This window comes from Sporosarcina sp. P16b (assembly GCF_002743065.1).
Taxonomy (GTDB): domain Bacteria; phylum Bacillota; class Bacilli; order Bacillales_A; family Planococcaceae; genus Sporosarcina.
Map to the genome: position 1 here is coordinate 346,029 of NZ_PDYO01000001.1, position 115,343 is coordinate 461,371.

Annotated in this window: 119 protein-coding genes, 1 other RNA gene and 1 other annotated feature (2 of these 121 cut by a window edge); of the genes, 104 read left to right on the plus strand and 16 right to left on the minus strand. The window is 42.1% G+C overall.

The window, feature by feature from the left end:
• From CSV77_RS01720 to CSV77_RS01870, 31 genes are all read left to right on the plus strand, one after another.
• Nucleotides 1-360 carry the 3' portion of a flagellar brake protein gene (locus CSV77_RS01720; protein WP_158231999.1) on the plus strand. Its footprint begins 282 nt before the window's first position, so 360 of the gene's 642 nt are visible here — the last part of the coding sequence; its start codon lies off the left edge, out of view; it ends in the stop codon at nucleotides 358-360.
• A gap of 76 nt (nucleotides 361-436) precedes the next feature.
• Nucleotides 437-1,114 carry a (d)CMP kinase gene (gene cmk, locus CSV77_RS01725; protein ID WP_099672053.1) on the plus strand — a complete coding sequence of 226 codons (678 nt, stop codon included), beginning with the start codon at nucleotides 437-439 and terminating at the stop codon, nucleotides 1,112-1,114.
• Nucleotides 1,111-1,695, plus strand: coding sequence for a lysophospholipid acyltransferase family protein (locus tag CSV77_RS01730; RefSeq protein WP_099672054.1), 585 nt, complete (start codon nucleotides 1,111-1,113; stop codon nucleotides 1,693-1,695). Before cmk ends, CSV77_RS01730 begins: the two co-directional genes overlap by 4 nt.
• 79 nt (nucleotides 1,696-1,774) lie before the next feature.
• Entirely contained in the window at nucleotides 1,775-2,923 is a 1,149-nt protein-coding gene (gene rpsA / locus CSV77_RS01735) for a 30S ribosomal protein S1 (protein ID WP_099636013.1), read from the plus strand.
• Nucleotides 2,924-3,053: 130 nt separating this feature from the next.
• The gene (gene der / locus CSV77_RS01740) at nucleotides 3,054-4,364 is read left to right on the plus strand and encodes a ribosome biogenesis GTPase Der (RefSeq protein WP_099672055.1); all 1,311 of its coding nucleotides are present in this window, start codon (nucleotides 3,054-3,056) and stop codon (nucleotides 4,362-4,364) included.
• 26 nt (nucleotides 4,365-4,390) lie between these two features.
• The gene (locus CSV77_RS01745) at nucleotides 4,391-5,410 is read left to right on the plus strand and encodes an NAD(P)H-dependent glycerol-3-phosphate dehydrogenase (RefSeq protein WP_099672056.1); all 1,020 of its coding nucleotides are present in this window, start codon (nucleotides 4,391-4,393) and stop codon (nucleotides 5,408-5,410) included.
• 11 nt (nucleotides 5,411-5,421) lie between these two features.
• Nucleotides 5,422-5,634, plus strand: coding sequence for a DUF2768 domain-containing protein (locus CSV77_RS01750; protein WP_369802715.1), 213 nt, complete (start codon nucleotides 5,422-5,424; stop codon nucleotides 5,632-5,634).
• Nucleotides 5,635-5,637: 3 nt separating this feature from the next.
• Nucleotides 5,638-6,348 carry an LptM family lipoprotein gene (locus CSV77_RS01755; RefSeq protein ID WP_099631557.1) on the plus strand — a complete coding sequence of 237 codons (711 nt, stop codon included), beginning with the start codon at nucleotides 5,638-5,640 and terminating at the stop codon, nucleotides 6,346-6,348.
• Nucleotides 6,349-6,687: 339 nt separating this feature from the next.
• Nucleotides 6,688-8,166 (plus strand): stage IV sporulation protein A, encoded by a 1,479-nt coding sequence (gene spoIVA / locus CSV77_RS01760; RefSeq protein WP_085133386.1) that lies wholly within the window; start codon nucleotides 6,688-6,690, stop codon nucleotides 8,164-8,166.
• 216 nt (nucleotides 8,167-8,382) lie between these two features.
• Nucleotides 8,383-8,655, plus strand: a complete 273-nt coding sequence (locus tag CSV77_RS01765) for an HU family DNA-binding protein (protein WP_037561579.1) — start codon at nucleotides 8,383-8,385, stop codon at nucleotides 8,653-8,655.
• Between the two features lie 179 nt (nucleotides 8,656-8,834).
• Complete coding sequence (gene folE, locus CSV77_RS01770; RefSeq protein WP_099631558.1) at nucleotides 8,835-9,404, plus strand: GTP cyclohydrolase I FolE; 570 nt, start codon at nucleotides 8,835-8,837, stop codon at nucleotides 9,402-9,404.
• A 65-nt stretch (nucleotides 9,405-9,469) separates the two neighbouring features.
• Nucleotides 9,470-9,691 (plus strand): trp RNA-binding attenuation protein MtrB, encoded by a 222-nt coding sequence (gene mtrB, locus CSV77_RS01775; RefSeq protein ID WP_029053045.1) that lies wholly within the window; start codon nucleotides 9,470-9,472, stop codon nucleotides 9,689-9,691.
• Nucleotides 9,688-10,434, plus strand: a complete 747-nt coding sequence (locus CSV77_RS01780) for a heptaprenyl diphosphate synthase component 1 (protein ID WP_099672057.1) — start codon at nucleotides 9,688-9,690, stop codon at nucleotides 10,432-10,434. The genes mtrB and CSV77_RS01780 overlap by 4 nt, the downstream gene beginning before the upstream one ends.
• A gap of 36 nt (nucleotides 10,435-10,470) precedes the next feature.
• Nucleotides 10,471-11,166, plus strand: a complete 696-nt coding sequence (locus CSV77_RS01785) for a demethylmenaquinone methyltransferase (RefSeq protein WP_099672058.1) — start codon at nucleotides 10,471-10,473, stop codon at nucleotides 11,164-11,166.
• A 26-nt stretch (nucleotides 11,167-11,192) separates the two neighbouring features.
• Nucleotides 11,193-12,167 carry a polyprenyl synthetase family protein gene (locus tag CSV77_RS01790; protein WP_099631658.1) on the plus strand — a complete coding sequence of 325 codons (975 nt, stop codon included), beginning with the start codon at nucleotides 11,193-11,195 and terminating at the stop codon, nucleotides 12,165-12,167.
• Between the two features lie 90 nt (nucleotides 12,168-12,257).
• Nucleotides 12,258-12,704 carry a nucleoside-diphosphate kinase gene (gene ndk, locus CSV77_RS01795; RefSeq protein WP_099631561.1) on the plus strand — a complete coding sequence of 149 codons (447 nt, stop codon included), beginning with the start codon at nucleotides 12,258-12,260 and terminating at the stop codon, nucleotides 12,702-12,704.
• A 115-nt stretch (nucleotides 12,705-12,819) separates the two neighbouring features.
• Complete coding sequence (locus CSV77_RS01800; RefSeq protein WP_099672059.1) at nucleotides 12,820-13,593, plus strand: CheR family methyltransferase; 774 nt, start codon at nucleotides 12,820-12,822, stop codon at nucleotides 13,591-13,593.
• A gap of 23 nt (nucleotides 13,594-13,616) precedes the next feature.
• A complete protein-coding gene (gene aroC / locus CSV77_RS01805; RefSeq protein ID WP_099672060.1) occupies nucleotides 13,617-14,798 on the plus strand; it encodes a chorismate synthase in 1,182 nt (393 codons plus the stop codon).
• A gap of 1 nt (nucleotide 14,799) precedes the next feature.
• Nucleotides 14,800-15,906, plus strand: coding sequence for a 3-dehydroquinate synthase (gene aroB / locus CSV77_RS01810; RefSeq protein WP_099631564.1), 1,107 nt, complete (start codon nucleotides 14,800-14,802; stop codon nucleotides 15,904-15,906).
• A complete protein-coding gene (gene aroH, locus CSV77_RS01815) occupies nucleotides 15,903-16,268 on the plus strand; it encodes a chorismate mutase (RefSeq protein ID WP_099631565.1) in 366 nt (121 codons plus the stop codon). The genes aroB and aroH overlap by 4 nt, the downstream gene beginning before the upstream one ends.
• Before the next feature lie 24 nt (nucleotides 16,269-16,292).
• On the plus strand, nucleotides 16,293-17,384 hold the full coding sequence (hisC, locus tag CSV77_RS01820) for a histidinol-phosphate transaminase (RefSeq protein ID WP_099672061.1): 1,092 nt from the start codon (nucleotides 16,293-16,295) through the stop codon (nucleotides 17,382-17,384).
• Between the two features lie 12 nt (nucleotides 17,385-17,396).
• Entirely contained in the window at nucleotides 17,397-18,509 is a 1,113-nt protein-coding gene (locus tag CSV77_RS01825) for a prephenate dehydrogenase (RefSeq protein ID WP_099631567.1), read from the plus strand.
• Between the two features lie 15 nt (nucleotides 18,510-18,524).
• Entirely contained in the window at nucleotides 18,525-19,820 is a 1,296-nt protein-coding gene (gene aroA / locus CSV77_RS01830; protein WP_099672062.1) for a 3-phosphoshikimate 1-carboxyvinyltransferase, read from the plus strand.
• A 27-nt stretch (nucleotides 19,821-19,847) separates the two neighbouring features.
• Nucleotides 19,848-21,110 (plus strand): tetratricopeptide repeat protein, encoded by a 1,263-nt coding sequence (locus tag CSV77_RS01835; RefSeq protein ID WP_099672063.1) that lies wholly within the window; start codon nucleotides 19,848-19,850, stop codon nucleotides 21,108-21,110.
• A gap of 1 nt (nucleotide 21,111) precedes the next feature.
• Entirely contained in the window at nucleotides 21,112-21,672 is a 561-nt protein-coding gene (locus tag CSV77_RS01840) for a ReoY family proteolytic degradation factor (protein ID WP_099631570.1), read from the plus strand.
• 85 nt (nucleotides 21,673-21,757) lie between these two features.
• Nucleotides 21,758-22,207, plus strand: a complete 450-nt coding sequence (locus CSV77_RS01845) for a DUF2487 family protein (RefSeq protein WP_158231606.1) — start codon at nucleotides 21,758-21,760, stop codon at nucleotides 22,205-22,207.
• A 318-nt stretch (nucleotides 22,208-22,525) separates the two neighbouring features.
• On the plus strand, nucleotides 22,526-23,029 hold the full coding sequence (locus tag CSV77_RS01850; RefSeq protein ID WP_099631572.1) for a QcrA and Rieske domain-containing protein: 504 nt from the start codon (nucleotides 22,526-22,528) through the stop codon (nucleotides 23,027-23,029).
• A gap of 22 nt (nucleotides 23,030-23,051) precedes the next feature.
• Nucleotides 23,052-23,726, plus strand: a complete 675-nt coding sequence (gene qcrB / locus CSV77_RS01855) for a menaquinol-cytochrome c reductase cytochrome b subunit (RefSeq protein WP_081244540.1) — start codon at nucleotides 23,052-23,054, stop codon at nucleotides 23,724-23,726.
• A gap of 51 nt (nucleotides 23,727-23,777) precedes the next feature.
• Nucleotides 23,778-24,545: a menaquinol-cytochrome c reductase cytochrome b/c subunit gene (locus CSV77_RS01860; protein ID WP_099672064.1), complete on the plus strand. Its 768-nt coding sequence runs from the start codon at nucleotides 23,778-23,780 to the stop codon at nucleotides 24,543-24,545.
• A gap of 97 nt (nucleotides 24,546-24,642) precedes the next feature.
• Complete coding sequence (lhaT, locus tag CSV77_RS01865; protein ID WP_099672238.1) at nucleotides 24,643-25,248, plus strand: lipoprotein heptaprenylglyceryl N-acetyltransferase LhaT; 606 nt, start codon at nucleotides 24,643-24,645, stop codon at nucleotides 25,246-25,248.
• A gap of 66 nt (nucleotides 25,249-25,314) precedes the next feature.
• Nucleotides 25,315-25,983, plus strand: coding sequence for a zinc metallopeptidase (locus tag CSV77_RS01870; protein WP_199171302.1), 669 nt, complete (start codon nucleotides 25,315-25,317; stop codon nucleotides 25,981-25,983).
• A gap of 39 nt (nucleotides 25,984-26,022) precedes the next feature.
• Here the strand turns inward: CSV77_RS01870 and CSV77_RS01875 are convergent, their stop codons facing one another.
• Nucleotides 26,023-26,895, minus strand: a complete 873-nt coding sequence (locus CSV77_RS01875) for a YitT family protein (protein ID WP_099631575.1) — start codon at nucleotides 26,893-26,895, stop codon at nucleotides 26,023-26,025.
• Nucleotides 26,896-27,076: 181 nt separating this feature from the next.
• Between CSV77_RS01875 and CSV77_RS01880 the strand changes: the two genes are divergently transcribed.
• From CSV77_RS01880 to CSV77_RS01945, 14 genes are all read left to right on the plus strand, one after another.
• Nucleotides 27,077-27,415, plus strand: coding sequence for a nucleotide pyrophosphohydrolase (locus CSV77_RS01880; protein ID WP_099672066.1), 339 nt, complete (start codon nucleotides 27,077-27,079; stop codon nucleotides 27,413-27,415).
• The gene (gene dapB / locus CSV77_RS01885; RefSeq protein WP_099631577.1) at nucleotides 27,405-28,205 is read left to right on the plus strand and encodes a 4-hydroxy-tetrahydrodipicolinate reductase; all 801 of its coding nucleotides are present in this window, start codon (nucleotides 27,405-27,407) and stop codon (nucleotides 28,203-28,205) included. Before CSV77_RS01880 ends, dapB begins: the two co-directional genes overlap by 11 nt.
• Nucleotides 28,206-28,230: 25 nt before the next feature.
• Nucleotides 28,231-29,370 (plus strand): N-acetyl-alpha-D-glucosaminyl L-malate synthase BshA, encoded by a 1,140-nt coding sequence (bshA, locus tag CSV77_RS01890; RefSeq protein ID WP_099672067.1) that lies wholly within the window; start codon nucleotides 28,231-28,233, stop codon nucleotides 29,368-29,370.
• Nucleotides 29,367-30,536: a CCA tRNA nucleotidyltransferase gene (locus tag CSV77_RS01895; RefSeq protein ID WP_099672068.1), complete on the plus strand. Its 1,170-nt coding sequence runs from the start codon at nucleotides 29,367-29,369 to the stop codon at nucleotides 30,534-30,536. Before bshA ends, CSV77_RS01895 begins: the two co-directional genes overlap by 4 nt.
• Nucleotides 30,514-31,497 carry a biotin--[acetyl-CoA-carboxylase] ligase gene (locus CSV77_RS01900; RefSeq protein WP_099672069.1) on the plus strand — a complete coding sequence of 328 codons (984 nt, stop codon included), beginning with the start codon at nucleotides 30,514-30,516 and terminating at the stop codon, nucleotides 31,495-31,497. The genes CSV77_RS01895 and CSV77_RS01900 overlap by 23 nt, the downstream gene beginning before the upstream one ends.
• A 246-nt stretch (nucleotides 31,498-31,743) precedes the next feature.
• Entirely contained in the window at nucleotides 31,744-32,583 is an 840-nt protein-coding gene (gene panB, locus CSV77_RS01905) for a 3-methyl-2-oxobutanoate hydroxymethyltransferase (RefSeq protein ID WP_099672070.1), read from the plus strand.
• On the plus strand, nucleotides 32,580-33,461 hold the full coding sequence (gene panC / locus CSV77_RS01910; protein ID WP_369802716.1) for a pantoate--beta-alanine ligase: 882 nt from the start codon (nucleotides 32,580-32,582) through the stop codon (nucleotides 33,459-33,461). Before panB ends, panC begins: the two co-directional genes overlap by 4 nt.
• Nucleotides 33,454-33,837, plus strand: a complete 384-nt coding sequence (panD, locus tag CSV77_RS01915) for an aspartate 1-decarboxylase (RefSeq protein ID WP_083035608.1) — start codon at nucleotides 33,454-33,456, stop codon at nucleotides 33,835-33,837. Before panC ends, panD begins: the two co-directional genes overlap by 8 nt.
• Before the next feature lie 617 nt (nucleotides 33,838-34,454).
• Nucleotides 34,455-37,226: an ATP-dependent DNA helicase DinG gene (gene dinG, locus CSV77_RS01920; RefSeq protein ID WP_099672071.1), complete on the plus strand. Its 2,772-nt coding sequence runs from the start codon at nucleotides 34,455-34,457 to the stop codon at nucleotides 37,224-37,226.
• Nucleotides 37,227-37,298: 72 nt separating this feature from the next.
• Nucleotides 37,299-37,778 (plus strand): cell wall elongation regulator TseB-like domain-containing protein, encoded by a 480-nt coding sequence (locus CSV77_RS01925; RefSeq protein ID WP_099672072.1) that lies wholly within the window; start codon nucleotides 37,299-37,301, stop codon nucleotides 37,776-37,778.
• 37 nt (nucleotides 37,779-37,815) lie between these two features.
• Nucleotides 37,816-39,009: a pyridoxal phosphate-dependent aminotransferase gene (locus CSV77_RS01930; RefSeq protein WP_099672073.1), complete on the plus strand. Its 1,194-nt coding sequence runs from the start codon at nucleotides 37,816-37,818 to the stop codon at nucleotides 39,007-39,009.
• A 44-nt stretch (nucleotides 39,010-39,053) separates the two neighbouring features.
• Complete coding sequence (locus CSV77_RS01935; RefSeq protein WP_099672074.1) at nucleotides 39,054-39,761, plus strand: DnaD domain-containing protein; 708 nt, start codon at nucleotides 39,054-39,056, stop codon at nucleotides 39,759-39,761.
• 9 nt (nucleotides 39,762-39,770) lie between these two features.
• Nucleotides 39,771-40,418 (plus strand): endonuclease III, encoded by a 648-nt coding sequence (nth, locus tag CSV77_RS01940; RefSeq protein WP_099672075.1) that lies wholly within the window; start codon nucleotides 39,771-39,773, stop codon nucleotides 40,416-40,418.
• A complete protein-coding gene (locus tag CSV77_RS01945; protein WP_099672076.1) occupies nucleotides 40,415-40,750 on the plus strand; it encodes a YpoC family protein in 336 nt (111 codons plus the stop codon). The genes nth and CSV77_RS01945 overlap by 4 nt, the downstream gene beginning before the upstream one ends.
• 45 nt (nucleotides 40,751-40,795) lie before the next feature.
• Here the strand turns inward: CSV77_RS01945 and CSV77_RS01950 are convergent, their stop codons facing one another.
• A complete protein-coding gene (locus CSV77_RS01950; protein WP_099672077.1) occupies nucleotides 40,796-43,525 on the minus strand; it encodes a transglycosylase domain-containing protein in 2,730 nt (909 codons plus the stop codon).
• Nucleotides 43,526-43,549: 24 nt separating this feature from the next.
• Nucleotides 43,550-44,161 carry a Holliday junction resolvase RecU gene (gene recU / locus CSV77_RS01955; RefSeq protein WP_099631589.1) on the minus strand — a complete coding sequence of 204 codons (612 nt, stop codon included), beginning with the start codon at nucleotides 44,159-44,161 and terminating at the stop codon, nucleotides 43,550-43,552.
• Nucleotides 44,162-44,359: 198 nt separating this feature from the next.
• Here recU and CSV77_RS01960 point away from each other — a divergent pair, with 198 nt between their 5' ends.
• The 5 genes from CSV77_RS01960 (at nucleotide 44,360) to CSV77_RS01980 (ending at nucleotide 50,451) form a co-directional block, all read left to right on the plus strand.
• Complete coding sequence (locus tag CSV77_RS01960) at nucleotides 44,360-44,737, plus strand: YppE family protein (RefSeq protein WP_099672078.1); 378 nt, start codon at nucleotides 44,360-44,362, stop codon at nucleotides 44,735-44,737.
• The gene (locus CSV77_RS01965; protein WP_099672079.1) at nucleotides 44,730-46,994 is read left to right on the plus strand and encodes a DEAD/DEAH box helicase; all 2,265 of its coding nucleotides are present in this window, start codon (nucleotides 44,730-44,732) and stop codon (nucleotides 46,992-46,994) included. The genes CSV77_RS01960 and CSV77_RS01965 overlap by 8 nt, the downstream gene beginning before the upstream one ends.
• A gap of 175 nt (nucleotides 46,995-47,169) precedes the next feature.
• Nucleotides 47,170-49,365 carry a 5'-nucleotidase C-terminal domain-containing protein gene (locus CSV77_RS01970; RefSeq protein WP_099672080.1) on the plus strand — a complete coding sequence of 732 codons (2,196 nt, stop codon included), beginning with the start codon at nucleotides 47,170-47,172 and terminating at the stop codon, nucleotides 49,363-49,365.
• A gap of 144 nt (nucleotides 49,366-49,509) precedes the next feature.
• Nucleotides 49,510-49,863, plus strand: a complete 354-nt coding sequence (locus CSV77_RS01975; protein ID WP_099672081.1) for a hypothetical protein — start codon at nucleotides 49,510-49,512, stop codon at nucleotides 49,861-49,863.
• Between the two features lie 219 nt (nucleotides 49,864-50,082).
• On the plus strand, nucleotides 50,083-50,451 hold the full coding sequence (locus tag CSV77_RS01980; protein ID WP_099672082.1) for a DUF488 domain-containing protein: 369 nt from the start codon (nucleotides 50,083-50,085) through the stop codon (nucleotides 50,449-50,451).
• A gap of 114 nt (nucleotides 50,452-50,565) precedes the next feature.
• Here CSV77_RS01980 and CSV77_RS01985 read toward each other — a convergent pair whose 3' ends face one another.
• Nucleotides 50,566-51,012 carry a DUF4385 domain-containing protein gene (locus CSV77_RS01985; RefSeq protein WP_099672083.1) on the minus strand — a complete coding sequence of 149 codons (447 nt, stop codon included), beginning with the start codon at nucleotides 51,010-51,012 and terminating at the stop codon, nucleotides 50,566-50,568.
• A gap of 128 nt (nucleotides 51,013-51,140) precedes the next feature.
• Here CSV77_RS01985 and CSV77_RS01990 point away from each other — a divergent pair, with 128 nt between their 5' ends.
• From CSV77_RS01990 to gpsB, 3 genes are all read left to right on the plus strand, one after another.
• The gene (locus tag CSV77_RS01990; protein WP_099672084.1) at nucleotides 51,141-51,362 is read left to right on the plus strand and encodes a transcriptional regulator; all 222 of its coding nucleotides are present in this window, start codon (nucleotides 51,141-51,143) and stop codon (nucleotides 51,360-51,362) included.
• Between the two features lie 283 nt (nucleotides 51,363-51,645).
• Complete coding sequence (locus CSV77_RS01995) at nucleotides 51,646-52,920, plus strand: ribonuclease H-like domain-containing protein (RefSeq protein ID WP_099672085.1); 1,275 nt, start codon at nucleotides 51,646-51,648, stop codon at nucleotides 52,918-52,920.
• A 77-nt stretch (nucleotides 52,921-52,997) separates the two neighbouring features.
• Nucleotides 52,998-53,297, plus strand: coding sequence for a cell division regulator GpsB (gene gpsB, locus CSV77_RS02000; RefSeq protein WP_099672086.1), 300 nt, complete (start codon nucleotides 52,998-53,000; stop codon nucleotides 53,295-53,297).
• 57 nt (nucleotides 53,298-53,354) lie between these two features.
• Here gpsB and CSV77_RS02005 read toward each other — a convergent pair whose 3' ends face one another.
• On the minus strand, nucleotides 53,355-54,029 hold the full coding sequence (locus CSV77_RS02005) for a DNA-3-methyladenine glycosylase family protein (RefSeq protein WP_233212152.1): 675 nt from the start codon (nucleotides 54,027-54,029) through the stop codon (nucleotides 53,355-53,357).
• 38 nt (nucleotides 54,030-54,067) lie between these two features.
• Entirely contained in the window at nucleotides 54,068-56,332 is a 2,265-nt protein-coding gene (locus CSV77_RS02010; protein ID WP_099672240.1) for an ATP-binding cassette domain-containing protein, read from the minus strand.
• A gap of 390 nt (nucleotides 56,333-56,722) precedes the next feature.
• Here CSV77_RS02010 and rnpB point away from each other — a divergent pair.
• From rnpB to CSV77_RS02025, 3 genes are all read left to right on the plus strand, one after another.
• Nucleotides 56,723-57,098: RNase P RNA component class B (rnpB, locus tag CSV77_RS02015), an RNA gene on the plus strand.
• Between the two features lie 141 nt (nucleotides 57,099-57,239).
• The gene (locus CSV77_RS02020; protein WP_099672088.1) at nucleotides 57,240-58,367 is read left to right on the plus strand and encodes a THUMP domain-containing class I SAM-dependent RNA methyltransferase; all 1,128 of its coding nucleotides are present in this window, start codon (nucleotides 57,240-57,242) and stop codon (nucleotides 58,365-58,367) included.
• Between the two features lie 62 nt (nucleotides 58,368-58,429).
• Nucleotides 58,430-60,331: an ATP-dependent DNA helicase gene (locus tag CSV77_RS02025; RefSeq protein ID WP_099631600.1), complete on the plus strand. Its 1,902-nt coding sequence runs from the start codon at nucleotides 58,430-58,432 to the stop codon at nucleotides 60,329-60,331.
• 59 nt (nucleotides 60,332-60,390) lie between these two features.
• On the opposite strand, the gene CSV77_RS02030 is transcribed toward CSV77_RS02025, so the two are convergent.
• Nucleotides 60,391-60,849, minus strand: a complete 459-nt coding sequence (locus tag CSV77_RS02030; protein ID WP_099672089.1) for a chemotaxis protein CheX — start codon at nucleotides 60,847-60,849, stop codon at nucleotides 60,391-60,393.
• Nucleotides 60,850-61,083: 234 nt separating this feature from the next.
• On the opposite strand from CSV77_RS02030, the gene CSV77_RS02035 reads away from it, so the two are divergent.
• The 5 genes from CSV77_RS02035 (at nucleotide 61,084) to CSV77_RS02055 (ending at nucleotide 68,746) form a co-directional block, all read left to right on the plus strand.
• Nucleotides 61,084-64,677: a dynamin family protein gene (locus CSV77_RS02035; RefSeq protein ID WP_099672090.1), complete on the plus strand. Its 3,594-nt coding sequence runs from the start codon at nucleotides 61,084-61,086 to the stop codon at nucleotides 64,675-64,677.
• Nucleotides 64,674-65,498, plus strand: a complete 825-nt coding sequence (locus CSV77_RS02040; RefSeq protein ID WP_099672091.1) for a sulfurtransferase — start codon at nucleotides 64,674-64,676, stop codon at nucleotides 65,496-65,498. Before CSV77_RS02035 ends, CSV77_RS02040 begins: the two co-directional genes overlap by 4 nt.
• A gap of 6 nt (nucleotides 65,499-65,504) precedes the next feature.
• Entirely contained in the window at nucleotides 65,505-66,104 is a 600-nt protein-coding gene (locus CSV77_RS02045) for a metallophosphoesterase family protein (RefSeq protein ID WP_099672092.1), read from the plus strand.
• 393 nt (nucleotides 66,105-66,497) lie between these two features.
• Nucleotides 66,498-67,286 (plus strand): glutathione-dependent disulfide-bond oxidoreductase, encoded by a 789-nt coding sequence (yghU, locus tag CSV77_RS02050; protein ID WP_099672093.1) that lies wholly within the window; start codon nucleotides 66,498-66,500, stop codon nucleotides 67,284-67,286.
• A gap of 122 nt (nucleotides 67,287-67,408) precedes the next feature.
• Nucleotides 67,409-68,746, plus strand: coding sequence for an MATE family efflux transporter (locus tag CSV77_RS02055; protein ID WP_099672094.1), 1,338 nt, complete (start codon nucleotides 67,409-67,411; stop codon nucleotides 68,744-68,746).
• A 641-nt stretch (nucleotides 68,747-69,387) separates the two neighbouring features.
• Here the strand turns inward: CSV77_RS02055 and CSV77_RS02060 are convergent.
• Entirely contained in the window at nucleotides 69,388-69,789 is a 402-nt protein-coding gene (locus CSV77_RS02060; protein WP_099672095.1) for a reverse transcriptase-like protein, read from the minus strand.
• Between the two features lie 109 nt (nucleotides 69,790-69,898).
• On the opposite strand from CSV77_RS02060, the gene CSV77_RS02065 reads away from it, so the two are divergent.
• A complete protein-coding gene (locus CSV77_RS02065; RefSeq protein ID WP_085133446.1) occupies nucleotides 69,899-70,096 on the plus strand; it encodes a zinc-finger domain-containing protein in 198 nt (65 codons plus the stop codon).
• Between the two features lie 76 nt (nucleotides 70,097-70,172).
• Here the strand turns inward: CSV77_RS02065 and CSV77_RS02070 are convergent, their stop codons facing one another.
• Nucleotides 70,173-70,385, minus strand: coding sequence for a cold-shock protein (locus CSV77_RS02070; RefSeq protein ID WP_099672096.1), 213 nt, complete (start codon nucleotides 70,383-70,385; stop codon nucleotides 70,173-70,175).
• 245 nt (nucleotides 70,386-70,630) lie between these two features.
• Between CSV77_RS02070 and CSV77_RS02075 the strand changes: the two genes are divergently transcribed.
• Together CSV77_RS02075 and CSV77_RS02080 are read left to right on the plus strand one after the other, a co-directional pair.
• Nucleotides 70,631-71,008, plus strand: coding sequence for a CidA/LrgA family holin-like protein (locus tag CSV77_RS02075; RefSeq protein WP_099672097.1), 378 nt, complete (start codon nucleotides 70,631-70,633; stop codon nucleotides 71,006-71,008).
• Entirely contained in the window at nucleotides 71,005-71,697 is a 693-nt protein-coding gene (locus CSV77_RS02080) for an LrgB family protein (RefSeq protein WP_099672098.1), read from the plus strand. Before CSV77_RS02075 ends, CSV77_RS02080 begins: the two co-directional genes overlap by 4 nt.
• Before the next feature lie 13 nt (nucleotides 71,698-71,710).
• Here CSV77_RS02080 and CSV77_RS02085 read toward each other — a convergent pair whose 3' ends face one another.
• Entirely contained in the window at nucleotides 71,711-72,250 is a 540-nt protein-coding gene (locus CSV77_RS02085) for a transcription repressor NadR (protein WP_099631610.1), read from the minus strand.
• A gap of 16 nt (nucleotides 72,251-72,266) precedes the next feature.
• Complete coding sequence (locus CSV77_RS02090) at nucleotides 72,267-73,418, minus strand: IscS subfamily cysteine desulfurase (RefSeq protein WP_099672099.1); 1,152 nt, start codon at nucleotides 73,416-73,418, stop codon at nucleotides 72,267-72,269.
• Between the two features lie 108 nt (nucleotides 73,419-73,526).
• On the opposite strand from CSV77_RS02090, the gene nadC reads away from it, so the two are divergent.
• From nadC to CSV77_RS02120, 6 genes are all read left to right on the plus strand, one after another.
• Nucleotides 73,527-74,390, plus strand: a complete 864-nt coding sequence (nadC, locus tag CSV77_RS02095; RefSeq protein WP_099672100.1) for a carboxylating nicotinate-nucleotide diphosphorylase — start codon at nucleotides 73,527-73,529, stop codon at nucleotides 74,388-74,390.
• Complete coding sequence (nadA, locus tag CSV77_RS02100) at nucleotides 74,381-75,490, plus strand: quinolinate synthase NadA (RefSeq protein ID WP_099672101.1); 1,110 nt, start codon at nucleotides 74,381-74,383, stop codon at nucleotides 75,488-75,490. Before nadC ends, nadA begins: the two co-directional genes overlap by 10 nt.
• Nucleotides 75,491-75,822: 332 nt before the next feature.
• The gene (gene proB, locus CSV77_RS02105) at nucleotides 75,823-76,914 is read left to right on the plus strand and encodes a glutamate 5-kinase (RefSeq protein WP_099672102.1); all 1,092 of its coding nucleotides are present in this window, start codon (nucleotides 75,823-75,825) and stop codon (nucleotides 76,912-76,914) included.
• A 19-nt stretch (nucleotides 76,915-76,933) separates the two neighbouring features.
• A complete protein-coding gene (locus CSV77_RS02110) occupies nucleotides 76,934-78,178 on the plus strand; it encodes a glutamate-5-semialdehyde dehydrogenase (protein ID WP_099672103.1) in 1,245 nt (414 codons plus the stop codon).
• 19 nt (nucleotides 78,179-78,197) lie between these two features.
• Nucleotides 78,198-79,277 carry a branched-chain amino acid aminotransferase gene (locus tag CSV77_RS02115; RefSeq protein ID WP_099672104.1) on the plus strand — a complete coding sequence of 360 codons (1,080 nt, stop codon included), beginning with the start codon at nucleotides 78,198-78,200 and terminating at the stop codon, nucleotides 79,275-79,277.
• Nucleotides 79,278-79,367: 90 nt separating this feature from the next.
• Nucleotides 79,368-80,168, plus strand: a complete 801-nt coding sequence (locus CSV77_RS02120; RefSeq protein ID WP_099672105.1) for a DUF6612 family protein — start codon at nucleotides 79,368-79,370, stop codon at nucleotides 80,166-80,168.
• Between the two features lie 64 nt (nucleotides 80,169-80,232).
• Here CSV77_RS02120 and CSV77_RS02125 read toward each other — a convergent pair whose 3' ends face one another.
• A complete protein-coding gene (locus CSV77_RS02125) occupies nucleotides 80,233-81,528 on the minus strand; it encodes a replication-associated recombination protein A (RefSeq protein WP_099672106.1) in 1,296 nt (431 codons plus the stop codon).
• A gap of 126 nt (nucleotides 81,529-81,654) precedes the next feature.
• Between CSV77_RS02125 and cymR the strand changes: the two genes are divergently transcribed.
• From cymR to mtnN, 15 genes are all read left to right on the plus strand, one after another.
• Nucleotides 81,655-82,074 carry a cysteine metabolism transcriptional regulator CymR gene (gene cymR, locus CSV77_RS02130; protein ID WP_099636064.1) on the plus strand — a complete coding sequence of 140 codons (420 nt, stop codon included), beginning with the start codon at nucleotides 81,655-81,657 and terminating at the stop codon, nucleotides 82,072-82,074.
• A gap of 12 nt (nucleotides 82,075-82,086) precedes the next feature.
• Nucleotides 82,087-83,235, plus strand: a complete 1,149-nt coding sequence (locus CSV77_RS02135) for a cysteine desulfurase family protein (RefSeq protein ID WP_099672107.1) — start codon at nucleotides 82,087-82,089, stop codon at nucleotides 83,233-83,235.
• 21 nt (nucleotides 83,236-83,256) lie between these two features.
• Nucleotides 83,257-84,375, plus strand: a complete 1,119-nt coding sequence (mnmA, locus tag CSV77_RS02140; RefSeq protein ID WP_099631621.1) for a tRNA 2-thiouridine(34) synthase MnmA — start codon at nucleotides 83,257-83,259, stop codon at nucleotides 84,373-84,375.
• A 12-nt stretch (nucleotides 84,376-84,387) separates the two neighbouring features.
• Entirely contained in the window at nucleotides 84,388-85,053 is a 666-nt protein-coding gene (locus CSV77_RS02145; protein ID WP_099672108.1) for a tetratricopeptide repeat protein, read from the plus strand.
• A gap of 31 nt (nucleotides 85,054-85,084) precedes the next feature.
• Nucleotides 85,085-87,511: an SF1B family DNA helicase RecD2 gene (recD2, locus tag CSV77_RS02150; RefSeq protein ID WP_099672109.1), complete on the plus strand. Its 2,427-nt coding sequence runs from the start codon at nucleotides 85,085-85,087 to the stop codon at nucleotides 87,509-87,511.
• Nucleotides 87,512-87,550: 39 nt separating this feature from the next.
• Nucleotides 87,551-87,757: a binding site (T-box leader), on the plus strand.
• 42 nt (nucleotides 87,758-87,799) lie between these two features.
• A complete protein-coding gene (alaS, locus tag CSV77_RS02155; RefSeq protein WP_099672110.1) occupies nucleotides 87,800-90,433 on the plus strand; it encodes an alanine--tRNA ligase in 2,634 nt (877 codons plus the stop codon).
• Nucleotides 90,434-90,632: 199 nt separating this feature from the next.
• On the plus strand, nucleotides 90,633-90,905 hold the full coding sequence (locus CSV77_RS02160; RefSeq protein ID WP_099631625.1) for an IreB family regulatory phosphoprotein: 273 nt from the start codon (nucleotides 90,633-90,635) through the stop codon (nucleotides 90,903-90,905).
• Nucleotides 90,902-91,321, plus strand: coding sequence for a Holliday junction resolvase RuvX (gene ruvX, locus CSV77_RS02165; RefSeq protein WP_099672111.1), 420 nt, complete (start codon nucleotides 90,902-90,904; stop codon nucleotides 91,319-91,321). Before CSV77_RS02160 ends, ruvX begins: the two co-directional genes overlap by 4 nt.
• Nucleotides 91,322-91,334: 13 nt before the next feature.
• Complete coding sequence (locus CSV77_RS02170; protein WP_099672112.1) at nucleotides 91,335-91,622, plus strand: DUF1292 domain-containing protein; 288 nt, start codon at nucleotides 91,335-91,337, stop codon at nucleotides 91,620-91,622.
• A gap of 51 nt (nucleotides 91,623-91,673) precedes the next feature.
• Nucleotides 91,674-92,852, plus strand: a complete 1,179-nt coding sequence (gene mltG / locus CSV77_RS02175; protein WP_099672113.1) for an endolytic transglycosylase MltG — start codon at nucleotides 91,674-91,676, stop codon at nucleotides 92,850-92,852.
• A gap of 23 nt (nucleotides 92,853-92,875) precedes the next feature.
• Nucleotides 92,876-93,511: an O-methyltransferase gene (locus CSV77_RS02180; RefSeq protein WP_099672114.1), complete on the plus strand. Its 636-nt coding sequence runs from the start codon at nucleotides 92,876-92,878 to the stop codon at nucleotides 93,509-93,511.
• 30 nt (nucleotides 93,512-93,541) lie between these two features.
• On the plus strand, nucleotides 93,542-94,177 hold the full coding sequence (udk, locus tag CSV77_RS02185) for a uridine kinase (RefSeq protein ID WP_099672115.1): 636 nt from the start codon (nucleotides 93,542-93,544) through the stop codon (nucleotides 94,175-94,177).
• Between the two features lie 218 nt (nucleotides 94,178-94,395).
• The gene (greA, locus tag CSV77_RS02190) at nucleotides 94,396-94,872 is read left to right on the plus strand and encodes a transcription elongation factor GreA (protein ID WP_099631631.1); all 477 of its coding nucleotides are present in this window, start codon (nucleotides 94,396-94,398) and stop codon (nucleotides 94,870-94,872) included.
• Between the two features lie 98 nt (nucleotides 94,873-94,970).
• The gene (locus tag CSV77_RS02195) at nucleotides 94,971-95,702 is read left to right on the plus strand and encodes a DUF1510 family protein (RefSeq protein ID WP_158232000.1); all 732 of its coding nucleotides are present in this window, start codon (nucleotides 94,971-94,973) and stop codon (nucleotides 95,700-95,702) included.
• A gap of 72 nt (nucleotides 95,703-95,774) precedes the next feature.
• Nucleotides 95,775-96,467: a 5'-methylthioadenosine/S-adenosylhomocysteine nucleosidase gene (gene mtnN, locus CSV77_RS02200; RefSeq protein ID WP_099672117.1), complete on the plus strand. Its 693-nt coding sequence runs from the start codon at nucleotides 95,775-95,777 to the stop codon at nucleotides 96,465-96,467.
• 220 nt (nucleotides 96,468-96,687) lie between these two features.
• Here mtnN and sigK read toward each other — a convergent pair whose 3' ends face one another.
• On the minus strand, nucleotides 96,688-97,386 hold the full coding sequence (gene sigK, locus CSV77_RS02205) for an RNA polymerase sporulation sigma factor SigK (RefSeq protein ID WP_085133471.1): 699 nt from the start codon (nucleotides 97,384-97,386) through the stop codon (nucleotides 96,688-96,690).
• Between the two features lie 155 nt (nucleotides 97,387-97,541).
• Here sigK and CSV77_RS02210 point away from each other — a divergent pair, with 155 nt between their 5' ends.
• From CSV77_RS02210 to CSV77_RS02260, 11 genes are all read left to right on the plus strand, one after another.
• On the plus strand, nucleotides 97,542-98,057 hold the full coding sequence (locus tag CSV77_RS02210) for a YqeG family HAD IIIA-type phosphatase (RefSeq protein ID WP_099672118.1): 516 nt from the start codon (nucleotides 97,542-97,544) through the stop codon (nucleotides 98,055-98,057).
• Nucleotides 98,058-98,059: 2 nt separating this feature from the next.
• Nucleotides 98,060-99,160: a ribosome biogenesis GTPase YqeH gene (yqeH, locus tag CSV77_RS02215; protein ID WP_199171301.1), complete on the plus strand. Its 1,101-nt coding sequence runs from the start codon at nucleotides 98,060-98,062 to the stop codon at nucleotides 99,158-99,160.
• 21 nt (nucleotides 99,161-99,181) lie between these two features.
• Nucleotides 99,182-100,003, plus strand: a complete 822-nt coding sequence (aroE, locus tag CSV77_RS02220; RefSeq protein ID WP_099672119.1) for a shikimate dehydrogenase — start codon at nucleotides 99,182-99,184, stop codon at nucleotides 100,001-100,003.
• A gap of 2 nt (nucleotides 100,004-100,005) precedes the next feature.
• Nucleotides 100,006-100,296: a ribosome assembly RNA-binding protein YhbY gene (yhbY, locus tag CSV77_RS02225; protein WP_099631637.1), complete on the plus strand. Its 291-nt coding sequence runs from the start codon at nucleotides 100,006-100,008 to the stop codon at nucleotides 100,294-100,296.
• A 10-nt stretch (nucleotides 100,297-100,306) separates the two neighbouring features.
• Nucleotides 100,307-100,891, plus strand: a complete 585-nt coding sequence (locus CSV77_RS02230) for a nicotinate-nucleotide adenylyltransferase (RefSeq protein WP_099672120.1) — start codon at nucleotides 100,307-100,309, stop codon at nucleotides 100,889-100,891.
• Nucleotides 100,866-101,438, plus strand: coding sequence for a bis(5'-nucleosyl)-tetraphosphatase (symmetrical) YqeK (gene yqeK / locus CSV77_RS02235; RefSeq protein WP_099672121.1), 573 nt, complete (start codon nucleotides 100,866-100,868; stop codon nucleotides 101,436-101,438). The genes CSV77_RS02230 and yqeK overlap by 26 nt, the downstream gene beginning before the upstream one ends.
• A 3-nt stretch (nucleotides 101,439-101,441) precedes the next feature.
• Nucleotides 101,442-101,786 (plus strand): ribosome silencing factor, encoded by a 345-nt coding sequence (gene rsfS / locus CSV77_RS02240; RefSeq protein WP_099631640.1) that lies wholly within the window; start codon nucleotides 101,442-101,444, stop codon nucleotides 101,784-101,786.
• Nucleotides 101,783-102,523 (plus strand): class I SAM-dependent DNA methyltransferase, encoded by a 741-nt coding sequence (locus tag CSV77_RS02245; RefSeq protein ID WP_099672122.1) that lies wholly within the window; start codon nucleotides 101,783-101,785, stop codon nucleotides 102,521-102,523. The genes rsfS and CSV77_RS02245 overlap by 4 nt, the downstream gene beginning before the upstream one ends.
• Nucleotides 102,524-102,591: 68 nt before the next feature.
• Nucleotides 102,592-103,251, plus strand: a complete 660-nt coding sequence (locus tag CSV77_RS02250; RefSeq protein ID WP_233212153.1) for a helix-hairpin-helix domain-containing protein — start codon at nucleotides 102,592-102,594, stop codon at nucleotides 103,249-103,251.
• A gap of 13 nt (nucleotides 103,252-103,264) precedes the next feature.
• A complete protein-coding gene (locus CSV77_RS02255; RefSeq protein ID WP_099672123.1) occupies nucleotides 103,265-103,828 on the plus strand; it encodes a ComE operon protein 2 in 564 nt (187 codons plus the stop codon).
• A 218-nt stretch (nucleotides 103,829-104,046) separates the two neighbouring features.
• A complete protein-coding gene (locus CSV77_RS02260; protein ID WP_158232001.1) occupies nucleotides 104,047-106,107 on the plus strand; it encodes a DNA internalization-related competence protein ComEC/Rec2 in 2,061 nt (686 codons plus the stop codon).
• Nucleotides 106,108-106,166: 59 nt separating this feature from the next.
• Here the strand turns inward: CSV77_RS02260 and CSV77_RS02265 are convergent, their stop codons facing one another.
• Both CSV77_RS02265 and CSV77_RS16825 read right to left on the minus strand, forming a co-directional pair.
• Nucleotides 106,167-106,301: a YqzM family protein gene (locus tag CSV77_RS02265; protein WP_029054667.1), complete on the minus strand. Its 135-nt coding sequence runs from the start codon at nucleotides 106,299-106,301 to the stop codon at nucleotides 106,167-106,169.
• Between the two features lie 174 nt (nucleotides 106,302-106,475).
• Complete coding sequence (locus CSV77_RS16825; protein WP_158232002.1) at nucleotides 106,476-106,640, minus strand: hypothetical protein; 165 nt, start codon at nucleotides 106,638-106,640, stop codon at nucleotides 106,476-106,478.
• A gap of 102 nt (nucleotides 106,641-106,742) precedes the next feature.
• On the opposite strand from CSV77_RS16825, the gene holA reads away from it, so the two are divergent.
• Entirely contained in the window at nucleotides 106,743-107,750 is a 1,008-nt protein-coding gene (holA, locus tag CSV77_RS02270) for a DNA polymerase III subunit delta (protein WP_099672125.1), read from the plus strand.
• Between the two features lie 50 nt (nucleotides 107,751-107,800).
• Here holA and rpsT read toward each other — a convergent pair whose 3' ends face one another.
• A complete protein-coding gene (rpsT, locus tag CSV77_RS02275; RefSeq protein ID WP_099631645.1) occupies nucleotides 107,801-108,052 on the minus strand; it encodes a 30S ribosomal protein S20 in 252 nt (83 codons plus the stop codon).
• A 194-nt stretch (nucleotides 108,053-108,246) separates the two neighbouring features.
• Between rpsT and gpr the strand changes: the two genes are divergently transcribed.
• The 7 genes from gpr to dnaK all read left to right on the plus strand — a co-directional run.
• Complete coding sequence (gene gpr, locus CSV77_RS02280; protein ID WP_099672126.1) at nucleotides 108,247-109,284, plus strand: GPR endopeptidase; 1,038 nt, start codon at nucleotides 108,247-108,249, stop codon at nucleotides 109,282-109,284.
• A 53-nt stretch (nucleotides 109,285-109,337) separates the two neighbouring features.
• Entirely contained in the window at nucleotides 109,338-110,138 is an 801-nt protein-coding gene (spoIIP, locus tag CSV77_RS02285; RefSeq protein WP_233189626.1) for a stage II sporulation protein P, read from the plus strand.
• Between the two features lie 83 nt (nucleotides 110,139-110,221).
• Nucleotides 110,222-112,045: a translation elongation factor 4 gene (gene lepA, locus CSV77_RS02290; RefSeq protein ID WP_099637321.1), complete on the plus strand. Its 1,824-nt coding sequence runs from the start codon at nucleotides 110,222-110,224 to the stop codon at nucleotides 112,043-112,045.
• A 72-nt stretch (nucleotides 112,046-112,117) separates the two neighbouring features.
• Complete coding sequence (hemW, locus tag CSV77_RS02295; RefSeq protein WP_099672127.1) at nucleotides 112,118-113,257, plus strand: radical SAM family heme chaperone HemW; 1,140 nt, start codon at nucleotides 112,118-112,120, stop codon at nucleotides 113,255-113,257.
• Nucleotides 113,258-113,347: 90 nt separating this feature from the next.
• Complete coding sequence (gene hrcA, locus CSV77_RS02300) at nucleotides 113,348-114,403, plus strand: heat-inducible transcriptional repressor HrcA (protein WP_099672128.1); 1,056 nt, start codon at nucleotides 113,348-113,350, stop codon at nucleotides 114,401-114,403.
• Nucleotides 114,400-114,981, plus strand: a complete 582-nt coding sequence (gene grpE / locus CSV77_RS02305) for a nucleotide exchange factor GrpE (protein ID WP_099672129.1) — start codon at nucleotides 114,400-114,402, stop codon at nucleotides 114,979-114,981. Before hrcA ends, grpE begins: the two co-directional genes overlap by 4 nt.
• A gap of 38 nt (nucleotides 114,982-115,019) precedes the next feature.
• A protein-coding gene (gene dnaK / locus CSV77_RS02310) for a molecular chaperone DnaK (RefSeq protein WP_099672130.1) crosses the window boundary here: on the plus strand, nucleotides 115,020-115,343 show its beginning. The gene runs 1,512 nt beyond the window's last position; 324 of the gene's 1,836 nt are visible here — the first part of the coding sequence; the start codon lies at nucleotides 115,020-115,022; the stop codon falls past the right edge of the window.

Sequence of the window (115,343 nt, forward strand, 5' to 3'; positions counted from 1 at the left end):
CAATTGATTAAAATCCAAAGAAGAGAATTTGTTCGTGTTGACACGTCATTGGACGTGGCATTACAGGCAGACTCCTCAACGTTGCAATTGGTGTCATTGGATATTAGCGCTGGCGGATTGGCAGTCAATATGAAAAACCATGATTATTTCCCGCGAAATACTGAAGTGAAATTATTGATCGTTTTGTATTTCTCGAAAACAGAAATCAAATATGTGTCATGTAAAGCAAGAGTAGTACGAAACTGGGAAAGTGAGAAGCGTAGATTGAGCTCTTTCACGTTTGATGAAATAGACGATAAAGATCGACAACACATTATCCGCTATTGCTTTGAACGACAATTAGAATTACGAAATAGCTAAAGGAAAAGTCTGCCGAGAGCAGACTTTTCCTTTTTGCTTATGGTACAATAAAGGCGTAAATGGAGGGGTTTTCATCATGACAGCTGGAATGAGAATTGCAATTGATGGTCCTGCCGCGGCAGGTAAAAGTACAATTGCTAAATTAGTAGCCAAAAAATTAGGATATACGTATATCGATACAGGAGCCATGTATCGTGCCATTACTTACAAAGTACTTCAAAACAACATAGATCCACATAATGAGGAAGATATTTCAAAGTTGATCGCCCAAACGGAAATCGAATTACAACCGGACGAACATGTGCAAAAAGTGTTGCTCGATGGTATTGAAGTAACCGATGCGATCCGTTCACACGAAGTGACGACAAATGTTTCAGCGATAGCGGCGTTGACAACTGTCCGTGAACTCTTGGTAGCTAAACAACAGAGTCTTGCAGCAGAATCCTCCGTTGTAATGGATGGTAGAGATATTGGTACTGCCGTTTTGCCTGAAGCTGAAGTAAAAATCTTCATGACAGCTTCTGTAGAAGAGCGTGCACAGCGTCGTTTACTAGAAGAACAAAAGCGTGGAATGAAATCGGATTATGAAACGTTGAAAAAAGAAATTAGCGAGAGAGATCAAGCAGATAGCGAACGTGAAATTTCTCCATTAAAAAAAGCAGAAGATGCGATTACAATTGATACAACAGGGAAGACAATAGAAGAAGTGACAAATAGTATTGTCGAATATGCCGAAAAGAGGTTGGCTCAATGAATTTATATCCACTTGGCAAATTTTTGATTAGTACTGTTTGCTTTCCACTTTATCGAATCAAAGTAATCGGAAAAGAAAACTTTCCTAAAGAGGGTGGAGTGCTTTTATGCACGAATCATATCGATAATCTAGATCCCCCTATAGTCGGAATTACAAGTCCAAGAACGGTTCATTTTATGGCCAAAGAAGAGCTGTTTGATATGCCGATTCTTAAAACTGTGTTACCAAAAGTACAGGCATATCCTGTAAAGCGCGGTATGAGTGACCGAGAAGCATTCCGTAAAACCATTAAACTCTTACGTGAAGACAAAGTAGTAGGCTTATTCCCTGAAGGAACTAGAAGCAAAACGGGGGAGATTGGAAAAGGTTTGGCAGGTGCAGGGTTCTTTGCGTTAAAAGGTGGGAATGCTAAAGTCGTCCCTTGCGCAATCATCGGTCCGTATAAAGCCTTTTCGCAACTGAAAGTCGTGTACGGGGAAGCTATGGATATGACACCTTATCGTGAAAGAAAAGCATCTGCCGAAGAGGTAACGGAAGCAATTATGGCAGAGATATCCAAGTTGATTGAACAGTATAAATAAAAGAATAAGTGCAATTTTTTGTTTTTAAGTCTCAATTCGCATAATATAGAGATAGGATCATTATGGAGGAGGACTACATATGACTGAAGAGATGAATATGGATGAAGTTAAAGAATACGGTGAAGGTGCACACGTAACGGGTGTAGTGACAAAGGTTGAAGAGAAATCAGTGACTGTTGAAATCGCTGGCGCTCCGTTTGATGGTGTGATTCCGATCAGTGAACTTTCCAGCTTGCATATTGAAAAAGCAGCGGATGCAGTCTCGATCGGTGACGAATTACAATTGGCGATTACTAAGGTGGAGGATGAGATGTATGTCTTGTCCAAGCGTCAAGTAGATGCTGAAAATGCATGGGATTCACTAGAAGAAAAATTTGAAAGTGGCGAAATCATCGAGACAGAAGTAAAGGACGTAGTAAAGGGCGGACTGGTTGTCGACCTTGGCGTTCGCGGTTTTATTCCAGCTTCTTTAGTAGAAGATCACTTCGTTGAATCGTTTGATGATTATAAAGGACGCACGATGACATTTAAAATTGTTGAAATGGATAAAGAAAAGAACCGCTTAATCTTGTCTCACCGTGCGGTTGTTCAAGCACAAAATGAGCAGAAAAAGGAAGCCGCACTTTCTGAAATTCAAGAAGGTGACATTCTTGACGGTACAGTACAACGTATCGCTTCATTTGGTGCTTTCGTTGATATTGGTGGCGTAGATGGTTTGGTACACATTTCACAAATTTCACACGGACATATTGAAAGCGTGTCAGATGTGTTGAAAGAAGGCGATGAGATCCAAGTCAAAGTGTTGTCTGTTGACCGTGATGCGGAACGCGTATCTTTATCCATTAAAGATACATTGCCTGGACCATGGGAAAATATTGAAGAAAAAGCAGAAGTCGGCTCTGTACTGGATGGCACAGTAAAACGTCTTGTAGCCTATGGCGCATTCGTCGAGATTTTGCCAGGCGTGGAAGGACTCGTTCACATCTCACGTATTGCACACGAGCATATCGGAACACCACAAGAAGTACTTGAAGAAGGCCAGACTATACAAGTAAAAGTATTAGACGTGAATCCACAGGAAAAACGTATTTCATTGAGCATTAAAGATCTTATTGAAAAACCGCAAGAAGCACGTGAGGAAAACTTTAGTTATGAAATGCCTGAAGAAACAACTGGCTTCTCTTTAGGAGATGTCATCGGTGATCAACTGAAGAAATTCCAAAAATAAACGTCAGATTGTGATAAGCTAGCCACAAATGATAAATAAGCTTACCTGGAATGATGATGCTTTCATATGCATCATCATTCTTTTTGTGTATAATATTCAAAGATAGGTCGGAAGGGTGTTATGAAAGAAAATGAAAAAACCAACAGTAGCAATCGTAGGAAGACCAAACGTCGGTAAGTCGACAATCTTTAACCGGATCGTAGGCGAACGAATTTCTATCGTAGAAGACGTTGCCGGTGTAACGCGGGATCGTATATACAGCGCAGCCGAATGGTTGAATTATGAATTTAACTTAATCGATACAGGCGGTATTGAACTGAGTAATGAACCATTACTTGACCAAATTCGCATGCAGGCTGAAATTGCCATTGAGGAAGCAGATGTCATCATCTTTTTGACGAATGGCAGAGATGGTGTGACAGATTCAGATGAACAAGTAGCACGTATGCTGTATAAAACGAACAAGCCAGTCGTATTGGCAGTGAATAAAGTAGATAATCCAGAGATGAGAGATATGGTCTATGATTTTTACTCACTTGGATTTGGCGAACCGTATCCACTCTCAGGATCACACGGTCTAGGACTTGGTGATTTATTGGATGCAGTCGCAGAAAGCTTTAAAGATATGAACTTAGAGGAAGAGGAAGATGATTCCATCAAGTTCTGTTTAATTGGACGTCCGAATGTCGGGAAATCGTCACTTGTTAACGCTTTACTAGGTGAAGAGCGTGTCATCGTAAGTGATATCGCCGGAACGACAACTGATGCGATTGACTCTACAAAAGTAGTTGATGGACAAGAATTTAAAATTATCGACACTGCGGGAATGCGTAAAAAAGGGAAGGTATATGAAAACACAGAGAAATATAGTGTTTTACGTGCCTTAAAAGCGATTGACCGCTCCGATGTCGTATTGATTGTCATGAACGCAGAAGAAGGTATTCGTGAACAGGACAAACGTGTAGCCGGCTTTGCCGAAGAAGCAGGAAAAGGTGTCATGTTTGTTGTCAATAAGTGGGATACGCTTGAAAAAGACGATAAGACGATGAATAATTTCATCGATGATATTCGCGATCAGTTTAGATTTCTCGACTATGCCCCTATTTTCTTTGTTTCAGCTAAAACAAAGCAACGTGTGCATACATTATTCTCCAATATCCAATTGATCAGTGAAAATCATGCGATGCGTATTCAGTCGAGTGTCTTGAATGAGGTAGTGGAAGATGCAGTGGCGCGAAATCCTGCACCTGCAGACAAAGGACGTCGTTTGCGGATTTATTATGCAACACAAGTTGCTGTGAAGCCACCGACATTCGTGATCTTTGTCAACGAACCCGAACTTATGCACTTTTCTTATGAACGTTTTTTACAGAACAGATTACGTGAAGCCTTTGGATTTGAAGGAACACCAATCCGTTTAATTACAAGAGCGAGAACTTAACTACGGAAATAGAAAGGGTGGAGGTAATGGAAAAAGTCTCTATAATCGGGGCAGGCAGTTGGGGAACCGCACTCGCTGTTGTGCTAGCTGAAAACGGACATGATAGCTTAATTTGGACGAGACGTGCAGAACAAGCAGATGAAATCCACAATCAGCACACGAACAACCGGTATTTACCAGATGTGAAACTGCCCGATAACCTTAACTCTACTAGTGAACTACAAGTGGCAGTCCAACATGCGAAAACGATTATACTTGCCGTGCCGACTGCTGCGATGCGTGAAACGTGTCGCCATATTCAGGAATTACTAACTGATCCTGCTATATTTGTCCATGTCTCCAAAGGAATTGATCCGGACTCACTGCAACGGATTTCTGAAATCATTGCAGATGAAATCGATGAAACACTGCGTGAAGCCATTGTGGTGCTTTCTGGACCGAGTCATGCGGAGGAAGTCGTACATAGACATCCGACAACAGTAGCGGTCGCTTCAAGCAACATGAAAGCGGCAGAACGGATACAAGATTTATTCATGAGCAATTATTTCCGTGTCTATACAAATAAAGATGTAATCGGTGTGGAGCTTGGCGGGGCATTGAAAAATGTCATCGCTTTGGCTGCTGGAATTTCTGATGGACTAGGTTACGGCGATAATGCAAAGGCTGCTCTTATTACGAGAGGTCTAGCAGAAATTACACGTCTCGGTGTTGAAATGGGTGCGGACCAACAAACGTTTTCCGGATTAACGGGACTCGGCGATTTGGTCGTTACATGTACAAGTGTTCACTCTAGAAACTGGCGGGCAGGAAACTTACTTGGAAAAGGACAGTCCTTGGAAAGAGTGACTGAAGAAATGGGCATGGTCATAGAAGGGGTACGTACTACGAAGGCCTCGTTTCAGTTGGCGCAGCAGTTTCATGTCAACATGCCGTTGACAGAAGCATTGTATTCCATCCTATTTGAAAAAATCCCGCCCAAGCAAGCAGTGGATCAATTAATGACTCGTGGTAAGAAACAGGAAATCGATACATTTTTCGGTATTTAAACAGTAGGAGGGTGACAATTTTGTCCTCGTTAGATAAAATGTGGCTATCTTTTTACGCGATGGGATTCATGGCTATTTCAATGGGCTTGATTTATTTGAGCCGATATAAAATAAAAAACCGTGTCGTACAAATTCTATTTGCGATTATTGCCTATACACTATTAATTACATCGTTCTTCGCAATGGTCTATTTGGTATTCAACGGACCGACTGGAGGGGCGTAAATTATGAACAAACGAATGCTACTTTTTTTAGTTATAATCTGTGGACTATTATTGTCTGCTTGCGGCGGCCGTCCACCTGAAGAAAAACAAGCAAGTGAAACACCTTATCCTGAACTTCAAGAAACTATCCAAAAAGCTGTAGAGCGCTATCAAGAACAGTCGGGCGGTCTATTACCAATTAAAACACGCGATCAAGAAACCGATCAATTCATCAAATATCCAATCGAGTTCTCAAAAATCGTTCCGGATTTCACTGAAAAGATCCCGTCCAACGCATTCGAAAACGGCGGCATCTTCCAGTATGTTCTCGTAGATGTAGAAGAAAATCCTACAGTTAAGCTAGTCGACTTGCGTATAACCGAAAAACTACGCGACTTAAACTTGCGCAAATTTATCAACGGAGAATTACCATTCTTAGATCCAGTTGGCGACAACGTCTATAAAGTGGACTTCAAGAAAATGGGCTTTAAAGAACCACTAACCGTCCAAAGCCCATACTCTGACGCTCATTTACCTATCGTAGTAGGCGGCGACGGAAACTTTTACGTAGACTATTCCATCGACCTCAACAAGATCTTAATGGAACAAAAGCCAGAAATAAAAGCAGGCACAGATATTCGTTATCTACTATACGAAGACTCCTTAGTCCTTCCGGCATATTCCTTGCCATACACAGTGGATGAAAACAACGAACCTGTGTTTATGAAGAAATAACGTTCTCCAATTTGTAGGTGACCTCATGTATTAGCACTTGAACTATATATATTTCAAAGAGTAATACAAATTGTCACCATAATATAACTAGGATTGGTACGGAAGATGGGACGACTCTGGGAGGATCAGCCCGACAGGTGAGACCGCTAAAGGAACGCAGTGACTAGCGGGCTCACCGCGGGCCCTCCAGAAAGCGTTCCCATCTGGAGTACCAATCCCGAACCGTTACAAAGTTTATTAACTAAATTAGTGCCATTACCCAAAAACGTTTCGTGCATCTATGCATGAAACGTTTTTCTGTTTCATAAGCTACAATGCGGAGAAAAAGGAGGGCTAATGATGAAAGAAGAACTATACGAAAACTTAGCTAGAAGAACAGACGGCGATATTTATATAGGTGTGGTAGGCCCTGTTCGAGTAGGGAAATCCACTTTTGTCAAACGAGTCATGGAGGAAGTTGTAATTCCCAACATGACGGATGCCAATGATCGAATACGTGCACAAGACGAACTTCCCCAAAGTTCACCAGGTCCCGTAATCATGACTGCAGAACCTAAATTCGTACCTGCCCAAGGCACAAGCGTTTCAATAGGGGACGGTGAACTGGAATTCCAAATTCGCCTAGCAGACTGTGTAGGCTACGTAATTGATGGTGTTAAAGGATATGAGGACGAGGATGGGCCGAAATACGTCCATACACCATGGCACAATGAACCGATTCCGTTCCAAGAAGCGGCACGTATCGGAACGGACAAAGTGATTCGTGATCACTCGACTATTGGAATTTTGCTGACGACAGACGGTACGGTGAACAATATTTCACGCGCGGCCGCTGAAGTTGCTGAAAAAGAAATCGTTTCGAAATTGCAAGAAATCGGTAAACCATTCGTCATTGTATTAAATTCTAAAATGCCTGCTCATGAAAAAGCGTTGGAACTAAAACAGCAATTACATGAAAAGTATGGTGTTCCCGTCATTGCTATCAGTGCGGATCAGCTCAATGCAGCAGAGATCCAGCTTATTCTCAAAGAGGCATTGTATGAATTCCCTATCACGGATATCGAACTGCAACGTCCCGACTGGATGGAGGAGCTTGGGGATAGCCATAAGCTGAATGCACGTATCGATCAGCTAATCACAGATGGATTCCTAGGCGTCTCGAAAATTCGTAAAGTTCAGGAGATTGCGGAGTTATTGCAAGAAGAAGAGTTTATTAGACAAGCAGAAGTAGTGGAAGTCGATGCAGGTAAAGGCCGCGCCATCGTGAAGATTGATATGGATGAGCAAGCTTTTGTTAATGTCTGTGAGGAGTTCATGGGAACAGAAATGCGTTCCAAAAAGGATTGGTTAATCTTCATTCAAGAAGCGGTTAAAGCGAAAAAATCGTATGATATGTATGCGGAAGCAATTGATACGGCGAAAAAATCAGGTTATGGCGTAGCGTTGCCATCGATTGAAGATTTTCAGCCAACTGCTCCTGAATTAATTAAACAAGACACGTTTTATGGGGTGAAAATGAAAGCGAAAGCACCTTCACTTCACATTATTCGAATCGATATGGAAGCGGAATTCGCTCCGTTAATCGGCTCTGAATTCCATAGTCATCACTTGTTGAAAGAATTGAAAAATGCGTATTTACATGATCGTGAAGCATTATGGGAAACACAATTATTTGGCACACCATTACATGAAGTCATGAAAGAAAGTATCCGATATAAGACCGCAGCAGTTCCAGATCGAGCTAGAAAACGCTTGCGTGAAACCATTGAACAAATGGTGAATGACGGGAATAAAGGTATGATTACCTTCATTGTGTAAGGTGAAAAAATAAGGAAATCACGTAACAAATATAGTTTGAAATGAAGAGAGATCCGTCAAAAACGGGTCTTTTTTCTATGCTTTTCTATCAAAATCGCTTGAAATGCCGTGAATAAAGGAAAAGCGCGATAATATTGTTGCACCGTAGTTTTTCTTATGTTACTCTTTTTACAGTGTTAACAGCAATAGCATCCCCTTTGAGAGGAGGTGAACGGTGTGAATAAAACAGAATTAATTAACTCTGTGGCAGAAGCGGCAGGTCTAACAAAAAAAGACGCAACTAAAGCTGTTGAAGCTGTATTCGATACAATTCAATCGACTCTTGCTAACGGTGATAAAGTTCAATTGATTGGTTTCGGAAACTTCGAAGTACGCGAACGTGCTGCTCGTAAAGGACGTAACCCACAATCAGGCGAAGAAATCGAAATCGCTGCAAGTAAAGTTCCAGCTTTCAAAGCAGGTAAAGCACTTAAAGACGCAGTAAAATAATTTGAGATTTTACATAGGAGTCCGTCCAGCAAATCTGTTCGTCAGATGGCCATGGATGGACTCCTTTACGTTTTTTAAATTGGTATACATAGGGAAGTACAAGTAACTATACGGAATGAATGGAATGTGCTAATATTTTGGGGAAATAGGTTTAGTTCTTACAAGGAGGACATGCTGTTATGAAAGAGCAAGATATAAATAAATTAGAACAGGCAGTTACGATGATCCTAGAAGCAATCGGTGAAGATCCGACTCGTGAAGGATTACTGGAGACACCGAAACGTGTTGCTAAAATGTATCAAGAGGTATTTGAAGGGTTAAATAAAGATCCAAGAGAGTATTTCGATACGGTATTCCATGAAAATCATGATGAAGTCGTGTTGGTGAAAGATATTCCATTTTATTCTATGTGCGAGCATCACTTGGTTCCGTTTTTCGGTGTAGCCCACGTAGCATATATTCCGCGTAATGGAGTAGTTGCAGGTTTGAGCAAGTTGGCAAGAGCTGTCGAAACAGCAGCACGTCGTCCGCAATTGCAAGAACGCATTACATCCAGTGTGGCAGATGCCATGATGGAAAAGTTGAATCCCCATGGTGTTTATATCATTATCGAAGCGGAACACATGTGTATGACGATGAGAGGAATTAAGAAGCCAGGGGCTAAAACCATCACGACTGTCGCTAGAGGAATCTATGAACATGATGACGTGAAGCGTGCGGAAATTTTATCTCTTATTCGAACGAACTAAGGTCTTTGCCGAGCGCTTGCTGTATATGCTATCATTAGGATTATATATAGACTGGAGATGCGAAAATGACACAACCCGATTATCTAATTATCAAAGCGAAAAAAGATGGAGTGAATGTCATTGGGCTCACGAGAGGCAATGACACCAAGTTTCACCATACCGAAAAGCTGGATAGAGGAGAAGTCATGATCGCGCAGTTTACCGAGCATACCTCCGCTATTAAGATTCGAGGGGAAGCTGAAATTCATACAGCCCACGGCGTAATTGCGAGTGAGGAAAAAGAATGACCGTATCCTTACGGGAATGGAGCTTACTGATGGAAACAAAAGGATTCACTGACCAAGTCGACAATTACATACACCATTTGCGACGCGCTATTTATCAGCCAGTGGTCGAACGAGATGCGGGGCATGCTCCGATTGACAGGCGAAAAGCTTCGTTGCTCTTATTGCCTTTGCTCAATGGAGAGCAGTGGACAGATGAGATGCAAACCGTGGCGCTAGCGATTGGTGCCATCCACACGGCTTTTGATGTCCATGATCAAATCGATGTCGTAGATGCTTCATCCAAAGAACAGCAATTGATGGTTCTTGCGGGCGACCACTTCAGCGGTATCCACTATAAGCTATTGGCGTCAATTCCAAACTTCCATCTCATTCGTTCTTTGTCATTGGCAGTCGGCAGGATTAATGAATGCAAAACGACATTGTTTCAAGCACCGCCCTCCACTCTTGAAGATCGGTTGCAGTTAATTTCTGAAGTGGAAAGTGCATGTATTGTGAAATTCTTCGAAGCATTCGGCTTTAGTCACTACACACATATCGTAGAAACAGTCTTTCCACTCGTTTGGCTGCTCGACAGCACACAGCGTGACTTGAATCGGATGAAATTTCCGCATCTAGTGCCGAGTACGAATGATACAGAAGATTGGATCGATCAATTACAACTACAGCTGAACAACAGATTGAAGAACAGCTCTTATTTACATACTGAAGTACTAGCAGAGTTGCAGAAAATGACGAAACCATAAGAAAGTAAACTGAAGTGAAGAAAGAAGGGACGAACTGTGGCGGTCTCAAAAGAAGAAAGAGTTCATAACGTCTTTGAAAAAATTTCGACAGACTATGATAAAATGAATTCCGTGATCAGTTTTAATCAACATATTAAATGGCGGAGTGATATCATGGCACGCATGAATGTACAGCCGGGCGCTAAAGCACTTGACGTTTGCTGTGGTACTGCAGACTGGACAATTGCATTGGCTCAAGCCGCAGGTCCTACTGGTGAAGTTATCGGTTTGGACTTCAGTGCCAACATGCTGGATTCGGGCAGAGACAAAGTAGCCCCTTACCCAAACCTTACATTAGTTCAAGGTAACGCAATGTCACTTCCTTTTCCAGACAATTCATTTGATTATGTGACGATCGGGTTTGGTCTACGCAATGTTCCCGATTACTTGACTGTTTTAAAAGAAATGCGACGCGTGTTGAAGCCGGGTGGAATGGCAGTGTGTTTGGAAACATCTCAACCTAAAATACCTGTCTATCGTCAAGGGTTTCGCTTCTATTTCAAATTTATTATGCCGCTATTTGGTAAACTTTTCGCAAAGAGCTTTAAAGAGTATTCTTGGCTTCAGGAATCAGCAAATGATTTCCCAGACATGAAAGAGCTAGCACAGCTTTTTGTTGATGCAGGATATCAAGAAGTATCATATAAGTCTTACAGTGGCGGTGCGGCGGCAGGTCATATCGCTTACAAATAATGAATACACGGGAGAAGGTAATGGGGTTGGAAAAAATTAAGTTGATGTCGCTTTATACGGATTTCCGCAAAGATATGTCCTATATTGAAAAAGAGCTTGAGCGATCCGTGCAATCCTCTTCTCCCATTGTTCGTCAAGCTTCCTTGCATTTATTGAAAGCCGGTGGCAAGAGGATTCGGCCGATTTTCGTGATAATGGCTGCTCAATTCGGAACGTATTCGCTAGAAAGCGCTGCGAAAATTGCAGTATCCCTTGAATTAATCCACATGGCATCACTCGTCCACGATGACGTAATTGATGATTCTGATATGCGCCGCGGTTTACAAACCGTTAAAGCAAAGTGGAACAACCGAGTGGCAATGTATGCGGGGGACTTCATCTTTTCGCGGGCGCTAACATCTATCGGTACTATCGAGAAAGCACCTATCCATCAGATTCTCGCCGAAACCATGCTGGAGATATGCAAAGGGGAAATTATCCAGTTTGATTTCCAACAACAAACAGATCAAGGTTTGCGCGACTATTTGAAACGTATTAAGCGAAAGACTGCTTTACTGCTATCCTCTAGTTGTGAACTTGGCGCACTTAGTGCAGATGCAGACGCTCAAACTGTACGGAAACTAAAGAGATATGGGTATTTCACTGGAATGGCATTTCAAATCATCGACGATATTTTGGATATTACGTCAACAGATGAAGAACTTGGAAAGCCGGCAGGAAGTGACTTGTTAAATGGTCATATTACATTGCCTGTTTTATACATAAAAGATGATGAACAATTCAAGCCCTACATGGAACGTGCGTTTACCGGAGAGATGGAAGAGCCGGATAGACAATCGATGCTTCGCTATATTCGACAAAGTGGTGCGATTGAAAAAGCACAGCATGTAAGTGATCTGTACTTAACCAAGGCACTTAAGGAATTGGAAGATTTGCCGAATGGTAAGTCGAAGAAAGCACTGACTCAAATTGCTGATTTTATCGGCCAACGAAAATATTGACGGAGTTTGTTAATAGTTGAAAGAAAAAGGCGTCGATGGTACGATTTAAAAGGGATCATCCCTATAGAAGATCGAAGGAGTGTTTTAGAGATGGAAAGAACATTTTTAATGGTAAAGCCTGACGGCGTACAACGTAACCTTGTAGGTGAAATCGTTGGTCGTTTCGAAGACAAAGGATATCAATTAGTTGGTGGGAAATTAATGAACATTTCTCAAGAACTTGCTGAACAACATTACGGAGAGCACAAAGAACGTCCATTCTTCGGAGAACTTGTAGAATTCATTACTTCTGGACCGGTTTTCGCAATGGTATGGGAAGGCGAGAACGTCATCTCTACTGCTCGCTTAATGATGGGTGCAACGAATCCAAAAGAATCAGCTCCTGGAACTATTCGTGGAGACTTTGCTGTAACAGTAGGCAAGAATATTATTCATGGTTCAGACTCATCTGAGTCAGCAAGCCGCGAGATCAACTTATTCTTTAAAGAAGAAGAGCTTGTGACTTATGACAAAACAGTGAACAACTGGATTAATTAATCGCCAAAAACAGCCGAGCGAATTTCGCATGGCTGTTTTTCTTATACATACGACCTACTTTTTCCGTTATAATGAGAACGTACATAAAAGAGAAGAGGCAACAGGGGGTTGTTAAATGTCTGATTATTCGATGTTAATTCAAGGGGTCAAGAAGAAAACTGGGATCGATTTGTCATTGTATAAAGAAGCCCAGATGAAGAGAAGACTCACTTCACTATATGAAAAGAAAGGCTTTCGTAATTTTAAAGATTACTCTCTAGCTATTCAAAGTGATCAAGACTTATTGGACGAATTCCTGGACCGCATGACGATTAATGTGTCAGAATTTTACCGCAACGCCTTGCGTTGGGAGGTCTTAGAGAAGAAAGTATTCCCTCAATTATTGGAGAAAAATAAACGATTGAAAATTTGGAGCGCGGCTTGTTCTACCGGGGAAGAGCCTTATTCATTAGCAATGGTTCTATCATCCTATCTTCCTTTGCGTGATATTTCTATTTATGCAACGGACTTAGATGTGGGCGTATTGAATCGTGCCAAAGTTGGTTTATACAATGATCGTGCATTAAAAGAAGTGCCCAAACCGATCATCGATAAATTCTTCATAAAAGAAGGTGCTTCTTATCAAGTAGTAGAAGATATCAAGAAGACCGTTACATTCAAACAGCAAAACTTGCTGGAAGATCGCTATGATACGAACTACGACTTGATCGTCTGCCGTAACGTGATGATTTATTTCACGGAAGAAGCGAAAGATCAGATTTATACCAACTTCTCCAAAGCACTTAAACCAGGTGGTGTTTTGTTCGTTGGAAGCACAGAACAAATATTCAATCCTGAAAAATATAACTTTGAATCAGTAGATACATTCTTTTATAGAAAAAAACAATAAACCACGTTACGGAGGAATGGAATATGCGCTTTATTACAGCTGGTGAATCCCATGGTCCACAGCTTACTGCCATCATTGAAGGATTACCTGCACAGATGGAGCTAACTGCTGAGATGATCAATAAAGAATTGAAGAGAAGACAAGGCGGACACGGTAGAGGCCGGAGAATGCAAATAGAGAAGGATCGGGTAGAAATCTCATCCGGTGTACGCCATGGTAAAACAATTGGCTCACCGGTTACGCTAACGGTTGTGAACGATGATTGGAAACACTGGACAGGCATCATGGGCGTAGAACCACTTCCGGACGACGTGAATCCAGAAGATGTAAAGCGTCAAATTACACGCCCTCGTCCCGGACACGCGGATCTAGTCGGCGGCATGAAATATGGCCATCGTGACTTGCGAAATGTGTTGGAACGTTCATCGGCACGTGAAACGACGATGCGTGTTGCAATCGGGGCGGTAGCAAAACAATTTTTGCGTCAGCTTGGGATTGAAACTGTAGCGCATGTTACGGAAATTGGCGGCATCGAAACAGATTCTGCTGCCTATGCTGATCTTTCCATTGAAGAACTACGCGCGATCGTAGAAGAAGATGCAGTATATTGTGCGGATAAAGAAGCGTCTGTCAAAATGACGGAAGCCATAGACGATATTAAAAAGCGCGGTGATACACTAGGGGGCGTAGTGGAAGTCATCATTGAAGGATGTCCTCCTGGGATTGGTAGTTATGTACAATTCGATCGCAAAATGGATGGTAAGCTTGCAGGTGCTATGATGAGCATTAATGCTTTCAAGGGTGTTGAAGTCGGTTTAGGGTTCGATATGGCAAAAATGCCAGGCAGTGAAGTGCATGATGAAATTAGCTGGAATAAAGAGCAAGGATATTACCGAAAATCCAATCGTTTAGGTGGACTTGAAGGTGGAATGACGACAGGTATGCCGATCATAGTGCGTGGTGTAATGAAACCAATTCCAACACTTTACAAGCCGCTAGAAAGCGTGGATATTGATACAAAGGAATCTTTCGTTGCAACGATTGAACGTTCCGATCCTTGTGCCGTTCCTGCTGCATCTGTTGTAGCTGAACATGTCATCGCAACAGAGATGGCTAAAGCGATTATGGAAGAATTCCGTTCGGATACAATGGACGCCTTACAGAAGGATATTGAACAATACAGACAATATGTAAAGGAGTTTTAAGATGGATAAGTTAACTGTTTCCGTCCGAGATCACCAATACGATGTCTATGTAGGTTCAAACACCTATGAATTATTTTCGACTGACTATGCAGATTTGCTAAGTACGACAGATAAAATTGGAATTATTGCCGATGCGCGTGTGGCAGAATTACATCTCCCTTTATTGCAAGAAGCTTTATTACGTTCTGGTCGCGAGGTATCGGTGAAAATCGTACCTGGCGGCGAGAAGTGTAAAATGCCAGAAGTTTACGTGGATTGTCAGTCTTTCTTATTGACTGAAGGATTTACGCGAAATTCCCTCCTTATCGCATTTGGCGGAGGGGCGTGTGGGGATTTAACAGGTTTTGTAGCTGCTACATTTATGCGTGGTATTCGCTTCATCCAATGCCCAACCACTGTACTTGCGCATGACAGTGCAGTCGGTGGGAAAACAGCCATCAATATGCCGGAAGGAAAAAATATGGTGGGATCATTTCATCAACCTTTAGCCGTATTGTTTGATACTGATGTATTTAACACGTTACCTGCGTCCGAAATGCGTTCAGGTTTGGCGGAATTGGTCAAGCATGCTTTTATTTCGGATCCATTATGGACGGAGCAATTACTGGAACAAGAACAGTTTTCTACACCTTCTATAGAGTGGCTTGAAAAGGAATTACTTCGTGGCATCAAGGTAAAAGCAGATATCGTTGGAGAAGATGAGTTTGAGAATTCGACGCGTAAGTTTTTAAACTTCGGTCATACATTTGGACATGCAGTGGAAGCGGCTTCTGGATTCGGCAGCCTCAGCCATGGGGAGTGTGTCATGATTGGTATGGGGTATGCCTTCTTGCTAAGTGAGAAATACGGTAATATCCCTGAAGGATTCACGAATCGCTATCTTCATTTTGCTAACAAAAATGGCTATACATTTAAGCCAGTATTCTCTTATAGTTTCGAAGAGTTATTATCCTATATGCAAAAGGATAAGAAAGCTTCATTCGGTAAAATGAATTTCGTTTTATTACAAAAAATCGGTGAACCTTTTGTGAAAGGAATTAGTTCAGAAGAGTGTCAGACTGCATTTGAGGAATTTAAAGTAAAATTGAAAAGCGAGGGAATTGTATGAGTGTTAGGGGAATTAGGGGTGCGACAACAGTTGAAAATGATGACGCATTTGAAGTGTTACGAGCGACAGAATCTCTTGTACTCGAAATGGCGGAGGCGAATCAATTCAAACCGGAAGATATCGGTTCTGTAATTGTTTCAACTACAGTGGATGTCAAAGCGGCATTCCCCGCAAAAGCGATCCGTTCGATTGAAGGGTGGACTTATGTACCGGTCATGTGTACACATGAAATCGATGTGCCTGGCTCTATGCGTAAGTGTATACGTGTCATGATGAACGTCAATACTTCCAAAAAACAAGAGGAAATCCAACATATTTATCAAAATAATGCAGTTCAATTACGACCTGATTTACAAAAATAATACAACGTGAAGGGGAGCGATCTAATGAAGTGGAAACCAATATTACGCACGATGCAACCTTATACACCTGGTCGTTCATTAGCGGAAGTAAAACGTACATACGGCCTGCAAGAAGTACATAAGCTCGCTTCAAATGAAAACCCTTATGGTTCATCACCTGAAGTCGCAGAATATTTACGTTCAAAGGCAGCTCAATTTGAAATGTATCCAGATGCTTACACCGCAGGATTACGGGGGAAGCTGGCAGAATTCCATCAAATCGATCCGAATGAAATTATTTTCGGGAATGGTTCAGATGAAATTGTTTCCATCATTTCCCGCGCCTTACTGCAAACAGGAACTAATACGGTAATGGCTTCTACGACATTCCCACAGTACGCACATAATGCAAAAATAGAAGGTGCCGAAATTCGTGAAGTGGCTATGCTTGAAAATGGTGATCATGATTTAGAAGGCTTTTTAAAAGCCACTGATGAAGAAACGGCTGTCATTTGGGTGTGTAATCCGAATAATCCAACAGGTAATCTTTTGTCAAGTGACTCAATTAAAAAATTCTTGGATCGGGTACCTAAAACGGCACTTGTTGTTCTCGATGAAGCATACTTTGAATTTGTTACAGATCCGACACAGCAAGACGCTATGACGTGGATTCATGACTATGACAACTTGATTGTACTTCGTACGTTTTCTAAAGCATACGGACTGGCAAGTTTCCGCATAGGTTATGGCGTCGCTAACGCGGATATAGTATCTGAGCTTAATAAAGTGCGGAACCCATTCAACAACAGCTCGCTTGCATTAGCAGTAGCGGAAGTTGCCCTTGCGGATCAGCGATTCCTTCAAGATTGTGTTACGAAAAATGACGAAGAACGAAAACGATATGTAGACTATGCGCAACAGCATGCATTGGCCATCTATCCGTCAGAAACTAATTTTGTATTAATCGCTGTCCCTCTAGACGCGGATGCTGCATGCGAGATTTTCATGCAAAATGGATATATTGTCCGTAGCGGAAATCTGCTAGGTACACCAGGATTCGTTCGCGTAACGATTGGAACGCATGAACAAAATACAGGCTTCTTTAAAGCGTTCGATCAACTATTAACTAACCAATAAGGATAGATGACAATGAAAACAACAGTAGCTATAATTGGACTCGGATTGATCGGTGGATCACTAGGTCTAGCATTAAAACGAAATCCAGAAATTCATATTGTAGGTTTTGACCGCTCCTATGCAACTGCTGATGAAGCATTTCGAAGAGGAATCATTGACACGGTCGCACCTTCTGCAAAATCAGCCTGTGAACAGGCTGACTTTGTTGTTTTTGCGACGCCCGTCAATACAACGGTTGCTCTCTTTAAAGAAGCGCAAGACTGGGACTTCAAAGAACATGTAATCGTCTCAGATACAGGTAGTACGAAAAAACCCATTATGGATGCTGCGAAGATCTTACAAGAAAAAGGAATCACCTTTATAGGTGGCCATCCAATGGCGGGATCCCATAAAAGTGGTGTATCCGCTGCGATGGAACATCTCTTTGAGAACGCCTATTACATTCTGACACCGAATGACACAACGACTGAAAAACAAATCGATGATATAGAGAAATTGCTTTCCTCCACCAAAGCGAAATTGATTGTCCTACAAGCGGAAGAACACGATCGTATGACAGCTATCATCAGTCATTTCCCGCATATTGTAGCCTCTTCATTAGTCGGCCGCTTAGCCGCGCAGGAAGAACAACAACCATTCGTGAAAAAATTAGCTGCAGGTGGTTTCCGTGATTTAACACGTATCGCTTCGGCAGATCCTGTCATGTGGCGTGATATTACAATCCAAAATCGGGATGAGTTGTTGTCACAGGTAGACGGTTGGCTCGACGAAATGAATACAATTCGCGCTATGCTAGAAGACAATAATCCAGAGCGTATTTTCGATTTCTTTGCGCAGGCGAAAACTTACCGCGATCAACTTCCTTCTACAAATGAAGGCGCGGTCCAAGGTGCGCTCTACATGACATTTGATCTACACATCGACATACCAGATCATCCGGGTATCATTTCCGAGATCACGAAAATTCTAGCAGATGCCAATATTAGTTTGACCAATATACGTATCGTGGAAACACGTACCGATGTGTATGGCATTTTAGTTGTCAGCTTCCAATCAGCTGCTGAACGTAAGAAAGCTCGTCAAGTATTGACGGCAAAAACTGACTATTCTATGCATGTACTTTAAGAGGGGGAGAGCGTAATGTCAGAACTACAAACGGTTTCATTCGAAAAGCCAGTTCTTCGCGGTGCTTTACAAGTACCTGGAGATAAATCAATTTCCCACCGCGCGGTTATGTTGGGTTCAATTGCAAAGGGCAAAACCACAATCAGTGGTTTTTTGGATGGTGAAGATTGTCTGAGCACCATTGAAATGTTCAAACAGCTTGGTGTAAAGATTACGCGGAACGGAACTTCTGTAACGATTGAAAGTCCTGGCATCGCGGAGTGGCAGACGCCAGCTGGAGCACTTGACGCGGGTAACTCGGGAACAACTGCGCGATTAATGCTAGGTATTTTATCCGGTTCTTCCGTAACGTCTGAAATGTGTGGAGATCAATATTTATCTAAGCGTCCGATGAAGCGTGTGACGAATCCTTTGGAGCAAATGGGTGCGGATATCAAAAGTAAAGGATCGGCGGATTACTTACCACTTATAATCACTGGGAATACATTGCAAGCAATCGATTATTTGATGCCAGTTGCTAGCGCGCAAGTAAAGTCCGCTGTATTACTTGCAGGTCTTCAAGCCAAGGGGACTACGTCTGTTACAGAAATTACTGTATCGCGGGATCACACGGAACGTATGTTAGTACAATTTGGTGCGAAGCTGGAACAACAAGACAAAGTAATCCGGATCGAAGGTGGGCAACAACTAACAGGAACAGATGTCGTCGTACCAGGAGACATATCCTCTGCTGCTTTTTTCATGGTAGCCACGGCATTAGTTGAAAACAGTGATGTGTCGTTCCTAAAAGTTGGATTGAACCCTACTCGAACAGGTATACTAGATGTACTAGAAGCGATGGGCGTGGAAATCGAACTATCAGATGAACAAGGTTTTTCGGGTGAGCGTTATGGCACTGTACGAATAAAGCATTCACGACTGCGAGGAACTGAAATCGGTGGTGATTTGATTCCAAGATTAATCGATGAACTTCCTGTACTTGCTTTATTAGCAACACAAGCAGATGGAAAAACTATTATAAAAAATGCTGAAGAACTTCGTGTAAAAGAGACGGACCGTATTGAGGCAGTTGCTACGGAATTACGGAAGCTCGGAGCGGATATTGAGACCACGTCGGACGGTATGATTATTCATGGTCCGACACCACTTGCGGGTGCCACACTTCAATCCTACGGTGATCATCGTCTAGGCATGATGGCAGCGGTAGCGGGATTGATTACGTCAAGTCCTGTTCAGATTGATAATCCATCTTGTATCGCGATTTCCTATCCGCGCTTTTTCGAAGATCTTTCGGAGCTAGTTAATCAATAAAGTAGAGTAGAAAGCTCAGGTGAAAAAATGAAGATATTGCAGGAATTGGAGCAAACAGTACTGAATGGAGATTTAGATGTACTTCATGATGAAATACAGAAACTGCAAGCTACCAATGAGTATGACACATTATACAATGTCGCAAATCTATTGATCGAATATGGATTCGTCAGACAAGCTGACGATATATTTTCTCAGTTGTTGCTCGTATTCCCTGACGAAGCTCAGTTGAAAATAGATCGCGCTGCCGCTTTACTTGAACTTGGTGAAGAGGATGAAGCCTTACTATTACTGACGGACGTCTCACCAGACGAAGAAGAGTATGTGCAAGCATTGCTTGCACAAGCGGATTATTATCAAATGCTCGGACTTGCCGAAACGGCATTATCTAAAGTGCGTGAAGCCGCAACATTGGCCCCGCACGAACCGGTAATCCAACTTGCGCAAGCAGAACTTCTATTGGAGTCAGGTAGATATAGTGAGGCTGTGAGAATTTACGGGAAGCTTCACGAGACAACCGAAGAGATCGCAGGTGTTCGTCTATCTTCGCGACTTGCAGAAGCGTACAGTGCAGGTGCTGCGTACGAGGAAGCCATTCCGTTCTACGAGGCATTACTGGACAAGGAAGTACATCCTGAAGAGTTGTTTGGATTAGGGTTGGCTTACTATCAAACTGCTCGCTACTCGGAAGCGGTCACACGTCTTGAGCAGTTGCTAGAAATGGATCCAGATTATTTCTCCGCTTATATGCTTGCAGGTCAAAGCTACGCGCAACAAAATGAAGACGACAAAGCGTTGGAGTTTTTTAAAAAAGGTATTGAACGCGATGAGTTCGATAAAGAATTGCAGCTGGCCGCAGGGAAATCTGCATTGAAGCTGCAAATGCCAGAACAAGCAGAAGAGCATTTAAAAGAAGCTCTCGTTTTAGATCCGGAGTATATTGATGCAATTGTCACGCTTGCTTCGGTTTATGAAAATCAGGAAGATGACGAAGCGTTAATTGATCTGCTGACGTACTCTGAAGTCGATCAATTAGAAATCCCTTTACTTCATGCTTTCCTTGCATATGCCTATGAACGTACAGAAGATTACGAAAAAGCGTATGAAATGTATTTCAAAGCATATGATGGGATGAACGAAGATGCTGCTTTCTTAGATCAATATGCACGATTCTTGCTGGAAGAAGGTAAGCGCGATGAAGCGTTACCAGTAATTCAGCAGCTAGTAAGAATCGCTCCGCATGATGAGGAATGGATCGCATACATCGCGCAATCTGAAGAGGAGGGGTAGGATGAAGGCCGTGGTTCCTGTAGCTGCTAAAAAAGAATTTTTAAGGTGGTTTTTAAAGCGCTATCGATTAAAGCGCCGGGAATGTGTATGGATTTTAAATTATCTTCTCAGCAACGAACATTTATTAATGAATGTTCATTTTACAAATGAGGCACATCACTGTCCACGCGCCATGATCATTTCCACAACAGAGGTGGATAGTATTCCGTTTCGCTTCTACAAGGGAAATTTGATGACGGCTGATGCGGAAAAGTCATTTCACGACCTTAGACTGCACCCAGACGAGGATATGTTCATCCAACTGAATTTCAAACACAGCAACAAATGTCCTGAGTACGCGAGTGTGGCGGAAGAGAATCCGTACTTGCCGGAAGATCTGCTGAAGAAAAAGAAAGACCAACAAATAGCTGAAAAGCTGTTGGAAGAAAGCTTCACATTAACGACCAATGACATGTTACTGAAGAGAATCGATGAAGCACTGGACAACGGTGACCGTGAGCTGTTCATTAGCTTGACAGCTATGTTGAACGAGATGAAAAAAGATAAAGATATCAGCCAATGATTTCGCCCTCCGCGGTGGAATCATTGGTTTGCGTTGTGGAAAAATATGAGCTAAACTTTACTGAGTAATGTAAGGAGGAATGACAATGAACTGGGTTCCAAAAGATGTGGATACGTATATAACTCAAAAGGAATATATTGATACCGTCGTAGTACCTTTAATAACGATAGACACACGACCTGAAATGATGAAAAACAGTGCATCCTCTTCTGAGTTTTTGATGAATCTATCGATGTTCATAGAGAAGCAATTTAAAGGACGTATGATGTTCTTACCGCCTGTTTCATACACGCAGTCAACAGACTTGCAACAAATGGCGGACACGTTATCACAAGATTTGAAGAAGTCTTCCTTTACGCATGTCTTCTATCTTACGACGGATTCTAAGTGGACGAGCGTGACGGTAGAAGGTAAGGTCGTTTGGCTTCCGTCCATTCCGCTCGAGACGATGGACAACCATCTTCGCCAGACCATCATGGAAGATCAGCTACGTCAAGTACTGACACACTTTATGGAGAGTTGGAATGTGCAGTAGGGTGATAAATAATGAAGACAGAGTTCAGGATTGACACGATCTTTTGATTTAGAACTTGAACTAAATCAATTTTAATGTCATTATCAGTACAGGCACACCTAAACACCGTCCTCAAAAGGGTACAAGCACTAATCGGGACGTATTTAAAGGTTGATTGCCGTTTGTCACCAAATCTTAATATTTGTCAACAAACTTAAGTACCTACTAAAAGCATTATTGAATTTAGTTTCATATTGATATATCATAGATATGTCCTAGTATTACAATTAGCAAAAGAATGTCCGTGGGACTGACTTTGGAGTAAGAGGAGGGAAATTACTGATGAGCAATAAAGTGTCAAGACGCACGTTCCTAAGTTATACATTAATGGGAACTGGTGGGTTCATGGCCTCTGCAATGCTGATGCCGATGATTCGTTTCGCAATTGATCCCGTTCTGGCTAGTGCCGGCGGTTCCGACATGATTCCAACACCGCAAAAAGAAGCTGATCTCTCGGAAGTACCAGTTCGTGTCGACTATACAATCAAAGATCGACAAGATGGATGGTATACTTCTGACGAATCTAATACGGCTTGGGTCTACAAAGAAGGCGACAAAGTCATAGCACTTTCTCCGGTCTGTAAACACTTAGGGTGTACAGTAAACTGGGAAGGCGACGAGCATAAAAACGAATTTTTCTGCCCATGTCACGCTGGACGTTATAAGAAAAATGGTGCAAACATTCCAGGAACACCGCCGCTTGGACCGCTTGATGAGTTTGAAGTAGAAGTCATCGACGGATTTGTCTATCTTGGTGGAGTAATACCGAACACATTAGTCTAAAGGGTAAGGGGGTACGACCGCAGTGTTAAATAAAATTTATGATTGGGTGGATGAACGGTTAGATATCACACCAATTTGGCGAGATATCGCTGACCACGAAGTACCTGAGCACGTAAACCCTGCACATCATTTTTCTGCATTCATCTATTGTTTCGGAGGTTTGACGTTTTTCGTAACGGTTATCCAAATCTTGTCTGGTATGTTCCTGACAATGTATTACACACCGGATATTGAAAACGCATGGAAATCAGTTTTCTACCTTCAGAACGATGTTGCATTCGGTGAACTTGTGCGTGGGATGCACCACTGGGGGGCTTCGTTAGTTATCGTAATGATGTTCCTACATACTTTGCGTGTATTCTTTACAGGGTCTTATAAGAAGCCTCGTGAATTGAACTGGATCGTCGGAGTATTGATCTTCGTCGTAATGCTAGGTCTTGGATTCACAGGATATCTATTGCCTTGGGATATGAAAGCTCTATTTGCAACAAAAGTTGGGATTGAGATTGCCGCGTCAGTACCTTTCATCGGAGAACAGATTAAAATCCTTCTCGCGGGTGATTCCACGATTTTAGGTGCACAGACGTTAACAAGATTCTTCGCGATTCATGTATTTTTCCTACCGGCTGCTTTGCTTGGGTTGCTTGCAGCGCACTTTATCATGATCAGAAGACAAGGTATTTCCGGACCACTATAAGAACCAATTTTTTGGTTAGGGTCATCTGAAATTTAAGAAGGAGGGAATAACATGCACCGCGGAAAAGGGATGAAATTTGTTGGGGATTCGCGCATCAAGGCCTCAGGCAAGATGTCGAATACACCAAAAGATTACTCAGAATATCCGGGTAAAACCGAGGCATTCTGGCCAAACTTTCTATTGAAAGAGTGGATGGTCGGATCGATTTTCTTAATCGGTTATCTGATCGTTACTCTTGCACACCCGTCACCGCTTGAGCGTCAAGCGGACCCGACGGATACAATGTATATACCGATACCAGACTGGTATTTCCTATTCATGTATCAGCTACTGAAATATGAATTCGCTTCCGGTCCTTATAACGTGATCGGTGCGATCGTAATTCCTGGATTGGCAGTTATGGCATTAATGCTAGTTCCATTCATGGATACAACGAAAGAGAGACGTCCGTTTAAGCGTCCATTGCCAACAGGTTTCATGATTCTTTCATTCTTAGCTATCTTCTACTTGACTTGGGAATCAGTCGAAAACCACGACTGGGAAGCAGCAAAAGTTCAAGGTGCTATTGTGGACGAAGTGGAATATGATGAAACGGCTGAAGGGTATGAGATTTATCAAGGCTCTTCCTGTATTGGCTGTCACGGTGACTCCTTCCAAGGTGGACTGGGCTTACCGTTAACTAACACAGGTTTGACACCTGAAGAAATTATCGAAATCGCTCATGATGGCCGTGGTACAATGCCTGCTGGTACATGGGAAGGTTCAGATGAAGATCTTCAAGTACTTGCTGAATTTATATCTGAGCTAGAAACGAAGTAAGAAAAAGAGTCAGGAAACTGACTCTTTTTTTCTATATATTGATCTTTAATTAAACTTTACATAAAAATAGTATATTCCAATGGAAGTGGTGATGTTTTTGCGAATGTTATGGGCTCAAATCTGGATGATCCTTTCACATAAATCATTCTTATGGATTCTTCTTTTTATCAATATAGTAGGTTCGGTCTACGGATATGATTGGTATATGTGGCAACTGGAAATCACAGAACCGAAATACTGGATTTTCGTTCCGGATAGTCCTACGGCTACTTTGTTCTTTTGTATAGCTATAATAGGCTGGCTACTTAATCGAAACTTCAAATTGATGGAAGCACTCGCACTCATCACTTTAGTAAAGTATGGCTTATGGGCGGTCGCTATGAATTTGTTGACGCTCGTTGTAACCGGTTCGATTGGTTGGATAGGCTGGATGTTGATAGGCTCCCATTTTGCAATGGCATTGCAAGGAACCTTATACTTGCCAAAATATAAATTCACAGCTTGGCATATTGCAATTGCGGCTATTTGGACACTTCATAATGATGTAATCGACTATGTCTTCGGACAAATGCCAATTTACCACGACCTTTCGCAATTTAGTCCACAAATCGGCTATTTCACATTTTGGTTATCCATAGCTTGTATTGCTACGGCTATGTGGAATTATAAGTCGAGACTGGACATGCGCGTGTTGAAAGCGTAGTTAATAGTTGCAGGAAGCAAGTAAACATTATAAAATTAAAGGCAGAGAGAAAGGGGAGAGATAGACGTGTTCTGGATTTACTTTGGTATCATTTTATTGCTTCCTATCTATGCGCAATTTAAAGTGAAAAGCACATATAAAAAGTATTCAAAGATTCGTTCTACTTCTGGGATGACAGGTGCTCAAGTAGCAAGGCTTATTTTGGATCAAAATGGTTTACATGATGTAAAGGTAGTGGAAAGCCAAGGGTTTTTAACAGATCATTATAATCCATTGACAAAGATCGTGGCACTATCGACAAGTAACTATCATGAATCATCTGTAGCAGGTACTGCAGTAGCGGCGCACGAAGTCGGTCACGCTATTCAAGATAAAGAGGCTTACTCATTCTTACGTTTCCGCCACAGACTGGCGCCAGTCGCTAGTTTGACTTCAAATGCATCCTGGGTATTCATCATGATTGGGATTATCTTCTCTAGCATGAACTCTTTGCTAGGTATCGGAATTCTGTTGATGGCCGTTGGGGTACTATTCCAAATTGTTACATTGCCAGTAGAGTTTAACGCATCATCACGTGCGATGGATCAAATCATTCAACTTGGCATCATCCGTAATGATGAAGAACCACAAGCGAAAAAAGTATTGAGTGCAGCCGCGATGACATATGTTGCTGCAACTGCAGTAGCTGTACTGGAGCTAGTTCGTTTGATTTTAATCTTTACAAGCCGTGACTAATAAATACAAAATCCTTCTGCTATAGCAGAAGGATTTTTTTTAATCACTGATTGGCCTTTTTTGTTCATCCAATGTAAATCCTTCACCCATTACATCATGTACTTCCATCATGGAGACGAATGCTTCGGGATCTACAGCGGTGATGAGGTTTTTCAATCGAATCATTTCATTTTTTCCGACCACGCAGTAGAGTATTTCACGGTTTTCTTTTGAAAAATGACCATAACCTTTGAACACCGTCACGCCTCGCTCCATAGAATTTGATATGTTAGTAGCGATTTCATCTGGAAAGTTCGTTACAATGAATGCACCTCTCGCAGAGTATGCTCCTTCTTGTACGAAATCAATGACGCGAGCTCCAACGAAGAGTGCAACCAATGTATACATCATCGAGCGGTAATCTAAATAGACAGCCCATGACAATAAAATGATAGCGGCATCGAACACAAACATCGTTTTACCCATCGTAATTCCATATTTCTTATGTACGAGTCTCGCTATGATATCGGAGCCACCTGTCGTCCCACCGCTTCTAAATATAATACCTAGTCCTACACCGATGAATACGCCAGCAAATAGCGCGACTAGGAACAGGTCACCTTCCATATGGATATTCACTTGATACTGCATGAACACTTTAATGAAAATCGACACTGCCACCGTACCGATGACAGTATAGATGAAGGAACGTCTGCCAAGCATTTTCCAACCTATTAAAAACATAGGGATATTCAGCAATAAGTTCAGTAAGGCTGGATCCCAATTGAAAGCAAACAGTAGAATTAATGTAATTCCGGTAAATCCACCTTCTGCTAGTTCATGCTGAATCGTAAAGTTCACGAGTCCAAAACTAAATAGCGCTGCGCCTAACATAATCAATAAAATATTCCGTACACGAATTCCAGCGAACAAACACACCACTCCTCCTGTTAATTAATTCTGGATGTAATTGAACTTCTTGTTCTATGTAGCTTGTCCTACGTACGCACTTATAATCATTCAGTGATACGTGCACTATACATAGTATGTGCTAAATATTATATTTTGACAATAGCTAGAAGAATGCATACGATAGGAAGGGGAGTTGATAGCGATGACTAAAACGATGGAACAATTGCAACGAGATGTTGATACATACATAACTGGTTTTAAAGAAGGATACTTTCCTCCAATGGAACTCATCGCACGGCTTACGGAAGAGTTGGGGGAATTATCCCGTGAAGTACAGGATCGCTACGGGATGAAGAAGAAAAAATCTTCTGAAGCCATCCGAACGTTGGAGGAAGAAACGGGCGATCTATTATTCGTCTTAATTTGTTTTGCTAACTCACAACAAATCGATTTATCCGAAGCGCTAGATACCGTAGTGACAAAATTCAATACAAGAGATAAAGATCGCTGGACCAAAAAGGAGGAAAAGAATGATGATTAAATTAGCAATAGCAGGTGCACGTGGAAGAATGGGTGGGACTGCTATAGTCGCAGGAACGGAAGCGGCAGATATAGAGATTGTAGCGGTACTCGATTATAAACATGACGGGGAATATTTACATAATGGAACAGTATCGGATGCCGAAGGTGGAATACCGATTTTCACATCGCTTGAAGCGTTGCATGCTGCGCACCATCCTGATGTATTACTTGATGTCACAGATCCCGATGCGGTATTTGCTAACGCAAGTAAAGCATTGTCATTAGGCATGGATGTAGTAATCGGAACATCTGGATTGACGGCTGAAATGCTCAAAGACTTAGAGAGTCTGTCCAATGAACAGCAAAAAAGCTGTATTATCGCACCGAACTTCTCGATTGGCGCTGTTCTCATGATGAAATTTGCTCAACAAGCTGCTCGTTACTTAGGAGATGTTGAAATACTTGAAATGCACCATGATCGGAAATTGGATGCACCGTCCGGAACAGCTGTGAAAACGGCAGAGATGATCCGTGAAGTACGTGCCGCTCATATCCAAGGCCATCCAGAAGAACAAGAGAAACTTAAAGGTGCACGTGGTGCCGATATCGAAGGAATGAAAATTCACAGTATTCGTTTACCGGGATTACTCGCACATCAAGAAGTATTACTTGGCGGTGAAGGGGAATTGCTCAAGATCCGTCACGACTCTTTCGACCGGAAGTCCTTTATGCCGGGTATTTTACTTTCGATTCGTGAAGCTGTTTCTACTCCACGATTCATTTATGGGCTTGAAAAAATTATAGATTAAATTTTTGCAGTGAGGCGGTTAACGTATGCAACGAAGAAAATTAAAAGTAGGTGTCATTTGTTATCCATCGCTCGGTGGTTCAGGTGTAGTGGCGACGGAGTTAGGACTCAAAATGGCTGCTAAAGGGCATGAGATGCATTATATTACATCGAGCAGACCGTTTCGATTTTTAGATATCCATCCGAATATCCATTTTCATGAAGTGACGATTGAAGAGTATGCAGTTTTTAAGTATCCTCCGTACGACATTGCCCTTGCCAATCGCATCGCGCAAGTCATAGAATCGGAACAGCTGGATTTGCTTCATGTTCACTACGCTGTACCACACGCGATTTCTGCTATTTTGGCGAAAGATATGGCGCAATCATCTATTGGCATCATTACGACCCTACATGGCACCGATGTGACGATTCTCGGTCACGACCCTGCGTTAAAAAACACATTGTCGTATGGTATTAATAAGTCCGACCGTGTGACCGCTGTATCTCGTTCATTGCGCAATGAAACGATCGAGTTGCTGCAGCCAACGACAGAAATACAAACGATTTATAATTTCATTGATGAAGAAAAGTATTATCCACGCGAAGTGGAACATCTTCGGGAAGAACTTGGTATTGAGTCCGATGAAAAAGTTCTCATCCACATATCTAATTTTCGAAAAGTGAAGCGCATTCCCGATATTATTGAAAGCTTCCGTTTAATTGATAAGCAACATAAAGCGAAATTGCTGTTAGTGGGTGAAGGTCCGGAGAAATTTTATTTGGAAGAATTCGTTAAGACCCATGAATTGCAAGACGATATTTTCTTCTTAGGTAAGCGTAACGATCTGCCCGAATTATTGTCTATTAGTGATGCGATGTTGTTGCTTTCAGAGAAAGAAGCATTCGGTCTCGTGCTGCTGGAGGCTTTTGCTTGTGGTGTGCCCGCTGTAGCAAATGCGATCGGTGGAATTCCGGAAGTGGTTCAAGAAGGTGTCAACGGATTCTTAGTAGAACTAGGAGATGTACAAGCCGTTGCTGATCGTCTGACACAGTTGCTAGGTGATTCCAATTTGCATCAACAAATGAAAAGTAATGCTATGCGTACAGTGCAGGAAGAATTCAGTTCCGAATCAATTGTAGCGCAATATGAGGAATTATATTATGAAGTGGCGGCGATGAAATGACCATTTCTTTCGGTTCAGTAGCAAGTCGGCAAGTAATTAGAGAATTGCATGCGGCAGGTTATGAAGCCGTCTTTGTCGGCGGTGCGGTTCGTGATGCGGAGCTTGGAAAAAAACCACTAGATATTGACATTACAACTTCTGCTACGCCGTCTCAAGTCAAAGAAGTGTTTAGACATACAATTGATGTGGGCATTGAACACGGTACGATTCTTGTGCTGATGCATGGAGAACCTATTGAAGTGACGACATACCGCTCAGAAACTACAACTAGCGATCCCGTCTATGTAACATCATTGCGAGAAGACTTACAACACCGTGATTTTACAATCAATGCGCTCGCTATGACAGTAGACGGAGAACTCATCGATTTCTTTGATGGACTCAAAGATATGAAGCGAAAAATCATCCGTGCTGTTGGAAAGCCTGAAGAACGTTTTCAAGAAGATCCATTGCGGATTTTCCGTGCCTTGCGTTTTTCCTCCGTCTTGGATTTTGATATAGAAGAGCAAACTTTGCAGGCGATGAGAACACTGGCTCCTTCATTGCATGGTGTTGCGATTGAACGGATCAAAACAGAAATGGATAAACTGTTTCAAGGTCAGAACCCTTCACGAGCTTTTCATTACGGGTGTGAAATTGGATTGCCGGAACTTTTTCCCGAGTTATTTGTAGCGTTTAAATCGCTGGATTGCTATACACCATTTCTTGACGCGCGTCATGGCTTTGCTGCGGTGCTCGCCATAACGGATATGAACGCAACAGACCTGGCTCGGCTCTTCAAATTATCCAATAAGGAAAAACACTTCTTGAAACAAGTTGAAGAGGCCTATGCGATACGCACACAACGATCATTTGATCCATGGGATTTCTATAGCTTTTCAACCGACATACTAGAAGTAGTAGGCAAGGTCTTTAATGTAAATCATGATGGTTTTATTGTAAGCAAACAGCAAATTGAACAGTATAAAAAACAACTACCGATTCTGCAACGCACGAACCTATCATTCACTGGGAAAGATTTAGTAAAATGGTCTGGAAAAAGTGGTGGGAAATGGACAAGTGATTGGATTACGAAAATTGAACGAGCAGTTGTCTACGGACAAATTGAAAATGACGTACAGACGATAAAGGAATGGTTTATAAATGAAATCTCCCGTGAAAAGTGAATTATTGAAACGATTATTTGCTGCACAAGGTGAGCCTATATCAGGTCAAGATATTGCCGATGAGTTCGGTCTTTCGCGCACAGCAATCTGGAAATATATTAAAGAACTTGAGGAAGAGGGCTATGAGATCGGGTCACAACGTAAAAAAGGCTATTATTTAATCGAAGCACCCGATTTGGTTAACCAAGGGAATATCAATGAATATTTAACGACAGAACGCTACGGTCGAAACATTAAATATTTCACAACAGTGCCCACTACACAGACAATCGCACATGAAGATGCGCAAAATGGAGCAGAAGATGGCACATTAATTATTTCGGAAGAGCAGACGGCGGGTAAAGGGCGTTTGGCGAGACCTTGGACATCAAAAGCCAATCGGGGTATTTGGATGAGTTTGATCATTCGTCCTGATTTGCCACCTCAACAAGCGCCGCAACTGACACTCGTTGCAGCGGTGGCCATCGTTCGTGCAATTGAAGAAGTGACGGATATTCAACCCGTTATTAAGTGGCCAAATGATATATTAATCAATGGTAAAAAAGTCACAGGTATCCTGACAGAGCTTCAGACTGATCCTGACCGTGTCAAAGCCATTATTTTAGGGATGGGAATCAACGCCAATCAGCAGCTATCTGATTTTCCGGAAGAACTGCAAATGATTGCGACTTCATTACGCATTGAAAAAGGGGAAATGATTGATCGCGCACAATTAGTGGCAACCATTCTAAAGTACCTGGAGCAATATACAGACCTATATGTAGAAAAAGGATTCGCACCGATTAAAATTTTATGGGAGAGCTATGCTGCGATAACGGGTAAGAAAATCAAAGCAAGTATGGTCCATGAAACGGTTGAAGGTATTGCACTTGGTATTTCCCATGATGGTATGCTAGAACTTCGATTGGCAGACGGTACTGTGCGTGGAATTTATTCTGCAGACATCGAAGTTAAGAATTAAAACTATACAGAATCTTACTGTTTTGATATAGTGTACGCATAGGGCGGTATCGATTTTGGAGCTGCACCTGTTTGGCAAATGAATTATATAAGAGATCTGCCTTGATCTATTTAGACAGGGACGGAGGAAGCATGATCAAACGCTTACGCAACCCTTCTGTCCATATTTGGATCAGTAGGGTTTTAATTTCGGCTTTTTTGCCTACCAAACGCCTGCTGAAATCAGACGTAAAGGAGAAGATTAACAGTGAAATCCACAACAGATTTTTCGAAAATGAAAGCAAATGGTGAAAAAATCAGTATGTTGACAGCATACGATTATCCGACAGCACAAATTGCAGAACAAGCAGAGATTGATGTACTACTTGTCGGAGATTCTCTTGGCATGGTTGTGCTCGGCTATGATTCGACAGCACATGTAACGCTTGATGAAATGAGTCATCATGGTAAAGCAGTTCGACGGGGTGCGAAAGATACATTCGTAATTGTAGATATGCCATTTGGTACGTATCATGGTTCCGCTGACATGACATTACAAAATGCTTTACGTTTATTCCAGGAAACGTCTGCGAATGCTTTGAAAGTGGAAGGCGGTGGTGCGGTCATCGAAAAAATCCAATTGTTGACGACAGCTGGCATACCAGTATGTGCGCACTTAGGATTGTTACCGCAGTCTGCCGGAGTCAGTGGTGGATACAAAGTACAAGGGAAAACGGCAGCTGCAGCTAAACAGTTAATTGAAGATGCCAAAGCGTGTGAAGCAGCGGGTGCGTTTATGATTGTAGTGGAATGTATTCCTTTCCAATTAGCGAAAGAAGTTGCGCAAGCAGTTTCTGTTCCTGTTATTGGAATAGGTGCGGGTGCTGAAGCAGATGGGCAAGTACTCGTATTCCATGACATGGTGCGCTACGGTAATCATAAACTACCGAAATTCGTCGAAAGTTACGCAGAAGTCGGTAAAGATATCGAAGGTGCCATGAGGTTATATAATTTGGCAGTGAAGAACGGAACATTCCCTTCTGAAAGCCATCGCTTTACGATGAGGGAAGAAGAACTTGAAGCATTATACGGAGGCAAAACACTATGAGTACTAGTGCCACCATGCAAATTGTTCGGTCGATTGCGGAATTGCAAAATATCCTAAATCCAAGAAAACGTGAAGGACGCACAGTAGGTTTCGTACCGACCATGGGCTTTCTTCATGAAGGTCATTTGGAGTTGGTAAATGAAGCCAAAAGAGACCATGATATTGTCGTCATGAGTATTTTCGTTAATCCAGCGCAGTTTGGGCCAGGAGAGGATTACGAGGCATATCCACGCGATGAGCAACATGATGCAGAACTCGCTTCAACAGCAGGAGTCGACTATTTATTTATTCCTTCTGTAGAGGATATGTATCCGCGCAAGAGCGGCATCAGAATTTTGCCCGGAGAACAAGCATCACGTCTTTGTGGAGCTTCAAGACCAGGTCATTTCGACGGAGTGTTGAAAGTGCTCTTAAAATTATTCAGCATCGTCGATCCAGATGAATCGTATTTTGGAATGAAAGATGCGCAGCAATTAGCAATTATTGAAACGTTTGTTCGTGATTTCAATCTTCGCACATCGATCTCACGTGTACCTACTGTTCGTGAAGAAGACGGACTGGCGAAAAGTTCGCGTAATGTTCGTTTGCTTGAACATGAACGAAATGAAGCGAGTGCAATCTACCGTGCGCTATGCCAAGGGAAACGTAGCTATTACGAAGGTGTTCCACTGCAAGAAGTAGCGAAGATCGTTCGCAAAGTGATTGAAGAAGAAACATCTGGCACGATTGATTACGTCGAAGTGCTTGCGTATCCTTCGTTGGAAGAGAACCTTACTGATACCGAGGAAGTCATCTTGGCCGCTGCGGTACAATTTACTTCCGCGAGACTGATAGATAATATTATTATGTCAACTATAAAGGATGAGAAAAATGTTTAGAATGATGATGAATGGAAAATTACATCGCGCGACTGTTACGGAAGCCAATTTAAATTACGTAGGGAGCATTACGATCGATGGTGCGCTTTTAGAGGCTGCGGGTATGTTACCGAATGAGAAAGTGCAGATCGTCAACAATAATAACGGTGCGCGCTTTGAGACGTATATTATCGAAGGAGAGCCAGGCAGTGGAGTCATTTGTGTCAATGGAGCTGCAGCTCGTCTTGTACAGCCGGGCGACATCGTGATCATTCTATCCTATGCGTATGTTTCGGACGAAGAGGCGCGTACTCATCAGCCGACTGTGTTGATTATGGATGAACAGAATCGTGTGAAGGAAGTCATCACGGAAAAACCGGGTGTCGCTATATTCTAAAAAGTATTGAACCCCCCATTTGAGAAGTAATTGAATGGGGGGTTCATTTGTAAAATATGTGAGTGGGAAGAGATAGCAATGGCGATCTGCGTTCCAGGCGGACGCTTTCCGGGGGAGCAATCTTGAGCCGCTTCCCTCACTTCGTTCAGTCCAGGGTCTCAAGATCACTCTTATTCCCCAGGAGTCGCCGCCTTCCACTCCGATCAACTAGTGTCGTTTTCTAATTATAGAAAGTGCGATTACAAACAGAAACATAATAACTAATTCGAAATTGTACTATCATAAGATAAGGTTATTAAACTGAATACTCTAATGACGAAAGTTCAGACCCTAATTGATTGAAAGGACTAACGTAAATTCGAGACCCTAGACAGGGGCCTTATTTTCTGATAAGTACACAGTATTACGGCAAAGCGAGGCCTTCGCTGTTCACTTTGCTCCAGCTGAGCCCACAGGAAAGCGTCTCCAGGTGGAGCTTCAATCACGAACCACTATCAGAATCACTTTATCGTTTATTGGTTCAAATGGTTTTCTATTGGCCTGAATGCAAGACGTGAGTCGTCATGGTAAATGTGATACAATTTGCATTAGAAACCAAATAGGAAGTTGATGATGGTATGTCTACAAGCAAATATGCAGTTGTCGATTTGGAAACGACCGGTCATTCGCCTTTAAATGGTGATAGGATCATTCAAATTGCGATTGTGTTTATTGAGAACAATAAAATAATAGATACATATATGCGTTACGTACATCCAAAGCGCCCGATTCCATCTTTCATTCACCAACTGACATCCATTGGCGATGAAGAGGTAAAAGACGCTGCCCCTTTTGAAAAGATTGCTCAAGAAGTGGCTGATTTACTTACAGGATGTATTTTTGTCGCACATAACACGGACTTTGATGTATCATTTCTACAAAAAGAATTGGTTCGCTGTGGCATGTCAAAATGGCATGGCAAGACGATCGATACTGTGGAACTAGCGAAGATTATGTATCCCACTTTACCTGGCTATCGTTTGCAGGATATTGCCGAATCATTAAATATTTCATTAAAGCAAGCACATCGGGCAGATGATGATGCAGAAGCGACAGCGTTGTTTTTGTTGAAGGCCATTGAGAAAATTAACACTTTGCCTAAAGAGACGCTGAATCGTATGCATGAGCGTTCATTTGCAATGAAATCGGATGTATCGACATTGTTTTATGAAGCGCTTAAGCAGGCACGTGGAAAGGAAACGTCGAGCGACTATGCACTATTTCGTGGTATTCCCTATTTGAAATCAACACCAACCCCTGCATCGTGGCCACAGCCAATAGAATTTCCTATCGACAATATGGCGAAAGAGCGGGTCATGCAGAAAATTCATCCATCTTATCATGTGAGGGAAAGTCAGGCACATTTGATGGATTTAACATGGCAAGCCTTTGTCGAAAAGAAGCAAATCGCAGTGGAGATTCCAACGGGTGTTGGTAAGACGATTGGCTACTTAGTGCCTGCTTTGATTCGCGCATATGAAATGAAACAGCCTGTTGTTATTAGTACGTATACGAATCACTTGGTCGACACGCTAGCTGAAGAAGTACAGAAGCTTGAAAAAGCTTTGCAAATGACGATTCCAACGACTGTGGTTAAAGGCATGGCGAATTATATTTCTATGGGGAAATTTGAAGAACTTTTACATTTTAACGATGAGGTTTACGATGATTCCATCACGATCATGCAATTATTAGTCTGGTTAACGGAAACCACAACTGGTGATTTGGATGAAGTCAATGTATCAGGTGGCGGTCAGCTGTTTATCGACCGTATTCGTAAGCGTTCCATGCGAGTAAAGAAAGATGAACGGGTGGCAGATTTTTATGCACATACAGTAAAAAACTGTCAGCAGTCGATGGTAATATTAACAAATCATTCAATGTTGGTGAACGATCAGCAACGTTATGATCCTTTGTTCCATTCCATCAGCGGATTGGTGATTGATGAAGCCCATCAAATGAACCAAGCAGCAATACGAACGCATCAACAAGTGTTTTCATATACGAAATGGAAGTATGTAATGAGTCAGTTGAATGGTTTAAGTAGCTGCCAGCTATTGTTTGATATTCAGGATATCTTAAGGCGATTTCATTTCAATCATAAAATGTCGACTGAACGGCTTCAATATTCATTCAATGAATTCATGTTCGCATTCGATGAATCGATGCTTGTACTAGTGAACTCCAATTCAACTAACGACAATAAGTCGACAACGAGAACAGTGAAACCATTATCCAAACGTGTGCGGACAAATGAAATATTCGACAAAGTTTTGCGTAAGATGAATGAGTATATTAGTGTGACCGAGAACTATGCAATGCCAATCCAAAATCTGTCGAATGAATTGACGTTACATGAGCAAGCAGCGCTAAGTGAATGGTATTATTGGATCAATGAAATGAAAATCAAAGCTGGCGAATGGATTGAATTGTTTTTGGAAAAGTCAAACACAAGCACAACCATTTGGATGGAAAAAGACAGTCGAAGTTTACCTGGCAGTTTGCAAATTAAGAAAAGTCCCGTAAATGGCTCAGAAGTGATCCGTGACTTTATAGGTACGTTTGAAGGGGAGGCAGGCATCGTCTGGACGTCCGGAACATTAACAGCGGGACAACAGGACCGTTTTGTGCTGGACCAAGCAGGATTGCCTTCTAGCGTGCCGCTATACACATTTGATGCCCCAGCGAACTTCTATGAAGGAGCGCATACATTGATTGTGGAAGATATGCCGGATATTCAGCAAGTTTCAAATGAAGAGTACATCGAAGCAGTAACAGATGCATTGATCCAAACAGCGGTTGCGATTGAGGGACGCGTCTTTGCATTGTTCTTGTCTCATGATATGTTGAAGAAGACACATCAAGCAGTGATGGACAGCGAGTCATTACAAGAAGAGTACATGCTAATCGCACAAGGAGTCAGCTCCGGAAGCCGTCATAAATTACTGAAGACGTTTAAACAGCAAAAGAAAGCAGTGTTATTCGGCACGACAAGCTTCTGGGAAGGTGTAGATGTGCCAGGTGAGCAATTATCTGCAGTGGTCATCGTTCGTTTACCGTTTACTTCACCCGAAGAGCCACTATTTAAAGCGCGGTCAGAAGCTTTAGTAGCGGACCATAAAAATGCATTCACCCATCTTGGTTTACCTGAGGCCATACTGCGTTTCAGACAGGGGTTCGGCAGATTGATCCGTTCAACCGATGAACAGGGATTCTTCATCATATTGGATCGACGCATTGACACTAAGTCCTACGGCAAGTCCTTTTTACAAGCTTTACCTAAGTCATTTGCGAAAAAAGTATCTTTGGAAGGTCTAGTTAACGAGATCGAAAATTGTTATAATGATTGATGTACAAATAGAAAGCAGGTTGGAAAATGAATCGAAAAAAAACTGCGGTTCATTCAATAGGAAGTGACACTCATGCTCAACTGGATTAAGTTTCTATTCCTATTTTTACTCGCGCTCGGGTTCACGATTACTATTATCGTTTTCTATCAAGCAGAGAAACCGTTTGCTATATCGGAAAACAAAGTAAAAGAAGCCATATTGGCAAATAACGTTCTTGAAAAAGTAGATAAGATGGATCACTATCATGGTAAAACGTCATGGATTACCGTCTATGGTACGGATAAAAACCATCATGAAAAAATCATCTTCGTGGAAGAAGAGACGACAAAGATTTTGAAAGCTGTATCAATTAAAGATGGTATTACAAAGCGAATAGCCACGGACATCATAAAAAAAGAGGAGAACGTCAAAAAAGTCCTCAACGCCTCATTGGGCTTAGAAAATGATACCCCGTTTTGGGAAGTTAGTTATCTGGATGATGAGGATTTCTTAAACTATGCGTATCTGAATTTTGCAGATGGAAAATGGTTAAAGCGAATTTCAAAATTATAGAGAAAAATGGAATTAGGACAAAAGGAGAGCGGTCAATTTGAGAAAGCAATTAGCGTCCAGAGTAAATACTTTATCACCATCTACAACATTAGCGATTACAGCGAAGGCAAAAGAAATGAAGGCATCAGGCATCGATGTGATCGGACTCGGGGCTGGCGAACCGGATTATAATACACCTAAGAACATTTTGGATGCAGCATATCAATCTATGAAGGATGGCAAGACGAAATATACTCCGGCCGGTGGTCTTCCACAATTAAAGGATGCCATAATTGACAAATTGAAAAGAGACCAAGGGTTGACTTATACGCGCAATGAAGTATTAGTCGGTATTGGAGCGAAGCATGTCCTTTATACACTTTTCCAAGTGTTGCTTAATAAAGGCGACGAGGTCATCATTCCTTCGCCATTCTGGGTGAGTTATCCTGAACAAGTGAAGCTTGCAGAAGGCACTCCTGTGTTCGTTGAAGGAACAGCAGCTGAGCAGTTCAAAGTATCAGCCAAGCAAATCCGTGATGCCATCACGGATCAGACAAAAGCGATCATCATTAACTCACCGGGTAATCCAACAGGTATGATTTACTCAAAAGAAGAACTCACAGCGATTGCGGAAGTTTGCCGTGAAAAAGATGTGTGGATCATTTCAGATGAAATTTATGAGAAGCTTGTTTATGATGATAAAGAGCATGTATCGATCGCACAGCTTTCAGAAGACGCGAAAGATCGTACATTCAATATTAATGGTGTATCGAAATCCCATTCAATGACCGGCTGGAGAATTGGATATATCGCAGGGGATGAAGAAGTAGTAAGCGCGATGACGAATCTCGCTAGCCATTCTACATCCAATCCGACGACGACTTCGCAATACGCAGCAATTGAAGCATATAACGGACCGCAAGACACTGTAGAAGTTATGCGAAAAGATTTTGAATCCCGCTTGAATCAAGCGTACCCTAAACTTTCTGCTATTCCAGGTTTCCATGTATTGAAGCCACAAGGTGCATTCTATTTATTGCCGGATGTACAGGAAGCAGTACAGAAGACGGGCTATGCAAACGTAGATGATTTCGCCCATGCATTATTGACGGAAGCTAAAGTAGCAGTCATTCCGGGCACAGGATTCGGTTCTGATACTACGATCCGTCTTTCTTATGCCACGTCAATCGATCTATTGGAAGAAGGAATTGCACGTATCGATAAGTTTGTACGAGATCATTGGAAAGAGTAAAACAGAAGCGACTGACAAGTTGCTGATGAGAGGAAGTTTCAAATATGCAACAAGATGAACGGCTGAAAATTTGGATGGAGCAGGGAAATGTTTCTATTTCCCAGCTCTTTTTTCAACATTATAAACAATTGTTGATTTCGGATAGTGACGCCATGGTGTTATTGCATTTGATTGCATTTCAAGGAGCAGGGAACTATTTCCCAACTCCTACCGATATCGCGAATCGTATGCAACTGCAAGAAAAAGAAGTAACGAATTGTCTGCAACGTATGATGCAAAAAGGATTGTTTTCTATTGAGCAAAGTACGGATGAAAATAAAGTATTGCATGAACAATTTTCATTTTATCCTCTATGGAAACGATTGATAGAAGAAGTCGAAAAACAATCGATGAAAACAGAAGAAGAAGTGGTCAAGCAGGAAGAGGGAGAAATCTTCTCGCTATTCGAACAGGAATTCGGCCGTTTCTTATCCCCTATGGAATTTGAAACAATCGGTATGTGGATTGACAAAGATGGTCATTCAACGGAAATCATTCGTGCGGCATTAAGGGAAGCGGTCCTCGCACAAAAAATGAGTTTACGCTATATCGACCGAATTTTATTTGAATGGAAAAAGAAAAATGTGAAAACGATGCGCGATGTAGAAAAGCAGACTAAAGCATTTCGTCCAACAACAGTAGCCACAACACCGCAAGTGCAAACAGCGATTAAAGATGTGCCTTTTTACAATTGGCTCGAAGAACGGGAGTAGGTGATAACGTTGCTGACAAAAACAGAGTGGCATACATGCCTGCGAACGTTTGAAGAGATGTTTCCTGAAGCGCATTGTGAACTCGTTCATAAGAACGCTTTTGAATTGTTGATTGCGACACTTTTATCTGCACAATGTACGGACGTATTAGTCAATCGAGTGACGGCAGAATTATTTAAAAAATATAAGACACCGGAAGATTATCTTGCCGTACCTATTGAGGTTTTACAGCAAGATATACGTTCGATTGGTTTATTCCGTAATAAATCAAAAAATATTCAAGCGCTTAGCCTTCGGTTGATTGAAGAGTTCGGTGGAGAAGTACCTCCTAACCGAGATATCATGATGACGTTACCAGGTGTAGGTAGGAAAACAGCCAATGTCGTCGTGTCGAATGCGTTCGGTGTGCCGGCATTAGCTGTCGATACACATGTTGAACGTGTAGCGAAGAGGCTAGGTATGAATCGCTGGAAAGATCGTCCGATTGATGTAGAAGAAAAAATCATGCGTTGGACACCGATGGAACTGTGGACACAGACTCATCATCAAGTGATTTTCTTTGGTCGCTATCATTGCAAAGCGCAAAATCCCAACTGTCCAGAATGTCCATTATTGGATTTATGCCGCGAAGGTCGAAAAAGGATGAAAGTCAAATGACATATGAACAATTAAAGAAAAACGTGCAACAAGTACTCGATATATGGCAACAGCAAAAGCCTGAATTAGAAAAGACATATGCTGTAAATGATTCACGTAAATTGGAGTTAATACAGCCGGCAATCGAGCAGCTGGAATGGTTAATTGGGCAAAGTGAACAATTGGAGAATCCACATACAGGTAAAATGCATCACGCACTTGCGCCAAATAATTACGAGGAACGAATCGAGTTCATCAAACTTCAAAAAAGCAGCCATTATGCATTAATTCAATTGACTATGTTATATGATGAGATGAAAAAGAAAGCAGCGCGATTACGCGTTCAACAATAAAAGAAAAGAGCGATTCCACATGCGAAGTGTGGAATCGCTCTTTTTTTAATTGGTAGAGGAGTCGGATGACGTTTCGCCCGCATCGTTAGGTTTTTGTCCTTGCCCTTGTCCTTGTCCTGGATTGCCCTGATTACCTGGGCTCCCTTGGTTTCCTTGTCCTTGGTTGGACTGACCTTGCCCTTGCCCTTGATCCTGATTTTGATCTGTATTTTGGTCTAGGTTGCTCTGATCGTTAGATGAGTTATTGTCACCTTGATTATTCGATCCATCTTGATCCGATTGATTCGGATTTTCATTATTGGAATCATTGTCGTTACCAGTGTCGTTGTCTGATGGATCATCTTCAGTATTGTTTTGATCATCATTATTGTCATCAGGCTCAACGATAGGTTCATCTTCAATTACCGGTTCATCAGCGCCTTTTATTGAAAGGGAAGCTGTAGCTGAACCGCTTGTATAACCGCCCATAGTGGCACTGACATGGAATGTGTAGTTTTTACCGTATTCCACACCAGAGTAAGTGGTTTGTTTATCGGAAGTCGTCGTGATACTTTGTGCTCCACCACCATCAATAGAAACACTGACGTTGAATGTAGGGCTTCCGAGACTGCTGTATTTATTCGGTACTTCATAATTCCATTGTAATTGAATCGTATTGGAATTCGCATCGAATTGTGCAGTTAACCCATCGGGACTTGGAATGGAAATCTTTTCAGGAACCGATGCTTTTTTGGGTAATGTTCCTCTGACAAACAATTCATTACTGATGAGATTACGAGAGATGAATGAACTAGCAAGCATAATAGGGTCGCTGCCTTTGACGATTGCGGCTTCTTCGACTGAGTCCGGTTGAACGAACGTACCCGGGTCTTTTGCGATACTGCTCATGACATCTCTAAATAGATTCTGCGGTACGTAACGTCCGTGATCATAGGTCTTAATCGGCGAGAAATCGCCATAACCGCCCCATGTAGAAATGGTGTACTCCGTTGTAAAGCCTGTGAACCACGTGTCGGGTACATAGTGGCTTTCCATATTATCTTTTTTCATTTTTTCAGCAGAATAATTTGTTGTACCTGTCTTTCCGGCAATATCCATATTTCCGATGTTTGCTCGAGTTCCAGTTGCTCCATATTCGGTTAAGACATCACGCAATACATCCGTAATCATATAAGCAGTAGAATCTTTCATTGCGGTTACGGGGTCAGGTCGTAAATTCTTTTCTGTCTTACCGTCACGCAATATAAGCTTATTTACAGTATGGGGTTTGGTGTAAATCCCGCCATTACCGAAAGCGGCATATGCGCCTGCCATTTGAACTGTAGAGAATTCATCTCCGCCACCAAGTGCATTGGAGGAATCTATACTTTTATACGTAAACCCAAGTTTATTAGCAAAGGCTTCTGCTTTCTTTGGTCCTACTTTTTCAAATGTCTGGACAGCGGGTATGTTTCTCGACCAGTACAATGCCTGCCGCATAGTCAATGTACCAAGGAATTTACCATCAGCGTTACCGATAGCTACGCCTGAACCTTTATAGCTGTAAGGTTCATCCACTACCTTTTGACCTGTAGACCAATCGAGTTCTTCAATTGCTGGACCATACGATAAAATCGGCTTAATACTAGAACCTGGTGCACGTTTGACTTCAGCAAAATTCAAGTTGCGCCCCGAATAATTCCGTCCGCCGCCAATAGCTACAATGGCACTTGTTTTCGTATCCAGCACGGTCATGCCGGCTTGCATTTCATCTGATTCATAATAGCTTGAATTATTGATTGCGGCTTCTACTGTTTCTTGTACTTTTGGATCTAAAGCAGTTTGTACGGTGACACCTTCGGATAAAAGATCGGTAAATCCAGCTGCCTCAATTTCATCCAGTACCGCATCTACATAAGCTGGGTATTTACCGAACACTTCACGATCTTCTTCTGCCAATAGAGTAGAAGTGACTGGTACTTTTTTCGCTTCATTCATTTCAGCTGTCGTAATTTTGCCGTGACGCTCCATAAGTGTTAGGACTATATTTCGGCGCTTTTCCGCACGTTCTGGATGTTTAAATGGATTATAGCCGTTTGGAGATTGTGGCATCCCGGCTAACATAGCCATTTCAGGTAAGTCCAGTTCGCCTACTTTTTTACCGTAGAAGTAATTTGCGCCTGTACCGATACCGTAGCGTGTACCTGACATGAGAACTTTATTGAAGTACATCTCGAAGATTTCTTCTTTTGTATATTCTTTTTCTAGTTTGTGGGCAAGCCAAGCTTCCTGTGCTTTACGCTTCAATGTTTTTTCGTTCTTCAGAAACGAGTTTTTGATGACTTGCTGTGTCAATGTCGAAGCACCTTGTGATCCAAATCCACTACGGAAGTTTGCGACAACGGCTCCTCCAAGACGATAAAAATCGATTCCACCGTGCTTGAAGAAACGAATGTCTTCCGTAGCTAGAATGGCATCTTTCAGTTTTTCAGGGATTTCATCGTACGGTACGAATTCCCGTTTCTCTGCACCGAACTTCATGAACACATCGCCGTCTTTTGTCAAGAAGTTAGAGGTGAGGGGGTCTTTCAACAGTTCTTCATCTAATTCCGGAGCTGTACTTGCATAATAAGCAAATAATGAAGCTCCACCAACTAGTACTAGAAGGAAAAGTGCTGCAATACCTAGGAGGATTTTCTTCCATAATTGATCTGGAAGCTTTTTCTGCGGCCGCTTTGGTTGCTCCGTCACTTGTTTCTGTCTTCTAGCCGTTCTCGAGTTTATATTATCACTCATAATATTTCCTGCCTTTCGCTTTCATTAATCTTTCTTGCGCTTGATCCAATCCGCCACGGCTTGTATGTAATCGAGCCGCGGATGAAAACCGGTGTTGATTTCGATAGATCGTTCCTCTATTTCAGATAATGTAATAGATTTTCTTCCACCATCTTCCATACGTTGCCACAAAGGATAAAATTCCTCGAATGGCAATAAGAAATATCGATCCAACAATGTAAAATTGACAATAAAAAAAGCAAGTCCGGATTGGTCGATTACTTGCTTCATATGCTGCACTTGGTGTAAATGAATGTTTTGCAGTGGCAATGAAGTTTTATTTTTCGTTTCCTTTGCTTCAAAATCCACATACAATCCATTCCAAACACCATTATAGTCAGTTGTCGAAGGAGTACGGAAATACGCTTCTGTTATCACTGCAGCGCTTCTTGCAGGATAGCGGACATTGACGATTTGTATGGGGACCGGCTTTTTATGGATGACGGCTAGACCATGCGCCAGATAGTATTCATTTGTGTCGTTCAGTTCGTCTTCTAATGATTTACCCCGATTACTGAATGAGTAGTCATAGGTTTTCTTTTTCGCAGAAGACACAGAAGGATTGAACTTTTTTCCGTTTGGATAACGTATCGCCAATGTGACCACCTCGTACTCTACATCATATCATACCGACTATTAGACGAGTTACCAAAAAGAAAGTTTCCATCGAATTGAAAGTAGTCGAATTGGTGACAGCTTGGAATGTTTGTTCGTAGAAAGTGGAGCTGTGGCGGAATATCTGATAAAATGAAGGAAAGTATGTTTTATCATGGAATCTAAAGGAGTTTTATATAAATGAGCAAGTTGGAAGACACAAAGTTATTGCTGACTATTTGTGATGAATGCGAACAGCGATTTTATCATATGAGAGAAACGGATCATGAACCGGATTTTTTTGAAGAAGTGAAGCCGTATGCTGATAGTAGCCACCAGGCAATTGCACGGTGGGCCGAAGAGATGAAGGTGTGGATACAGAAGGAGAAGCCACGGTATGTGCATGAAGTGCAAGTGGATTCGTTGAAAGACTCGATGACTCAATTCGTCGTACAGTCTTTCTATAAAGCAACTGGAAAAAAGCGTTTTATTCTTTCTATCCGTGCAGCACGCTATACATTGCAAACTGTTTTGGACGCAATGAACGCGGAGCGAGGAGAGGACCAGATGAATGAATAAACAAAGTATACCCGAAACAATTAAGGAGCTATTCGCTGACTCACGCTTCGGTCCGAATATTGCATACATCGAAACGCTTAAAGAACAAGAGGCTATTCTAGCGGAGTTTCCTCCTATGTTACACTCGTCGATTCGTAAAGCGTTAGCAACGAAGGGAATCACACAGTTATACAGTCACCAGCGACAAGCGTTCGACCAAGTGAGTAAAGGTCACTCGATTACAGCCATAACTCCGACTGCCTCTGGAAAGTCACTATGTTACCATTTGCCGGTACTGCAGTCGATTTTGGATGAACCATCTTCACGGGCACTGTATTTATTCCCAACTAAAGCATTGGCTCAAGATCAGCTAGCAGATTTGCATGAGTTGATTGAAGCAAGTGGCGAGACGATTTTAAGTCATACCTATGACGGAGATACAGCACCTGGTTTGCGAACCAAAGTTAGAAAATCGGGACATATTATTTTGACGAACCCGGACATGCTTCACTCAGCGATATTGCCTCACCATACAAAATGGATTTCATTGTTCGAAAACTTGAAATATATCGTGGTAGATGAACTTCATACGTATAAAGGTGTATTCGGTAGCCACGTGGCGCATGTATTAAGAAGATTACAACGCATTTGCCGATTTTATGGCAGTGATCCGATTTTTATTTGTACGTCCGCAACGATTTCAAATGCCAAGGAATTGGCAGATAATCTGACGAATAAAGATATGGTGCTGATTGATCAAAACGGGGCACCACGCGGCAAAAAACATTTCGTTTTCTATAACCCGCCAATTGTCCACGATGTGTTTGGCATACGCAGAAGTGCAGTGCTTGAAGTCCGTGATCTCGGCGCATTTCTCTATCAAAAACATATTCAGACAATCATTTTTGCGCGAAGTCGAGTACGCGTAGAAATGCTCGTGACCTATATGAAAGAACTAACTAAGAAAAAGTTATTCGATAAAACGGTAATGGGATATCGTGGTGGTTATTTACCTTCAGAACGTAGAACGATCGAAAGTGGTTTGAAAAATGGTGATATTCGTACGGTGGTTAGTACAAACGCCTTGGAACTTGGTATTGATATCGGCCAATTGCAAGCGTGTATTATGACAGGTTACCCGGGAAATATTGCCAGTGCGTTGCAACAAGCGGGTCGTGCGGGGAGACGCCAAGAAGATGCGCTAATTATTTATGTAGCGCAATCGATGCCGCTCGATCAATATATTATTCAACATCCGCAATATTTACTTGGACGGCAACCGGAAGAAATCCATATTCATCCCGACAATATGCTAATACTGATGGATCATTTGAAATGTGCTTCATTCGAACTGCCATTTAGCTCTACCGAGACATATGGTGAATTTGAAGTACAGGAATTACTGGCGTTTTTACAAAGTGAAGGCGTCTTGTTACAAACATCGGATAAATGGCATTGGATGACCGATCGTTTTCCAGCTGGAGAAATCAGTTTGCGTTCCGCATCACAAGAAAACGTCATCATCATTGACCAGTCGTTTCCAAAAGAGACTCGCGTCATTGGAGAGATGGACCGGTTCAGTGCCATGACGTTGTTGCATGAAGAAGCGATTTATTTACATCAAGGAACGCAGTATCAAGTAGAGAAGTTGGATTGGGAAGAAAAGAAAGCTTACGTTACAGTCGTCGATGTCGATTATTTTACCGATGCAAATCTCGCGGTGGAATTAAAAGTCATCAGTGAAGACAAGCGGAGGATGGACGGGGAGCGTATACTAGCGTATGGAGACTTAGCAGTACTCGCCATTCCAACAATCTTTAAGAAGATTAAATTCGATACACATGACAATATTGGTTCAGGTCCGATCTCGTTGCCTGCGGAAGAAATGCATACGTCAGGTACGTGGTTAACGTTTGATGTTCCCGAAGACTGGGAGAAATCCGACTTGACCGACGCGATGACAGCAGCAGCGTATGTGATTCAATCGTTAGTACCGCTATTCATCAAATGTGATCGAAATGATATTCATGTCGTACCACAAGTGAAGGCGATTCACATGGAGCAACCAACCTTCTTTATTTACGACAGTTATCCAGGTGGAATTGGTTTAAGTGAAAACATTTATAGTCGTTGGAAAGAATTGTTGATGCTTGCAGCGGATCATGTGGCAGAGTGTCGTTGTGAATACGGCTGTCCCGTTTGTATTGGAGCGCAAGAGGCTGGACAAAAGAATAATAAACATCGTGCACATAGCCTGCTAGCAGAGCTGGCGAAGTGAGTAGAAAGAGAGTTTAAGCGAATAGCTTTGACTCTTTTTTTATAGACAAAAAATGCAAGGTAAAACCATTTTTTAAACCATAAAAAATATCGACCCTCTATCTAAATAGCAGTGAATTCTGATAATATGGATATGTATAACTGTCAGACTACTAAAACGAGGAGGGTGAAAACAGATGAATAAAAGAAAAGTTCATAGGTTTGGTGCTACATTTGCTGTCGCTAGCGCTATTGTATTGGCGGGGGGATCTGTCAGTGCTGCAGAGCAATGGTATACCGACGTATCAAAGGATCACACGCATTATGAAGCGATTAAAGCATTGACGGACCAACAAATCATTCGTGGCTATTCCGAAAATCAGTTTAAGCCTGGCAATTCCATTGAGCGTCGTCACGCGGCGTTAATTTTGGCAAAGCTCGGGGACTTCGAAGAACCGACTAATGTGGCAGATGTATTAAAAAAGTTTAAGGATATTTCAGAGGACAGTTTCTACGCTAAAGAAATGGCGACTCTAGCGAACGCGAATGTATTTAAAGGGGACTCAAATGGGAATTTCAAACCGACAGCTGCTCTGACACGTCAACAAATGGCAAATGTATTAGTAAATGCATTGGACCTTGAGAAATACGATACAGGTAAGAAAGTGGAAATCAACTTATCGAATGTAGGAGAGTCACACAGAAGAGGTGTACAAATCCTTGCGAATCTTGGTTTAACGGATCAACTGAGTAATTTCAGACCGAATGAGCCCGTCACACGAGGCGCGTACTCTTCATTCATTCACCGTGCAAATCAGCTACAACCAAGCGATTTCACCTTATCATTGATGCATATGAATGACACGCATGCACGAGTTGCGGAAATGCCAAAAGCCATTACCGCTATTAAAGAAGTGAGAAATGAAAAGCCAGATGCTTTGCTTCTACATGGAGGAGATGTTTTCTCAGGAACATTATATTTCTCAGAGTTTGAAGGACAAGCCGATCTAGAACTGATGAATTTAATGGGTCTAGATGCAATGGTATTTGGTAATCATGAATTTGATTTGGGCGACAGTAAGAATGGCCACACGTCACTGGCGAATTTTGTGAAAGGTGCTAATTTCCCTGTAATCGGCGCGAACATAGATTTCTCCAAAGACCCCGACTTGAAAAATCTAGTAAGTAAAACAGAATTCACTAGCACACCGGCACTAGGAGAAATTCATAAAGGCTTGATCAAAGAAGTGAATGGAGAAAAGATTGGAATCTTCGGTTTGACTACAGAAAGTACAGCATTTGTCGCGAGTCCAGGAGCAGTAGAGTTTTTGGATTATAAAGAGTCAGCTGAACAAGCCGTGGCCTACTTTGAGAGCCAAGGCGTCAATAAAATTATTTCGCTAAATCATCTTGGGTTCGATAGTGATCCATCTGTAGGTAATGATTTGCTTATAGCCCAAGCGGTTGAAGGCATCGATATTATCGTTGGCGGGCATTCACACACGAAATTGTCGGAGCCAGTGATTGTTGATAAAAAGGCAAGTGGAGAAAGCAAAGACCCTACAGTCATTGTTCAAGCCGATCAATACTTGACGCATCTTGGAACATTGGACGTAGAATTTGATGATAAAGGGGTCATTACAGGACATGCTGGCAAATTAATCAGCTTAAAAGATAAAACGAATGATGCAGAAGCAGCGACAGCACTTCTTAAGTATTCTGGAAAAGTCGATGAAACGTTTGGTAAAGAAATCGGAGCGACATTAGAAGCGGATCTGCCTAACCCGAGAAGTCGTGAAGGAGAGAATTCGACCGAAAGTGTCCGTGCGAATGAAACAGCGCTCGGTAACTTAATAACGGACGGAATGCTGGAAAAAGCAAAAGAATACGATCCGAAAACGGTCATTGCTCTGCAAAATGGTGGAGGAATCCGCAATCATTTAAATAAGGGACAAGTCACAGTCGGAGCAGTAATTGAAGTACTACCATTTGGTAATACATTATCTCTTGTTACGCTTACGGGTGAAGAAATTAAAAATACGCTTGAGCATAGTGTGAGAAATGCACCTAACGAAGAGGGCGGTTTCTTGCATATGTCAGGAATGAAAATGACATTTGATAGCAGTAAAGAAGCTGGCAATCGTATTCAGACCATACAAGTACAAATGAATGGCGAATTCGTTGATCTAAAGATGGATGAAAAGTACGTTATAACGACAAATGCCTTTACAGCAAGAGGGGGAGACGGCTTTAAAGTGCTTGGTGATGCATACGAAAATGGCCGTGTGACCGATCTAGGTTTGGATGACTGGGTGAACTTGCGAGATCACTTGATCAAGCTTAGAACAGTTAAACCTGAAATTGAAGGTCGAATTATTGATTTGAATAAGTAATCTAGACAAATGTAAAAGAGTTGGAGCTTAAAAGCTTCGACTCTTTTTTGAATAGATGTATCCTTTTTTACAATATGCTTCTATATAGTATTTGAGGAGATGAAAGGATTTCTCCTACAATCGATTTCATTAGGAGGAAATACTATGTATTTATTATTAGATGAACCTTCGTTTAGATTGCAAACCACTTTAGTTATGGAAATTGGGCTTAATGAAGCCTTTTTACTGCAGCATCTACATTATCGTTCGCTCATATCAAAAAATGAACGGGACGGATATAAATGGGTGTACAAAACGTATGAAGACTGGAAGGAAGAAATTCCATTTTGGTCACTCAATAAAATCCGGCGTACTATTTACAGTTTAGAATCACAAGGCTATTTGATCTCCAATTCCTCGTATAATAAAATGAAAATCGACCGAACGAAATGGTATCGTGTCGATTATTCAAAACCGATCTTCCAAACCCAAAATGGGTCGTTCGATGTTTCAAGTTGAAACGAGTATGACACAAATGGAAACGACGGATTTGCTCGAAATGGTCAAATGGAGTGATTCAGACTGGGCAAACCAATAACCAATGTACTTTAAATAACTTAAGAATAAAGATATTGTCGAAATGAATCTCGACGTTGTATTTTTTGTATACTTCTAAAAGCATGTTCATTCATGAAAGTGGGTAGAGGAATTTAGAAAACGGATTAGGAGGAGATCAACATAGTAATTCAAATAAAACGAGTTTATGATGATGCGGAGAAAGCAGATGGATTGCGTGTGCTAGTGGATCGAGTGTGGCCACGTGGGGTGAGCAAGCAAGATGCACAAGTGGATGAATGGTTGAAAGAAGTAGGGCCGAGCACAGAGCTTCGCCAATGGTTTAATCATGACCCCGGTAAGTTTGATGATTTCAAGAAGAAGTATAAAGAAGAATTGAAGAATAATGAAGCACAGCAGGAAGAGTTAGAGAAGCTGAAAAACTGGACGAAAGAACATAAAAAGAATATAACGTTAGTATTTGGAGCGAAGGATGAAAAGAATAATCAAGCTGTAGTATTAAAAGAAATCTTGGATCATCAGCAAGTGTAATAGTTGAATACAAAAAACGCAGTTCAAAATTACGCACACTTGAACTGCGATGATCCATACATCGATTGATCTTTCACTTATTTTTAAGGAAAACTATGCATTCCTGTTATTAGATTACCCATATGCTTTCTGGTGTGCTTTTTTTCGCTTACTATAATCTTCATCTTCCCGAATAACGTCCCATCGTTCTTTGAAAATTTGTGCAGACTTTGCTTTGACTGGATCTATATCGCGTTCTCTTACCGTTCCATCCTCATGATATTTCTGTCCACTTTTATGATTTGCATAACGACGTGCACGTGTATATCCCATTTGAATGAATTTCCGTGCCATATCCATTCCGACGAAGTCATCATGCTTTCGATATTCTTCAAAGAGCTCACAAATTTTATCAGCAGACTCTTTTGCAATTTCAGGTGTTTTAAAGCGCCAATGAGGTAAAATTTCACTTTTATAAGGCTCAACTAATAACACGCCTTGTTCACCACGTCCTACTCTATATAATTCAGGCTGTTTGCGTAAATCTAACGAACTATAATCTAAATCATAATCAAATGGCATATACTCGCGTCCTTTTTTCCCTTACTGTACCCCTGAAAGAATGGTAGAAAACGTGCGAATTATTTATGTAAAACACTTTACAACAGAACGTACATTCCTTATACTAAAACAAAGGGGAGGGAACAGATGTGCGTAATTCATTAGAAAAGGCCTTACGATACGGTGATATGCTCGAAGTGATGTATGAAGCTAAAGATGGTTCCATTAGCAAACGAAAAATACGTGTACTGAATATACACGGTAAAACGTTTACAGCGTACTGTTTTTTGCGTAACTCCAAACGAACTTTCCTGATCGATCATGTACTGGCAGTCGTCCCTGTAAGTGTGAAGGAAAAGGTTTTAATTTGATCGACTTCAATATAGAAGGAACACAAGTGATCTGTCCCATTTTTTTAGGATGCATCGCTTTTTTCTTTATTCGAGATACGATGTAATGGAACGTCAGAAAATCAAATTACATATAAACCTACAAATATCATGTATAATTTAGAGCATTACGATCATTTCTGAGGTGAAGTTATGATAGACCAGTATGTAACTAAAGTGAAATTTACCCGGTACTATAGACAAGGAGTTCAACATATAGTGGATAGCCAACAAATAGAGGAACAGATAGATGAGTTGAAACGTCATGTCATATGAGCAGAAACTGATGGCGATGAAATCACTTTTGAAGAAGACCGCTGTTGTTCAGGAAGTGGAAGAGACATTTAACGCGCCACCAGCACCAAGCTATGAAAAACGCTGGCTGACGACAGGTATGAAGAAAATCGAAAATGAATTCGGTGTCGTCTATACACGTGTTATTCATTATCCACTCGATACGATGCACGGTGATTTTCGTTTGGGAGATGTCAAGCAGAAGTTGATGAAATGGTCTGAAGCTGAATATATGCACCCATTATCTCCAAATGCCGGTAAGCTCCTATTTTTTGATACGGAGACAACTGGTTTAAAAGGCGCTGGAGCTGTCATTTTTTTAATTGGACTACTAGAATTAAAATCTGATGAATTCGTCATGACACAGTACGTGTTGCCGAATCCTGATCACGAAGCGGCATTTCTTTATGCATCAGAATTATGGAGAGAAGGACTTACACTCGTCACATATAACGGCAAAAGCTTTGATTTCCCTCAACTACAAACGCGTTGGTCATTGCATCGGAAATTGTTGCCGCCACTGCCTGTCCCACATCAAATCGATTTGTTACATGGATCACGCCGAATTTGGAAAGGGCAGATGGAGTCATTCAAGTTGACCGAAGTGGAGCGAACCCAGCTAGGCTTTCATCGCAAAGACGATATACCAGGCCATATGGCGCCTATAATTTATCAAGATGCAGTGAAAAACGGTCGTGCAGAAATTTTAATGAAAGTCATGTGGCATAATGAATGGGATATCCTTTCGCTTGTGACACTCTTTAGTCTTTCTACCGATATCGTCATGGAAGAAGATAGTCAGCAAAATGCGCAAATCGCAACGAATATCGCCAAATGGTTCCAAGATCTTGGTTTGAAAGATCAGAGTTTTACAGAACTTAAACGAATTGCGGAAGTGTACGGGACGAGTTATCCTATGACGCATTATCATCTAGGCTTTTTACTGAAGCGTCATAAAGAATTCGATCGAGCGATTCAGTCATTCGAAATCGTCGCAACGCACGGAACTGGCAGAGAACAGGTACTTGCTTATGAGGAACTGGCAAAATTATATGAGCACCAAGTAAAGGATTATTCGCTTGCATATGAGCACATACTAAGTGCGGATAAACTATTGCAGCAATCCAATGAATTTACATCGCGTTTTAGCAATCGGATGAAGAAATCATTAGCAAAACGGGAAATGCGAGTAAAGAGAAAATTATTTCCTGGGCAAGCGCAAGAAGCGACGCATGAAGAACAATAGTCTTTTTCAGTAAGACAAAGAATGACAACATATGCTATAATGACCTTATGGAATCACAGACGGAAGGACGTTTTGTCATGGAATTAAAGCTAGATACAAAAACGATTTTGGAAAAAGAATTTAAGCAGGCCATTCGAGGCTATAAACAAGAAGAAGTAGACTGGTTTTTGGATGATGTCATTCAAGACTATGAAACTTTCAAAAAAGAAATTGCACTACTACAAGAAGAAAACACTAGATTGAAGTCGGAAGTCAACTCTTCTCAAAGACGCTCAGCCACACCGGCCCCCCAAACGACGAATATTGATATCATTCAGCGGATCGCGAATCTAGAAAGAGAAGTATTTGGCGATAAATTGGTTCAGCCTGAAGAGTAAAACTCACCACATGAAATAGAAGAACCGCCACGGTAAAATGTGGCGGTTCTTTTTGGTTTAGTGAAGTCCATTTCTCGTGTTAATTAATTCTTCTATTGAATCAAAATACTGAACAAAGCCGAGATGAATGGCTTCCCAAAGATAATGAGACGCAATCGAGCGATAAGGCATCCATTGAGGAGATTTCTCAACAAGTAGTTGACGCCGCTCCGACTTTTCAACGCCATACAGCCACTGCGCAGACCGCTGGATTCCTACATCATCAATTGCGAGCACGTCTTGTCGGCCGAGTGATAAAATTAAAAACATTTCGGCTGTCCATTTACCGATGCCTTTGACATGGGTTAATTGCTTGAGAATCGCGTCATCATCATATGCTCCAATATTTTTAAGGTCCAGTTCATGATTCACTATTTTGTCCACAAGATCTTTTACATATTCCGCTTTTCTCCTAGTCAAGCCAACATCCCGCAAGTCTTCTGTAGAAGCGACGAGCAACCCGTCAACCGTTATATGACCTCCAAGCAAATCGAGCAAACGTGCGTAGATGGCACTTGCGGCACTGACAGAGATCTGCTGACCGATGATGGAACGTACAATGGAAGACAAATAATCGGACCGTAACGGAACTTCGATATCCCCAATGAGTGTAATCAACTGTTTAAGTGTAGAATCTTTAGCACAAAGTGACTGAACTGCTGGATCTTGTGTACGAATATGAAGTGTTTCCAAGTCGCTCACCTCTTATTTTAAAGTTAGAAGGTAAAGATTCAGACACTTTCCCTCATCCATTTTGCTGTTAGCGTGTCTGCAGACAACATTTCTTGTGGCGTTCCTTCGAAAAGTATAGTACCGCCACGTTTGCCGCCGCCTGGACCTAGCTCGATTATCCAATCACTCGCTGCAATAAAGTCTTGATTATGTTCGATGATCATTACCGAGTTTCCTTTGTGTACGAGTTTTTGGAACAATTCAAGTAGCTTATCGTTATCGCTCATATGCAGTCCTAATGAAGGTTCGTCTAACAAATAGATTTTCCCTTCGTTTTGTAAGTGACTCGCCAGTTTGAGTCGCTGAATTTCCCCACCGCTTAATGAACTCGTCGTTTGGCCTAACGTGAGATAATTTAAACCGACTTCCTCGAGCATATCCATTCTTTTTAATATCTTGGGCATAACAAAATACTCTTTAGACTCGTCAACTGTCAACTCTAAGATTTCTGCTATGTTTTTCCCCTGGTACATATAGGAGAGAGCCTCATCTGAATAACGTAATCCACCACATGATTCGCATACAACTGTTACGGGATCTGCAAAAGCCACATCTGGAGTAGTGACTCCTTTCCCATCACATACTGGGCAAGCCCCCAACGAATTAAAGCTGAATAAACCGGCTGGCTGACCTGTTTCTTTCGCAAGGATCTGCCGAATGTCATCCATAATTCCCATATAGGTAGCTAATGTGGAACGGCTAGAAATTCCGATACGGCCTTGGCTCACTTTAATGATATCGGGATATTTTGCCGAGAACGCTTCAAATAGTAGGGAACTCTTACCGGAACCTGAAACACCGCAGACGGAAACGAGAACGTTTTTAGGGATATCAATCGACACATCTTGTAGATTGTTAGTATTCGCCCCAGTAACGGAAAAATAATCGCTTGACTGACGTGGTTGTTGATTGATTTCCAATTTGTGATCGAGTTTCGTTAATGCAGAGGTGCCTTTTAATCCATCAGGCTCTCCCTGATAGATAATTTCTCCACCTGCAGCACCCGCACCCGGACCCATTTCCACAATTTCATCCGCTACTTTTATAACGGATAGATCGTGTTCAATGACGATGACAGTATTATGATTAGCCTTCAGACTTTTTAGCATTTGAATGAGCATATCTACTTCTTTGGGATGAAGACCAGCACTTGGCTCATCGAATATGTACGTAATATTGTTTAAACTGCTACCTAAATGCCGAGCGATTTTCACTCGTTGTGCCTCACCGCCAGAAAGAGTTCCCATTTTTCTTGAAAGACATAAATAGCCGAGTCCCAAGTCTATCAATTGCTGTACATTCGGGATCGCCTGTTGCGCAATGGACTCACCTAAGGGATCACGTATGTTTTTCAGTTCTAATAAAAGCTCTGTCAGTTCCAATTTATCGTATTCCGCAATATTGAAACCGTTAATTTTACACTTCAATACTTCTGGGTTTAATCCTGAACCACCACAAGTAGGGCATAATGTATGGGTGGATACTGCCAGTACATCCTCTTGCGAAGTTTGTTTAAGTTTCGTTACATCCCGATTAATATATAGACGTACAAATCTAGGTAATAAACCATCCCACTCATGATCATGCGGACCATCTTTCGTATGGAATGGTGCAAATACTCTTTCACCTTCAGGAGGTCCATAGATCAATAAATTATACTGATCTTTCGGGTAATCTTTAATTGGCAGATCGGGATCGAATAATCCGCCTGTCATCATCCACCTTCCTTGCCAACCAGAAGGGGACAGTGGCTTAAACTTTACTGCATATTCTCGCAGGGACTGGTCCAGATCGATCAGTTTATGTAAGTCAGGGTACACGACTTCGCCAAATCCATTACACTCTGGACATTTGCCAAATGAACTTTGACTCGAGAAATCGGTAGCAGAACCGATCGCGGGTGAACCGATGCGGGAGAACAGTAGACGGATCAATGGATGAATATCCATGTACGTCCCGACAGTCGAGCGTGTATTTCCTCCAATAGGCTTTTGCTCCACCACAATAACTGGGCTCAAATGTTGCATTAAATCTGCACGCGGCCTTTCATAACGAGGCATTTGGTTTCGGACGTACAGCGGGTAATTCAACGTCATCTGACGTCTACTTTCCGCGGCTATTGTGTCAAATACAACGGAACTCTTTCCAGATCCTGATAAGCCGGTAAATACCGTGATTTTTTCTTTTGGCAAGTTTACATCTATATTTTTTAAATTATTTTCTCGAAGTCCCCGTAAAACTATTTCATCTCTGACATCCTTCATCATCATAGTCCTCCTTCAAACCTTACGTACTAGTCTTGCTAGATGATTTCCCTGTTTTAAGGAAGTTACACTAAAAGGACCACTTTTATCGTTGTTATTTGGAGAAGTGATTAATTTATACATGTGAACTCCTTTGCGCTCATACTTCATCCAAATCCGCTCAAAGCCATGCCTTACCCGATCAATGCCAGTTGGAATCCGCTCAAAGCTACGCGGTACCCGCTCAATGCCAGTTGGAATCCCCTCATAGCTATGCGGTATCCGCTCAATACGCAATAGATCTACACTAATTCATTCTCCACATCACGCAAACTAGTTAATCTACCTCATTCCAAACGAATTTATTGTATATCGAACGGATTTGGTGTATACTCAGGAGTGCCATAGAGAGTATTCAGGTAATCGCTGCAACTTCGGTTGTAGAGGAAAGTCCATGCTCACACGGATCTGAGATGACCGTAGTGTTCGTGCTCGGTGAAAAAATAAGCCGGGGCAATGCATTTGCATTGATGGCGGGAATAACTCCTAAGTCTTCGGATATGGACTAGATTCTCTGAAAGTGCCACAGTGACGTAGTCGGCATGGAAACATGTCGAGTGGAACGGGTAAACCCCACGAGTGAGAAACCCAAATTATGGTAGGGGCGTTCTTCCGAAAGAATTCAATGGAGGAAGGAACAGGCACTTGTCTGTAGATAGATGATTACCACTTCAAGTACGAGGCGCGAGCCGTTTGAGTACCGAAGAACAAAACATGGCTTACAGAATACTCTATGGCATTTATCTTACAATTAGCTCTCCTACAGTTTTGGGAGAGTTTTTCTTTTTATAGAAGCGAACAAATACATATACCTTTCAACTGACAGAAAGGACATATTGACCAGATGCAAAGAATGGAGTGTTGAAACATGAGTGAATACAAACTAGTAGCAACTGCTGCGATGGGACTTGAATCCATCGTCGCGTCTGAAATAAAAGATCTTGGCTATGAATGCCAAACAGAGAACGGAAAAGTCTATTTTACGGGTGACGAAGAAGCCATTGCGAGAACGAATATGTGGTTACGTGTAGGTGATCGTGTACGAATTATTGTGGGCGAATTCAAAGCCTTTACATTTGATGAGTTATTCGAACGGACGAAAGCTTTGCCGTGGGAAGAGTTCTTGCCTGTAGATGCGGCATTCCCTGTTTCAGGTAAATCGGTCAAGTCAAAATTATTCAGTGTCCCTGACTGTCAGGCGATTGTGAAAAAGGCGATTGTCGAACGATTGAATAGTGCGTATAAACGAAGTGGATTCTTAAGTGAATCAGGACCGCTATTTAAATTAGAAGTTTCTATATTGAAGGATCACGTAACTTTGACGATAGACTCAAGTGGCCAAGGCTTGCATAAACGCGGCTATCGTATGGCTCAAGGGGATGCACCACTAAAGGAAACGATGGCAGCTGCACTCGTTAAACTTTCTAAGTGGAGCCCGAATCGTCCATTCGTAGATCCATTCTGTGGTTCTGGTACGATTGCTATAGAAGCGGCCATGATTGGACAAAATTTGGCGCCAGGTTATAACCGTTCCTTTTTAAGTGAAGAATGGCCTTGGATGAAAGCGGATGTGTGGGATCGTGTTCGCGAAGAAGTAGAAGACGTGGCGAAGTATGATTTAGCACTTGATATTCGTGGGTTTGATGTCGATCACAATATTATCTCTGTTGCACAGCGTAATGCTATGGAAGCAGGATTTACAGATTTGATTTCATTCGAACAGCGAGATGTGCGTGATTTGAGGCTCGAAGGAGAAAATGGCGTCTTGATCGCCAATCCGCCATATGGTGAACGACTTGGTGAAGTGGAAGAAGCAGAAGATATTGCGCAAGTACTTGGTGAGATTATGAAACAGTATCCGTCATGGTCAGTATATATTTTATCTTCACTGGAAAACTATGAAACGATGTATGGCAAACGTGCAACAAAAAAACGTAAACTATTTAACGGCTTCATCCGTACTGATTTATATCAGTTCTGGGGACAGCGTTCATAATTAGACGGGCAGGAAGAGGAGTACATCCCTCTTCCTTTCGCTTGCATTCAGGAGGAGTCAGTATGAAGACAAAAATTCCATTTGAGTTGGATAAAGGGCAAACGTTTTATGAATCTCTCAACGATTGGCTCGGAGATACGTTATATGATGATTTAACAGAAAAAGGTTTCGAATGTCGCGACGAGCAAATTTATATGGCATTTCAAATAGAAAAAGCACTGAAAGAAAAAAGCGTCTTGCTTGCGGAAGCGGGAGTGGGTACGGGGAAAACGATTGCGTACTTATTGCCGGCTATTGCGTATGCGCGTTATACAGGAAAACCAGCGGTGATTTCCTGCGCAGATGAAACATTGATCGATCAATTGATCAAAGAAGAAGGCGATATTCAAAAGTTGAGTACCGCACTCAATATGACAGTAGACGTTCGTTTGGCGAAAGCGCGTAATCAGTATATTTGTCTGAAACGTCTGGAAGATACTAGCATGAAGACGAACGAAGATTTTGTCGATTTAGTTGAAGATCAATTGCCAGAATTTGTGCATGCAGAGCGTTCATTACAGTCGGTGTATCCGTATGGCGAACGTTCAGATTATCCATATTTGGCTGATGAAGAATGGGAAATGATCAATTACCACCCGATAATGCAATGTGCGGCTTGTGATATTCGCAATCGTTGTGGGCAAACGATTCATCGTAATCATTATCGAGAAGCTGCAGACTTGATCATTTGCTCACATGACTTCTATATGGAGCATTTGTGGACAAAGGAATCACGTGCTAGACAAGGGCAACTGCCTTTATTACCGGAAGTATCGATGGTCGTCTTTGATGAAGGACATTTACTGGAGTATTCCGCTCAGCGTGCATTGACATATGAAGTGCAAGAGCAAACGATTATCAACTTGCTTGAACGGATTATGGTGGATGGCATCCGAGAGAAAACATTGCAGTTGATGGAGCAATTGCTCGAGACGCATGAATTATTTTTCAAACAGCTCAAAAGTAATGCCATTCAAAATGACAATGAGCGCCTGACAATTGATAAGAACGAAGAAATGATGAAGTATGCAAAAACAGCGGTTGCATTATCTCATGAACTTCTGGAAGAATTTGTTTTTGAAGGCGAGTTATATGTGATCCCTGAATACGACTTAAAAATCGTCGAAGAGTATTTGGAGCAGTACATTTATTCAATGGAGCTATTTGCCGGTGACAACGACGCAGTCGATTGGCTTGAAAATCGTCGTGAAGAAAGCACACTGCTAATTATGCCAAGACTTGTAACGTCCATCTTGAAAGAGAAATTATTTACGGGAACGATGCCGATTATCTTCTCTTCGGCTACTTTATCAGTTGAGAAATCATTTGATTACTTAGCGTACAGTTTAGGAATTGTAGATTATCAATCATTTTCTATCGCATCACCATTCGACTATGAAAATGTCATGAAAATTCATTTGGAACAAGGGAATACAAATGAGAAAATCACACGTCTCTCCGAATTACTTGAGGAAGAGGAACAGACATTGGTATTGTTCGGTTCCAAGCAATCCATGATGGAAGCCTACGATCAATTACCACTTGAACAAAGCGTTATGGTGACGTATGAAGGGGAGCGTTCATTGTCATCATTGGTGAAAGATTTCCAGCAACGTAAAGTGAATGTCTTCTTCTCCTATCATTTGTGGGAAGGTCTGGATTTACCGAATGAAGCGTTGACTCGTGTCATCATTTTTGACTTGCCGTTCCCGCCGCATGATCCGCTATTCCAAGCTAGAAGGGAATTTGCGGAAGATCCGTTTGACGAAGTAGATCTACCATTTATGTTATTGCGTTTACGACAGGGAATTGGCCGATTGATTCGAACGAGCGATGATTACGGTTCGATTCATTTATTTGTAAAGCCAGAGAATTTAGAATTACTGCCGGTTATTGAACGTGTGTTGCCTGTACCATTTTCGTAAACAGTAAAGAAGAAAGCGTGCTGACGTCGGAGTTTCGACATCTGCACGCCTTTTTCCAGTTATCGTTCTTCGTCAATGGTGAGCAATAAATTTAACATTTGGCCATCTTCAAATTTTACGGGGATTTTAAATGCTTGCTTAAACCCATAAAACTTTGTTTGCCCCGTCATGACAGTAGGTGGTGAAATATCTAGCGTCAGATCCGCTTTTTCCAATACTGTACATAGATTTCCGGCAATCATATTCCCGAGTTCTCCAGTGAATGATTCAGCCATTTCCCCTTCGATCTGCATACCGAACATGGCGAGACCAATTTCACTGATAATGGATTGTGTAGGCTCTACAATTAAACGACCTTTAATATCTCCAATTAGACCGATCAAAACACTGATTTCGCGTTGTTCGTACGGCTGTTGTATAAGGGCGGGGGATAGTACCTGGAATTTTAATGGAACTACAGTAGTGAGAGAAGCAATCGTTGCATTTAGAACTTTTTGTACATTTGTTGCTGTATCCATCTAAAGAAACACCCTTTCACGAATAGTTTGGTAGTGCAATCATATCACTAGGAGTATCTAAAAGACTAGACAAATTTTATGAAAGTAGCCACATCCTCACTATTTATTCGATTTCTTCAAGATTAGCTGTATACTGGTTCTTCTATTTAAAAAGTAATACTTATAAAGTAACTATCTATTTTTTCACGCATTAATGGTATGATGGGATGAGTTAAAATTGAAAGGACGACGATTATGTCAACAAACAATGAATTTTTACAGCAATCTGCTACATATGGACAAATTTTTTCCAACAATGAAGATGATGAACGCAAAGCAAAAACGACATTACTTGCTAATAAAATAATCGATAAAGAATATACGATTGCTTTTGCTGGACACTTTTCAGCGGGAAAGTCTTCGACAATTAATGCATTAACAGGAGACGATCTCTTACCGTCCAGCCCTATTCCGACAAGTGCGAATATTGTGAAGGTGCATAAGGCGGATGAAGATTATGCTATTATCCATCGTGTGGATGGAAGTGCTGTGAAATTCAGCGGCCATGGGTTCTCTGAAGGTGTGAAAGCGTACAGTAAGGACGGGGCTGAAGTTTCATTGGTTGAAATCGGCCATACAGAATCCAATTTACCGGAAGGAATTACGGTAATGGATACACCAGGCGTAGACTCGACAGATGATGCACATAGACTATCGACGGAGTCTTCATTGCACTTAGCGGATCTTGTCTTCTATACGATGGATTACAACCATGTACAATCTGAAATGAACTTCCGGTTCACAAAAGAATTAATGCGCTATAATAGTAACGTTTATTTAATTATTAATCAGATCGATAAGCATCGCGACAGTGAATTATCATTTGATGAGTTCAAAAAGTCCGTCGAAGATTCGTTCAAGTTATGGGGGGTAGAACCAAAGGGGATTTTCTACACGTCATTGAAACAACTGGATCACCCACATAATGATTTTGAAAAAGTCAAAGCGATCGTTGATGGTTCAATCGAACACCGAGAAGAGAATTTTGAACAAAATATCGAGCAATCTTTATTGAAATTAAAAGATGAGCATATGAAATTTCTTCAACAGCAAGTGGATGACTTGAAGGAGAATCATTCGGAAATCCTCAGCGAATCCGAGTGGGGGCAGTTTGAAGAGTTAAATCAAGATTTGAAGGATGCGAAAAAACGACTGGAATTAGTTTCGGGTGACGAATTCTATGTGAATTTCGAGAAAGAACGCAATGAATTATTGTCGAACGCGGGACTGGCGCCATTTGAAACGAGAGAATTACTGAAAGACCATTTGGAAGCCAAGTCACCAAAATTCAAAGTAGGTTTACTATTTGGTGCGAAGAAGACAGCGGAAGAGCGCGAAAGACGTCGTCAAAAGCTAGATGATAACATTTCAGGTCTGGCGCATACACAAATCGAAATTTATATGAAAGCGTTGATGAAGAGTTCATTAAAGCAAGCCGGAATCTTAACCGATGAGCGTTCACTGGCGATTGATAATATGGATCTAACACTACCGTTTGACAAAGTGGATGAGCAACTGCATGTACAAGAAGTGATCACTGGCGAAACCATTTTGAATTATGCAGAGCAAATGAAGCGTGCCATTCATTTAGTGTATAAACGTAAAACGGATAAATGGAAACAAGAGATGTCCGTCATCGCGAAAGAATCGGGTGGTGAGCAATCGGGACCTCTTGTTGAAACGATTGCCATGTTGCAAGAGAAAGTAGATGCACTAAAAGAAATGAATAAGTGGCAAGAGCGTATGGAGTGGGTCGATAAAGAAATCGCCAATCCGTCTGCGCCGACACGTATGGGCCGCGATCAACTGGTTACGGAGTGGGAACAGCCTAAAAAAATCGAAACAATTGATTATGTAGCAAAAGTAGAAGAGCAAGAAACGACTGTTGAAGAAGTAGAAGAAGTAGTGGAAGAAGAACGTCAAATGGTTGATTCAGAAAAAGCCATCATACATGCACAGCACATCGCTGAATCGGTCGAGGCGATTCCTGGATTTGCAGAAACGGCATCGTATTTGATGACGAAAGCAGACCGCCTAAAAGGACAGGAATTCACAGTTGCATTATTTGGCGCATTCAGTGCCGGGAAATCTTCATTCTCTAACGCGTTGATTGGTGAAAAAGTGTTACCTGTATCACCGAACCCTACAACAGCTGCGATCAACCGAATTCGTCCAGTAAGTGAAACCCACTTGCATAATACTGCGGATATTCACTTGAAAGATGAAGCAACGATGACTGAAGACGTAGCGTTGTCATTCGGTGCACTCGGTATCACGATTTCTTCACTGGAAGATGCCTTCAATAAAACAGATGTTGCTATGAAGCAACCACTTGAAGATGAGAACTTGCACATCCATAAGTCGTTCATCAGCGCATTCCAAAGAGGATACCCTCTTTATACGCCTGCATTAGGGACGACGTTGACAGTAGAGCGTGAAGAATTTACGAAATTCGTTGCACAAGAAGAACGTAGTTGTTTCGTCGATTCCATAGATTTCTTCTATGACTGCCCATTGACCCGCCACGGTATCACATTGGTGGATACACCAGGAGCAGATTCCATCAACGCACGTCATACCGACGTAGCGTTTGAATATATTCGTAATGCTGATGCGATTCTATTCGTAACATACTACAACCATGCATTCGCACGTGCTGATCGTGAATTCCTTATCCAGCTAGGCCGTGTGAAAGACGCATTCGAACTCGATAAAATGTTCTTTATCGTCAATGCGATCGATCTTGCTTCAAATGAAGAAGAAGGCGAAGAAGTAAAAGGCTTCGTTGCCAATGAATTGCAGAAATTTGGAATCCGCAATCCACGGGTACACGGTATTTCAAGCCTTGAGGCACTGGAAGGCAAGTTAACACAACAACCAAATGAATTAATGGTCGATTTTGAAGAGAAGTTTTATTCATTCCTTGAGCATGATTTGCGTGCGCAAGTCGTACAAGCATTGGAAGAAGAAACAACGAAAACGATCGATCGTCTAGCTTCATTGATCGACAGAATGATCCAAAACCGTTCACGTAAAGCGGAAAGACTGGAAGAGCTTGCGACTGCTGAATTGGCAATAAAAGAACGTTTTGAAAAGAGTGCCAGGAAAATTTTAGTGAAATCCACTCAAGATGAATTGAGTGAACTCGTCTACTATATTTTACAACGTGTATTCTTACGTTTCGGTGATTTCTTCAAAGAGGGGTATAGTCCGTCCACTTTCGCGAAAAACTCATCGGATAAAGCATTGAAAATCGCATTGGCGGAAACAGTCAATATGGTAGGCTTTGACTTGACACAGGAATTGAAAGTAACGAATTTGCGTATTCTTCAATACATGAAGAAGCAATTGCTAGAACGTCAGCGTATGGAAGTCCGTTCACTAGCCGATATGGACCAGTCAATCGTGCCTTCGCCATACGAGCCGAATGATAAAGATATGTTGTCATTTGAGACACCATATGAAGATCCAATGGTGTACAGCGCTGTGAATAAATCGTTCAAAAATCAAAAGTCGTTCTTTGAGCGTGGCAATCGGGATATCTTGAAAGTGAAGCTGGAGCAAATATTGAAAAAAGATGCATCCAGCTATCTTGGCGATCAGAAAGAACGTATTGAAAAGTGGGCAGACTTATGGATTGAAGACGAAGCAGAAGCATTGCGCGTTCATTTATTGCAGGAAAGTCTTGTACAAATTGAATCGGAGCGTACGTTGCTTGATGGTTCGGAGCAGCTGGAACAATGGCAGAAAATCTATGAACAAATCCGTCAAGAGGAGTTGGTTCAATGACACAAGTATTTGTATCTATTCACGATATGGAGACAAGTCACGCAAAATGGATCGATGCGCGCTTTTCATTGCAAGATGAAAAGCGGGGGAAACTTGATTATCAAAATGAACACGTAAAAGGCGCGGTTCATTGGGATTTAGAAGAAGACTTATCCGGGACTTCTGTAGAAGGTGGACGTCATCCATTGCCTTCTGCTGAACAACTGACTGAACTATTCCGTAAAAGTGGACTGGAACGTACAGATACGATTTTGATCTATGATGAGGGTGGCGGTCCGTTCGCAACACGAGCTTGGTGGATGTTGCAGTATGGAGGTTTCACGGATGTACATGTCGTAACAGAAAGTTATACGGCATTACGCAAAATAGTAGACGTAACATCTGATCCTGCTACGCCTGTACGCTCGATGGTGGAACCAGATTGGCAAAAGCACTTATACGCTAGCAGAAGTGAAGTCGATGAAGTTGTGGCGGGTAATCGACCGTCTCAACTTGTCGACGCACGCTCTGAAGTTCGCTACCGTGGGGAAAAAGAGCCGCTCTATCATAAAGCGGGCCATATACCGACAGCGCGAAACTTCGATTGGGAACAATTGAAGAGAGACGGACAGTATGATGTGCAGCACGCAAAAGAGCAATTACAACAGATCGTCACGCCTGAAGATGATGTAATCGTCTACTGTGGCAGCGGCGTAACGGCTTCCCCTTTATTCGCGGCACTTAAAGAACTGGATTATCCAAATGTAAAATTATATGTTGGCAGCTTCAGCGACTGGATTTCCCAAGATGACGCACCAATTGAAACCGCAATAAGGGGTTGATACACGATGCTATTTGCATTGCTGGGGGATATTCATTCATCCAAAGAAGATTTGCAGGCAGTACTGGCACAAATTTCCGATGAAGCACCTGACGCAACTATCATCGGGACAGGTGATTTGTACGAATGCACGGTCAGCAAAAAAGATCTTTATGGGCAGACTTACCCTACTGTCGAAGAAGTGATCAAACATCCGGAAGGCATCGATGAGCTGTTAACCTTTCCATCTATTTATGGCAATCAAGAAGAACGTATTCTGTTGTTGACAAAGCAGAGTGAGCCTATACGGGACTTTTTGAACGACTTACCTGAAACTCTAAAGATAGACCCGGCAGTTGTCATCCATGGTCACCAATGGCCGCATAACGAAGCAGATGCGTGGCTTGCTGAGTATCTACCAGAGGTGCACCTGGTATTTCACGGACATACCCACCGATCAAGCTTCACGAGTGATGGACAATCTGTGCCGATTAGCTGGAACGACGAGCTGCCGGTTGTGGGATCTCGAAATATCGTTAACGTAGGTGCTGTAGTAGGCTTTAGAGAATGGGTATTATATGATTCTGAAAAACAAAATGTTAGATTTATGAAAGCGTCAAAAGGCTGAAAGAGTCATGTCTAGCTCGTTTAGTTGAGTGTGGATAGTAAAATAACATGGGAAGCATCGCATTTTGCGGTGCTTTTTTATTTTTGAAATAGAAAAGGATGATGCGACCATGAGGAATGAATAAAGCGCATGCATATAATTGCAGTTGTGGAAGTTGAAAAATGATTTCAATTGATAGAAAATTTAGGTGAAAGGCTTTGGAGATTTTCCGCTTTTTAATAGATAATGTAGTATTGGCATATATCATCATCGAAGATACTCGGAAACCTTATACAAAGGAAGACAAAAAGCTAGAACCTCTTTGTTACGTAGACGAAGAAACTAAATATTGGAAATAGCTTTATACTGTTAGTATGATGGAGTTACTAAATAGATAGTAGGAGGCGTGTTGAAATGACAAAATATGAATTATCAAACGTGTGGAAGTGGGAAGTAGAGAATTCGAATAGTGGCGGTAATCGTCCGACAGCCGGTGAACGTTTTGAACAAAAACTACCAGTCGGAGAGGCACCGTTCCAACTCTATTCACTGGGAACGCCGAACGGTATTAAAGTGACGATTATGCTGGAAGAATTAAAAGAGTTGGATGTCGACGGTGCAGACTATAATTTGTATAAAATTAATATTGGTGCCGATGAACAATTTGGTTCAGATTTTGTTAAGATCAATCCTAATTCTAAGATCCCCGCCCTAGTCGATCAAAGTCAAAGTCCACGTGTGGAAGTGTTTGAATCAGGGTCGATTTTACTTTACTTGGCTGAGAAATTTAATAAGCTGATCCCCACAGATATTCATGGACGGACAGAAACGCTTAATTGGCTATTCTGGCAAATTGGGTCGGGTCCTTATGTTGGTGGAGGGTTTGGTCACTTTTTTGCTTACGCGCCAGAGCCTATGAAATACCCAATTGATCGTTTTACTATGGAAACGAAACGTCAATTAGACGTACTAGACAAAATATTAGCTCAGCGTTCTTATATCGCTGGTGATACCTATACGATTGCAGATATTGCGATATGGTCTTGGTACGGACGTTTAGCTTTAGGAAAATTGTATGAAGGCTCTTATGAATTTTTAAGCATGGATGAATATACCCATCTCTTGGAATGGTCTCATCGCATTGCGAAACGACCAGGCGTTCAAAAAGGTCTTGCAGCGGAGTATCAGTCGCTTGGGGAGTAGTTTCAAAAAAGACATGTATTGATTTTTTCTTCTCTAAAATAGCAACAGCTTTTCCGTAATAGGTCGCTAAAAATTAAAAAAGATCAAGTGGTGAGTTTTTATTAAATGCAGGGAGGAAAAGGATGGTAAGGCAGCAGGATTTTACAGAAGGAAATATACTAAAACAACTCATGCTTTTTTCAGGACCCATTATGATAACAAATTTACTACAAGCATCCTATCAATTTATCGATAGCTTGTGGGTAGGGAATTTGATTGGTGCGAATGCACTTGGTGCTGTGGCTATTTCCGGGACAGTCGTCTTTACGATTTTGTCATTCGTCATCGGCTTGAACAATGCCGCACTGACAATTTTATCCCAGCAAAAAGGCAGAGGTAGCGAGTCGGGACTTCGGCGTTATTTGAATGCATTTGTCGTTCTGCTTTTCGGCATGTCCATCGTGCTAGGTGTTGCAGGATTTATATTAGCGGAACCACTCTTGCTTTTACTCGGAACTCCCGAGGCGATGTTGGCGATGGGCGTTTCGTATTTGCGAATTAATTTCATCGGGATCCTTTTCTTATTCGGCTATAATTTTATTGGTACCGTATTCAGATCGGTAGGCGATTCGAAGACACCGCTTTATTTTGTGTTAGCCGCAGTTATTTTGAACACAGTACTTGATCCTTTATTTATTTACGTCTTTGGATGGGGAGTTCAAGGCGCTGCCTATGCAACGATATTCTCACAGGGAATCGCATTTGCCGCTGGTGCTATTTATTCAGTACGGAAAAGCCTGGTACCATTCTCAAAACCACATATTCCAGAGCGCCGGGAAGTACTCGATATATTGAAGTTGGGAATTCCTGCGGGTTTACAGATGAGCGTCATTTCGGCTGGTGTGATGGCAATCATGAGTGTAGTCGCATCATTCGGCCCGGCAGTTGTCGCGGGATACGGGGCGGCACAAAGATTGGATAGTTTGATTATGCTGCCGGCCCAAGCACTCGGAACTGCGGTCAATAGTATGGCGGGTCAAAATATCGGGGCGGGCAGATGGGACCGGGTTCATAGAATTACGTTGTACGGGTTTATATATAATTTGATTATCATGTTTGCAATCGCAATTCTTATCATCCTATTTGCAGATTATGGGATTAAGCTATTCATAACGGAACCGGAAGCCGCTGATTTTGGTAAAAACTATTTAAAGGTAATTGCATTATTTTATCCGTTCCTAGGCATTAATTTTGTTTTAAATGGGGCTGTCCGTGCGGCGGGCGCAATGTTCCAAGTGCTTGTGCTAAACATCATTTCTTTTTGGATTCTTCGTTTTCCCATTACGTACATATTGTCAGGCATCATGGGTGAGAAAGGAATTGCACTCGGGATGGGCGTCAGTTTTGTTATTAGTAGTATCGTCGCGTTTATGTATTACCGATATGGAAAATGGCGAGACGCCGAAGCTTTCGGGGAATGAATCAAACGACAAAAGCGGTAAGTAATGGATATAAAAAGTATGAAGACCGTTTATTGAACCAAATCAAATCATCGGCATATGTGGAACAAAAAATATGTACCGAGCTACCATCTTGCCGAAAATTAGGAGGTCACTCTCTTGCAAAGTACACGGAGATTAGGAATGATTTCTTTTATTAGTCTACTTATAGGACTGGCTTTTCTTTGCCTTTTTATTTTTTCGGGTAGATTATTCATAACAATGCCACTTGGATTAATTCTTCTGTTATTCTCATTCGTTTTATCCTTGTTCAGCAGAAAAGACAAATTCGGGAGAGTATCACTTTACGTTTTCCCAATAATTTTAGTCATCTACTTATTGTTCTACGTAGTCATGTATTTATTTTGGCATACACCATAACGCACTCGTGATGCGTTTACTGAATAGTGTTTGACGCACTCACTTAGTCGATCGAAACGAAGGGCTTTGTTCTCCGCTCGTAAGATACACGTCCGGCTGCATCACAGATCAACGGTCGCAACCACTTAATTCCCTGCAAGAAAGGTCGTCATGAAGCACGACCTTTACGAATAAAAATAAAGCACTAGCAGTACACTCTTTTAGTGACGGTTCTCACAAGATGACAAAACATCTCGCCCAGCTCATCCTTTTTGCTTTTTCTGCAACAAAATCGCTTGTCGCGCAAGCATATCTGCCGTCTTGTTTGTACTGTCGGCAATCCACTTAATAAAGAACAATTCAAACGTCGCTGCGAGTCTCAATGCCTCTTTCAAATAAGGTGCATACTGCGCGTTCTTTACAAATTCCTTCTCCATCGACTGCACGACCACCGTCGAATCCGAGCGCATCGACACTATGCCTGTTGTCAGCTTTGACGCCTCCTCAAGACCTCTCACAAGCGCTTGAAACTCCGCGTGATGATTATTCGTCGGGTCAATCGGCTCACTAATCCGCACGTCCTGACCTTCTCCTTTAATATACACACCAATTCCGCTCAATCCCGGATTACCTGCGCTTGCACCATCTATGTACACTTCCAACATAAGATTTTCCGCTCCAATCTGGTAATGAATTGTAAAAAACGTGGAAACACTTGCAACATCCCGTCAGCCGACTTAAAATAGATAAAAGAAAGGTGGGAGTTCTTTTCTAATGAATAAAGTCGTTGTCATGAAAGAAATTAATCAATTGCTTGATATATATTGTGAAGGTTGTTACGTTAAAAAACAACTTACAAACGAACGCGGCAAAACAGGCGCTCACCAATTTTGTATTTCTGACTGTACAGTAGGAGACCAGCTACAATTCCTTGGGCGAGAAATTAACAAGATCAGTACTGCCTCCAAATAAATAATGAAAAAGCATCCCGCAACTGCGTGGATGCTTTGTTTATGTTATAGAATCAGCTGTTTACGCCGAGATGAGGTTACGCTTCATCCTCAAGAGTCGATACGTTAGCCGCCTGTGGACCACGATTTCCTTCAATTACTTCAAAAGAAACTGTTTGACCTTCAGCCAGTGTCTTAAATCCATCTGTAGCAATTCCTGTGAAATGCACAAATACATCTTCACCATCATCTGCTTCGATAAATCCATACCCTTTGTCACTGCTGAACCACTTCACTTTACCTTGGTGCATAATAATTCCTCCTCGGCAATTAGAAATCCATCTCCACACGTAACGTGCAAGCCTACTACGGACAACTTACACAATACGGCTTCTTACACTATACATGAGTGGACCAAGCGTGTCAATGTTAGACGGAATACTCTGATTACTATTCAAAAATAGCAAGGAAAGTATTGGTTTTTGTCTGAATAGTATCTATAATGAAGAAAGATTCATTTTTACTATACTTATGAATTAGGTAAGGAAGTGTTGGAGTGAAAATTGTCATCACGCTTTTGCAAGTAGGATTTTTATACATACTCTTTCTAACAGGAAAATTTTTACACGCAAAACTCTCCATTCCGTTGCCAGGTAGTATTATCGGTTTGCTAGTGTTATGGGGACTGTTATCGATCAAAATCATTCCACTTCGTTGGGTGGAAAAAGGTGCATATGTATTTCTATCGACTTTGCCACTGTATCTGATCCCCGCAACGGTTGGCGTGATGGACTATGGTCATGTGTTCGCAGGGAAAGGAAGTCTACTGATCTTGATCACAATCGGTAGTACATTTATCACGATGGTCGTAGCCAGTTTGGTCAGCCAATTTATGGCCAAGCGCAATGTGAAAGAGGAGAGGACTCTTTCATGAATACAGTTGTACTTGCCTTCACGATGATCCTATTAACGGTTATTCTTTATTTTGTGATGAATGTTGTCTACGTAAGGTTACGTTCACCGTTTTTAGTACCCATCCTGACAACTACTATCGCAGTCATTGTATTGTTATCGTTATTCGACGCTTCTTATGAAACGTATATGGTAGGTGGTAAATGGATTGACGCGTTGCTTGGCCCTGCCATTGTCTCTCTTTGTATTCCACTCTATAAACAACGGGATGTCATCAAAAAGAATGTGTTGCCTATCTTTGGTGGAGTCGTTGTGGGTGGAATTGTCGGAATGTTGACAGGTGTCCTAGCAGCAAGATGGGTCGGATTTTCGACTGAACTTCTAGCGAGTATTTTACCAAAATCCATTACTTCCCCAATTGCCATGCAAATAGCAGCAGAACTCGGTGGTATTCCTTCACTAGCGACGGTATTCGTCATTATCGCCGGCCTCGCTGGAATCCTCATGGGTCCTTGGATCAACCGCTGGTTCAAGATTGACACAGCGATTGGTCAGGGCATCGGTCTTGGTGTGGGTGCACACGCAATTGGAACGTCTAAATCACTAGAGTACGGTGAACAAACGTCATCCATGAGTTCAGTTGCCATGACGTTGTCAGCAATTATCGGCGCGCTCGCAGGCCCTCTATTCGGTATTTGGTTATTTCCATAGAAAAGCGGAATTCCTATTCTATTAGGAATCCCGCTTTTTTTAATGCTTCTTCTGCATCGCGTAGCTGTTCTATTCGTGGAGCGGAAATAGCGTGTAAATGAATCCCGCTATCATCCAAATTCAATAGATAAGGCGCTTGTGCTTGCTGGATCTGTTCGATGAACGTCTTGACTTCTTGCCGGTTCGATACCATGATCGATGCGCGCACATCGCCATACACAGGATGTTCAACTCGGACATCTCTTACGGTTACGCCGTGGTCCACTAAAATATGCAATTCTTCCTCAGTTTGTTCAGGAGAATGTTTACAGACGATGATTTTCTCCATGTCTTTTACTTTTTTAGTTGACTGCGTGTATAAGTATCCTTGATTTGTCGCCATGATGGGTTCGTCTTTTGCTTTCAATAAATTAATATCGCTGACGATTACTTGTCTGCTAACTTTTGTTAAGTCACCTAGTTCTGCACCCGTAACGGGATGATTAGCTTCTTTTAACGTTTGGAGAATCAAATTTCGACGCTGTTCTCCTGCCACTTTTGCTTTTGTTCGCAAATTTCTCACCTTCTATCTATAAAATATCTATTGGGGTTTGTGCTGTATGTGGTAATACCGCGACTTCAAGTAACGCGTTTGCCAGTTGAGTGACGTTTTCACTCGTTGATGTCTCGCCAAATGAAATCCGAATGAATCCTTTCGCCGAGTGAGCGGGTATATTCATCGCGCTCATCGTCATAGATGACTGTTGCTGACCGACCTGGCACGCACTGCCTGTTGACACCGCAAATCCTCTTCTATTTAATTCTAACATAATGAGCTGTCCTTCTGAATGTTTGGCGCATAGACCAATAATTTGCGGAAGTTGTTCAAATGTCTTTAGACTGCCATAGAAAGTGAATAAATCTTGCCGGGTGGAAAGTATATCCATAAAGAGAGTGCGTAATGTAGCGTACTTTACTTCATTGGGATTTGCCAACTCAGCTGCCGTAACGAATGCAGCAATTCCTGGTACATTCACCGTTCCACCTCTGAATCCTTTCTCTTGTGTAGCACCTGGAAATAGCGGAACTGCACGTATACTTGGATCGATATAGACTGCGCCAACCCCTTTTGGACCATGCACTTTATGGCTTGATATGGACAAGCTGTCTACATATGGAGAGATATCACGCACAGATAATTTACCGAATGATTGTACACAGTCACTATGCAAATAAATCCCTTTAGGTTTTACTAATTCAGATATAGATTGGATCGGTTGAATGGTACCGATTTCCGGATTGCAGTGTTGCACAGATACAACAGTCGTTTGTTCAGTAATGGCATTTTCAAGTGCTTGTAAATCGATGATACCTTTCGTTGTAAAAGGGATCATGGTGATATGGAAGCCTTGCCCTTCAAGGTACGCAGCAGCTGAATGCAAAGAAGGGTGTTCCGCGGCAGAAAGAATAATATGCTGTCCTTTTTTCTTTGCAGACTCAGCTAAAGATAGTAGTGCGAGCGTGTTACTTTCCGTACCGCTCGAAGTGAAGTATATCCCTTCAGGACGTACACCGAGAAGTGCAGATAGGTGTTGTCTGCTATGGGTCAAGATGTTTTGCGCTGCCCCTCCTGCGTCGTGCAGGCTCGTCGTGTTGCCAAACTGTTGTTGAGAGACTGATATATAGACTGAGGCAGCTTCCTCACGGAGAGGCGTCGTAGCAGCGTAATCAAAGTAATGCAAATGAATGACCTCCTGCAAAAATTAATATATTCATCTTGTCATACAACTGTATATATGTAAAGATAGATGTAAAGACACTACGTTTAGAGAAGGGTCGTAGGAATACAGATGAATAGAATCAAATTGGTCTCAATGCTTGAACAGTTTTTCATAGAAGACGTGGGAGATGGTGATCTTTCGGCTAATTCATTATTTCCTGCAGATGCGATAGGTGAAATGCAAATCATCTCTAAAACTTCGGGAGTATTTTGCGGAGTAGATGTCATCACGACAGGTTTTCAAGTAATGAATCCTTCTATAGAAGTCACGTGTCTCGTAGAAGATGGTGAAAGAATAACGGACAAGCAAATACTTGCGACTGTAAAAGGGCCTGTTAGAAGTCTATTGACCGCGGAACGAGTGATACTGAATTGTATCCAGCGAATGACTGCGATTGCAACGAAAACTGCTGACCTAACCGCTTTATTGTCGGGAACGAATACAAGAGTTTGTGATACACGCAAGACAGCACCCGGACTCCGCATGCTAGATAAATATGCAGTTCGTACAGGCGGTGGATTTAATCACCGCAACGGTTTATATGACGCGGTGATGCTAAAAGATAATCACTTGGCATATGCAGGTTCTATTACGAATGCCGTGCAACTACTGAGAACACGATTAGGTCATACGGTGAAAATAGAAGTAGAAATTGAATCACTAGCGCAACTCCAAGAAGCTATAGAGGCAAACGTGGATATTATTATGTTTGATAACCGAACGCCACAACAAATTACGGACTGGTTGCCATTAGTCCCCCCGGATATCATAACCGAAGCTTCCGGCATGATTACAGAAGACACCATCGCTTCGTATGGTGAGACGGGAATTGATTACATATCGGTTGGCGCACTGACACATTCCGTAATTGCAGCTGACATTAGTGCAACTATACAACTTACAACGCAGGAGGATGGAAGAATATGTCGATGATGGAACTTCTAAAAGAACAGGCAAACGCTATGTTGCCTGAACAATATAAACAGTATACGGTGAGTGAAATGGAAGAAAAAATTCGGGCCATTAAACAAACATTGGGAAACAAATTATTTATTCCTGGCCACCACTACCAGAAAAATGAAGTCATTCAATTTGCGGATGCTACGGGAGATTCTTTGCAATTAGCACAAATTTGCGCAGCGAATGAAAAAGCGGAACATATTGTGTTTTGCGGTGTGCACTTCATGGCGGAAACGGCGGACATTCTAACAACGGAAAATCAAAAAGTCTATTTGCCTGATATGCGTGCCGGTTGTTCGATGGCTGATATGGCGGACATTTTCCAAACGGAACGCGCATGGAAGGACTTGCAAGCGCGTTTTGGTGATACGATTCTGCCATTGACATACGTCAATTCAACGGCAGCAATTAAAGCGTTCGTCGGCCGTAATGGTGGCGCGACAGTGACTTCGTCAAATGCGAAAGAAATCGTTCAATGGGCATTTACTCAGAAAAAACGAATTTTATTCTTACCTGATCAGCATTTAGGACGCAATACAGCGTATGGACTCGGTGTGCCTCTTGATCATATGGCTGTATGGAATCCCATTACGGATACTCTCGAATACGATGGACAAAACGAAGAGTGTCAAGTGATATTATGGAAAGGGCATTGCTCGGTTCACGAGAACTTCACGGTAGAAAACATTCGTCAGTTACGTGAAAATGATCCTGAACGGCGTATCATCGTTCACCCGGAATGTTCACATGAAGTCGTGATGAAGTCTGATGACGCTGGTTCTACGAAGTATATTATTGATCAAATTGAAGCCGCCGCTCCTGGTACGAAATGGGCGATTGGCACAGAAATGAATTTGGTCAACCGCCTGACGGAAAATCATCCTGAGCAAGATATCATTTCCTTAAACCCTTTAATGTGTCCTTGTTTGACAATGAACCGTATCGATTTACCCCATTTACTATGGAGTTTGGAAAGTATCATGGAAGGCGCAGAGCAAAATATCATCAAAGTGGATGCAGTGACTTCCGCTGAAGCGATTGATGCGCTTAACCGTATGTTGCAACGAAACTAACGTAGCAGCGCTTGACAATTACTCTGAATATTGTATGATTGGGAAAATGATAGTGAATGTTGAAGAAGGACCAGTAGATAAATAGCATGTGTTAGAGAGCGGAATCCATCGGCTGGAAGTTTCCGTCGCAATGCCTTGTCGAACCTGCCTTTTGAGTCCTGTAAAAAACAGGCGCGGACCTTGGCGTTAAAAGGAAAGTGGGATTCGTGAAGACGAGTCCAATGATGGTGGCACCGCGGAAGTTACGTCCTTTCGTCCTGATTATATCGGGACGATTGGGCTTTTTTAGTTTATAAATATAGATGATTTGGAGAAATGGAAGGCGAATTCATATGAAAAGACAACGAATAGTTGTGAAAATCGGTAGCAGCTCGTTAACGAATGATAATGGAGAAATCGATCAGGTAAAATTCAATGACCATGTCGATGCCTTGGCGATGCTAAAAAACGTCGGGCATGAAGTCATTGTCGTCTCTTCAGGAGCGGTGGCGGCAGGCTTTGCCCGTCTCGGTTATCCTACCCGTCCACATACCATAAAAGGTAAACAAGCCGCAGCAGCAGTAGGGCAGAGCTTATTGATACAGTCCTATATCGAAAGGTTTAGCGCACATCAAGTCATTCCAGCACAGATCTTATTGACGCGTCATGACTTTGCCGATCGCGATCGATACCGCAACGTATTTGCAGCGATGTCTGAATTACTTGACCGTGGCATTATGCCGATCATTAACGAAAATGATACAGTATCTATTGACGAGTTAACATTCGGTGATAATGATATGCTATCCGCATTGGTCAGTGGTTTTCTACACGCGGATCAATTAATAATCTTAACCGATGTTAACGGAATCTACACAAGTAATCCACGAACAGATCCAAACGCTGTACGGTTGACTAAGTTGGATGAAATTACAGATGAATTACTGGGCGGCGCTGATGATGTTGGCTCAAAAGTCGGTACAGGGGGCATGCGTTCGAAGATACTAGCTGCAAAAACCGCACACACGTTGGCAGTTCCGGTGTTCATCGGAACAGGACGCGGTCCGTCAAAATTGCTGGATATTTTAAAAGGTCATGGAGACGGTACATATATTTCCAGTCCTGTTGCTAATACGATCAATACGAACCGCCAGTGGATTGCCCTTCATTCCGAATCGACTGGACGTCTGTACGTGGATAAAGGGGCTGAAGAAGCCATTGTGCATAACGGACGCAGTTTATTACCAGCAGGTGTCTTTAAAGTACAGGGGGATTTTGGTATTGGAGAAGTGGTGGAAGTGTTTGGTTTAGATGGTTTGATCGGTAAAGGTGAAGTCACTTATTCGTCTGAGCAATTAAAGCAAACGATATCCGATAAGGATAAACTGGAAGAATCCAAACCGATGCTAGAAGTCATTCACCGGGACCGCTGGGTACAAGTATAATCAAAGGAGAGAAAATAGTATGAGTGAGATTAGAGATAAAGGCAAGGCGGCAAAAGAAGCAAGTATTGTGCTAAACGTAGCAACGACAGAAGAGAAAAACGATGCATTGCAGTTAATTGCTGATCAATTAATGAAAGAACAGGATCAATTGCTCGTTGAGAATAAAAAAGATATTGAAGAAGGTCGCGAAAAAGGAATTGACGCAGCTGTTCTCGATCGTATTTTATTGATGCCTGAACGCATTGAAGCTATGGCGGAAGGTGTTCGTCTACTGATTGATTTACAAGATCCAATTGGAGAAACGCTAGAGGAAATCCATAAGGAGAACGGATTACATATTGTCAAGAAGCGCGTGCCCATTGGTGTCATCGCCATGATTTATGAAGCACGTCCGAATGTTACGATAGATGCTGCATCGTTGGCATTGAAAACAGGGAATGCGGTCGTGTTGCGTGGTAGCTCGTCCGCAAAATATTCTAATTTGGCCCTATGGCGTGTTATTCAACGCGGCCTCGAAAAAAGTTCATTACCCGTCGATTCTGTTCAATTAATTGAAGACACGAGTCGAGAAACAGCAAAAGAATTGTTCACACTCAACGACTATTTAGATGTTTTGATTCCACGTGGCGGTGCGAAGTTGATCCAGACTGTTATCCGTGAATCTACAGTACCGGTGATTGAAACAGGGGCGGGGAACTGTCATGTATTTATTGATGAATCCGCAGATGAGAAAATGGCGATCAATATAGTAGTCAATGCCAAAACACAGCGTCCGTCGGTGTGTAACGCGATCGAAACCGTGCTAATCGATTCCAACTGGTTGGTAAAATATGGAAAGAACTTGATCCGCGCATTACAAGACTATGATGTTCAACTGCAAGGTGACGAGAAACTTCAGGCGTTTGATTCGAATATCGCTGCGGTTGAAGAAAATGATTGGTCAAGTGAATACCTGGACTTGACATTACGCGTAAAAAGCGTGGAAAATGTACAGCAAGCACTCGATCATATTGCAACATACAGCACGAAGCATTCGGAAAGTATTATTACACAGACGGATGCACATGCTGAGCAATTTTTGAATAGCGTCGATGCGGCAGCTGTTTACGTTAATGCTTCCACTCGCTTTACGGATGGCTTTGAATTCGGATATGGTGCAGAAATAGGTATCAGTACACAAAAGCTTCACGCAAGAGGTCCAATGGGATTAGAGGCATTGACTTCTTCAAAATTTGTTATTCGGGGAGCCGGACAAATCAGATAATATGTAGGAGGGTTTATGTATGGCAAATGAAAAACATATTTTACATTTTGAAACTTCCGCACCAAAAGACAAGCCGGCAACGGATGATCCACTTGCTTTCGGAACAATTTTCACTGATCACATGTTTGTGATGGACTATACGGATGGAACGGGATGGCATGATCCACGTATTGAGCCGTATAAGCCATTTCTTTTGGATCCAGCCGCTATCGTGTTGCATTATGGACAAACTGTTTTCGAAGGTTTGAAAGCTTATTTAAATGAAGACAAAGAAGTAGTCTTGTTCCGTCCGGAGGAAAATATGAAACGGCTGAACCGTTCTAGTGATAGATTATGCATGCCGATGTTCGATGAGAAATTCGTATTAAGTGCACTAAAGGAATTGATTTCTCTTGAAAAAGATTGGATTCCCGATAGAGCAGGGACATCACTTTACGTGCGTCCTTTCATTTTCGCTACACAACCTTATTTAGGTGTAGCCCCTTCTAAAACGTACCGCCTAATGATCATTTTATCGCCGGTAGGTCCGTATTATAAAGAAGGAGTGAATCCTGTCAAAATTGCAGTTGAATCAGAGTATGTCCGTGCCGCAGTAGGTGGTACAGGCTCTGCGAAAACAGCCGGTAACTATGCTGGGGCGATGAAAGCTCAAGAAGTTGCGGAAGCAGAAGGGTATTCGCAAGTTCTATGGCTTGATGCAAAAGAACATCGCTATATTGAAGAAGTAGGTGCGATGAATGTATTCTTCAAAATCAATGGAGAGATTATCACGCCAAGCCTCAATGGTAGTATTTTAGAAGGCATCACGCGCAAATCCGTTATTGAGTTATTGATAGCTTGGGATATTCCCGTAACAGAACGTAAAGTGTCCATCGAGGAAATTATGGAAGCCAATCGCGCAGGCACGTTGGAAGAGGCATTTGGTACAGGAACGGCCGCTGTCATTTCCCCGATAGGCGAACTGTTCTTTGAAGGCGAAAAATGCGAGATCAATCAGAATGAAATCGGTGAGCTTTCATTAAAACTTTATGAGACGATTACTGGCATCCAGACAGGAAAAGTAGAAGATCCATTTAACTGGGTTGTGCCGGTAGACTAATTTCCTTCACAAATAAGGTGGAATGTTCCGTGACAACTGCGGTGCTGTGAAGTACACTGTTAATAGTTTTGATTGAAGGGGAGTTTCCTGATGAACAAAAGTTTGATCGTTCTATTCCTGGCAGTGATGTTATTTACAGTGACAGGTTGCGGAAAAACGTCTTCCGCTCCGTCAAGTGCGGAAAATTTATTGGAAAAAGCGGAACAAGCGATGAATGAATTGGAATCTGTCCATGCCAATATCGCGTACGACGAAAGTAGCGTTACATCCGATCCTGCAAAACGGACAAGTAAAAATGTACAAGTTCAGGCGGATATTGAACAGAATCCATTGAAAATTTCAGAGGAAGTCGTCTGGAAAATTCCAAAACAAGGCGCGAAAAACATTCAACTATTTCGCCAAGGTGATGAATTAGCTATGCAAGAGACAGTTGAAACAGAAAAAAGTGAATGGCAAGAGCTAACAGAAAAGCAACGCACGGAATTGCTTGGTGTGTGGGTGCCGTTTGTTTCGCCTGTAATGGACTTTTCGCTGTTAAAACCTTTCTTGCATGATGCGGAAATAGAAAAGATTGATTATGGCTATGCATTGCAGTTTTCACTATCCCCAGCTGATTATCGACAGTTGATGGAAGTGGTATCAGTGAATAGTCCGCAACCAGAAAAGTTTGTCCATACGCATGGCGGATTCCCTGTAGTGGAGAAACTGGATGTAGAGCTAACGGTAAATGAAAAAACAATGTTTGTGACGGGCATGAAAATGTCAGCGAATGTCACAAGTTATTTCGGCCGGGATTATATTCGATATAAGCAGAAACTCGATGCAAAGTATAGTTATTTTAATGATATCGATGCGATTTCCACACCGAAAGATGCGGAGATGTTCAAGTAATAGAAAAATCCACACTGACCTACTGAGGGTTGGTGTGGATTTTTTGCTATATCTAGCTAAATCTTTAACGTGGATTCTTTTTACCTTTGAATGACTGAAGCCGTTTGTGAATGGCAGCCATTCTAGTTTCTTCACCAGCTTCTACAGGTGTGTAGAACTTGGAGTTTACTAAGCTGTCAGGCATATATTGTTGGTCTGTCCAACCGCCAAATGTCCCTACTGGCGTTGCATGTGGGTAAACGTAGCCTCCATGACCGAGTGCAGCTGATCCGCTGTAGTGTGTGTCACGTAAATGCATGGGGATTTCACCTGTTGGTTTTTCATGTAAGGTTTTTGTAGCGGCATCGATCGCTTTATAAGCGGAGTTTGATTTAGATGCTAAACACATTTCTATAATTGCCGTGGCAAGTGGAATACGGGCTTCTGGCATGCCGAGACGCTGTGCGGCGTCTGTAGCCGCAAGAACTCGGCTCCCTACATCCGGCGCTGCCAATCCGATATCTTCATAACTCATGACGAGCATGCGTCTTGTAACGGCAGTTAGATCCCCAATTTCAAGTAATTGGGCCAAATAATAAAGCGCCGCATCGACATCGCTGCCGCGTACACTTTTTTGCAAAGCGGATAATAAATTAAAATGATGTGAGCCCTTTTTGTCGCCTAGTAAACTAATCCTAGTTAATAATTGATCAAGTAATGCATCTTCAATAATAATTTTGCCATCCTCTTCATCACTCGCAGCCAGTAATGATTCTAGGAAAGTTAACGCTTTTCGCGCATCACCATTCACACCTTCTGAGATTTTCTCTAGTTGTTCTGTCGTGATGTCAATCGTTTCCTTACCAAGTCCTCTTTTCTCGTCTGTTAACGTACGCTCAAGTAGTTTGAGTAAGTCTGTTGGTTGCAATCGCTTCAATTGAACGATTTCACCACAACGTGAACGAATAGCGGGATTGACATCGTGGAATGGATTTTCCGTTGTCGCGCCGATCAAGACAATCGAACCGCTTTCTACGTGAGGAAGCAATGTATCTTGTTGCAATTTATTGAAACGATGAATTTCATCTAAGAATAGCAATACTTTACCTGTCATTCGTGCTTCTTTCACTACATCTTCTACATCTTTTTTGCCTGCCACTGTCGCATTCAACGCAATGAAAGGTAGTTTCGACGTACCCGCGATCGCGTAGGCTAGAGACGTTTTTCCAATGCCTGGTTCACCATATAATAAAAGAGACGGGACATGCCCGTTCTTGATCATCCGATATAAGGGAGTATGGTTGCCGATGACGTGGTCTTGTCCGATCACTTCATCAATCGTCTCGGGCCGCATACGAAAAGCCAAAGGTTCATTATGCATGTATATCCTCCTAGCGTACGTTTGTTCTTTCATTATACTGTAAAACATTAGTGAAGTCATTTGCAAGAACCAATGATACAATTATGCTATACTGATTTCAGCAATTTTAGTAAAGGACGATGCCCAATGAAAATATCCACTAAAGGCCGATACGGGCTTACAGTAATAGTAGAATTAGGACGAAAATATGGAGAAGGTCCCGTGCCTTTGCGTAAAATCGCAGAAGAGCAAAATCTCTCCGAAGCATATTTGGAACAACTCATCCCGCCTTTACGCAACAGCGGAATGGTGAAGAGTGTCCGCGGGGCATACGGCGGCTATAAACTCGCCAAAGATCCTTCTGAAATTATGGCAGGTGACATCATCCGTTTGCTTGAAGGACCGATCCAATTAGTCGAAGGATTGGATGACGATGATATTCCGCAACGCGAACTATGGAAACGAATTGGAGATGCAATCCGAGGGGTATTAGATCATACGACGATCAAGGATTTAATTGAATTTGAAGATACGTCCACTATCGACGAATACATGTTCTATATTTAAAGGAGTTTAGCTATGAAACCAGCTATATATTTAGATTATGCTGCAACGACACCGATGCATCCAGTCGTATTGGAGCGATTCACGACTGCGTTGCAAGATACGTATGGTAATCCTTCAAGTACACATCAATTCGGTCGTCACGCGAAGAAAGTGCTGGAAGATGCTCGCAAAACGTTAGCATCCTCGATCAATGCGTCACCCAATGAAATCATTCTTACTTCTGGAGGAACAGAAGCGGATAACTTAGCGATTTTTGGGTACGTACAGTCGGTGAAAACAGAAGGCAAACATATTATCACAACGGAAATCGAACATCATGCGGTGTTAAACCCGTGTAAACAACTGGAGTCACAAGGCTATAACGTGACTTATCTATCACCTGACCGCAATGGGGTCATTACGGCAGAGCAAGTTCAGCACGCGTTAACAGAAGAAACCATTTTAGTCTCTATTATGTACGGAAACAATGAAGTGGGAACGATCCAGCCAATTGCGGAGATCGGTCAGCTACTCTCGACACATCAGTCCGTATTCCACACAGATGCGGTGCAAGCTTACGGTACGTGCCAACTCGATGTTGAAGAGTTGCGAGTCGATTTATTGTCAGTTTCAGCACATAAACTGAACGGACCCAAAGGCATAGGCTTTCTTTATCAGCGAAATGGCAAGGTGCTGTCGAGTCAAGTACTCGGAGGTTCACAAGAGAAGAAACGCCGCGCAGGTACAGAAAATGTACCAGCCGCAGTTGCATTTGCAGAGGCGGTATCCATTGCCGAGCAATCAAAACTAGTTAAACAAGAAAACTATTCTACGTTTAAACAAAAAATGGCGGAAGTCTTTGAGAAACACCAAATCGATTTCCGACCGACCATTCCCCACGCAGTAGCATCTTTACCGCATATTTATCATGTATCGTTTCCAGGCACTGATGTGGAGACATTTTTGATGAGCTTGGATTTAGAAGGCATAGCTGTATCAAGCGGTTCCGCTTGTACTGCAGGGTCATTTGAACCGTCACATGTCGTAACAGCTATGTTTGGTACAGAATCAGATAAAGCTAGGAACTCAATCCGCATTAGTTTCGGCTATGACTTGGATGAGGCCATTATAGAAGAAGCAGCAAATCGAATCGCAAGTGTAGTCAAACGACTAGTGAAATGAATTAAGTAAAGGATGAACAATATGACAACGAAAAAAGCACCTGCCGATACACGCGTAGTCATTGGAATGTCAGGCGGAGTGGACTCTTCGGTTGCGGCATTACTCTTAAAACAACAAGGTTATGAAGTGATTGGAATCTTCATGAAAAACTGGGATGACACGGACGAATCGGGACATTGTACCGCGACAGAAGATTTCGAAGATGTACGCAGTGTCTGTGATCAGATCGGCATTCCGTATTACTCTGTTAATTTTGAAAAACAATATTGGGATAAAGTATTCACGTATTTTCTTGATGAATATAAAAAAGGCCGCACACCAAATCCAGATGTAATGTGTAATAAAGAAATTAAATTCAAAGCATTCCTCGAACACGCAAAAAGTCTAGGTGCCGATTATTTGGCGACTGGACATTATGCACAAGTCGTAGAACGCGAAAACGGTGTAGCGATGCTCCGTGGTGTAGACAATAATAAAGATCAAACCTACTTCTTAAATCAATTAACACAAGAACAACTTCAGCAAGTACTATTTCCTCTAGGTCATATGGAGAAAAGTGAAGTCCGTGAAATCGCAGAACAAGCAGGTCTCGCAACTGCGAAGAAAAAAGATTCAACTGGCATTTGCTTCATTGGTGAACGCAATTTCAAGGAGTTTCTTGGGGAGTACTTACCTGCACGTCCAGGCGAGATGCAGACAATGGCGGGAGTGAAGATGGGCACGCATGACGGACTCATGTATCACACAATTGGACAGCGTCACGGTCTAGGTATTGGTGGAGCTGGAGAACCTTGGTTTGCGGTTGGTAAAGACTTGGAACGCAATGTGTTGCTAGTTGAACAAGGCTTCTATCACGACACATTATTCTCAACTAGTTTACAAGCAACGGATATGAATATTTGTACACCGAAAGAATTACCGGAGACATTCACGTGTACAGCTAAATTCCGTTATCGTCAGCCGGATACGAAAGTTACTGTGCAGTTAGTTGGTGATGAAGCGATCGTCACTTTCGATGAACCAGTTCGCGCAGTCACGCCAGGACAAGCTGTCGTGTTGTATGACGGTGATGAGTGCCTAGGTGGCGGGACAATTAATGAAGTATATAAAGATGGCAAGAAACTGACGTACGTCGGATAAGGAGGCAACAGCATGTCGATACATCAAGATGCGATTAAAGAAATGCAAGAAGGCAATTATGAAAAAGCGATTGAGCTTTTCATGAAAGCAGTAGAAGAAAATCCGGAAGAGCCTACAGGCTATATCAATATTGGAAACATTTTTGCATCGCTTGGAGACGCTGAGCAGGCGGAACCATTTTTCCAAAAAGCGTTGACGCTTGATGAAAATGCAGGAACCGCTTTTTATGGACTGGCGAATCTGTATTACAATCAAGAGCGCTTTGAAGAAGCAGCAAAATTATATGAAAAAGCCATCAATACAGGATTGAATTCTGCCGATGCCTATTTCATGCTCGGTAAAAGTATAGAACAAACAGGTAATGACCGCTTAGCATTGCCTTATTTGCAACGTGCCGTTGAATTAAATCCTGACGATCAGGAAGTGGCATTGTCGTATGGGATTTTACTAGCTAAGCTCGAATTATTTAAAGAAGCTAAGCCCGTATTCGAATCCATTTTGGCAGTGGCTCCTGATCATGCGGATAGCCATTATAATTTGGGCGTTTTATATGCCGTTTCAACAGAAGACAAAACAAGTGCACTATCACACTTAGAGCAAGCCTTCACTGCAGAACCTGACCATACCCAGGCGCGTTATTTATTCGATATGATCAAGCTTGGGGAACAGGGCGAGTAATACAGTAGGTGAAAAGGAGGGAGACCTAGCGATGAGTGAAAACGGACAATATATAATCGGTAGGCCGGTCGTGACAATTTTTCATAATACGACGAATCTATTTTCCATCGTCAAGTTGAAAGTCACATCTACCAATACCGACTACCGCGACAGTGAAATAGTGATCAAAGGGTCATTCCCTCCTTTAGTTGCGGAAGAAGAGTATAAATTTACGGGTCGACTTGTTACCCATCCGGTACATGGACAGCAGTTCGATGTGCAGACGTTCTCGAAAGAGTTACCTGCAACAGAGGCGGGTTTGATCCATTATCTTTCGGGTGATTTATTTCCTGGAATTGGGAAGAAAACAGCTAGTGATATTGTCAAGACACTTGGTAATAACGTCATTCAGAAAGTTCTTGAAGACCGTAGCGTACTTGACCAAATCCCGCGTTTAAGTGACGAGCGGAAAGATACGCTCGTTTCCGTGTTGCAGGAGAATCTAGGTCTTGAACGGACGATGGTGCAACTGAATGAATGGGGCTTCGGTCCACAAGTGGCCATGCGGATCTATCAAGCGTATCAAGATGATGCCATCACGATTCTGACAGAAAATCCATACCGTTTAATTCAGGAAATCGAAGGAATCGGTTTCCAACGTGCAGACGATCTAGCGAAACAACTAGGGCTCGTCGGGGATCATCCTGCGCGTATTAAGGCAGCAGTTTATTACAGCGTACATAGTGAAGTACAGTCAGCAGGACATGTCTACGTAGAGTCTGAGGTGATCTTACCACAAGCGAAGCAGTTGCTTGAATCGAGTCAGGCGCATATAATTTCCTACGAATCGATTACCCAAGCAGTGATTGAACTCGTCGAAGAAGGCGCATTGTCTGCTGAAATGCAACGTCTCTACTTACCTTCTCTTTATTTTTCAGAAATCGGTATCGCTGCTAAAGTAAATAAAATTCTTGAAAATGAAGTAGCTGAACAATTTCCTGCTTCAGAAATTAGAAAAGCTATAGGTGAAATTGAAGAACGCTTGGAAGTGCAATATGCCGAAACGCAAGTCGAAGCCATCGAGCGCGCCCTTCATTCTTCACTGCTCGTGTTAACGGGGGGACCAGGGACAGGGAAGACAACGGTAATTAGAGGATTGGTTGAGGCGTATGCAGAACTGCATGGCGTCTCACTCGACCTCGACGAGTATGCTCGAAAAAAAGAACCGTTTCCGATCATTTTGGCAGCACCTACTGGACGCGCTGCGAAACGCATGTCCGAATCGACGGGATTACCTGCCATGACGATCCATCGTCTCCTCGGATTTACGGGTCAAGACGACGAAGAAGAGACAGAACGCGAAGTGGATGGCAATCTTATCATCATTGATGAAACATCCATGGTAGATACTTGGCTCATGCATCAGCTGTTAAAAGCTGTCCGCAACGATGCACAGTTATTATTCGTTGGAGACCAGGATCAACTGCCTTCCGTTGGACCTGGACAAGTGTTGCGTGATTTCATGCAGTCAGGAAAAATTCCAGTTGTTGAACTGACGGATATTTTTCGACAAAGTGAAGGCTCGACTATCATTGAAATGGCGCATATGATCAAGCAAAAGGAATGGACGATGGACGTCACAAAGAAGACATCGGACCGTTCATTTATCAAAGCTTCAAGTGATCAAATTTTGCCTGCAGTCAAACAAATTGTCCAAAATGCAACATCAAAAGGACATTCTATTAAAGACATCCAAGTACTGGCACCGATGTATAAAGGTCCTGCAGGCATAGATGGTTTGAATAAAATGATCCAAGAAGTCACGAATCCGCCTGCAGAAGGAAGAAAAGAAATGGTTTTCGGTGAAACGACCTATCGCGTCGGAGATAAAGTGCTGCAACTTGTCAACCAACCGGAAAGTAATGTCTTTAACGGAGATATGGGCGAAGTCGTTGCGATCATGTTAGCGAAAGAAACTACTGACAAGAAAGCGATCATGGTGGTCTCCTATGACGGCAATGAAGTGCAGTACGAGCGAAGTGATTTGAATCAGCTGACACTTGCGTATTGTTGTTCTATCCATAAATCCCAAGGAAGTGAATTTCCGATTGTTGTCATGCCGATCGTGAGAAGTCAGCGGAAAATGTTGCGACGTAATTTACTATACACAGGGATTACGCGCGCAAAGAACTTCTTAATACTGTGCGGTGAAGCGGAAGAATTTAAAGCGGGTATTGCACGTACTGACGAAACGGAACGGCAGACCACGCTAAAAGAACGTATTACGGGTGAAACACAAGAAAATCAGACAACACCTCGCGAGGAAACCATTGCACTCGATGCAACACCTGCGAAAGTGACAGTTGAACCGCAAGATTCATCGCGAGCAAAGCTAACAATGGACAATTTTACTGGCATCGACCCGCTCATTGGCATGAACAATGTGTCGCCATTTGACTTTCTTGAAGTGACTGATTGACAAAGCGAGAGAACTTTCCTATAATTCGTTTAGAAATAATCAAAAACGTTGAAGGAACAAGTACCTGTTTATTCTGTGTCATAGAAAAGAGCTTCTTGGCTGAAAAAGCTCTCTCAGATTTACAGCGAACGCTATTCCGAAGTTGCAGGCTAATCCCTGCCGTCTTGCCGCGTTAAGGCAACTCGAGATACCGCGTCATGCGGTAATTAGGGTGGTACCGCGATCAATGAAACCTTCGCCCCTTTATACAAGGGGTGGAGTTTTTTTAATTTTAGGAGGAGCAAAACGATGAGAAAACTTACGGCATCTGAAATTCGCCAAATGTTTTTAGACTATTTTAAAGAGCATGGGCATACTGTAGAACCATCAGCTGCATTAGTGCCAGTTGATGATGCATCACTATTATGGATCAACAGTGGAGTCGCTACATTGAAGAAATATTTTGATGGACGAGTGATTCCCGAAAACCCGCGAATTGCGAATGCACAAAAATCAATCCGCACAAACGATATTGAAAATGTCGGCTATACAGCGCGTCATCATACGTTCTTTGAAATGCTTGGCAACTTTTCTATTGGTGATTATTTCAAAGAAGAAGCAATTATTCGTGCGTGGGACTTTCTGACAAATGAACAATGGATCGGCTTTGATCCAGAACGCCTGTCCATTACTATTCATCCGGAAGATGAAGAAGCGTACACCATTTGGAAAGATCAGATTGGTATTCCAGTCGAGCGTATCATTCGTCTTGAAGGAAACTTTTGGGATATCGGTGAAGGCCCAAGTGGTCCAAACTCCGAAATCTTCTACGATCGCGGACCAAGTTACGGTGACGACTTCTCCGATCCTGAATTGTATCCAGGTGGAGAAAACGAACGTTATTTGGAAATTTGGAACTTAGTATTCTCTGAGTTCAATCATAATCCTGATAACACATACACACCGCTTCCAAAGAAAAACATCGATACAGGAATGGGTCTTGAGCGCATGGCATCTGTGATCCAGGACGTGCCTACAAACTTCGATACGGACTTGTTTTTACCAATCATTGAAGCTGTAGAAAATGTATCAGGCAGAAAATACGGCCAAACTACGCAAGCAGACACGGCGTTTAAGGTAATTTCAGATCATATCCGCACTGTAGCATTCGCTATTGGGGACGGAGCACTTCCTTCCAATGAAGGCCGTGGCTATGTACTGCGTCGTCTATTACGAAGAGCCGTTCGTTTCGCGAAACAATTAGGTATTGATAAGCCATTTATGTACATGCTGGTGCCAATTGTTGGGGATATCATGAAAGACTTCTATCCTGAAGTCCACGATAAACAAGCGTTCATTATGAAAGTCGTAAAAAACGAAGAAGACCGTTTCCACGAAACATTGCATGACGGTATGGCGATCCTATCGACGATCATTGAGAAGGCCAAAGCTTCAGGTTTGCCAATCGTCTCAGGCAGTGATGCGTTCAAGCTTTATGACACATATGGTTTCCCGTTTGAATTAACGGAGGAATTTGCCCTTGAGGAAGATGTAGCAGTCGACCGTATCGGATTTGACGAAGAAATGGCTGCACAACGAAACCGTGCACGTGCTGCGCGTGCTACATCAGACTCCATGCATATTCAATCGGGTGTTCTCGGTGAAGTGCATGAAGCAAGTGAATTCATTGGCTATGGTCAACTAGAAACCACTGCGATCGTTAGTGTTCTGGTTCAAGATGGTCAACGCATCACACATGCATCTGAAGGGGAAACGGTACAAATCATTTTGGATCGGACTCCGTTTTATGCAGAAAGTGGCGGTCAAGTAGCTGATAAAGGTACAATCTCAAACGAATCATTCACAGCGGAAGTTCGCGACGTAAAAAAAGCGCCTAATGGACAGAACTTGCACACAGTCTTCATCAGTTCAGGTGAATTGAATGAAGGTGTATCAGTTCACACAAAAGTGGACGAGTTCTCACGCAATCTGACGGTCAAAAATCACACGGCTACACACTTATTGCACCGCGCATTGAAAGATGTTCTAGGTGAACATGTCAATCAAGCAGGTTCATATGTTGGTCCAGATCGTCTTCGCTTTGACTTCTCTCATTTTGGACAAGTCACGAAAGAAGAACTTGAGCGCATTGAATTCCAGGTTAATGAACAAGTTTGGGCAGGTATTCCCGTCAATACCATCATTTCACCAATTGCAGAAGCAAAAGAAATGGGTGCAATGGCATTGTTCGGTGAAAAATACGGCGATATCGTTCGCGTGGTCAAAGTCGGTGATTACTCTGTCGAGCTGTGTGGAGGATGTCACGTTGTCAACACATCTGACATCAACGTATTCAAAATCGTTTCTGAAAGCGGCATTGGAGCGGGCACACGCCGTATTGAAGCCTTCACGGGTGGACAAGCATTCCGTTCATTTAAAGAAGATCAAGCTGTCATCGATCAAGTAGCAGCGACGGCAAAAGCTACCCCGAAAACAGTTGTCACAAAAGTCGAATCGATTCTCGCTGACTTTAAAGAACTTCAACGGGAAAATGAATCATTGCAAGCGAAAATGGGCAACAGTCAATTGGCTAGTATTATGGAAACAGCTCAGCAGATCGAAGACGTCACTGTCATTTCTGCAAATGTAGAAGTAAAAGACAATAACGGTTTACGTCAATTGATCGATGAAATGAAACAAAAAACTTCCAAAGGCGTCATTGTACTGGGTACAGTTACGGACGGGAAAGTGATGCTAGCGGCTGGTGTTACGGATGATTTAAAAGGCGGAAACTACCACGCAGGTAAAATCGTCAACCATGTTGCGTCACTTTGTGGCGGAAAAGGTGGCGGGCGTCCGGATATGGCAATGGCAGGGGCGAAAGATGCGTCAAAACTTGATGATGCGCTTCAATCCGTGTATGATTATGTAAAATCTGTTTAACCATTTTGAAGAGCGATTCATCATAAAATATAGATACATGTTACTAGTTACATTTCATTGGGGTGGCTAAAGTGTCTACCCCGATGATTGAACTGGAATGAATACGAACGGTGGTTAATCCACAAATCTATTTACTATATATATTATGACGGTAGATCGTTATACACATAAATGGAAATCGGAAAGCGGGGTGTCGAGTATGAATTCGTCCGATGAAACGATGAAGTTTAACTTTCCTGAAGAATCGATGGAGGAAGAAGTCAAAACAGTCATGCTCCACGTTTACAAATCATTAGAAGAAAAAGGGTATAATCCAATTAACCAGATGGTTGGCTATTTACTATCTGGAGATCCAGCCTATATTCCGCGCCACGAAGACGCTCGTAGTTTGATAAGGAAACTGGAACGAGACGAAATTCTAGAGGAATTGGTTAAGTTCTATATCCGAGAAAACAGAGGTAAAGCAGAATGAGAACTATGGGATTGGACGTTGGCTCAAAAACCGTTGGCATTGCGATAAGCGATAGTCTCGGTTGGACAGCCCAAGGAATCGAAACCATCAAAATTGATGAAGCGGTAGGTTCCCTCGGGATGAAACGAGTCAAACAATTGACAGAAGAATACGAAGTGACGGAGTTTGTCGTCGGGTACCCTAAGAATATGAATAATACAATAGGCCCCCGTGGAGAAGCATCTGAACAGTACGCTGAGAAGTTACGCGAGAAGTTCGGTTTGCCTGTCATTTTGTGGGATGAACGATTAACTACCATGGCTGCTGAACGCGTTTTGATTGAAGCGGATGTCAGCCGTAAAAAGCGTAAATCGGTCATTGATAAAATGGCAGCTGTCATGATTTTACAAGGTTATTTGGATTCACAAAAAAACTAGAGGTGATTAAACAATGGAACACGGACAAGAAACAATGACAATCGTAGATGAGAACGGCGAAGAGCACGTATGTGAAGTAATTTTAACATTTGATTCAAAAGAATATGAAAGATCGTATGTGCTTTACCACATTTTGGATGGCGAAGAGACAGATGATGACGAGGAAGTGGAAATTCATGCATCCGCATTTATCCCGACTGAAGAGGGAGAAGATGGCGGAGCACTACTTGAAATCGAATCCGATGAAGAATGGGATATGATCGAAGAAGTATTGAACACATTCCTTGATGAAGAAGAGTAAGCGATAATCTCATGTGACGGGCGGAATGGTGCTGACCGTTCCGTCTTTTTAATGGAATTATCTATTGCGAAAGAAGAGGTGAGGCTTGTGGGAAAAGAGCCCCAAAGAAAAAAGGAAGTCATGTTTGAACGTATGTTAGAACAGAAGGAAGAAGTGAGAACCGTCAGAAAAATAGTGCTTTGGATTGTGGCAGTCGTATTGGTTGTAGGGATAGTTGGAGGATTTTCAGTCTATACATACATAAAAAGTGCCTTGGAGCCTGTTGATCCGGATTCGGAAAAGATCGTAGAAGTAGAAATTCCGATCGGTTCAGGTTTGGATGTAATTTCAGAAAAACTGGAAGAGTCGGGTATCATTAAAAATGCTCGGGTATTCAAATACTATGCAAAAGTAAACAACGAAGCAGATTTCCAGGCTGGCACGTATGGATTAACACAGTCCATGACGCCAGATGAATTGATTAAGAGTCTGAAAACAGGTGTAGTCTATCGCACACCAGTATTTACATTAACGATTCCAGAGGGATTAACGATTGATCAAATTGCAGAAAGAACAAGCAAAAAGACGACAATTACCAAAGAGCAGTTTATGGAGTATGTGACGAATGAACAAGTCATTCAAGAATATATGGCCAAGTATCCAGATGTTATAACAAAAGAAATTCTTAATGAGAATATACGCTATGCACTGGAAGGTTATTTATTCCCAGCTACGTATCCGTTCTACGAGGAAAAGCCTACTGTCAAAGAAGTGGTTGATACGATGGTGGATGCCACTGTGCAAAACGTCATACCGTATAAAGCGTATTGGGCGGAGGAAGGCAAAAATCGTTCTGTTCATAAAATGCTAACATTTGCCTCCTTGCTAGAAAAAGAAGCAACGGGACAATCAGATCGTGAAGCCATTGCGAGTGTCTTCAATAATCGTATTGAACAAGGTATGCCGCTGCAAACAGATCCGACGGTTTTATATGCGTTAGGAGAACATAAAGCTCGCGTCATGAATGAAGATTTGAAAGTGGATAATGTCTATAATACGTACAAAAATAAAGGATTACCGCCAGGGCCCATTTCAAATGCCGGAACTGCTTCACTCCAGGCAACTGTAGATCCTTCCAAGACTGGCTACTTGTTCTTCTTGGCAGATAAAAATGGCGTGAATCATTTTGCTAAAACATATGAAGACCATTTGAAAAACAAAGCAAAGTATATCGACAGCCAATATAAATAACACGTCGTAAAGGGGAAGTAGATATGACGGACTACAACACGTACATTAGCCGCTTTGTAGAAGTAAAAGAGCCGCTCATCCTAGAGATGGAGCACTACGCTGCTGAGCATCGTGTGCCAATCATGGATGATACAGGCTTGTATACGTTAATCGGACTGCTACAAATACAGCAGCCGAAACGTATTCTAGAAATTGGAAGCGCAATCGGCTATTCGGCTATTCGATTGGCGAAAGCTTTTCCTGACGCTGTCATTTATACAGTCGAGCGCGATACAGAGCGATATGAGAAAGCGGTCGAGTATATTGAGCGCAGCGGACTACAGGAGCGTATTATCATTATTCATGATGATGCGCTCGAGTTAGATGAAACCAAGTTACCACAAGAACCATTTGATGCACTGTTCATCGACGCAGCAAAAGGGCAATATCGAAAGTTTTTCGACAAATATAGCCCGCTCGTCGGTCCTGCAGGTGTAATCTATTGTGATAATATGTTCATGCATGGTATGGTGCTGTTGGAAGATGCAGACATACCAAAACGCAACCGCACCATGATACGTAATTTGCAACAATTCACGGGCTGGGCGATGCAGAACGATCACTATGACACATCTCTAGTTCCAATAGGAGACGGCATTTTAATCGCTGTGAAAAAGTAGTAAACAGTAGGCCACAAAAGGGGAATCACTGTGAAGAAAAAACCTGTCGTGATTGGTATTACCGGTGGTTCTGGCTCCGGTAAGACAAGTGTCACAAAGAAGATACATGAAGTATTCCAAGGTCATTCAGTCGTCGTCATTGAACAAGACGATTATTATAAAGACCAATCACATCTAGTATTTGAGGAAAGATTAACAACAAATTATGATCATCCATTAGCATTCGATACCGACCTTCTGATCCAACATATTCATCAGCTGATTAACAGACAGCCAATCGAAAAGCCCACCTATGATTACACATTGCATACACGTTCTTCTGAAAAAGTAACCGTGGATTCACAAGATGTCATCATTCTTGAAGGAATCTTAGTGTTGGAAGATGAACGATTGCGTGATCTCATGGATATCAAGCTGTTTGTTGATACGGATTCTGATATTCGCATTATTCGTCGTATTTTACGGGATATTCATGACCGTGGACGTACAGTAGATTCAGTCGTCGAGCAATACGTAAACGTTGTGCGTCCGATGCATAATCAGTTTATTGAACCGACAAAAAAGTATGCTGATATAATTATTCCGGAAGGCGGCGAAAACGCGGTCGCAATCGATTTGATGGTAACGAAGATAAAAACAATTCTTGCTTCTGTTGACGAAGTATAATATGATGATGACATAATTTTAAATTAATTCAGCATCCGCGAGAGTTTCTATAGAAAAACTAGGATGCATGCAAGGCTAGCAAGAGTTTTTTTCATCTAGATCAGAATACGAAACAGAAAAAAAGTATAGTCAAAACTAAAATAGTTCCGCTATGTCACATAATTGAAGTTAGTGTGACATAGTATTTTTATGAACAGACATTTAAGGAGTGTTATGACATGGTTTCAGAAAAGAAATTTCCAATGACGGCCGCAGGTAAAGCGAAGTTAGAAGAAGAACTAGAGCATTTGAAAACAGTTAAACGTGTGGAAGTAGTAGAACGCATCAAAATTGCACGGAGCTACGGTGATTTATCGGAAAACTCGGAGTACGATTCAGCGAAAGAAGATCAAGCATTTGTCGAAGGGAAAATTTCTTCTATTGAAGGAATGATTCGTAATGCGGTCATTATTACTGAAGATGAATTGAATACAGATGAAGTCCAATTAGGTAAAACAGTTACATTTAAAGAAATTCCTGATGGTGAAAAAGAGACCTATACGATTGTTGGTTCAGCTGAAGCTAATCCACTAGAAGGTTTGATCTCAAACGACTCGCCAATTGCGAAAGCGTTAATTGGTCGAAAAAAAGATGACAAAGTAAAGATCCAGACTCCCGGCGGTGAAATGTCAGTAGAAATACTTGAGATAAAATGATACACGTACCGTCTTCTGGCTAACAGAAGACGGTATTGCTAATTTTTATTCCCACCGCGGTATACGTTTTTCATTTCATAGTGAAGGAGATGTCTGAAATGGCGGATCAAGATCCAAAATATTCGAGAATGTCAAGAAAACAAGGCAATAAAGCGAGCAAAGTGAATAAAGCATTGAATATTTCAATTGGTGTAGTAGTTTTCCTCATTGCGGTCGTTGCCATAATTTTCATCAACGGTAATGACGATCAACAAGAAATGGCGATTGATGAGCCCAAGCAATCCACACAGTCCGAAACAGCTCCAATTGAACCTATCGTTTTAGACGATGAGGACGAGTTGGACAAGCTTGAAGCAAAAGAGCCGAATGAGGCAGAGGAACCAGAAGCTCAGACCCCAGAAGAAGAAAACGAAGTGATAAATGAAGTGGTTGAAGAACCGGAAGCGCCAGTAGTTGAAGCGCCTAAAGTAGAAGAACCGAAAAAGGTAGAACCTAAAAAGGAAAAACCGAAGAGAGAAACTTCATCGGATTCGGGCAAGAAAGTTGTTGTGAATCCTGACTGGAAACCTATTGGAACAAAACAAACAGGCGAGCACGTCTCGAAATACGATGGTCAGTCCGATGACTGGTTTGAGAAAAAGAAAGCCATAGCCTATGCAACCGGCATGTCGGAAGATCAAATGTATTTTGAGCGTATTCAAAATGGTGGTAGTCCTCAAAAATCAGAAGGTATTGTAAGAAGCAAGGACAATTCCAAAAAATACAAAGTATATCTTGAATGGGTTGATGGCCAAGGTTGGAAACCTGTGAGAATGGAAATATTGAAGTAAGTTTATCGAACTATCAATGTGCTGCCTTCCGTGCAGCACATTCTAGTAAGTAGAAAAGAGGAGAGGACATAAATGAAAATAGCAATCGTTGGTGCGATGGAGGAAGAAGTTGAAATCCTACGCAGAGAAATTGGACTTGGAAAAATCACGACTATTGGAAACTGTGAGTTTATTGAAGGGAAAGTAGGCAAGCATCAAGTGATTGTGACGAAGAGTGGTATCGGAAAAGTAAACGCTGCCATGGCAACCGCAATCCTTTTGCAAAACTTTAAACCTGACATAGTGTTGAATACAGGTTCTGCGGGTGGAACTAATCCTGAACTTGAAGTAGGAACGATTGTAATATCTGATTATGTCCTACATCATGATGTCGATGTAACTGCATTCGGCTATGAGCTTGGCCAAGTACCTCAACTTCCTGCAAGCTTTCCTTCAGATCCTAAACTAATCGAATTTGCTAGAGAAGCTGTTATTGAGTTAGATACATATGAACATGCTGTGGGAACCATCGCTTCAGCTGATACTTTCATGGCCGACGCTGAAAAAGTTCTACAAGTTAAAAATAGATTTCCACGCGTAATTGCTGTAGAGATGGAAGCAGCTGCTGTTGCGCAAGTATGTTATCAGTTTAACACGCCATGTGTTGTCATCCGGGCACTTTCTGATATTGCCGGAAAAGAATCAACAGTTAGTTTCGATGAATTTTTACCGCTAGCTGCCAAACACTCGTCACAGATTGTTTTGCGTGTCATCTCGAAACTTTGATCGTTCTATGATAAAATGTCTAAGTAAACAGACTAGCAGTTCATTTGGTTGATAGGAGGGATATTCAATGGGATTCTTAATGGGTGGAGTGTTTATTGTCACAGCATTATTAGCAGCAGTTATTTTACGCGAGGTTAAAGCTGACTGAGAAAAGAAACAAAGCGTTTCCGATGTGCGGGGGCTGTGGGCCTCTGTTGCACAATCGGAAACGCTTTTTGTATTATTGATACTCATGTTTGAATGATTGATATAATTTGACGATTGCCCGTTTCTCGATACGTGAAACATAGCTCCTGGAAATATTCAGTTGCTCGGCAATTTCTTTTTGTGTCATCGGCTGATCATCCAGCAAGCCATAGCGTCTTTGAATGATTTCCAACTCGCGGGAGTCTAGTTTATCCAAATGACGGTAGAGTCGCTCTTTTTGTTCATTTTGTTCTACGGTTGTTTGTGGGGGTATGTCGTTTGTTTGAAGGAGGTCCGCGATTTCTAGGGATTGGCCATCTTTATCCATGCCGATTGGTTCGTAGAGAGAAACATCTTTTTGCACCTTTTTCTGTGTTCGTAAATACATAAGAATTTCATTTTCTATACAGCGAGCTGCGTACGTTGCGAGCTTGGTTTTTCGATCTGGTGTAAAGCTGTTGACAGCTTTCATCAGACCGATCGCTCCTATAGAAATATAATCATCAAGAAGTTCATGCTTCGGCTGGAACTTCTTGACGATATGGGCGACCAAACGCATATTGTGTTCAATAAGTTCATTACGTGCACTTTCATCACCTTCAGCTAATCGTCTCAGGCACTCTGCTTCTTCTTTCTTGGACAATGGACGAAGGAAAGCTTGCCCTCTGATATAACCGATTAGCGCGGGGATCTCTAACCATAATTGCATGACGGCCAGGAAAAACCCGCTCATGTGACCACCTCCGATTATTAGTAGTTTACTCTATGCAAACGACGGAAGGTCTATCACTGACAAGAAATGCGATAAAATCAGACATAGTTGTGCGTGCATGCTGCACAACTATGTTATAATCAGACAAGAATTTGTTGTAGGGCGGAGAGGATAATGTGTTAAATCATTTTTTACCGAGTGCTTATGTAAAATCCGTTTTGTTGATTAAACCGGAAGACCTTCTTGAAAAAGGTTTTAAAGGGATCATTACAGATTTAGATAACACACTCGTTGAATGGGATCGTGCGGATGCTACGCAAGATATTATGGCGTGGTTCAAGTCTATGCGCGATGCCGGCTTGCAAATCACAGTTGTTTCCAATAACCATATTGAACGCGTCAGTCACTTTTGTGATCCATTAGGCATTCCGTATATTTGCGAAGCGCGTAAGCCGATGAAAAAATCATTTCATCAGGCACTTGCTACATTGGGCTTGCCCAAAAGAGAAGTCGTCATGATTGGCGATCAATTGTTAACGGATATCTTGGGTGCAAATCGAGTGGGACTGCAGTCGATATTAGTTGTCCCTGTCGCAAGTTCCGATGCGACCATTACGAAGTTCAACCGTGCGATTGAACGACGGATTATGGCAAGGTTTAAAAGAAAAGGATTACTTACGTGGGAGGACTAAATTTGGAATTGATCAAGTGTATTGGATGCGGTATTACGATCCAAACGACGGATAAAACAATGGAAGGCTATGCGCCACCGGCTTCATTGGAAAAAGAAGATGTCATATGCCAACGTTGTTTTAAATTACGAAACTATAACGAATTACAGCCAGTATCCTTATCAGGAGACGACTTTTTAGCGATTTTAAACGGAATCGGTGAAAAACAAGGCTTGATCGTGAAAGTGGTGGATATTTTTGATTTCAACGGTAGTTGGATCAATGGATTACATCGCTTTGTAGGTAAGAAGGATATTTTATTAATTGGCAACAAGGCAGATATCCTACCGAAAGCGATCAATCCGCAACGAGTGAAAAATTGGATGAAGACAGAAGCTGCAAAGTTAGGTCTCAGACCAATTGACGTATTGCTTGTGTCTGCTGTAAAAGGCAACGGCATGAGTGAAGCACTTGACGCGATTGAGAACTATCGTAAGGGTAAGGACGTTTATGTAGTTGGCTGTACGAATGTAGGCAAATCTACTTTTATTAACCGGATCATCAAAGATGCGACAGGCATGGACGATGTAATTACGACGTCTTATTTCCCAGGAACCACTCTGGATGTGGTGGAAATTCCCTTGGATGACGGAAAAATGCTGATGGATACACCGGGTATTATCAATGATCATCAAATGGCCCATCACTTGGATCCTCATGATTTGAAGTTGATTACACCGAAGAAAGAACTCAAACCGAAAGTCTATCAGCTGAATGCTGAACAAACATTATTCATTGGCGGACTTGCACGTTTTGACTTCATTCAAGGTGGTCGATCTTCTTTCAACATTTATGCAGCAAACAGTTTGCCAATTCACCGGACGAAGTTGGAAAATGCTGATGAATTGTACAAAAACCATCTCGGTGACATGCTATCTCCACCAGGACCTGCATCACTTGAGAAGTTGCCGTCACTTGTACGTCATGAATTTTCGATTAAGGAAGCGAAGACGGACCTAGTGATTTCAGGCCTTGGCTGGATTACGATTCAGCACGCTGATGTAAAAGTGGCTGTACACGCACCAAAAGGTGTGAATGTTGAAATCAGACCTTCATTGATTTAAGAGGGACAGGAGGAAGACCAGATGAAAAAATGGTATGCGGTTATAGGCGATCCAATCGCGCAATCGATGTCACCGGTCATGCATGATCAGTGGTTTAAAGAAAACGCCTTGGACGCAACGTATATACCGATTCATGCAACAGCGGGAAGCCTAGAGCAAACGATAAACAGCTTGCGTTCACTTGGATGCAGTGGCTTCAATGTGACAGTACCCCATAAGCAGGCGATTCTCCCTTTCCTAGACGAAGTAGACGAATCGGCAATGGTCATGAATGCGGTCAACACAGTATATCAAACAGATGATGGTAAACTAATCGGTGCCAATACGGACGGAGCGGGGTTCGTGAAGTCGCTAGAAGAGTTTTCAGATTCGGTAAAAGGCCCGGTATTACTTATTGGAGCTGGCGGCGCGGCTAGAGGTATCGCCTTTGCTTTGCAATCAGCTGGCTACGGACCACTTTATTTCACGAATCGTACCGCTTTACGAGCTGCGGAACTAGCGGCAGATATGAAGGATGGTCATGCGCTTTCCATTGAAGACGCCAGAGATCGTCTCGGCGAGTTTGGACTTGTAGTGCAAACGACATCCGTCGGTATGAACTTTGCACAAGAAGGACTACCGCTCGATCCGAAGAATGTTGCAAACGGTGCAATAGTAGCGGACATCATTTACAATCCGCTTGAAACAGAATTTTTACGACAAGCAAAACAAGCAGGTGCGAAGACGATGAACGGTATAGGAATGTTCGTTCATCAAGGCGCTCTTGCTTTTGAAAAGTGGACAGGCGTCTATCCTGACACGAAAAAGATGAACGATATGATTACAATGAAAGTTGGCGGGTAAACATGTTAACAGGTAAACAAAAAAGATTTTTACGTAGCGAAGCACATCATTTGGACGCATTATTCCAAATTGGGAAAAGTGGTTTGACTGACGCAATCCTCTTGCAAATCGACGAAGCACTCGAAGCACGTGAATTACTAAAAGTGAGTGTCCTTCAAAATTGCGAGGAAGATAAAAAGGAAATTGCCGAAAAGATTGGCGCGTACAAAGGTATCCACGTAGTCCAAATCATCGGTAACACCATTGTTTTATACAGAGAATCGACAGAGAAGAAGCGCATACAATTACCGTAAGGAGAATCAGATGAAACAAATCGGCATTTTGGGCGGAACTTTCAATCCGCCACACACTGGACATTTATTAATTGCCAATGAAGTGCGCTATGCACTACAGTTAGATGAAGTATGGTTGATGCCTACTGCAGTCCCGCCTCATAAGATTGCGACAGGCGATGCATCAGCTGAACAGCGCTTGCAAATGGTGAAACTGGCGGTAGATGAAGTGGAAGGCTTGCGTGCGTCATCATTTGAAATTGAGCGCGGTGGAGTATCTTTTACGTATGATACGATGTCGCAGTTAATACAAGATGAAACAAATGTTCATTTTCATTTCATTATTGGCGGAGATATGATTGATCAGTTACCGACATGGTACCGAATTGAGGATTTACTCGAAATGGTTACGTTTATCGGTGTAAAACGTCCAGGTGCTGATAATACTTCTGCAATCCGGGTACAATTAGTAGAAACACCACAACTTGATTTGTCATCCACATTGATCCGCCAACGTTTTGTAGAAGGTGGAACCGTGCAACTTTTGATTCCCCCGGCTGTCGAAGCTTACATTCGAGAGGAGAGATTATATGGATCTTCAACAAGTTCGAAATGACTTAGAAAAACGCTTACCTAAAGCGCGGTATGAACACGTACTGCGAGTCACGGAAACCGCAATGAAATTAGCTGAAGAAGTGGGTGTATCAGTAGAAAAGGCTGAAATTGCTGGCCTATTTCATGATTATGCCAAATTTATGGATAAAGATGAATTACTCGAATTACTGAAACGAGATGAAGAGTATGAACTCTATGCACAATACCACTCCGAATTATGGCATGCGCCGGTTGGAGCTATGCTTGCGAAAGAACGTTATGGTGTAGAAGACCAAGATATCTTGCAGGCTATTCGTTTTCATACGACGGGACGTGCAGAAATGAGTGAGCTAGAGAAAGTGATCTATATCGCTGATTTAATCGAACCAGGCAGAAAGTTTCCGGGTATCGAAGAGCTACGCCAACGTATAGACGGAGAACCGCTGGAAGATCAAATGACAGAATGCATCCAGCATACATTTAAATTTTTAGTTCAGCGATATGCAGTCATTTTTCCCCATTCATTTGATTGCTATAATGAACACGTACGTAGAAGAAAGGAACAGTGAAATATGCCAACATTATTGGAATTAGCTTATGAAGCAGTAGATAGTAAGAAAGCAGAAGACATCGTAGTATTAAACATGGAGGGCATTTCACTAATTGCTGATCAATTCATCATTTGTCATGCTAACTCTGAAAGACAAGTACAAGCCATCGCGCGCGAAGTAGCGGATGCGGCTTCAAAAGAAGGTTACACAGTGAAACGTTTGGAAGGATTCGATGCGGGTCGTTGGATTCTAGTCGATCTTCTCGATGTAGTCGTGCATGTATTCCATAGAGATGAACGCGGATTCTATAACTTGGAAAAGCTATGGGGAGACGCACAGCTACTAAACGTTGAGGATGAAGTATGAGTTCTTCCTATTCAGCGTTCGCATCAATTTATGACGAACTAATGAATGATATCCCGTATGACGCCTATGTCGAGTTACTCGATTTGGCGTCTGCTGGCGTTTTCGGGAAAAAAGTATTGGATATAGGGTGCGGTACGGGTGTACTTTCTGCGAAACTTGCTAAAAAAGGGGCATACGTAACAGGTATTGATCTCTCCGCTGATATGCTCGGGGTCGCTTCACAACGTGCGCAGTCACTTTCACTAGATATTCAGTTTATCGAACAACCTATGCAGCGACTAGAGGTGGAAGATACATTTGATGCTGCCATCATCTCGATCGATTCCTTGAATTATATCATCCAGCAGCAAGATGTCGTGGAAACGTTTCGCCGAATTTATGGTGCGCTTGCTACAGGTGGAGTGTTGCTGTTTGATGTGCATTCATTATATAAAATGGATGAGATTTTCCTTGAAGGACCGTTTGTTTATGATAATCAACGTATTGCATATATTTGGCAAACTACCCCGGGAGAAGAGAATCACTCGATTTATTCTGAGCTGGCGTTTTTCGTAAAACAAGAAGATGATTCCTATCAGCGTTTTGACGAAGTACATAGGCAACGAACGTTCGCGGTGCCGGAATACGTTCGAATGCTTGAAGAAGTTGGATTTCGTATTGAACGGGTTTTTGCGGATTGGGAAGATGAAGCACCTGAAGAGGAGAGCGAAAGAATATTCTTCCAAGTTCGAAAATAGGACTACCATAGTATTTCGGAATCAGGTATAGTTAATAAGACTCCATACGGTGCTGAAAGAAAGGATGGTTGCTTATCCGTTCATTCCTTACCGAAAAATGGCGTACATTGATCATTCCTATTGCAGCATTCGCTGTACTTTCCACTGTTTTGTTCTTTCCCCGAGAACAGCCGGATCAACTTTCCGAAGAACATGGACAACCCCTATTTGAACCAATCGAATCTATGGAAACTACTGTGCAAAATAAAGAACTGGAAGCGCCTATTGAATTAGTCGCGGAAGCTGTCTCTGTTGCGATTCTGGTAGATGTTAAAGGTGCTGTGAAACATCCCGGACTTTATTCGATGCAAGACGGTGACCGATTACTTGATGCGGTCGATAAAGCAGGAGGCTACACAGAGGCCGCTGACACTAGGTTGTTGAATCACGCCCAAAGATTGCAGGATGAATCTGTCATCTATGTGCCAATCGCGGGAGAAGAGCCACCTGTATACGAGCAACCGGCGTCATCTTCCTCAATGGACAGTTCCACAGCAAAAGTAAATATCAATACCGCAAATGAAAGCGATTTTCAGACGCTTCCTGGCATCGGCCCAGCCAAAGCTATGGCGATTGTCCAATATCGGGAAGAACATGGACCTTTTTCGCAATTGGACGGAATAAAAAGCGTTTCAGGTATTGGTGACAAGACATTTGAAAAATTAGAACCACTTATTATTCTTAATTGATGGAGGCAACCGTATGGAGCGAATTACTTGGGATCAGTTCTTCATGGCGCAAAGTCATTTGCTGGCGATGCGCAGCACGTGCACGCGACTCTCGGTAGGATCCATTTTAGTACGCGATCAACGCATTATTGCTGGCGGCTACAATGGCTCGATATCGGGCGGAGATCATTGTATTGAACACGGCTGTTACGTCGTAGATAATCATTGTGTTCGGACGATACACTCGGAAATGAATGCATTACTACAATGTGCTAAATATGGTATACCGGTTGCAAAGGCGACCATTTATGTCACTCACTTCCCGTGTTTACAGTGTAGTAAAGCATTGATTCAAGCGGGTATTGAACGCGTTAAATATGCCGCAGATTATCGAAACAGTGAGTATGCACTTGAGTTATTTGCGCAAGCGGGTGTGGAGATTGTAAAAGTGCCGTTTGACGAGCGTTCTATTGACTTCGCCAGTGAAGAGAAATTTTCATTATTCAACGAAATGTTGACGAAAATGCAGGAACTTGGCGCTGAACCTGAAGAACTGGATACCCTTTTGCAAAGGGTGAATCATTTATTTGGCAATTAATCCGATCGATACGATGGATGTATATAGCGATTCCTGTTGCGATATCTGCGTTTGCAGCTGAGCTTTCAGGATCGCTTTTATTTTTGAATGTAGTATTCCTCATACCGTTCTACTTTTTACGCAAAGATTATCTACACCTTCTTCTTTGCTCACTTATTGCAAGTCTCTCCTTTTTCTATTTCTCAAGTCAATTTACATCACTTCCTGAGGACTCAGTCGTGACCTTTCATTGGAAAGATCAAGTGAAAATCGATGGCGCTAAAGTGAAAGGTTTCGCTACTCTGACTGATGGCACGGTCGTCTATATGATGTATTCATTCGCTTCCGAACTACAAAAAAGTCAATTTCAGTCTGCGCGATTAGCAACATATCAGTTCACGGCTGAAGTGGAGCCGAAAGAACTGGAACCAGCGGCCCATGACTATTCATTCGATATGGCACGCTATTTACGAATGAATGGCGCGGCGGGAATTCTAGAAGCCACCCGGATCACGTCGAGCGTACCCCTCACAACACTGCGTTCGCGACTCTCTCACTATCGTTCTGCAATCAAACAACATATTCATAATCAATTTCCACCTTCACTTGTTACAGAAGCTGAAGCATTATTGATTGGTGACCGTTCGGGAATGGATCGTATCTTGCAAAAAGAGTATCAGACGCTTGGTATTACGCATCTCTTTGCAATATCGGGGTTGCATGTCGGTCTATTGACGTTTTTCATTCGCGCGATTTTGTTGCGTATCGGTTTTCGAAAAGAGTGGGTGACTTACGGATTACTCATGTTCTTACCAATCTACGCATGTATTGCGGGCGGAGCGCCGTCTGTCTGGCGTGCATCAACGGTGACAATGATTGTATTGCTTGCTGTTTCAGGCAATTTTAAATTGCGCCTGGACGATGCTCTTGCTTTGAGCGCGTTACTTTTTATCGTCATGCAACCTTATATCGTCTTTCAACCGGGATTTCAGCTCTCGTATTTAGCTGCGTTTTCTTTATTGTATTCGTCAGCTATTCTTAGCCAAGCGAAAAATGGAATGTTCGTTTCATTTTTTGTTACGGTCATTACGCAAGTCGCGCTTTATCCTATTTTGCTGTATCACTTCTACGAGTTATCAATTTCTTCTTTTATTGCGAATTTGTTCTATGTTCCGTTGTATTCTATAGGTATTTTGCCAGCTAATTTACTATTGCTGATCTGCACGTTTGTCGCACCACCGCTGGCAACACTCCTTTTTATAATCTATGAGCCTGTGAGGCAGTGCATTGGTAGTATGACAACTTGGTTAGCTTCCTTTCCCTACCAAATGTGGACGCCCGGACAACCGGATGGCGTGGGCTCAGCGCTTGCCGTTCTGGGTATTCTCATTTTCCTAGTCTGTCTGGAAAGAAAGAAATTCGTCATGGTCGGTGTTATTTGCTTATTACTCCCAGCGCTCTACTTGGAAATTAAGCCGATACTTCACCGTGATGCGGTCATTTCCTATGTTGACGTCGGGCAAGGGGACAGTACGATAATCGAAATGCCCTATCGGAAAGCAGTGTATATGATAGATACAGGTGGAGTGGTTCGTTTTGGCGAAACGGATTGGAAGACACCCGAGCAGCCTTTTGAAATTGGACGAAATATCGTTGTGCCGTACTTAAAAGCGAAAGGGATCACGAAAATCGACCGGCTGATCATATCCCATGCTGATCTAGATCATATGGAAGGTGCCGATGAAGTATTGGAAGAGTTAAAAGTAAAGGTAATTCATTTGCCGCCTGGGAGTGAACAGGAGAATGTGATGGATGAAGTGTTGAGATTGGCAAAAAAACAGAACATTCCAGTGCAATTAGTTAGGGATGGGGTTAATTGGAAAGAGGAAGGCTATCAATTCCAATATGTAGCACCTGAAGAGCGAATATATGACGGTAATGATAGTTCACTAGTACTTGTAATGAAGCAAAAAGATCTTCATTTCATCTTTCCAGGAGATCTAGAAAAAGAGGGGGAGCAGCGGTTTTTGCAACGATATAGTTTTGCTGATTTTCAACGTGTCGTATTGAAAGCCGGCCATCATGGAAGCAAGACGTCGAGCACAGAGTCATTTATCAACTTTCTTCAACCTGAGTTTATTATTGTATCGGCAGGGAGAAATAGTCGCTATGGACATCCACATGAAGAAGTAATCGACCGCTTCCGTGAACATGGTATTCCTTTTTGGTCGACTGCTGAGCAAGGAACTATTGAAGTGCGTGTGATAGACGGAGTGTATTCCGCCACTTCGAGTCGTTAGAAAAACAAATAGACACATCCCCCAAGTTGGTGGATGTGTCTATTTTATACAACAGTTGATTAGAGTGCGACGATATCGATGATCGTAGCAACAACAAAAATTGCAGAAAAACCGATAAACGCTACTATAAAGCCGATGCCGCTGTCAATCGCATCATTACGTTTGGATTGGACATCATGTTCAAATTCATTCATTGCTACACCTCCTAATTCCATACTAAGTATAGATGAAAGTGAAAGAAAAATCCATTAAAATCGCAGTTTTTAGGAGTTGCAACGTACGTTGACACAAATTGTTCATAGAGTAAGTGAATTATTCGTTACAAGAGCGGAGTTGCTTATAGCAAATTCCGCTCTGTCTTTTTGGAATCAATAATATTTATCCTTTTCTGCTGTCTCCCGATGGTTCGGAGTCATCGGTTCCTGTTTCGGTGCTAAATGTTCGAGCTCTGTTAACTCTAGGGATATTTCTTCTTTCACTACAGGCTTCGAATGTTTACGGGAATTTACTTGTGGACGGTCAGACTTTTTCATCAAAAAACCTCCTTTACATGCTAGTATGGAGATATGATTGATTTTCATGTATAGTTATCACAGGTTTTTAATAGCAAGCAATCGGTAATTGAGGTGAAGAAAGTGGTTACAAAAATTTGGAGTCAAATTGAAAAAGGTGATGTGCAGCCAGTTTATCTTCTGACAGGCACCGAGCAACACTTACTGGACGAAACAATTAAAAGATTAATTAAGGCAGTGCCGGGTATGACATCGTCTGATGTGAATCGATTTGATTTAGAAGAGATTCCAATTCAGGCTGTGCTCGAAGTGGCGGATGAATTTCCGTTTTTAGTCGACCATAAATTGATCGTCGCAAAAAACTGTTCATTCTTAAAAGCGACGGATCATTCGAAGGAAAAACAAAATCATCAACTTGAACTGTTGGAAAAGTGGCTAGAAAATCCATCTCCTACGGCTACAGTAGTGTTTGTCGCACCTTATGAAAAGCTTGATGCACGAAAGAAAATCACGAAAAAAATAAAGAAACATGCTGTTGTCGTAGAAGCGATCGCGTTACAAGGGCAAGATGTATTTACGTGGATTATGCAGCAAGGTAAAGATAAAGGTATTGAATTCGATAAAAGAACAGCTGAATTTCTTATGGAGCTGTCTGGAACCGACTTACTGACATTGTCAACTGAAATCGATAAGCTAGCTGGCTACTTAGCGTTTAAGGGCACGGTGGATATCAATACAATTGAGCAACTAGTAACTAGGACACCTGAGATGGACGTATTTCGCCTAACGGATTTATTTGTCAATAATAAACGGGCAGAATCCATCGCTGTCTATCATGACTTAATACGTAATGGGGAAGAGCCGATCATGCTGGCGTCACTCGTTGCGAGTCAAGTGCGTTTAATGATTCATGTGTCAAATTTACGGAAAAAAGGTTATCAACAACAACAAATCGCTACAACGCTTCGGATCCATCCATATCGTGTTAAATTGATGATGCAACGAAAGCTACCCTCTTTGGAAGTGTTGCTTAAAGCATTGGATAATTTGGCGACTATTGATCTGCAACTTAAAACGACGGGTGGTAATCGTCAGCGTAAATTGGAATTATTTTTAATGAATGGACTATAAGAACGCAAAAAAAGACTGCCGTCACAATGAGGCAGTCTTTTAACATATCATTATTGAGCTTTTTTAGTTAGACGTGATTTTTGACGAGCAGCAGTGTTTCTTGGGATAAGACCTTTACGGGCAGCAGTATCCAATTGTTTCACAGCATCTCTCAAAAGTTCTTCAGCGTTCTCTTCTTTATTAGTAAGAGCCGCATCCGCTTTACGGATTGCAGTACGCATAGAAGCTTTTACGTGAGAGTTTTGCTCGTTAGCAGCAGCACTTTGCTTCACGCGTTTAATAGCACCTTTAATGTTTGGCATTTCATTCACCTCCAGCTTTCAGGTAAGGCAAGAGTGTTTCCACAATCATCCGGATATCTCTTTACAACAAGCATAATTTTATCAAAGCTACCGACAGATTGCAAGAAAAAAAGTAAAGCGATTCAACTTTACAGTAATCTATTCGAGAATAAACGCCGGTAAATTGCACAAACTTGTTAGTAGAGGTGAAGAAAATGAGTGAAATCAATTACTACCGTACGGATTTAATTGATGAAAGTGATGAGTTTGTCAGACATCAGACCGAGCAAGAGGAAAAGAAATTAAAGGAAATGTCCGGAATACATGTCGAAGAACAAACAATCGGTCGAATTAAGGCGACTACTGTAAAAGTGACAGCGGAAGGGGAAGAAGAAATCGGGAAAGCGAAAGGTACATATATTACGCTGACGATTCCAACACTTGCTGTTCACGAAATCGAGGAGCTTCAAGTATTATGTAAACTTGTGGTAGAAAAAATGGACACATTGATTAAAGAAAAGTTACCGGGCGGCATAAAAAAAGTGTTGTGTGTTGGTCTTGGCAACCGAGAAATTACGCCAGACGCAGTGGGACCCGCTGTTATGGATTATGTGAAGGAAGTTATTCCAGATTATTACGAAGCAGATGAGAGTGGTGTCATGGTGTATGCGCCGGGTGTAACCATTCAGACTGGTTTGGAAACTGCTTCTTTTGTTAAAGCGATTGTAGATCAAAGTAAGCCGGATCTATTGCTTGTCGTTGATGCGCTTGCTGCAAGGAGTAGCGCAAGGCTTTGCCGCACGGTTCAGCTGACGGATACCGGTATTCATCCGGGCTCGGGTGTAGGTAATAGCCGCAAAGAGCTATCGGAAAAAAGTCTTGGCATCCCTGTGATTGCCATAGGTGTACCGACAGTGGTGGATGGACCTGTACTAGTGGCGGATGCTATTGATACGATGTTCGGCTATATCGCAGCGAAAATAGAAGAAGATGGCATGCCTTCGTCAAAACTTTCAACAGGTCGGTTCCCCCAACGTTCAACAAAAGATGCGGATCGCACAGCGCTTGGCCCCATATTTGGTGATTGGTCATCATGGACGCATGAAGAACGAATCCAATTATTTGAAGAAGTGCTGACAAATCAGGAATTGGCGACATTTATTTCACCAAAAGAAATTGATTCATGGGTCGCAAATTACGCCATTGCATTATCTTCTTCATTAATTACCTGGATTCACAAAGTAAATGAATGAACTAGTCATTGACCTTTTTTCTTCCGCATAGTGTGGAAGATGGAGGGATTACTATGAAAAAAACTTTGCAAATCTGGATGAGCGTTATTTTTGTATTGTTCATCTTTCCTGTCGTCTTGCAGTACATTCCCAAACAGCCAACCATTTCCACTGCCCTCTCGTTAAAGGAACCGAGCACAATTGTCTATGCATCCAATGTATTGGAGGAAGATATTCGACCGAAGATAGAAGGGAATGTGTTGATTTATTCGACCCACTCACATGAAGCGTATGAACCTATTACGCAAGCAGCGAACGGAAAAGTGGCGGTATCCCATCATTCAGAGAATATTTTAAAAGTGGGCGAGCGGCTAAAAGAAAATTTAATTTCACATGGCCTAGCAGCAGAACAGCTCGATATCGATATTGTGAAAATCATGCAACAAAAGAAGATACCGTATCACCGTTCGTATGCTGCGATTAGACCCTATGTGGAAAAGAAGGTTAACGAGCAATCTTATGATTTAGTCATCGATATGCACAGAGATTCGCTCGGCCCTTCAAAAACAACGATCACACATGCCGGTCAACGCTATGCAAAAGTGGCATTTGTCATTGGAAGAGACCATCCGTATTACGAACGGAACTTGGCCAAAGCGAAGCAATTGAAAAATGAGATGGAAAAATTAGTGCCTGGCATTACGCGGGAAATCATTATTAAAGGTGGCCGTGGAGTAGATGGTAAATACAATCAAGATCTAAATACCAGCATTATATTAATCGAAATGGGCGGTGTGGGTAATACGGAAATGGAGCTCAATCAAACGATCTCTGTCGTTGGTGAATCTATTTCCGCTATGATGATTGTGCAATAATCTTTCAAATATTGAAGTCTGAACCGTTCACTGCTATAATTCAAGTAGCTTAAATAGGTACGTACATGTAGGAGTGAACAGTGATGAATCAAGAGCAGAGAGCAACACGTCAAAAAAACATTCGAAATTTTTCTATCATTGCCCATATCGACCACGGGAAATCAACGCTGGCGGATCGGATACTAGAAAAAACAGAAATAGTGAAAACACGTAACATGAAAGCCCAATCATTGGATTCGATGGATCTAGAACGTGAGCGCGGTATCACCATTAAATTGAATGCCGTTCAGTTAGTCTATACAGCAAAGAATGGTGAAGACTATACATTCCACTTGATCGATACACCAGGACACGTCGACTTCACATATGAAGTTTCAAGAAGTTTAGCTGCTTGTGAAGGCGCTATTCTTGTAGTAGATTCTGCGCAAGGCATCGAAGCGCAAACATTGGCGAACGTTTATCTAGCGCTAGACAATGATTTGGAAATATTACCTGTTATTAATAAAATCGACCTACCGGCGGCTGATCCAGACCGTGTGAAAAAAGAAATTGAAGATGTGATTGGATTAGACGCATCCGAAGCAGTTTTAGCTTCCGCGAAAGCCGGAATAGGGATTGATGAAATCCTGGAACAGATCGTAGAAAAAGTTCCAGCACCACAAGGAGATCCGGATGCGCCACTAAAAGCGTTGATCTTTGACTCTCACTATGATCAATATAAAGGTGTTATCGTCAATATTCGTATCGTAGAAGGAAAAGTAAAGCCTGGCGATATGATTCGCATGATGGCAACGGGTAAAGAATTTGAAGTACTGGAACTAGGTGTCTTCACTCCAGGTATTTCTCCACGTGATGAATTGACTGTAGGAGATGTAGGATTCTTATCTGCCTCCATTAAAACAGTAGGCGATACACAAGTAGGGGATACGATTACACTTGTCAATGATCCTGCCGAGGAAGCATTACCAGGTTACCGTCGTATGAATCCGATGGTGTTCTGCGGACTGTATCCAATCGATACATCCAAATACAACGATTTGCGTGAAGCGCTTGAAAAGCTCGAACTAAATGACTCTGCGCTTGAATATGAGCCAGAGACATCACAAGCGCTAGGTTTCGGTTATCGTTGTGGTTTCCTAGGACTGTTACACATGGAGATCATTCAGGAGCGAATCGAACGTGAATTCAAGATCGATTTGATCACGACAGCACCTAGCGTTATTTATAAAGTAAACTTAACGGACGGCTCGACGATGAACGTCGATAACCCATCGATGATGCCTAGTGCACAAAAAGTAGACTTTGTCGAAGAACCATATGTTAAAGCTTCGATTATGGTACCGAATGATTACGTAGGGTCCGTAATGGAGCTCTGTCAGCGTAAACGTGGGGATTTCTTGACGATGGATTATATGGACGCATCCCGTGTCAATATTATCTATGAACTGCCATTAGCTGAGATTGTTTATGACTTCTTTGACCAATTAAAGTCTAGTACAAAAGGGTACGCATCACTGGATTATGAATTGATTGGCTATAAACGATCGAAACTCGTTAAAATGGATATTTTGTTAAATGGTGAAACTGTTGATGCGTTAAGCTTTATCGTGCACAGTGACTTTAGCTACGAACGTGGGAAGGCGATTGTTGAGAAACTGAAGTCGTTAATTCCAAGGCAACAGTTCGAAGTGCCTGTCCAAGCGGCAATCGGGCAGAAAATCGTTGCACGTTCAACCATTAAATCTATGGGTAAAAACGTCTTAGCAAAATGTTACGGTGGAGATATTTCTCGTAAACGTAAATTGCTTGAGAAACAAAAAGAAGGTAAGAAAAAGATGAAGCAAGTTGGCTCTGTGGAAGTTCCACAAGAAGCGTTCATGGCTGTTCTTAAGATGGATGAAGAATAATTAAATTCAGCGAAAAGGGGGCAAACCGCCCTCTTTTTGCTGTTTACATACTCAAACAAAGGATGTGACAGCATGCGGGGAGTGTATATCCATATACCGTTTTGCCAGCAAATTTGTCATTATTGCGATTTCAATAAAGTATTTCTAAAAAATCAACCCGTCGATCAATACATCGAATCGATTGGCAAAGAATTTTATTATATGAAAGAAGCCGGCTTTTCATTTCAAGAAGTGGAAACTGTCTTTTTAGGCGGTGGCACACCGACGGCACTCAACGTTCCTCAGCTCGATCGGTTACTGACAATTGTTTCACAGTATATCGACGTCACGGCATTGAAAGAATTCACAACAGAAGCAAACCCTGATGATTTATCGGAAGGACAACTTTCTATACTGAAGGAAAGTGGCGTAAATCGCTTGTCGATCGGCGTGCAAACTTTTAATGAACGATTACTGAAACAAATTGGGCGAACACATTCTAATGAGGACGTGGAGAACGTTATTCAGGCCGCGCGTAAAGTCGGTTTCGAAAACATTAGCATTGATTTAATGTACAGCCTACCGACTCAAACACTGAAAGAATGGGAAGAGACAATTGATCGTGCATTAGCGCTAGATCTGCCTCATTACTCTGCCTATTCTTTGATCGTAGAACCGAAAACCGTCTTTTATAATCGAATGGTCAAAGGGAAGTTGCCATTGCCAGGAGAAGACATGGAAGCAGAGATGTTCGCCATGGTGATGGATCGCATGCATGCAGCAGGTCGCGATCAATATGAAATCAGTAATTTTGCTAAACCTGAACATCCTTCGTTTCATAACCTGATTTATTGGGAAAACTCCAACTATGCAGGTATTGGTGCAGGCGCCCATGGTTATATTGGCAACGAGCGTTATGCGAACGTCGGACCGTTGACGCATTACATTAATCTATTGGAGGAAGGAAAGTTACCTCGTAAAGATGTGCATGAAGTAACTCTTGCCGAATCGATGGAGGAAGAAATGTTTCTTGGTCTACGAATCATTGAAGGAGTATCGATGCAAGAATTCGAGCAGAAATTCCAGCGTCCTATTCATCAAGTATTCGGTAAACCGATAGAAAAAATGCAACAACAAGGACTTTTAGAAATCGATGGAGATCATCTCCGCTTAACTAGAAAAGGTGTTTTTCAAGGGAATTCGGTATTTCAGGAATTTTTATTGGGAGATTGAGTTTGATTCGTTGACATATAAAATAGAATTTGATAAATTATGAGTAGTATTAGCACTCGAGGTTAATGAGTGCTAACAGGAGTGATGATCATGTTGACAAACAGACAATTGCTCATACTACAATTGACAGTGAAAGATTTTATCGAGTCTGCTCAACCGGTTGGTTCGAGACAACTGTCGAAAAAGCCGGAAGCGCCATTTAGTTCGGCAACGATTCGGAATGACATGGCGGATCTGGAGGATATGGGTTATTTAGAGAAGACTCACACATCATCTGGAAGAGTGCCTTCCGAAAAAGGCTATCGGTTCTTTGTGGACCATTTATTGCAACCACAAGCTTTAGGCCTGGAAGACAGCTTGCAGTTACGTACGATGTTTCAGGAGAAAGTGGGAGAATCAGAAGAATTAATTCGGAAATCCGCAACCATTCTATCTGACTTAACGAATTATACGTCCATCCTACTTGGACCTGATACCTCTACGCATGCCGTCAAGAAATTCTCTATTGTTCCACTAGATCAAAAACGGGCAGTGGCGATTATCGTAACGGATAACGGACATGTGGAAAATCGGATCTTTGATGTGCCACCTGGTCTTACTGCTTCGGAAATTGAGAAGACGGTAAATATTTTAAATGAACGCCTAATCGGCACATCGCTAGTGCAGTTGCAGCAAAAATTACAACTCGAAGCGAAGCATGTATTTGAACAGCATATTCACCAAGCTGAACAACTATTCAGCTCATTGCAGCAAGCAATGGCAGTGGAGCCGGAAGAACGATTGTATTTTGGCGGAAAGTTGAATATGTGGAAACAACCGGAATTTCACGACTTCCAGAAGATGCAGGCATTTTTCGAACTAATAGAGAAAGGTAATCCTGCCATGGGGCTTTTCCAAAAAAACGAACAAGGGATCCAAGTTCGTATTGGTTCTGAAAATAATGTGATTGAAATGGAAGACTACAGCGTGATTACTTCCACGTACTCGGCAGGAGAGAATATGGAAGGTTCCATCGCAATTATCGGTCCGAAGCGGATGGATTACGGAAGAGTTATTACATTGCTCGATATACTAAGCAGTGATTTATCTTCCGCTCTTCATCAGTTAACAATCGGAAAAGACGGAAACGGGAGGCAAGACACGTGAAAGAAAATCAAGAGTTTGAAGAGCAACTAGATGAAAATCTTTCCGAAGATGAGCAAGAGCAAACTAAAGCGACAGAACAGCAAGATGTTGAAGAAATCGTCGAAGAGCTTACTTTAGAACAAGAGCTTGAGAAAAAGATCGATGAGTTAACAAAGGCTCTTGAAGATGAAGAAGGTAAGAAATTACGCGTAATGGCAGATATGGAAAACGTTAAGAGACGAGCTTCACTCGACTATCAAACGTTGCAAACATACCGTTCACAAAATGTAATGGTTAATATTCTGCCTGTACTTGATAACTTCGAACGTGCACTTTCAGTTGAAGCAAAAGAGGAAGAGACGAAGGCCCTCTTAACAGGGATGGAAATGGTTTATCGTTCATTACTAGAAGCTTTAAAGTCTGATGGCCTGGAAGAAATCGAAGCGCTTGATCAAGAGTTTGATCCAAACTTCCATCAAGCAGTAATGACAGGCAATGAAGAAGGAAAAGATTCTGGAATTGTTTTGGAAGAACTGCAAAAAGGATATAAACTGAAAGAACGTGTACTACGACCATCCATGGTTAAAGTAAACGAGTAAAAAATTACAGCATTCACATTATAGGAGGAAAATTACACATGAGCAAAATTATCGGTATTGATTTAGGTACAACAAACTCAGTAGTAGCAGTATATGAAGGCGGAGAAGCGAAAGTAATTCCGAATCCTGAAGGCAACAGAACATCACCGTCCGTAGTTGCATTCAAAAACGGCGAACGTCAAGTAGGGGAAGTAGCAAAACGTCAATCCATCACAAACCCTAACACGATCATGTCTGTTAAAAGACATATGGGTACGGACTACAAAGTAGAAGTGGATGGCCAAGAATATTCTCCACAAGAAGTTTCTGCTATGATTCTTCAATACATGAAGGGTTATGCTGAAGAATACTTGGGCGAAAAA

Coding starts and splice junctions, on each gene's coding strand:
- rsfS (WP_099631640.1), top strand. CDS start 101,442: ATGCCAACATTATTGGAATTAGCTTATGAAGCAGTAGATAGTAAGAAA.
- CSV77_RS01895 (WP_099672068.1), top strand. CDS start 29,367: ATGACCATTTCTTTCGGTTCAGTAGCAAGTCGGCAAGTAATTAGAGAA.
- CSV77_RS01945 (WP_099672076.1), top strand. CDS start 40,415: ATGACATATGAACAATTAAAGAAAAACGTGCAACAAGTACTCGATATA.
- rpsA (WP_099636013.1), top strand. CDS start 1,775: ATGACTGAAGAGATGAATATGGATGAAGTTAAAGAATACGGTGAAGGT.
- gpr (WP_099672126.1), top strand. CDS start 108,247: ATGAGTGAAATCAATTACTACCGTACGGATTTAATTGATGAAAGTGAT.
- CSV77_RS01970 (WP_099672080.1), top strand. CDS start 47,170: ATGAATAAAAGAAAAGTTCATAGGTTTGGTGCTACATTTGCTGTCGCT.
- CSV77_RS01845 (WP_158231606.1), top strand. CDS start 21,758: ATGAACTGGGTTCCAAAAGATGTGGATACGTATATAACTCAAAAGGAA.
- CSV77_RS01900 (WP_099672069.1), top strand. CDS start 30,514: ATGAAATCTCCCGTGAAAAGTGAATTATTGAAACGATTATTTGCTGCA.
- CSV77_RS02020 (WP_099672088.1), top strand. CDS start 57,240: ATGAGTGAATACAAACTAGTAGCAACTGCTGCGATGGGACTTGAATCC.
- CSV77_RS01755 (WP_099631557.1), top strand. CDS start 5,638: ATGAACAAACGAATGCTACTTTTTTTAGTTATAATCTGTGGACTATTA.
- CSV77_RS01935 (WP_099672074.1), top strand. CDS start 39,054: ATGCAACAAGATGAACGGCTGAAAATTTGGATGGAGCAGGGAAATGTT.
- CSV77_RS01925 (WP_099672072.1), top strand. CDS start 37,299: ATGCTCAACTGGATTAAGTTTCTATTCCTATTTTTACTCGCGCTCGGG.
- sigK (WP_085133471.1), bottom strand. CDS start 97,386: ATGAGCGGGTTTTTCCTGGCCGTCATGCAATTATGGTTAGAGATCCCC.
- CSV77_RS01860 (WP_099672064.1), top strand. CDS start 23,778: ATGCACCGCGGAAAAGGGATGAAATTTGTTGGGGATTCGCGCATCAAG.
- mtnN (WP_099672117.1), top strand. CDS start 95,775: ATGAAAATAGCAATCGTTGGTGCGATGGAGGAAGAAGTTGAAATCCTA.
- nadC (WP_099672100.1), top strand. CDS start 73,527: ATGAATAGAATCAAATTGGTCTCAATGCTTGAACAGTTTTTCATAGAA.
- yhbY (WP_099631637.1), top strand. CDS start 100,006: ATGTTAACAGGTAAACAAAAAAGATTTTTACGTAGCGAAGCACATCAT.
- aroB (WP_099631564.1), top strand. CDS start 14,800: ATGGATAAGTTAACTGTTTCCGTCCGAGATCACCAATACGATGTCTAT.
- yqeK (WP_099672121.1), top strand. CDS start 100,866: ATGGATCTTCAACAAGTTCGAAATGACTTAGAAAAACGCTTACCTAAA.
- CSV77_RS02080 (WP_099672098.1), top strand. CDS start 71,005: ATGAATACAGTTGTACTTGCCTTCACGATGATCCTATTAACGGTTATT.
- hrcA (WP_099672128.1), top strand. CDS start 113,348: ATGTTGACAAACAGACAATTGCTCATACTACAATTGACAGTGAAAGAT.
- CSV77_RS02125 (WP_099672106.1), bottom strand. CDS start 81,528: ATGCATAATGAACCTTTGGCTTTTCGTATGCGGCCCGAGACGATTGAT.
- CSV77_RS02265 (WP_029054667.1), bottom strand. CDS start 106,301: ATGAATGAATTTGAACATGATGTCCAATCCAAACGTAATGATGCGATT.
- CSV77_RS16825 (WP_158232002.1), bottom strand. CDS start 106,640: ATGAAAAAGTCTGACCGTCCACAAGTAAATTCCCGTAAACATTCGAAG.
- CSV77_RS02055 (WP_099672094.1), top strand. CDS start 67,409: ATGGTAAGGCAGCAGGATTTTACAGAAGGAAATATACTAAAACAACTC.
- CSV77_RS02180 (WP_099672114.1), top strand. CDS start 92,876: ATGACGGACTACAACACGTACATTAGCCGCTTTGTAGAAGTAAAAGAG.
- aroE (WP_099672119.1), top strand. CDS start 99,182: ATGAAAAAATGGTATGCGGTTATAGGCGATCCAATCGCGCAATCGATG.
- CSV77_RS01960 (WP_099672078.1), top strand. CDS start 44,360: ATGAGCAAGTTGGAAGACACAAAGTTATTGCTGACTATTTGTGATGAA.
- CSV77_RS02070 (WP_099672096.1), bottom strand. CDS start 70,385: ATGCACCAAGGTAAAGTGAAGTGGTTCAGCAGTGACAAAGGGTATGGA.
- recD2 (WP_099672109.1), top strand. CDS start 85,085: ATGAGTGAAAACGGACAATATATAATCGGTAGGCCGGTCGTGACAATT.
- CSV77_RS01840 (WP_099631570.1), top strand. CDS start 21,112: ATGAAGGCCGTGGTTCCTGTAGCTGCTAAAAAAGAATTTTTAAGGTGG.
- CSV77_RS01800 (WP_099672059.1), top strand. CDS start 12,820: ATGTCTGATTATTCGATGTTAATTCAAGGGGTCAAGAAGAAAACTGGG.
- CSV77_RS02245 (WP_099672122.1), top strand. CDS start 101,783: ATGAGTTCTTCCTATTCAGCGTTCGCATCAATTTATGACGAACTAATG.
- lepA (WP_099637321.1), top strand. CDS start 110,222: ATGAATCAAGAGCAGAGAGCAACACGTCAAAAAAACATTCGAAATTTT.
- mltG (WP_099672113.1), top strand. CDS start 91,674: ATGGAATTATCTATTGCGAAAGAAGAGGTGAGGCTTGTGGGAAAAGAG.
- proB (WP_099672102.1), top strand. CDS start 75,823: ATGAAAAGACAACGAATAGTTGTGAAAATCGGTAGCAGCTCGTTAACG.
- ndk (WP_099631561.1), top strand. CDS start 12,258: ATGGAAAGAACATTTTTAATGGTAAAGCCTGACGGCGTACAACGTAAC.
- CSV77_RS02025 (WP_099631600.1), top strand. CDS start 58,430: ATGAAGACAAAAATTCCATTTGAGTTGGATAAAGGGCAAACGTTTTAT.
- spoIIP (WP_233189626.1), top strand. CDS start 109,338: ATGAAAAAAACTTTGCAAATCTGGATGAGCGTTATTTTTGTATTGTTC.
- CSV77_RS02065 (WP_085133446.1), top strand. CDS start 69,899: ATGAATAAAGTCGTTGTCATGAAAGAAATTAATCAATTGCTTGATATA.
- hisC (WP_099672061.1), top strand. CDS start 16,293: ATGAAGTGGAAACCAATATTACGCACGATGCAACCTTATACACCTGGT.
- CSV77_RS02115 (WP_099672104.1), top strand. CDS start 78,198: ATGGCAAATGAAAAACATATTTTACATTTTGAAACTTCCGCACCAAAA.
- der (WP_099672055.1), top strand. CDS start 3,054: ATGAAAAAACCAACAGTAGCAATCGTAGGAAGACCAAACGTCGGTAAG.
- CSV77_RS02145 (WP_099672108.1), top strand. CDS start 84,388: ATGTCGATACATCAAGATGCGATTAAAGAAATGCAAGAAGGCAATTAT.
- gpsB (WP_099672086.1), top strand. CDS start 52,998: ATGGAATTAAAGCTAGATACAAAAACGATTTTGGAAAAAGAATTTAAG.
- mnmA (WP_099631621.1), top strand. CDS start 83,257: ATGACAACGAAAAAAGCACCTGCCGATACACGCGTAGTCATTGGAATG.
- nadA (WP_099672101.1), top strand. CDS start 74,381: ATGTCGATGATGGAACTTCTAAAAGAACAGGCAAACGCTATGTTGCCT.
- CSV77_RS02120 (WP_099672105.1), top strand. CDS start 79,368: ATGAACAAAAGTTTGATCGTTCTATTCCTGGCAGTGATGTTATTTACA.
- CSV77_RS02060 (WP_099672095.1), bottom strand. CDS start 69,789: ATGTTGGAAGTGTACATAGATGGTGCAAGCGCAGGTAATCCGGGATTG.
- CSV77_RS01965 (WP_099672079.1), top strand. CDS start 44,730: ATGAATAAACAAAGTATACCCGAAACAATTAAGGAGCTATTCGCTGAC.
- greA (WP_099631631.1), top strand. CDS start 94,396: ATGGTTTCAGAAAAGAAATTTCCAATGACGGCCGCAGGTAAAGCGAAG.
- CSV77_RS01950 (WP_099672077.1), bottom strand. CDS start 43,525: ATGAGTGATAATATAAACTCGAGAACGGCTAGAAGACAGAAACAAGTG.
- panC (WP_369802716.1), top strand. CDS start 32,580: ATGAGTACTAGTGCCACCATGCAAATTGTTCGGTCGATTGCGGAATTG.
- alaS (WP_099672110.1), top strand. CDS start 87,800: ATGAGAAAACTTACGGCATCTGAAATTCGCCAAATGTTTTTAGACTAT.
- mtrB (WP_029053045.1), top strand. CDS start 9,470: ATGACACAACCCGATTATCTAATTATCAAAGCGAAAAAAGATGGAGTG.
- CSV77_RS01780 (WP_099672057.1), top strand. CDS start 9,688: ATGACCGTATCCTTACGGGAATGGAGCTTACTGATGGAAACAAAAGGA.
- CSV77_RS02170 (WP_099672112.1), top strand. CDS start 91,335: ATGGAACACGGACAAGAAACAATGACAATCGTAGATGAGAACGGCGAA.
- CSV77_RS01825 (WP_099631567.1), top strand. CDS start 17,397: ATGAAAACAACAGTAGCTATAATTGGACTCGGATTGATCGGTGGATCA.
- CSV77_RS02230 (WP_099672120.1), top strand. CDS start 100,307: ATGAAACAAATCGGCATTTTGGGCGGAACTTTCAATCCGCCACACACT.
- bshA (WP_099672067.1), top strand. CDS start 28,231: ATGCAACGAAGAAAATTAAAAGTAGGTGTCATTTGTTATCCATCGCTC.
- CSV77_RS02035 (WP_099672090.1), top strand. CDS start 61,084: ATGTCAACAAACAATGAATTTTTACAGCAATCTGCTACATATGGACAA.
- rpsT (WP_099631645.1), bottom strand. CDS start 108,052: ATGCCAAACATTAAAGGTGCTATTAAACGCGTGAAGCAAAGTGCTGCT.
- CSV77_RS02030 (WP_099672089.1), bottom strand. CDS start 60,849: ATGGATACAGCAACAAATGTACAAAAAGTTCTAAATGCAACGATTGCT.
- aroH (WP_099631565.1), top strand. CDS start 15,903: ATGAGTGTTAGGGGAATTAGGGGTGCGACAACAGTTGAAAATGATGAC.
- CSV77_RS02160 (WP_099631625.1), top strand. CDS start 90,633: ATGAATTCGTCCGATGAAACGATGAAGTTTAACTTTCCTGAAGAATCG.
- CSV77_RS01730 (WP_099672054.1), top strand. CDS start 1,111: ATGAATTTATATCCACTTGGCAAATTTTTGATTAGTACTGTTTGCTTT.
- CSV77_RS02010 (WP_099672240.1), bottom strand. CDS start 56,332: ATGAAGGATGTCAGAGATGAAATAGTTTTACGGGGACTTCGAGAAAAT.
- CSV77_RS01880 (WP_099672066.1), top strand. CDS start 27,077: ATGACTAAAACGATGGAACAATTGCAACGAGATGTTGATACATACATA.
- CSV77_RS02135 (WP_099672107.1), top strand. CDS start 82,087: ATGAAACCAGCTATATATTTAGATTATGCTGCAACGACACCGATGCAT.
- CSV77_RS02110 (WP_099672103.1), top strand. CDS start 76,934: ATGAGTGAGATTAGAGATAAAGGCAAGGCGGCAAAAGAAGCAAGTATT.
- CSV77_RS01975 (WP_099672081.1), top strand. CDS start 49,510: ATGTATTTATTATTAGATGAACCTTCGTTTAGATTGCAAACCACTTTA.
- hemW (WP_099672127.1), top strand. CDS start 112,118: ATGCGGGGAGTGTATATCCATATACCGTTTTGCCAGCAAATTTGTCAT.
- CSV77_RS02045 (WP_099672092.1), top strand. CDS start 65,505: ATGCTATTTGCATTGCTGGGGGATATTCATTCATCCAAAGAAGATTTG.
- panD (WP_083035608.1), top strand. CDS start 33,454: ATGTTTAGAATGATGATGAATGGAAAATTACATCGCGCGACTGTTACG.
- CSV77_RS02040 (WP_099672091.1), top strand. CDS start 64,674: ATGACACAAGTATTTGTATCTATTCACGATATGGAGACAAGTCACGCA.
- ruvX (WP_099672111.1), top strand. CDS start 90,902: ATGAGAACTATGGGATTGGACGTTGGCTCAAAAACCGTTGGCATTGCG.
- CSV77_RS01995 (WP_099672085.1), top strand. CDS start 51,646: ATGTCATATGAGCAGAAACTGATGGCGATGAAATCACTTTTGAAGAAG.
- aroC (WP_099672060.1), top strand. CDS start 13,617: ATGCGCTTTATTACAGCTGGTGAATCCCATGGTCCACAGCTTACTGCC.
- yghU (WP_099672093.1), top strand. CDS start 66,498: ATGACAAAATATGAATTATCAAACGTGTGGAAGTGGGAAGTAGAGAAT.
- dinG (WP_099672071.1), top strand. CDS start 34,455: ATGTCTACAAGCAAATATGCAGTTGTCGATTTGGAAACGACCGGTCAT.
- spoIVA (WP_085133386.1), top strand. CDS start 6,688: ATGAAAGAAGAACTATACGAAAACTTAGCTAGAAGAACAGACGGCGAT.
- dapB (WP_099631577.1), top strand. CDS start 27,405: ATGATGATTAAATTAGCAATAGCAGGTGCACGTGGAAGAATGGGTGGG.
- CSV77_RS01835 (WP_099672063.1), top strand. CDS start 19,848: ATGAAGATATTGCAGGAATTGGAGCAAACAGTACTGAATGGAGATTTA.
- CSV77_RS01985 (WP_099672083.1), bottom strand. CDS start 51,012: ATGCCATTTGATTATGATTTAGATTATAGTTCGTTAGATTTACGCAAA.
- aroA (WP_099672062.1), top strand. CDS start 18,525: ATGTCAGAACTACAAACGGTTTCATTCGAAAAGCCAGTTCTTCGCGGT.
- CSV77_RS01745 (WP_099672056.1), top strand. CDS start 4,391: ATGGAAAAAGTCTCTATAATCGGGGCAGGCAGTTGGGGAACCGCACTC.
- CSV77_RS02195 (WP_158232000.1), top strand. CDS start 94,971: ATGGCGGATCAAGATCCAAAATATTCGAGAATGTCAAGAAAACAAGGC.
- cymR (WP_099636064.1), top strand. CDS start 81,655: ATGAAAATATCCACTAAAGGCCGATACGGGCTTACAGTAATAGTAGAA.
- folE (WP_099631558.1), top strand. CDS start 8,835: ATGAAAGAGCAAGATATAAATAAATTAGAACAGGCAGTTACGATGATC.
- CSV77_RS02255 (WP_099672123.1), top strand. CDS start 103,265: ATGGAGCGAATTACTTGGGATCAGTTCTTCATGGCGCAAAGTCATTTG.
- cmk (WP_099672053.1), top strand. CDS start 437: ATGACAGCTGGAATGAGAATTGCAATTGATGGTCCTGCCGCGGCAGGT.